113 protein-coding genes and 3 tRNA genes (2 of these 116 only partly in view) are annotated in these 111,245 nt (G+C 60.0%); 24 read left to right on the top strand and 92 right to left on the bottom strand.

Annotated features, from left to right (window positions below; translation table 11 throughout):
- The 15 genes from ACYPYQ_RS05780 to ACYPYQ_RS05710 form a co-directional block, all read right to left on the bottom strand.
- A protein-coding gene (locus ACYPYQ_RS05780; RefSeq protein WP_459721139.1) for an ABC transporter permease crosses the window boundary here: on the bottom strand, positions 1–116 show its 5' end (the start). Its footprint begins 1,093 nt before the window's first position; the window shows 116 of its 1,209 coding nt (coding positions 1–116); it begins with the start codon at positions 114–116; the stop codon falls past the left edge of the window.
- On the bottom strand, positions 113–793 hold the full coding sequence (locus ACYPYQ_RS05775) for an ABC transporter ATP-binding protein (RefSeq protein ID WP_459721136.1): 681 nt from the start codon (positions 791–793) through the stop codon (positions 113–115). Before ACYPYQ_RS05775 ends, ACYPYQ_RS05780 begins: the two co-directional genes overlap by 4 nt.
- On the bottom strand, positions 790–1,968 hold the full coding sequence (locus ACYPYQ_RS05770) for an efflux RND transporter periplasmic adaptor subunit (RefSeq protein ID WP_459721131.1): 1,179 nt from the start codon (positions 1,966–1,968) through the stop codon (positions 790–792). The genes ACYPYQ_RS05775 and ACYPYQ_RS05770 overlap by 4 nt, the downstream gene beginning before the upstream one ends.
- A gap of 39 nt (positions 1,969–2,007) precedes the next feature.
- A tRNA-Thr gene (locus tag ACYPYQ_RS05765) sits at positions 2,008–2,083 on the bottom strand.
- Between the two features lie 45 nt (positions 2,084–2,128).
- Complete coding sequence (locus ACYPYQ_RS05760) at positions 2,129–3,148, bottom strand: NAD(P)/FAD-dependent oxidoreductase (RefSeq protein WP_459721128.1); 1,020 nt, start codon at positions 3,146–3,148, stop codon at positions 2,129–2,131.
- 90 nt (positions 3,149–3,238) lie between these two features.
- Positions 3,239–3,685 carry a type IV pilin protein gene (locus ACYPYQ_RS05755; protein ID WP_459721125.1) on the bottom strand — a complete coding sequence of 149 codons (447 nt, stop codon included), beginning with the start codon at positions 3,683–3,685 and terminating at the stop codon, positions 3,239–3,241.
- A gap of 26 nt (positions 3,686–3,711) precedes the next feature.
- Positions 3,712–8,094, bottom strand: coding sequence for a PilC/PilY family type IV pilus protein (locus ACYPYQ_RS05750; RefSeq protein ID WP_459721122.1), 4,383 nt, complete (start codon positions 8,092–8,094; stop codon positions 3,712–3,714).
- Between the two features lie 14 nt (positions 8,095–8,108).
- Positions 8,109–8,627 (bottom strand): pilus assembly PilX family protein, encoded by a 519-nt coding sequence (locus tag ACYPYQ_RS05745; RefSeq protein ID WP_459721118.1) that lies wholly within the window; start codon positions 8,625–8,627, stop codon positions 8,109–8,111.
- Entirely contained in the window at positions 8,624–9,595 is a 972-nt protein-coding gene (locus ACYPYQ_RS05740) for a PilW family protein (RefSeq protein ID WP_459721115.1), read from the bottom strand. Before ACYPYQ_RS05740 ends, ACYPYQ_RS05745 begins: the two co-directional genes overlap by 4 nt.
- A 9-nt stretch (positions 9,596–9,604) precedes the next feature.
- Entirely contained in the window at positions 9,605–10,090 is a 486-nt protein-coding gene (gene pilV / locus ACYPYQ_RS05735) for a type IV pilus modification protein PilV (protein ID WP_459721112.1), read from the bottom strand.
- Between the two features lie 7 nt (positions 10,091–10,097).
- Positions 10,098–10,718: a GspH/FimT family pseudopilin gene (locus ACYPYQ_RS05730; protein ID WP_459721110.1), complete on the bottom strand. Its 621-nt coding sequence runs from the start codon at positions 10,716–10,718 to the stop codon at positions 10,098–10,100.
- A gap of 22 nt (positions 10,719–10,740) precedes the next feature.
- Positions 10,741–11,664, bottom strand: a complete 924-nt coding sequence (gene ispH, locus ACYPYQ_RS05725; RefSeq protein WP_459721107.1) for a 4-hydroxy-3-methylbut-2-enyl diphosphate reductase — start codon at positions 11,662–11,664, stop codon at positions 10,741–10,743.
- Positions 11,645–12,118 carry a signal peptidase II gene (lspA, locus tag ACYPYQ_RS05720; RefSeq protein ID WP_459721104.1) on the bottom strand — a complete coding sequence of 158 codons (474 nt, stop codon included), beginning with the start codon at positions 12,116–12,118 and terminating at the stop codon, positions 11,645–11,647. The genes ispH and lspA overlap by 20 nt, the downstream gene beginning before the upstream one ends.
- Positions 12,119–12,268: 150 nt before the next feature.
- The gene (gene ileS, locus ACYPYQ_RS05715; RefSeq protein WP_459721101.1) at positions 12,269–15,079 is read right to left on the bottom strand and encodes an isoleucine--tRNA ligase; all 2,811 of its coding nucleotides are present in this window, start codon (positions 15,077–15,079) and stop codon (positions 12,269–12,271) included.
- Positions 15,072–15,998 carry a bifunctional riboflavin kinase/FAD synthetase gene (locus ACYPYQ_RS05710; protein WP_459721098.1) on the bottom strand — a complete coding sequence of 309 codons (927 nt, stop codon included), beginning with the start codon at positions 15,996–15,998 and terminating at the stop codon, positions 15,072–15,074. Before ACYPYQ_RS05710 ends, ileS begins: the two co-directional genes overlap by 8 nt.
- A 57-nt stretch (positions 15,999–16,055) precedes the next feature.
- Between ACYPYQ_RS05710 and ACYPYQ_RS05705 the strand changes: the two genes are divergently transcribed.
- Positions 16,056–16,454 (top strand): bacteriohemerythrin, encoded by a 399-nt coding sequence (locus ACYPYQ_RS05705; RefSeq protein ID WP_459721095.1) that lies wholly within the window; start codon positions 16,056–16,058, stop codon positions 16,452–16,454.
- Positions 16,451–16,816 (top strand): hemerythrin family protein, encoded by a 366-nt coding sequence (locus ACYPYQ_RS05700; protein WP_459721093.1) that lies wholly within the window; start codon positions 16,451–16,453, stop codon positions 16,814–16,816. The genes ACYPYQ_RS05705 and ACYPYQ_RS05700 overlap by 4 nt, the downstream gene beginning before the upstream one ends.
- Here the strand turns inward: ACYPYQ_RS05700 and ACYPYQ_RS05695 are convergent.
- Genes ACYPYQ_RS05695 through ACYPYQ_RS05680 form a run of 4 tightly spaced genes read right to left on the bottom strand, consistent with a single transcriptional unit; the run spans position 16,813 to position 20,149 of the window.
- The gene (locus tag ACYPYQ_RS05695) at positions 16,813–17,133 is read right to left on the bottom strand and encodes a YkgJ family cysteine cluster protein (RefSeq protein WP_459721090.1); all 321 of its coding nucleotides are present in this window, start codon (positions 17,131–17,133) and stop codon (positions 16,813–16,815) included. The genes ACYPYQ_RS05700 and ACYPYQ_RS05695 overlap by 4 nt on opposite strands.
- The gene (gene rimO / locus ACYPYQ_RS05690; RefSeq protein WP_459721087.1) at positions 17,130–18,449 is read right to left on the bottom strand and encodes a 30S ribosomal protein S12 methylthiotransferase RimO; all 1,320 of its coding nucleotides are present in this window, start codon (positions 18,447–18,449) and stop codon (positions 17,130–17,132) included. The genes ACYPYQ_RS05695 and rimO overlap by 4 nt, the downstream gene beginning before the upstream one ends.
- The gene (locus tag ACYPYQ_RS05685; protein ID WP_459721084.1) at positions 18,442–19,368 is read right to left on the bottom strand and encodes a cation diffusion facilitator family transporter; all 927 of its coding nucleotides are present in this window, start codon (positions 19,366–19,368) and stop codon (positions 18,442–18,444) included. The genes rimO and ACYPYQ_RS05685 overlap by 8 nt, the downstream gene beginning before the upstream one ends.
- Before the next feature lies 1 nt (position 19,369).
- On the bottom strand, positions 19,370–20,149 hold the full coding sequence (locus ACYPYQ_RS05680; RefSeq protein ID WP_459721083.1) for a ZIP family metal transporter: 780 nt from the start codon (positions 20,147–20,149) through the stop codon (positions 19,370–19,372).
- Between the two features lie 236 nt (positions 20,150–20,385).
- Between ACYPYQ_RS05680 and ACYPYQ_RS05675 the strand changes: the two genes are divergently transcribed.
- Positions 20,386–23,193, top strand: a complete 2,808-nt coding sequence (locus tag ACYPYQ_RS05675; RefSeq protein WP_459721080.1) for a 7TM diverse intracellular signaling domain-containing protein — start codon at positions 20,386–20,388, stop codon at positions 23,191–23,193.
- A 126-nt stretch (positions 23,194–23,319) separates the two neighbouring features.
- Here the strand turns inward: ACYPYQ_RS05675 and ACYPYQ_RS05670 are convergent, their stop codons facing one another.
- Positions 23,320–24,882, bottom strand: a complete 1,563-nt coding sequence (locus ACYPYQ_RS05670; RefSeq protein WP_459721077.1) for an MFS transporter — start codon at positions 24,880–24,882, stop codon at positions 23,320–23,322.
- Between the two features lie 163 nt (positions 24,883–25,045).
- Between ACYPYQ_RS05670 and ACYPYQ_RS05665 the strand changes: the two genes are divergently transcribed.
- The 3 genes from ACYPYQ_RS05665 to ACYPYQ_RS05655 are packed head-to-tail and all read left to right on the top strand — an operon-like array spanning position 25,046 to position 27,531.
- On the top strand, positions 25,046–25,666 hold the full coding sequence (locus tag ACYPYQ_RS05665; RefSeq protein WP_459721074.1) for a hypothetical protein: 621 nt from the start codon (positions 25,046–25,048) through the stop codon (positions 25,664–25,666).
- Entirely contained in the window at positions 25,650–27,131 is a 1,482-nt protein-coding gene (locus tag ACYPYQ_RS05660; RefSeq protein WP_459721071.1) for a hypothetical protein, read from the top strand. Before ACYPYQ_RS05665 ends, ACYPYQ_RS05660 begins: the two co-directional genes overlap by 17 nt.
- 31 nt (positions 27,132–27,162) lie before the next feature.
- Complete coding sequence (locus ACYPYQ_RS05655; RefSeq protein ID WP_459721068.1) at positions 27,163–27,531, top strand: putative periplasmic lipoprotein; 369 nt, start codon at positions 27,163–27,165, stop codon at positions 27,529–27,531.
- Between the two features lie 7 nt (positions 27,532–27,538).
- Here the strand turns inward: ACYPYQ_RS05655 and pgeF are convergent, their stop codons facing one another.
- Positions 27,539–28,276: a peptidoglycan editing factor PgeF gene (pgeF, locus tag ACYPYQ_RS05650; protein WP_459721066.1), complete on the bottom strand. Its 738-nt coding sequence runs from the start codon at positions 28,274–28,276 to the stop codon at positions 27,539–27,541.
- Positions 28,263–29,258 carry a 23S rRNA pseudouridine(1911/1915/1917) synthase RluD gene (gene rluD / locus ACYPYQ_RS05645; protein ID WP_459721063.1) on the bottom strand — a complete coding sequence of 332 codons (996 nt, stop codon included), beginning with the start codon at positions 29,256–29,258 and terminating at the stop codon, positions 28,263–28,265. The genes pgeF and rluD overlap by 14 nt, the downstream gene beginning before the upstream one ends.
- Here rluD and ACYPYQ_RS05640 point away from each other — a divergent pair.
- Entirely contained in the window at positions 29,257–30,060 is an 804-nt protein-coding gene (locus tag ACYPYQ_RS05640) for an outer membrane protein assembly factor BamD (RefSeq protein WP_459721060.1), read from the top strand. The genes rluD and ACYPYQ_RS05640 overlap by 2 nt on opposite strands.
- 243 nt (positions 30,061–30,303) lie before the next feature.
- A complete protein-coding gene (locus tag ACYPYQ_RS05635) occupies positions 30,304–30,852 on the top strand; it encodes an NUDIX hydrolase (protein WP_459721056.1) in 549 nt (182 codons plus the stop codon).
- A 104-nt stretch (positions 30,853–30,956) separates the two neighbouring features.
- Here ACYPYQ_RS05635 and ACYPYQ_RS05630 read toward each other — a convergent pair whose 3' ends face one another.
- From ACYPYQ_RS05630 to ACYPYQ_RS05595, 8 genes are all read right to left on the bottom strand, one after another.
- A complete protein-coding gene (locus tag ACYPYQ_RS05630; RefSeq protein WP_459721053.1) occupies positions 30,957–31,499 on the bottom strand; it encodes a DUF3750 domain-containing protein in 543 nt (180 codons plus the stop codon).
- A gap of 17 nt (positions 31,500–31,516) precedes the next feature.
- Complete coding sequence (locus tag ACYPYQ_RS05625; protein ID WP_459721050.1) at positions 31,517–32,353, bottom strand: M48 family metallopeptidase; 837 nt, start codon at positions 32,351–32,353, stop codon at positions 31,517–31,519.
- On the bottom strand, positions 32,350–32,844 hold the full coding sequence (locus tag ACYPYQ_RS05620; protein ID WP_459721048.1) for an SH3 domain-containing protein: 495 nt from the start codon (positions 32,842–32,844) through the stop codon (positions 32,350–32,352). The genes ACYPYQ_RS05625 and ACYPYQ_RS05620 overlap by 4 nt, the downstream gene beginning before the upstream one ends.
- Positions 32,841–34,691, bottom strand: a complete 1,851-nt coding sequence (locus ACYPYQ_RS05615; RefSeq protein WP_459721044.1) for a CHASE2 domain-containing protein — start codon at positions 34,689–34,691, stop codon at positions 32,841–32,843. Before ACYPYQ_RS05615 ends, ACYPYQ_RS05620 begins: the two co-directional genes overlap by 4 nt.
- 4 nt (positions 34,692–34,695) lie before the next feature.
- Positions 34,696–35,094, bottom strand: a complete 399-nt coding sequence (locus ACYPYQ_RS05610; protein WP_459721041.1) for a group II truncated hemoglobin — start codon at positions 35,092–35,094, stop codon at positions 34,696–34,698.
- A gap of 2 nt (positions 35,095–35,096) precedes the next feature.
- Positions 35,097–35,939, bottom strand: coding sequence for a class I SAM-dependent methyltransferase (locus ACYPYQ_RS05605; protein WP_459721038.1), 843 nt, complete (start codon positions 35,937–35,939; stop codon positions 35,097–35,099).
- Positions 35,940–35,946: 7 nt separating this feature from the next.
- Positions 35,947–37,764, bottom strand: a complete 1,818-nt coding sequence (mnmC, locus tag ACYPYQ_RS05600; protein WP_459721035.1) for a bifunctional tRNA (5-methylaminomethyl-2-thiouridine)(34)-methyltransferase MnmD/FAD-dependent 5-carboxymethylaminomethyl-2-thiouridine(34) oxidoreductase MnmC — start codon at positions 37,762–37,764, stop codon at positions 35,947–35,949.
- An 81-nt stretch (positions 37,765–37,845) separates the two neighbouring features.
- Positions 37,846–38,235: a hypothetical protein gene (locus tag ACYPYQ_RS05595; protein WP_459721032.1), complete on the bottom strand. Its 390-nt coding sequence runs from the start codon at positions 38,233–38,235 to the stop codon at positions 37,846–37,848.
- Positions 38,236–38,479: 244 nt separating this feature from the next.
- Here ACYPYQ_RS05595 and ACYPYQ_RS05590 point away from each other — a divergent pair, with 244 nt between their 5' ends.
- Together ACYPYQ_RS05590 and ACYPYQ_RS05585 are read left to right on the top strand one after the other, a co-directional pair.
- Positions 38,480–39,142: a hypothetical protein gene (locus ACYPYQ_RS05590; RefSeq protein ID WP_459721029.1), complete on the top strand. Its 663-nt coding sequence runs from the start codon at positions 38,480–38,482 to the stop codon at positions 39,140–39,142.
- A gap of 36 nt (positions 39,143–39,178) precedes the next feature.
- Positions 39,179–39,898: a pseudouridine synthase gene (locus ACYPYQ_RS05585; protein ID WP_459721024.1), complete on the top strand. Its 720-nt coding sequence runs from the start codon at positions 39,179–39,181 to the stop codon at positions 39,896–39,898.
- Positions 39,899–39,901: 3 nt separating this feature from the next.
- Here ACYPYQ_RS05585 and ACYPYQ_RS05580 read toward each other — a convergent pair whose 3' ends face one another.
- Entirely contained in the window at positions 39,902–41,191 is a 1,290-nt protein-coding gene (locus ACYPYQ_RS05580; RefSeq protein WP_459721019.1) for an MFS transporter, read from the bottom strand.
- Positions 41,192–41,305: 114 nt separating this feature from the next.
- Here ACYPYQ_RS05580 and ACYPYQ_RS05575 point away from each other — a divergent pair, with 114 nt between their 5' ends.
- Positions 41,306–41,842 (top strand): YaeQ family protein, encoded by a 537-nt coding sequence (locus tag ACYPYQ_RS05575; protein WP_459721016.1) that lies wholly within the window; start codon positions 41,306–41,308, stop codon positions 41,840–41,842.
- A 12-nt stretch (positions 41,843–41,854) separates the two neighbouring features.
- Here the strand turns inward: ACYPYQ_RS05575 and grxD are convergent, their stop codons facing one another.
- The 4 genes from grxD to ACYPYQ_RS05555 all read right to left on the bottom strand — a co-directional run bounded on the left by grxD (position 41,855) and on the right by ACYPYQ_RS05555 (position 44,381).
- Complete coding sequence (gene grxD / locus ACYPYQ_RS05570) at positions 41,855–42,190, bottom strand: Grx4 family monothiol glutaredoxin (RefSeq protein ID WP_459721013.1); 336 nt, start codon at positions 42,188–42,190, stop codon at positions 41,855–41,857.
- A gap of 10 nt (positions 42,191–42,200) precedes the next feature.
- Positions 42,201–42,440: a BolA family protein gene (locus tag ACYPYQ_RS05565; protein ID WP_459721010.1), complete on the bottom strand. Its 240-nt coding sequence runs from the start codon at positions 42,438–42,440 to the stop codon at positions 42,201–42,203.
- 9 nt (positions 42,441–42,449) lie between these two features.
- On the bottom strand, positions 42,450–42,743 hold the full coding sequence (locus ACYPYQ_RS05560) for a TusE/DsrC/DsvC family sulfur relay protein (protein WP_459721007.1): 294 nt from the start codon (positions 42,741–42,743) through the stop codon (positions 42,450–42,452).
- An 81-nt stretch (positions 42,744–42,824) separates the two neighbouring features.
- Positions 42,825–44,381: a bacteriohemerythrin gene (locus tag ACYPYQ_RS05555; protein ID WP_459721004.1), complete on the bottom strand. Its 1,557-nt coding sequence runs from the start codon at positions 44,379–44,381 to the stop codon at positions 42,825–42,827.
- Between the two features lie 230 nt (positions 44,382–44,611).
- On the opposite strand from ACYPYQ_RS05555, the gene ACYPYQ_RS05550 reads away from it, so the two are divergent.
- Positions 44,612–45,208 (top strand): malonic semialdehyde reductase, encoded by a 597-nt coding sequence (locus ACYPYQ_RS05550; RefSeq protein WP_459721001.1) that lies wholly within the window; start codon positions 44,612–44,614, stop codon positions 45,206–45,208.
- Positions 45,209–45,274: 66 nt separating this feature from the next.
- Here the strand turns inward: ACYPYQ_RS05550 and ACYPYQ_RS05545 are convergent, their stop codons facing one another.
- The 3 genes from ACYPYQ_RS05545 to ACYPYQ_RS05535 form a co-directional block, all read right to left on the bottom strand.
- Positions 45,275–46,591: an enoyl ACP reductase FabMG family protein gene (locus ACYPYQ_RS05545; RefSeq protein ID WP_459720998.1), complete on the bottom strand. Its 1,317-nt coding sequence runs from the start codon at positions 46,589–46,591 to the stop codon at positions 45,275–45,277.
- 111 nt (positions 46,592–46,702) lie between these two features.
- On the bottom strand, positions 46,703–47,062 hold the full coding sequence (locus ACYPYQ_RS05540) for a hypothetical protein (protein ID WP_459720995.1): 360 nt from the start codon (positions 47,060–47,062) through the stop codon (positions 46,703–46,705).
- Positions 47,046–48,224, bottom strand: coding sequence for a GGDEF domain-containing protein (locus ACYPYQ_RS05535; RefSeq protein ID WP_459720992.1), 1,179 nt, complete (start codon positions 48,222–48,224; stop codon positions 47,046–47,048). Before ACYPYQ_RS05535 ends, ACYPYQ_RS05540 begins: the two co-directional genes overlap by 17 nt.
- 126 nt (positions 48,225–48,350) lie before the next feature.
- Here ACYPYQ_RS05535 and ACYPYQ_RS05530 point away from each other — a divergent pair, with 126 nt between their 5' ends.
- On the top strand, positions 48,351–49,154 hold the full coding sequence (locus tag ACYPYQ_RS05530; RefSeq protein ID WP_459720989.1) for a hypothetical protein: 804 nt from the start codon (positions 48,351–48,353) through the stop codon (positions 49,152–49,154).
- Positions 49,155–49,158: 4 nt separating this feature from the next.
- Here the strand turns inward: ACYPYQ_RS05530 and pepD are convergent, their stop codons facing one another.
- The 3 genes from pepD to ACYPYQ_RS05515 form a co-directional block, all read right to left on the bottom strand.
- Positions 49,159–50,637: a beta-Ala-His dipeptidase gene (gene pepD, locus ACYPYQ_RS05525; protein WP_459720986.1), complete on the bottom strand. Its 1,479-nt coding sequence runs from the start codon at positions 50,635–50,637 to the stop codon at positions 49,159–49,161.
- A gap of 72 nt (positions 50,638–50,709) precedes the next feature.
- On the bottom strand, positions 50,710–52,971 hold the full coding sequence (locus ACYPYQ_RS05520) for a sensor domain-containing protein (RefSeq protein ID WP_459720982.1): 2,262 nt from the start codon (positions 52,969–52,971) through the stop codon (positions 50,710–50,712).
- A gap of 80 nt (positions 52,972–53,051) precedes the next feature.
- Entirely contained in the window at positions 53,052–53,447 is a 396-nt protein-coding gene (locus ACYPYQ_RS05515; protein ID WP_459720978.1) for a hypothetical protein, read from the bottom strand.
- A gap of 355 nt (positions 53,448–53,802) precedes the next feature.
- On the opposite strand from ACYPYQ_RS05515, the gene ACYPYQ_RS05510 reads away from it, so the two are divergent.
- Complete coding sequence (locus tag ACYPYQ_RS05510) at positions 53,803–54,036, top strand: hypothetical protein (RefSeq protein ID WP_459720976.1); 234 nt, start codon at positions 53,803–53,805, stop codon at positions 54,034–54,036.
- On the opposite strand, the gene ACYPYQ_RS05505 is transcribed toward ACYPYQ_RS05510, so the two are convergent.
- Genes ACYPYQ_RS05505 through ACYPYQ_RS05490 form a run of 4 tightly spaced genes read right to left on the bottom strand, consistent with a single transcriptional unit; the run spans position 54,033 to position 57,629 of the window.
- Positions 54,033–54,779 (bottom strand): fused MFS/spermidine synthase, encoded by a 747-nt coding sequence (locus ACYPYQ_RS05505; protein ID WP_459720974.1) that lies wholly within the window; start codon positions 54,777–54,779, stop codon positions 54,033–54,035. The two genes, ACYPYQ_RS05510 and ACYPYQ_RS05505, sit on opposite strands and share 4 nt — an antisense overlap.
- 15 nt (positions 54,780–54,794) lie before the next feature.
- Positions 54,795–55,607: a ferritin-like domain-containing protein gene (locus ACYPYQ_RS05500; protein ID WP_459720972.1), complete on the bottom strand. Its 813-nt coding sequence runs from the start codon at positions 55,605–55,607 to the stop codon at positions 54,795–54,797.
- A 16-nt stretch (positions 55,608–55,623) separates the two neighbouring features.
- Positions 55,624–55,902, bottom strand: coding sequence for a DUF4389 domain-containing protein (locus tag ACYPYQ_RS05495; RefSeq protein ID WP_459720968.1), 279 nt, complete (start codon positions 55,900–55,902; stop codon positions 55,624–55,626).
- Positions 55,899–57,629, bottom strand: coding sequence for an SEL1-like repeat protein (locus tag ACYPYQ_RS05490; protein ID WP_459720965.1), 1,731 nt, complete (start codon positions 57,627–57,629; stop codon positions 55,899–55,901). Before ACYPYQ_RS05490 ends, ACYPYQ_RS05495 begins: the two co-directional genes overlap by 4 nt.
- A gap of 116 nt (positions 57,630–57,745) precedes the next feature.
- Here ACYPYQ_RS05490 and ACYPYQ_RS05485 point away from each other — a divergent pair, with 116 nt between their 5' ends.
- The gene (locus ACYPYQ_RS05485) at positions 57,746–57,898 is read left to right on the top strand and encodes a hypothetical protein (protein ID WP_459720962.1); all 153 of its coding nucleotides are present in this window, start codon (positions 57,746–57,748) and stop codon (positions 57,896–57,898) included.
- Positions 57,899–57,939: 41 nt separating this feature from the next.
- Here the strand turns inward: ACYPYQ_RS05485 and ACYPYQ_RS05480 are convergent, their stop codons facing one another.
- The 22 genes from ACYPYQ_RS05480 to ettA all read right to left on the bottom strand — a co-directional run bounded on the left by ACYPYQ_RS05480 (position 57,940) and on the right by ettA (position 79,377).
- A complete protein-coding gene (locus ACYPYQ_RS05480; RefSeq protein WP_459720959.1) occupies positions 57,940–58,668 on the bottom strand; it encodes an EI24 domain-containing protein in 729 nt (242 codons plus the stop codon).
- Positions 58,669–58,724: 56 nt separating this feature from the next.
- On the bottom strand, positions 58,725–60,629 hold the full coding sequence (locus tag ACYPYQ_RS05475) for a TIGR03545 family protein (protein WP_459720956.1): 1,905 nt from the start codon (positions 60,627–60,629) through the stop codon (positions 58,725–58,727).
- A complete protein-coding gene (locus ACYPYQ_RS05470; protein WP_459720952.1) occupies positions 60,622–61,146 on the bottom strand; it encodes a TIGR03546 family protein in 525 nt (174 codons plus the stop codon). The genes ACYPYQ_RS05475 and ACYPYQ_RS05470 overlap by 8 nt, the downstream gene beginning before the upstream one ends.
- 90 nt (positions 61,147–61,236) lie before the next feature.
- On the bottom strand, positions 61,237–62,082 hold the full coding sequence (locus ACYPYQ_RS05465) for a hypothetical protein (RefSeq protein ID WP_459720948.1): 846 nt from the start codon (positions 62,080–62,082) through the stop codon (positions 61,237–61,239).
- Between the two features lie 46 nt (positions 62,083–62,128).
- A complete protein-coding gene (gene msrB, locus ACYPYQ_RS05460; RefSeq protein WP_459720944.1) occupies positions 62,129–62,866 on the bottom strand; it encodes a peptide-methionine (R)-S-oxide reductase MsrB in 738 nt (245 codons plus the stop codon).
- A gap of 89 nt (positions 62,867–62,955) precedes the next feature.
- Positions 62,956–63,441 (bottom strand): Crp/Fnr family transcriptional regulator, encoded by a 486-nt coding sequence (locus ACYPYQ_RS05455; protein WP_459720941.1) that lies wholly within the window; start codon positions 63,439–63,441, stop codon positions 62,956–62,958.
- A 48-nt stretch (positions 63,442–63,489) separates the two neighbouring features.
- Positions 63,490–64,854 (bottom strand): EAL and HDOD domain-containing protein, encoded by a 1,365-nt coding sequence (locus tag ACYPYQ_RS05450; RefSeq protein ID WP_459720938.1) that lies wholly within the window; start codon positions 64,852–64,854, stop codon positions 63,490–63,492.
- Positions 64,855–64,910: 56 nt separating this feature from the next.
- Complete coding sequence (locus tag ACYPYQ_RS05445) at positions 64,911–65,897, bottom strand: DUF6340 family protein (RefSeq protein WP_459720935.1); 987 nt, start codon at positions 65,895–65,897, stop codon at positions 64,911–64,913.
- Between the two features lie 43 nt (positions 65,898–65,940).
- Entirely contained in the window at positions 65,941–66,408 is a 468-nt protein-coding gene (locus ACYPYQ_RS05440) for a rhodanese-like domain-containing protein (protein ID WP_459720933.1), read from the bottom strand.
- Positions 66,409–66,469: 61 nt separating this feature from the next.
- A complete protein-coding gene (rsgA, locus tag ACYPYQ_RS05435; RefSeq protein ID WP_459720930.1) occupies positions 66,470–67,528 on the bottom strand; it encodes a ribosome small subunit-dependent GTPase A in 1,059 nt (352 codons plus the stop codon).
- A 214-nt stretch (positions 67,529–67,742) separates the two neighbouring features.
- Positions 67,743–68,189 (bottom strand): SRPBCC family protein, encoded by a 447-nt coding sequence (locus tag ACYPYQ_RS05430; RefSeq protein WP_459720926.1) that lies wholly within the window; start codon positions 68,187–68,189, stop codon positions 67,743–67,745.
- Positions 68,190–68,282: 93 nt separating this feature from the next.
- Complete coding sequence (locus ACYPYQ_RS05425) at positions 68,283–68,669, bottom strand: hypothetical protein (RefSeq protein ID WP_459720918.1); 387 nt, start codon at positions 68,667–68,669, stop codon at positions 68,283–68,285.
- Between the two features lie 172 nt (positions 68,670–68,841).
- On the bottom strand, positions 68,842–69,795 hold the full coding sequence (locus ACYPYQ_RS05420) for a PDC sensor domain-containing protein (protein WP_459720914.1): 954 nt from the start codon (positions 69,793–69,795) through the stop codon (positions 68,842–68,844).
- A 95-nt stretch (positions 69,796–69,890) separates the two neighbouring features.
- Positions 69,891–70,049, bottom strand: coding sequence for a hypothetical protein (locus ACYPYQ_RS05415; RefSeq protein WP_459720908.1), 159 nt, complete (start codon positions 70,047–70,049; stop codon positions 69,891–69,893).
- Positions 70,046–70,576 (bottom strand): zeta toxin family protein, encoded by a 531-nt coding sequence (locus ACYPYQ_RS05410; protein ID WP_459720905.1) that lies wholly within the window; start codon positions 70,574–70,576, stop codon positions 70,046–70,048. The genes ACYPYQ_RS05415 and ACYPYQ_RS05410 overlap by 4 nt, the downstream gene beginning before the upstream one ends.
- A gap of 212 nt (positions 70,577–70,788) precedes the next feature.
- Complete coding sequence (locus ACYPYQ_RS05405) at positions 70,789–71,109, bottom strand: DUF2442 domain-containing protein (protein ID WP_459720899.1); 321 nt, start codon at positions 71,107–71,109, stop codon at positions 70,789–70,791.
- Complete coding sequence (locus ACYPYQ_RS05400; RefSeq protein ID WP_459720895.1) at positions 71,064–71,324, bottom strand: DUF4160 domain-containing protein; 261 nt, start codon at positions 71,322–71,324, stop codon at positions 71,064–71,066. The genes ACYPYQ_RS05405 and ACYPYQ_RS05400 overlap by 46 nt, the downstream gene beginning before the upstream one ends.
- A gap of 74 nt (positions 71,325–71,398) precedes the next feature.
- The gene (locus ACYPYQ_RS05395; RefSeq protein ID WP_459720892.1) at positions 71,399–71,830 is read right to left on the bottom strand and encodes a very short patch repair endonuclease; all 432 of its coding nucleotides are present in this window, start codon (positions 71,828–71,830) and stop codon (positions 71,399–71,401) included.
- A gap of 7 nt (positions 71,831–71,837) precedes the next feature.
- On the bottom strand, positions 71,838–73,607 hold the full coding sequence (locus ACYPYQ_RS05390; RefSeq protein WP_459720889.1) for a response regulator receiver domain: 1,770 nt from the start codon (positions 73,605–73,607) through the stop codon (positions 71,838–71,840).
- A complete protein-coding gene (locus ACYPYQ_RS05385; RefSeq protein ID WP_459720885.1) occupies positions 73,600–76,572 on the bottom strand; it encodes an ATP-binding protein in 2,973 nt (990 codons plus the stop codon). The genes ACYPYQ_RS05390 and ACYPYQ_RS05385 overlap by 8 nt, the downstream gene beginning before the upstream one ends.
- Positions 76,565–77,680, bottom strand: coding sequence for a DNA cytosine methyltransferase (locus ACYPYQ_RS05380; RefSeq protein ID WP_459720882.1), 1,116 nt, complete (start codon positions 77,678–77,680; stop codon positions 76,565–76,567). The genes ACYPYQ_RS05385 and ACYPYQ_RS05380 overlap by 8 nt, the downstream gene beginning before the upstream one ends.
- 26 nt (positions 77,681–77,706) lie before the next feature.
- A complete protein-coding gene (gene ettA, locus ACYPYQ_RS05375) occupies positions 77,707–79,377 on the bottom strand; it encodes an energy-dependent translational throttle protein EttA (protein WP_459720878.1) in 1,671 nt (556 codons plus the stop codon).
- A gap of 178 nt (positions 79,378–79,555) precedes the next feature.
- On the opposite strand from ettA, the gene ACYPYQ_RS05370 reads away from it, so the two are divergent.
- Positions 79,556–81,241, top strand: coding sequence for a response regulator (locus ACYPYQ_RS05370; protein ID WP_459720874.1), 1,686 nt, complete (start codon positions 79,556–79,558; stop codon positions 81,239–81,241).
- On the top strand, positions 81,241–81,882 hold the full coding sequence (locus tag ACYPYQ_RS05365) for a sensor histidine kinase (RefSeq protein ID WP_459720871.1): 642 nt from the start codon (positions 81,241–81,243) through the stop codon (positions 81,880–81,882). The genes ACYPYQ_RS05370 and ACYPYQ_RS05365 overlap by 1 nt, the downstream gene beginning before the upstream one ends.
- 22 nt (positions 81,883–81,904) lie before the next feature.
- Here ACYPYQ_RS05365 and ACYPYQ_RS05360 read toward each other — a convergent pair whose 3' ends face one another.
- Positions 81,905–83,002 carry a glutaredoxin family protein gene (locus ACYPYQ_RS05360; protein ID WP_459720867.1) on the bottom strand — a complete coding sequence of 366 codons (1,098 nt, stop codon included), beginning with the start codon at positions 83,000–83,002 and terminating at the stop codon, positions 81,905–81,907.
- A gap of 203 nt (positions 83,003–83,205) precedes the next feature.
- Between ACYPYQ_RS05360 and ACYPYQ_RS05355 the strand changes: the two genes are divergently transcribed.
- From ACYPYQ_RS05355 to ACYPYQ_RS05345, 3 genes are read left to right on the top strand one after another with little or no spacing between them, the layout of a single operon-like run.
- Positions 83,206–83,403 carry an SAP domain-containing protein gene (locus tag ACYPYQ_RS05355; RefSeq protein ID WP_459720865.1) on the top strand — a complete coding sequence of 66 codons (198 nt, stop codon included), beginning with the start codon at positions 83,206–83,208 and terminating at the stop codon, positions 83,401–83,403.
- Positions 83,404–83,418: 15 nt separating this feature from the next.
- Positions 83,419–83,868, top strand: a complete 450-nt coding sequence (locus tag ACYPYQ_RS05350; protein WP_459720861.1) for an Hsp20/alpha crystallin family protein — start codon at positions 83,419–83,421, stop codon at positions 83,866–83,868.
- Positions 83,869–83,926: 58 nt separating this feature from the next.
- The gene (locus ACYPYQ_RS05345) at positions 83,927–84,421 is read left to right on the top strand and encodes a BCAM0308 family protein (protein WP_459720858.1); all 495 of its coding nucleotides are present in this window, start codon (positions 83,927–83,929) and stop codon (positions 84,419–84,421) included.
- Positions 84,422–84,567: 146 nt separating this feature from the next.
- On the opposite strand, the gene ACYPYQ_RS05340 is transcribed toward ACYPYQ_RS05345, so the two are convergent.
- From ACYPYQ_RS05340 to ACYPYQ_RS05315, 6 genes are all read right to left on the bottom strand, one after another.
- Positions 84,568–86,976 (bottom strand): Lon protease family protein, encoded by a 2,409-nt coding sequence (locus ACYPYQ_RS05340; protein ID WP_459720856.1) that lies wholly within the window; start codon positions 86,974–86,976, stop codon positions 84,568–84,570.
- Between the two features lie 10 nt (positions 86,977–86,986).
- Positions 86,987–88,102: an alanine dehydrogenase gene (ald, locus tag ACYPYQ_RS05335; RefSeq protein ID WP_459720853.1), complete on the bottom strand. Its 1,116-nt coding sequence runs from the start codon at positions 88,100–88,102 to the stop codon at positions 86,987–86,989.
- 114 nt (positions 88,103–88,216) lie between these two features.
- Positions 88,217–88,909, bottom strand: coding sequence for a protein-L-isoaspartate(D-aspartate) O-methyltransferase (locus tag ACYPYQ_RS05330; protein ID WP_459720850.1), 693 nt, complete (start codon positions 88,907–88,909; stop codon positions 88,217–88,219).
- Between the two features lie 30 nt (positions 88,910–88,939).
- Entirely contained in the window at positions 88,940–89,101 is a 162-nt protein-coding gene (locus ACYPYQ_RS05325) for a hypothetical protein (protein WP_459720844.1), read from the bottom strand.
- 108 nt (positions 89,102–89,209) lie between these two features.
- Positions 89,210–90,046, bottom strand: a complete 837-nt coding sequence (locus ACYPYQ_RS05320; RefSeq protein ID WP_459720841.1) for an alpha/beta hydrolase — start codon at positions 90,044–90,046, stop codon at positions 89,210–89,212.
- 21 nt (positions 90,047–90,067) lie between these two features.
- Positions 90,068–90,529: a WbuC family cupin fold metalloprotein gene (locus ACYPYQ_RS05315; RefSeq protein WP_459720837.1), complete on the bottom strand. Its 462-nt coding sequence runs from the start codon at positions 90,527–90,529 to the stop codon at positions 90,068–90,070.
- A gap of 97 nt (positions 90,530–90,626) precedes the next feature.
- Here ACYPYQ_RS05315 and ACYPYQ_RS05310 point away from each other — a divergent pair, with 97 nt between their 5' ends.
- The 4 genes from ACYPYQ_RS05310 to ACYPYQ_RS05295 all read left to right on the top strand — a co-directional run bounded on the left by ACYPYQ_RS05310 (position 90,627) and on the right by ACYPYQ_RS05295 (position 94,354).
- Positions 90,627–91,544, top strand: coding sequence for a hypothetical protein (locus ACYPYQ_RS05310; RefSeq protein ID WP_459720834.1), 918 nt, complete (start codon positions 90,627–90,629; stop codon positions 91,542–91,544).
- A 12-nt stretch (positions 91,545–91,556) separates the two neighbouring features.
- Entirely contained in the window at positions 91,557–93,338 is a 1,782-nt protein-coding gene (locus ACYPYQ_RS05305) for an N-acetylglutaminylglutamine amidotransferase (RefSeq protein WP_459720831.1), read from the top strand.
- Between the two features lie 227 nt (positions 93,339–93,565).
- Positions 93,566–93,961 carry a DUF4357 domain-containing protein gene (locus ACYPYQ_RS05300; protein ID WP_459720828.1) on the top strand — a complete coding sequence of 132 codons (396 nt, stop codon included), beginning with the start codon at positions 93,566–93,568 and terminating at the stop codon, positions 93,959–93,961.
- 69 nt (positions 93,962–94,030) lie between these two features.
- The gene (locus tag ACYPYQ_RS05295) at positions 94,031–94,354 is read left to right on the top strand and encodes a hypothetical protein (protein WP_459720825.1); all 324 of its coding nucleotides are present in this window, start codon (positions 94,031–94,033) and stop codon (positions 94,352–94,354) included.
- Between the two features lie 113 nt (positions 94,355–94,467).
- Here ACYPYQ_RS05295 and ACYPYQ_RS05290 read toward each other — a convergent pair whose 3' ends face one another.
- From ACYPYQ_RS05290 to ACYPYQ_RS05205, 18 genes are all read right to left on the bottom strand, one after another.
- On the bottom strand, positions 94,468–95,061 hold the full coding sequence (locus ACYPYQ_RS05290; protein WP_459720821.1) for a lipocalin family protein: 594 nt from the start codon (positions 95,059–95,061) through the stop codon (positions 94,468–94,470).
- Positions 95,062–95,142: 81 nt separating this feature from the next.
- Positions 95,143–96,399: a c-type cytochrome biogenesis protein CcmI gene (gene ccmI / locus ACYPYQ_RS05285; RefSeq protein ID WP_459720818.1), complete on the bottom strand. Its 1,257-nt coding sequence runs from the start codon at positions 96,397–96,399 to the stop codon at positions 95,143–95,145.
- On the bottom strand, positions 96,396–96,857 hold the full coding sequence (locus tag ACYPYQ_RS05280) for a cytochrome c-type biogenesis protein (RefSeq protein ID WP_459720816.1): 462 nt from the start codon (positions 96,855–96,857) through the stop codon (positions 96,396–96,398). Before ACYPYQ_RS05280 ends, ccmI begins: the two co-directional genes overlap by 4 nt.
- Entirely contained in the window at positions 96,854–97,381 is a 528-nt protein-coding gene (locus tag ACYPYQ_RS05275) for a DsbE family thiol:disulfide interchange protein (RefSeq protein WP_459720813.1), read from the bottom strand. Before ACYPYQ_RS05275 ends, ACYPYQ_RS05280 begins: the two co-directional genes overlap by 4 nt.
- Positions 97,378–99,354 carry a heme lyase CcmF/NrfE family subunit gene (locus ACYPYQ_RS05270; RefSeq protein ID WP_459720810.1) on the bottom strand — a complete coding sequence of 659 codons (1,977 nt, stop codon included), beginning with the start codon at positions 99,352–99,354 and terminating at the stop codon, positions 97,378–97,380. Before ACYPYQ_RS05270 ends, ACYPYQ_RS05275 begins: the two co-directional genes overlap by 4 nt.
- 15 nt (positions 99,355–99,369) lie before the next feature.
- Positions 99,370–99,837, bottom strand: a complete 468-nt coding sequence (gene ccmE / locus ACYPYQ_RS05265) for a cytochrome c maturation protein CcmE (RefSeq protein ID WP_459720807.1) — start codon at positions 99,835–99,837, stop codon at positions 99,370–99,372.
- Complete coding sequence (ccmD, locus tag ACYPYQ_RS05260; protein WP_459720804.1) at positions 99,837–100,001, bottom strand: heme exporter protein CcmD; 165 nt, start codon at positions 99,999–100,001, stop codon at positions 99,837–99,839. The genes ccmE and ccmD overlap by 1 nt, the downstream gene beginning before the upstream one ends.
- Positions 99,998–100,735, bottom strand: a complete 738-nt coding sequence (gene ccmC, locus ACYPYQ_RS05255) for a heme ABC transporter permease CcmC (RefSeq protein ID WP_459720802.1) — start codon at positions 100,733–100,735, stop codon at positions 99,998–100,000. The genes ccmD and ccmC overlap by 4 nt, the downstream gene beginning before the upstream one ends.
- Positions 100,736–100,741: 6 nt before the next feature.
- A complete protein-coding gene (gene ccmB, locus ACYPYQ_RS05250) occupies positions 100,742–101,425 on the bottom strand; it encodes a heme exporter protein CcmB (protein ID WP_459720799.1) in 684 nt (227 codons plus the stop codon).
- Positions 101,425–102,054 carry a cytochrome c biogenesis heme-transporting ATPase CcmA gene (gene ccmA / locus ACYPYQ_RS05245; protein WP_459720796.1) on the bottom strand — a complete coding sequence of 210 codons (630 nt, stop codon included), beginning with the start codon at positions 102,052–102,054 and terminating at the stop codon, positions 101,425–101,427. Before ccmA ends, ccmB begins: the two co-directional genes overlap by 1 nt.
- A gap of 154 nt (positions 102,055–102,208) precedes the next feature.
- On the bottom strand, positions 102,209–104,098 hold the full coding sequence (locus ACYPYQ_RS05240) for a SurA N-terminal domain-containing protein (RefSeq protein ID WP_459720793.1): 1,890 nt from the start codon (positions 104,096–104,098) through the stop codon (positions 102,209–102,211).
- Positions 104,099–104,186: 88 nt separating this feature from the next.
- Positions 104,187–104,263 (bottom strand) — tRNA-Asp (locus ACYPYQ_RS05235).
- Positions 104,264–104,290: 27 nt separating this feature from the next.
- Positions 104,291–104,366, bottom strand: a tRNA-Val gene (locus ACYPYQ_RS05230).
- Between the two features lie 127 nt (positions 104,367–104,493).
- Positions 104,494–106,902: an endopeptidase La gene (gene lon, locus ACYPYQ_RS05225; RefSeq protein ID WP_459720791.1), complete on the bottom strand. Its 2,409-nt coding sequence runs from the start codon at positions 106,900–106,902 to the stop codon at positions 104,494–104,496.
- A gap of 79 nt (positions 106,903–106,981) precedes the next feature.
- Positions 106,982–108,238, bottom strand: a complete 1,257-nt coding sequence (gene clpX / locus ACYPYQ_RS05220) for an ATP-dependent Clp protease ATP-binding subunit ClpX (RefSeq protein WP_459720788.1) — start codon at positions 108,236–108,238, stop codon at positions 106,982–106,984.
- Positions 108,239–108,277: 39 nt separating this feature from the next.
- Positions 108,278–108,904 (bottom strand): ATP-dependent Clp endopeptidase proteolytic subunit ClpP, encoded by a 627-nt coding sequence (gene clpP / locus ACYPYQ_RS05215; RefSeq protein WP_459720785.1) that lies wholly within the window; start codon positions 108,902–108,904, stop codon positions 108,278–108,280.
- A 1-nt stretch (position 108,905) separates the two neighbouring features.
- Complete coding sequence (gene tig, locus ACYPYQ_RS05210) at positions 108,906–110,207, bottom strand: trigger factor (RefSeq protein WP_459720782.1); 1,302 nt, start codon at positions 110,205–110,207, stop codon at positions 108,906–108,908.
- 86 nt (positions 110,208–110,293) lie between these two features.
- Positions 110,294–111,245: the end of a glycogen/starch/alpha-glucan phosphorylase gene (locus tag ACYPYQ_RS05205; protein ID WP_459720779.1), read on the bottom strand. Its footprint extends 1,553 nt past the window's final position; 952 of the gene's 2,505 nt are visible here — the last part of the coding sequence; the start codon falls outside the window, past its right edge — the gene reads right to left on this strand; it ends in the stop codon at positions 110,294–110,296.

Below are 111,245 nucleotides of genomic sequence, written 5' to 3'. Positions count from 1 at the left end.
GTGAGCACCACCACCGCCGCCACGCCGATGGACATCGCCAGCATCATCAGCAGCGTGCGCGTGGGGCTGCCGCGCAGGCTGCCCGAGGCGAACCGGATAGTGTCAGCGAGCTTCATCCTGCCTGGCGTTCATCCGAGCGGATGCGCCCGTCCAGCATGTGGATGCAGCGTTGCGCGCGCGCGCCGATCTCGGCATCGTGCGTCACCAGCACGAGCGTGATGCCCCGCTCCAGCAGGCCTTCCAGCAGTTTCAGCACTTCCCAGCCGGTGTTGCGGTCGAGGTTGCCGGTGGGTTCGTCGGCCAGCAACACGGTGGGGTTCATTACCGTGGCGCGGGCGATGGCGACGCGCTGGCGCTGGCCGCCGGAAAGCTGGTCGGGTTTGTGGTCGGCGCGGTCCGCCAGACCGTAGTTCTGCATCAGCTCCTGCACGCGCGCCCTTCGCTCTTCCGCAGGGATGCCCGCAAGGATCATCGGCAGCTCGACGTTCTGCGCTGCGGTGAGGCGCGGCACCAGGTGGAAGGACTGGAACACGAAGCCGATCTTCTCGCGGCGCACGCGCGCCTGTTGCTCGTCGTTGAGGTCGCTGACGTTGCCACCATCGAGCAGGTAGGTGCCGGATGTCGGCCGGTCGAGCAGGCCGAGCATGTTGAGCATGGTGGACTTGCCGGAGCCGGACGGCCCCATGATGGAGATGTATTCGCCCGCATCGAGCCTGAGGTTGATATCGCGCAGCGCGGCGACTTGCTGGTCGCCGACAGTGAAGGTGCGGCAGACGTTCTGCAGTTCGATCATTGGGCGGCGGGTTCTTCCGGCACGACCTTGGCCCCCGCCTTCACCCCGGCGCGGTCGAGCGACAGAACCACGCGGTCGCCCTCGACCAGTCCCGAGGTCACTTCAGCGTGTTCCCAGTTGGACAAGCCGGTAGTGACCTTGCGTTCCTCCAGCACGCCCTTGTTGCCGTACAGCAGCACGCGATTGCCTTCGAGCAGGGTCTGGGTGGGGATGCGCAGCACGTTCTGGCGCGTGTCGTGGATGATCTCGACATCGGCGCTGTAACCGACCAGCAGGCTGTCCTTCTCGTCGACCTGGTCGAACTCCACCTCTACTTCCACCGTACGCGCCTGCTTCTCCAGATCGAGCACATAGGGCGCGATGCGCCGCACCTTGCCCGGGAAGCTGCGCCCCTTGATGGCATCCAGCGTGATGCGGCTGACCTGTCCCACCTTCAGTTTGGCCGCATCCACCTCGTCTATGGGCGCGCTGACATACATACAGCTGTCGTCGATCAGGTCGATAGCGGGTATCGTCAAGATACCGGGAGGTGAGGGTGTCGCATATTCGCCCAGTTCGCCGCTGATATCGGCGACGATGCCGTCGAACGGCGCGCGTAGCACCATGCGCTCCAGCGCTGCACGCGCCAGCTTGATACGGGAACGTGCCTGTTCCACATCCCCGTTGGCGGAGGCACAGGCAGCCGCCTTCGCCTGTGCCTCGGTGACCGCGCGATCGAGCTGCTGCGCGGAGATGAACCCTTTGTCACGCAACTCCTGTGTACGTGTGGCATCGCGCTGCGCCGCATCGGCCAGCGTGCACACCTCCTGCGTGCGCGTCAGCGCGACCTTGAGTTGCTCCTGTGCCAGATTCTCCTGGGCGTGCAGGTCGTTGTCCCACAGCTCGAGCAACACTTGGCCCTCTCTCACGCGCTGCCCCTTCTTCACTGCCAGCCTGGCGATCTGCCCGCCAGCGGAAGGCGACATCTTGGCGCGGCGGCAGGCGTTCACCGTGCCCGCGCGCGTGTTGCTGACCGAGGCTTCCACGATGCCGCGTTCCACCGGCTGCAACACCACGGGTATCGGCTCGGCATGCGGGAACAGCAACGCTGCGGCGGCGATGCCAGCCACTGCGATGACGGCAATGATGATTTTCCTGCGGCGGGATGATTGCGAACCGGAAGACGGCAAGGTCATTGATGCTCCTGACTGTTCGCTGCGGAATAGCGAGAGAAATGGTGCCGATGACCGGGATCGAACTGGTGACCTACGCGTTACGAGTGCGTTGCTCTACCAACTGAGCTACATCGGCATTCCGGCGCGGATTATATGCGGATAGCGCGCAGTCGGGCAACGCCTAACGCCAGCGATACGGCGAGACATCGAGTACCTGCGGCCTGTCGAGCACCTTGTTGAGCAGCACTTCCGCACTGGCGGGTGCCATGGTGACGCCGTAGCGGAAATGGCCGCCGTTGATATAGAGATTCTCCAGTGCCGGATGCCGGTCTATGGTCGGGACATTGCCCGGCGAACCGGGCCGCAGGCCCGCCCAATGCCGCACGACAGGCATGCCCTGCAAGGCAGGCAGCAACTCGATTGCGCGCTGCAGCATGGATTCGCGCGCTGCCTCCGTCGTGGACTTATCGAAGCCGACATCTTCCAGCGTGCTGCCGATCAGCAGATGACCATCCTTGCGGGGAATGAAGTACAGATCGCGCTGCAACAGGATATGCGGCAACGGCGGCGTATCGAACTTGAACAACAGCATCTGCCCGCGGATCGGTTTGATGTCCAAGTGCTGCGCATACTCGCCCAGCAAAGCCTTGCTCCAGGCACCCGCCGTCAGCACATAATCATCCGCTTCGAAGTCGCCCTGACTGGTGCGCACATGCCGCACCCTGCCCGTCAGCGACTCGACAGCCAGCACCTCGCACTGCTCCACGATGCGCCCGCCAAGCTGCATCACCCGCTCCCGCATGGCACGCAACAAACGCGGATTGCGCACCTGGGCGACCTCCGGCAAAAAGATCGAATCGTCGGCCAGCTCGTAACGCATACCGTGCGCCTCGCACCAGTCGACCGCCACTTGCGGCTCGAACGGCGGCAACACGCGCATCCCGCAACGCTGGTATTCGGTATCCACCCCGGTATTGGCCGTCAGTTCGGCAGTGAAACGCTCGAAACGCGCCATGCCCAGCAATGCCAAACGCGTGACCTCCTCGGGATAATCCCACGGACACAACGGCGACATGATGCCGCCGCCCGCCCAAGACGCTTCCTGCCCCAACTCGCCGCGCTCCAGCACGGTCACCTGGCCGCCCGCCTGCAACAAAGCCTGCGCTGTCGCCAAACCGACCGCCCCTGCGCCTATAATCATCACTGACTGATTTTCATGCAATTGATGTGGCCCACCTATAAACCAAAACAGCGGGCAAGCCCGCTGTGAATTACGCGTTAGTTATAATCACTACCAGGAAACTGGCGAGGCGGATGCGCAAGTATCATCACCTTGATGCCATTGTCGGACGCCGTTTTCCCTGATCAAAAAACACCCGTCTCCTGCTTGAGCGCTCCCTGCAACTGGGATAGCACGCAATTCGAAAGACTGTGCCGTACAGCTTTCGCAAGATAGCGCATAACGTCCATCTGTCGTTTGACCGGTCGTGCGATTCAATCCACCACTGGACTGACCGTTATATGCCGTCGAAACACTGGTCGTGTAGGCGCTCGAGTTCAAATAAATCCTTTCCTGCAAGGACGCCATCTCAAGCAATTGAGCTTGTGCATCCGCACGTGCACTGCGTACCAAATAATTGCTGTAACTGGGTATCGCAATAGACGCCAAAATGCCAACAATTACTAGCGTGACCATCAATTCGATCAAACTGAAACCAGATGCTTTGATTTTATTCATGCCAGCCCACTCCTGTTAATGTTCGCTTAATCACGTATCAACTCATGCCAAGAAACTCGTCCTGTCCTGACCTGATTGCCGCGCTCGTCACCACCCGTCAACACGGTTCCTTCAGTGTTGTAGATCGTTTCCGATATCCCGGTACATCCTGCACCACTGGCAACGCAATCCGCATCGCGTGTCAGGATAGTCACTGAGCCGTCCGTATTAGTCGTGCGCGTAATAATCGCCTGACCACCCGTGCTATAAGTGATGGTTGTTGTCATGACATTACCCGTCACAGTGACCGTTACACTGGTCACCGTACCGCCGCTTGTTCCAGATAAGTCGCCCAACTTGGGATCGGTAGACCCAGCAGCGGGTGTAGTCGGCGTGCTGCTACCGTTGTCTTCTGCAGGTGTCTTCGTCCAGCCCGCGTCTCCATAGCAGCCATTGTCCGGATGGTGCCAGTAAACCGTGTATTCGACCAAAACATAGGCCGCATAATCGCCACTCTTGACGCGCCATCCGTATTCTGGTCGCCCGTTGGGATCATTCATCTCGATGGCGGTGTTGGGCGTACTGGCTTTGATGATTTGCACTGTCAACGAACCGTTATGCCTGACACCCACCGAGTTCAATGACACTGAAGAAGCTGACCAGCCATTGATACCGGGCCCATCCACGCCATTGGCGGGAGGTATAACGGGTTGGTACATATTGCCATCCGTGGTATCGCCGTCTCGCCCTCCGCATCCAGGATTGATTGGCTGCAGGCCGACACGAACATCGCCATTACCCCACCAATCTTTTGCAGACAAAGCATCGGTAGGCATATTCACAACCAAGCTGCCGATCATCGATCCCGACACCCCTGTCGTCTTGCTTGTTCCTGTATAGGTAGGCAATGTTGCAAGATCCAGCGTGGGCGTAGTCAAATAATCCTTGACGGATATGTAGCCAACATCAAGGCTGGGTTCATACGCCGGATCGCCAATATGAATCTTGACGGCCGGATTGAGATACTGGTTCATCACCAAAACTTTATATTGCGTCGTGTTCGATGTGACCGCATTTGCTAACTTGAAGACAGTATTGCTGGGATTGAGGAAATCAACGCCGGTACGGTCATACTTGTCATCGTATTGGTGTACATGAGCCCCCGAACTTCCATTCTTTGAGCTGCAACTCTTGGTGATCGTCACCCCGGTCAAGGCATCCGAGCCACCAATGAACGGCGACCCCGTAATGGCAGGCTTAAAATTGCTCCATCCGGTTGCAGGTGTTGATGGCACAGCAGGTGTACCAAATTGCCCGCCCGTAGTGTCAGTGATCGTCCAAGCCATGGTGCCGGGCAAAGTCATGTTTCCAATTGCCACAGTCTGCCCGTTATTATCGTAAGTGCCGGAAGTATCAACCAAGCACAAGGTATCAGTACCTTGCGCTGCACAGGTTGGCGTCACCGAATCCCCGCCCACATAAGCCTTAATCACGCCCCCCGTGCCAATGGCACTGACAATTGTACTCACTACACTTGTGGCTGACTTCTTCTTGCCTATCGTAATATCGGTCGATTTGGCGATCTGGCTTCCAACTTTCACGCTGGCTGGTCCTGACAAGGTATTTTCCAGAACTGCTCCCGGATTTGAATCCTTGGTCTTGCCACTGAACTTCACCAAACCCGTCGGCCAAGTATCAGGAACGGCAGCTACGCCAGGTGTACCTGGCAAGCCCGGACTGGAGGAACCATCGAGAACAGTGAAGGTTTTGCCGTTATAAAAAGTACCGGCAGTCGGTGCGTAAATAGTGATGATGTTCCCGGAACGCGTAGCAGTGAAACCGCCTGTCAGCTTACTTACCATGGTCGCGGCATTGGTATCAGTCGCCGTACCGTCGGGAATGTCGGAAACGGTAAGCGCGGGCACAATCGTAACGCCGTCCACCTGTATCCCCCCCAGTGTCGCGGGCAAATAAGCAGTCTGTCCGCCCGTCCCCACGGTGATGGTGGCATACGCTTTTGATGCAGGCACATTGACGCCTGTCTGCGTCGTGCAAAGGTTTCCTGTTCCGTTATAGAAGATATCGACGTCAAAGTGCCCGCCTGTCACGCCATAGGTGATTTCATTGATTGGAAACACAGCATTGGGATTTTGGTTGAACAGGGTGGTATTCAAAGTAGCCAGTTGCACCAACAAGGGCTGAGATTGAACCCCATTGGACAACCACTTCCCGACTGGAATGCCATCAGTACCCGGTATGGCACAGACAGAGCTTTCAGCTATGGCTGGATCCAGCAGATTGCAGGTCACCGGAATGCCAGTATCCCCGCTGACATATTTGATTCGATCACCCTCGTTGAGCAGGATGTTTTCATCCAGATCGAGGAATGGCTGGTTCTTGCTGCCTCCAGACAGATAGTCCAGTTCCATCAGCCAGTTCTCGCCCTCGATGATATTGCCGGCGCTCAGATTCGCCGTCGCCGTGGCACCGGTACCGTTGCCGTTGATGGTCACAGTCGGCGCAGAGGTATAGCCCGTGCCGGAGGAAGTGACTTTGATGCCGGTAATGACATTAGAAGCGCTGATTACTGGTGTTGCTGTCGCACCGCTACCGCCCCCGCCGCTGAAGCTAACGGTTGCCGAGGTATAGCCGGAACCGCCATTGGTTACGGTCACCGAAGTCACCGTAGAATCTCCAACCGTATTCGACACGGTCGGATTATGGCTGGTGAAATAGAAGCGACCGCTTTCGATGAAGGAACCGTCGCCAACGATGCGCTCGCCTGCAGGCAAGGCCACTTGCCATCCTTTATGTCCGCCGCTCGAATAATCCATGGCATTGGCAGTGCTGCGTCGCACGCGTGTCGTCACACCATCGTGCGTGTAGTTGCGCTCTGCAAGCGTTTGGGTCTGCAGGGTCGTGTTGGAAACAGGCGCGCCATCCCATATACCATAAACATAATAGATGCCCGTGCTGCCCTCATCAGCCGTATCCAGCATGGTTCCGGTACCAAATGCAACCATGTATCCCCCGTCCGGATGAGCGGCTACGCCCGGTGTCACAACAATCGGTTGCGCCGGAGAGGTGGTATGCAAAATACTGGATGACCACGAGCCTGCAGATCCAGCTGAAAGATCGAACTTCCAAAGATTCCCCTTTAGATCACCACCATACACGCGATCAAGTTTTCCATCGTTGTTGGTGTCGATGGCCGAAACGTTCAGAATGCCATTCGGGCTGGCCGAACTACCCAGCGCAGAACCCGCTTGTAACTGCGCGATCAGCTGACCCGTCCCTGCCTCGATGATGTACAGATATGCTTGATAATCGCCCAAGGCATTGTTGTTGTAACCATTACCAATCACCACCGCATCCTGACCGGTATTGGTTTTCACAATCAGCGGCTCACCATAGGTATAGCCCAAGTTGTCATAGGCGTTGCTAACTGTGGGGACTTGATTGTTCACTTCTGCCGTATTGCCGCTGATTTCCCACAAGGCTTTGGCCGAAACCTCAGCCTCACTGGAAGCTGACAAGCCGGCGCTGCCATCAATGTTCAATGCATACAATCCACTACCACCTGCCGCCAGACTACCGACCAAAATCCGCTTGGTTACACCACCTACCGAAGCATTGCCAATGTTGATGCGGCCATCCACAAAATAATCGTGGGGATTGCTTGGCCCGCCATAAGGCTTGGCCAGTTTCGACATCTTGCTCAGTAGCATAGAAGGCACATAGGCCCATCGCTCCGCCCCTGTCGTGGCATTAAAGGCGTGCAACATGCCATCGTTGGCACCAACGAAAACAGTTGGGTTGGTACTGTCGCTGACATAGTGCGGGCGCGAATGCACGATGTCACCCAGCACCGGCCCGCCAGTGCCGGGAGATTCGGCTGATCGCATACGCATGCCGGCCGGGCCCTCATTGCTGCGGTCGCCACGCAGGAAGTCAACGATCTGTTGACCGGTAAAACTGGTGGTATTGATTGTGGTAGCAGGAAACATCGTTTGCTGGCTTGCCGACATGCTGGCATAGCGGAAAGGTATCCCAACCGATGGGCTGGCATCATTGCGAGTTGCGATATATCGGCCCGTATCCCAGCTCTGCAATTTCAACTGACCGGCCGCCCCACCTATCCAAGGCTCCGCCGATATGTTCACACTTCCCGTAGCGCTCACAGGATAGACATAAAGATTCCCGCTCCAAAACTCCCTTTCATAACTGGATCTGAACACATATTCGTTACCGCTAGAAAGGTTGAAGTTTGTCACCTCATCCTGCCCCACATAACCAACAGGTTGATCCTGTGGCGTGAACGCACTGAGCGCAGCCGTAATGGCCCAAGCTACGCTTATGCCGACTGCCGCCATAACAACAAAGGCCGACCATTGAATGATCGCTTGCTTGTTTTTAAAGATGGGTTTCATTATTAACTCTCCCGTCAACAGGGCAATACGTATGCAAAATAAGATTGAACAATGCGCATGGCTCCGCGCACGCTATTTCCGCGAGCTGTGATGCGATATGTATTGGCCTTGCTACAAACCGAACTAGATTGACCACCTAAGGACAAATTGGAACCAATGAGCGTGCTGTTTTGTGACATCAGTTCGATGATGTAATTTCCACTGGCATTCGAAGCGGCGTAGTTCTGCCATGTGGCGTCAGTCAACAAGTCAGGCACTGCCCCGTACGGAAACTTCCCCTGATTCGAAGGGGTAACCGGCATAGTTGCAGTAAAGTCTGCATGCGCAGGGTCAATCGTTCCCGCTTCAAGCGCTTTCTCGACATCGACTAGGGCTGCTTCCGCATTATTCATCGCAATATCCTGAAACTGCAGGTTCCCGGCAAGGCGATAGGCGGTATCAGAAGTCACCATCGCCGTTACGCCTAGCAACATCAGCATTGCCAAGACGATGAGCGTAACGACTAATGTAGAACCCTGGCTATAAGATCTCATGGCGCAACATCCGGATGGAAATTACGAATCTGAATGACAGAAGTAAATATTTGACGCCTGAAACTATCATCAGGAGGATCGAAGGTAATATCACTCAAAGAATAAGTGGAGGTATTCTGATAGCCGTTCTCTGACTGCGATGCCCGTGCAAGCAACCAGACCCTTACCGAATTGACATCTTGCCAGTCACGATCTGGATCTGTCCCAGCCTGTATCTCTGTCGCTGTGTAGTATGCCGTATTCAAATCGGTCGTAGCACGACCATATTCGATTTGCATTTGTTCGATTCCCGAGACAATCTGCTCATCGACCATAGATGCACCACTTAGTGACAAGCGGCGCAATGCCGGAATGGTCGAATCACTGTCATCTGCACCAATGTAATAAACATAAGTCCGGACCAGAAAATCGGCCAAGGGGGTTCCTTGAGTTTCCACCACAGGATCCCCGGTCGCCGCAACACTAGAGGCGGCTGCCTGAAATAGCTTTCCCTGAACGAAAGATGAGCGAAAATATATTTCACCCGGCACCAAGCTTGCAGGACTCACCAAGGTCTGTGGAGCGACTCGCCTGACCACCAGCACATCGCCTCGCAAATACCCAGAACTCAGGCAATTCGCCGCATAGGGATTGCCGTCATTCCCCCATACACCTTCGCTCAGATTTGCCACAAATGAACCTGCCGTTTTTCCAGTAGAAAGACATTCGTTTCCTATGACAACAGTAGCTGCCTGAGGGGCCGGCCATGTATAACCGCGATAATCTGCATGTCTCATTTCCCCACGCAGATGTTCGAGTGCATAACGACCGTTTGAAAAGAACTCTGTTACATTCTCATTGGTTTTTGCATTCCGAGAATTACTTACCAACACCCCAACCAAAGCCGCAACCACAAACAAGCCTACCGTGATGGAAATCATCATCTCCACCAAACTGAAACCCCTCTGCTTATTGATAATGCGATTCATCATTCCACCTCAAGACTCAGGCAACCCGATGACGCGGGTAGACACATAAGAGAATGTCTCGCTACGAGCAGATGCCGTGCTACCACGATCTGTCCAATTAATTGTGATCCGATATGTGGCCGGATTGCCGACCCCAGTTTGCTGAATAAGCCAATTTGCCTGGGGCATTCCACTGCTAGCAATCGCGCTTTCCCACTGAGCAATATCCCAATCCGCCAGTGCGGAAGAACTGCATGCACTACTTCCACAATCAGAACTTGCAGCATGGGGGGCGCTGGACGCAGATACAGAATAGGAACCAGCTACTGCGCCAAGTTTATTGGCTTCCATGCGCTCACCGATATCTGCAGCCAGAAAAACTGCTTGTGTGCGAAATTCCCCACCCTTGGTCATGCGCATGGCATAGACCTGAAGTCCTGCCGTACCAAGCAAAGCCGTTGCAATAATGATCAATGCAATCAACACTTCAATCATTGAGAATCCGTTCTGCCTCATGATTACATTACCTCGATATATTGCCCGTCGCTGAAACAACCAAAGTTCGTGTTACCGCACCATCCCAGCCGCTTCCAGACGGCGCAATCGTCAAAGTTACGCTGCCCGAAGCACCCTGAGTCCCTGTGGGGTTAAATCTGACCGGCGTGATGCTCGAAGACAAGGATAGGATGCTATGAATTGACGGTCGAACAACCATCGGGTTCGGATTGCTGGCACTTGTCGCATCACAGGCGTTATCGGCATTAACGTCATAACAAACAATCCAGCCGCTATTCCAATCAGTAGAAGTTGTACAATCGCTCAATGCCGCATTTGCATTGCATACCAGCACCCTTGAGTTTCGTTTGATAGCCTCACTGCGCGCCCGATTTAAATCGGCGATCAATTGGGATTGAACTGAGCTCTGTCTTGAATTATTCATGAAGGAAGAAAATGAAGGCGCAGCCAAAGTCGCCATAATCAATGCAATCATGACCACGATAAGTATTTCCACCAACGTAACACCGCGTTGAGAAATGACTTTGGCACCAAGATACATTTTCAATCCCTCATATTCGTCTGAGGTACAGTATCTTCTCAGCATCACACTAAAATCAAACCTACTCGGACAAGCGGTTTGTTTCATTGACGAACGGTACTTTAGTTCATCAATAAGTCAATTGCTTAGGGATCGGGAACACCACATTCTCCTCGATCCCGTCCAGCTCCTTCACCTCCCCTGCCCCCAGTTCCTGCAGACGGGCGATCACCTCAGTGACCAGCACTTCAGGCGCAGAGGCACCGGCACTGATGCCGATGGTATTCTTGCCCTGTAGCCATTCGGCCTGCACTTCGCTGGCGTTATCCACCAGATAGGCGGTGACGCCGATGTTCCGGGCGACTTCGCGCAGACGGTTGGAATTGGAGCTGTTCGGAGAACCGACCACGATGACCAGGTCGCATTGCTGGGCCAGCAGTTTCACTGCATCCTGACGGTTCTGCGTGGCATAGCAGATGTCGTCTTTCTTGGGCCCGGTGATGGAAGGGAACCTCGCCTTGAGCGCGGCGATGATGGTGCTGGCATCGTCCACCGACAGCGTGGTTTGCGTCACGTAAGCCAGGTTCTGTTCATCCACCACCTGCAACTTCAGTACATCTTCGGGGCATTCGACCAGATACATGCCGCCTTCTGCCTGCCCCATGGTGCCTTCCACCTCGGGGTGGCCTTTGTGACCGATCATCACGATCTCCTTGCCCTGACCGCGCAATCTTGACACCTGCAGGTGAACTTTGGTCACCAACGGACAGGTCGCATCGAACACGGTCAGGTTGCGCGCTTCGGCTTCCTGCCGCACAGACTGCGGCACGCCGTGCGCGCTGAAGATTAGGATGCTGCCTGGCGGCACGTCCTTCAGGTCCTCGATGAAGATCGCGCCCTTGGCTTTCAAGCCCTCGACCACGAACTTGTTGTGTACCACTTCGTGACGCACATAGATGGGTGAGCCGTGCAACGCGATGGCGCGTTCGACGATCTCGATTGCGCGGTCTACGCCTGCACAGAAACCGCGCGGATTAGCCAGCAGTACGTTCATGTCTCTTCCCCCGAATACCGTCCCAGATCAGCAATGCGGCACCGCAGGTGATCGCCGAATCAGCCACGTTGAATGCAGCGAAGTGATAACCCGCCCAGTGAAAATCCAGAAAGTCGACCACGTAGCCATACGCGATGCGGTCGATCAGATTGCCCAGTGCGCCGCCGAGTATCAGCGCCAAAGCCAAAGCAAAGAGTTTCTCAGACTGGTGTTTGCGCAGCAGCCATACGATCCACACCGATGCCACGACGGCGATGAGCGAGAACAGCCAGCGTTGCATACCACCGGCATCGCTCAAAAAGCTGAATGCCGCGCCGGTGTTATGCGCCAGTACCAGATTGAAGAACGAAGTGACGGCCAGCGCTTCGCCGTAGACGAAGTGGCTGGTGATGGCCGCCTTGCTCAGTTGGTCGATGATGATGACAATCAACGAGAGTGCCAGCCAATGTCTCATCGCTCCCTCCACGCAGATAAACACACCGTCATTCCGGCGCAGGCCGGAATCCAGTTTGGAAAATAATCCGCATAGCGGACAAAACCCGTATGCCCTGCTACGCAGGAGTTTTCAATCGAACTGGATTCCGGCCTGCGCCGGAATGACGTGCTAGGCATGGTGACGCGCCTCGCCGTCGCCGAACAGGTTGCTCACACAGCGCCCGCACAGCGTCGGATGCTGTGCATCGCTGCCCACGTCCTCGCGATAATGCCAGCAGCGTTCACATTTTTCGTGTGTGCTCGGGGTGACCTTGATCTCCAGCTCCCCATCGCGTTGATGCACGTTGGCACGCGAGGTGATGAACACGAAGCGCAGGTCATCATCCAGACGGGACAGCAGTTCAAAAGTCTCCTTCGCCGCATACACATCCACCTCGGCCTGCAAGGCGGAGCCGATGGCGCCTGCGGCACGCTGCTCCTCCAGTTTCTTGTTGACCTGCTCGCGCACGGTACGGATATCGCCCCAGGCACTCACCTGCTCGCCGCTCAAACCGGAATCCGGCAACTCATACCAGAGTTGTTCGAACACGCTGACGTCGTCCTTGCCGTTCAATGTGGCCCAAACTTCCTCACCGGTGAAACTGAGTATGGGCGCGATCAGCCGCGCCAGCGACTGGGTGATGTGATACAGCGCATTCTGTGCGGAGCGGCGTGCTTTCGAGGTTTCGCCTGCCGTGTACAGACGGTCTTTCAGGATGTCGAGATAGAAACCGCCCAGCTCTTCCGAACAGAAGCCCTGCAGCTTCTGCACCGCCAGATGGAACTCGTAACGATCGTAATCGGCACGCACATCAACCTGCAGTTTCTGCGTCAGCGCCAGCGCGTAACGGTCGATCTCCAGCCACTCGGCGACCGATATCGCATCGCGCTGCACATCGAAGTCGCTCACGTTGGCCAGCAGGAAGCGCAGCGTGTTACGGATACGGCGATAGGCATCGGTCACGCGCTTGAGGATCTCGTCCGAGATGGTCAGTTCGCCGGAGTAGTCGGTCGATGCCGTCCACAAGCGCAGCATGTCCGCGCCCATGGTGTCGATCACCTTCTGCGGTGCGATGACATTACCCTTGGACTTCGACATCTTGTGTCCCTTGCCGTCCACCACGAAGCCGTGCGTGAGCAAGGCATCGTAGGGCGCGCGGCCGTTGATGGCACAACCGGTCAACAGGGAGGACTGGAACCAGCCGCGATGCTGGTCGGAACCTTCCAGATACAGGTCGGCCGGCGAACGCAGCCCTGCGCGTTTCGCCAGCACAGCGTAGTGCGTGGCACCGGAATCGAACCACACATCCAGCGTGTCAGTCAGCTTGCGGTAGTGCGCGGCATCCTCACCCAGCAGATCAGCGCTGTTCAGAGAGAACCATGCCTCGATACCGACCTGCTCCACGCGCTTCGCCACAGCCTCCAGCAACTCCGGCGTACGCGGATGCAGTTGCAGCGTCTCCTTGTGCACGAAGAACGGCATCGGCACGCCCCAGTTGCGCTGGCGCGATACGCACCAGTCGGGACGGTTCTTGATCATCGCCTCGATGCGGGCGCGGCCCCATGACGGGAAGAATCTGGTATCCGCCACGGCATCGTTCGCCAGATCACGCAGCGTCGCACCGTCCTCGCCCTGCTCCATGCCGATGAACCATTGCGGCGTGGCGCGGAAGATGATCGGCGTCTTGTGACGCCAGCAATGCGGATAGCTGTGCTTCATCTTTTCCTGATGCAGCAGATGGCCGCTGGCCGCCAGCGCTTCCAGCACGATGTCGTTGGCCTTCCACACGAACACGCCGGCCAGCGGCTTGTCGCCCACCGGCGGTGTGGTGGAGATGAAGGTGCCGTTGTCGCCTACCGGATTCTCCACTGGCAAGCTGTACTTCTGGCCGACCACATAGTCGTCCACACCGTGTGCCGGCGCGGTATGCACCAGTCCGGTACCGGCTTCCAGCGTGACGTGTTCGCCGCAGATGATGGGCACGATGCGGTCGTAGAACGGATGTTGCAGCGGCAGGTTCTCCAGCGCAGAACCGAAGCAGGTGGCGGCGAGACCGTCGCCACGGTCGTTGTGACCAGCCAGTTGGTAGCGCTTCAAACAATCAGTCGCCAGATCGAATGCCAGGATCAGATAACCCTTGTCAGTACGGATCAGGTCGTATTCCAGCTTGGGATGCACGGTCACCGCCTGGTTGGCTGGCAGCGTCCACGGCGTGGTGGTCCAGATGACTGCATAGACTTTGGCACTGCCAGGCAACGACACACCAAAAGCCTTGCCCACCGCCTCGATGTCCTTCACCTCGAAACCGACATCGATCGCGGGCGATACCTTGTCCTCGTATTCCACTTCCGCCTCGGCCAGTGCCGATCCGCAATCTAGACACCAGTTCACCGGCTTGCGGCCCTGGTACAGGTAACCGTTCTGCTGGATCTGGCCTAGGGCACGGATGATGTCCGCCTCGGTCTGGAAATCCATGGTCAGGTAAGGATGGTCCCAATCACCCAGCACGCCGAGGCGAATGAAGTCCTTCTTCTGGCGCTCGACCTGCTCCTTGGCGTATTCGCGGCACAGTTCGCGGAACTGCGACGGCGGGATGGATTTGCCATGCTTCTTCTCCACCTGCAACTCGATAGGCAGACCGTGGCAGTCCCAGCCCGGCACATAAGGCGCGTCGAAACCGCTCAGCGTCTTGCTCTTGATGATGATGTCCTTCAACACCTTGTTCACCGCATGGCCGATGTGGATGTCACCGTTCGCATACGGCGGGCCGTCGTGCAGGATGAACTGCGGTCGTCCCTTGGCCGCCGCGCGGATGCGCTGGTAGCGCTGTTGCGCCTGCCATTGCTGCAGCATCAGCGGCTCGCGCTTGGCCAGATCGCCGCGCATGGGGAACGCCGTATCGGGGAGATTCAGGGGGTATTTCTTCTTGTCTTCACTCATGATCGATGAACCATTGCTTTGCATTATTCACATCCGACGCGATCTGCCGCGTCAGCGCTTCCAAACCGTCGAACTTCATCTCATCGCGCAACTTGTGCAGGAATTCCACCCGCAGATGCTTGCCGTATATCTGCTGCGCGAACTCGAACAGATGCACTTCCAGCGCGTACTTCGCATCGTGTTTCAGCGTGGGACGCTGCCCCAGACTGGCCACGCCCTGCAACACGCCGAGACCATCCGAATGCACTTGCACCACATAAACGCCCTTGAGCGGCGGCAGGTTGTGTTTCATCTGGATGTTCGCCGTGGGGTAACCCAGCTTGCGACCCATCGCATCGCCATGCACCACGCGCCCGCTGATGCTGTACGGCCGACCGAGATAGTCGCGGGCGATATCCAGCTTGCCTTCCGCCAGTGCGTTGCGGATCGCCGTGCTGGAAACGCGCACCCCGTCATGCAACACGCTATGCATCGCCTTCACCTCGAAGCCATGCCGCGCACCGGCCTGCTGCATCAAGGCAAAATCACCGCCGCGCCCGCTACCGAAGCGGAAATCGTCACCGATCAGCACATGCTTGGCGCACAAGGCTTGCGCCAGGGTCAGCACGAAATCATCCGCTGTACGCTGTGCGAACACCTTGTCGAAAGGGCACACATACACGCGGTCCATGCCCATCCCGCGGAACAGCTCCAGCTTTTCGCGCAGACTGGTCAGCCGCGCCGGTGCCTGTTGCGGCGTGAAGAATTCGCGCGGATGCGGCTCGAAGGTCACCACAGCCGTCTGCAAGCCACGTTCCTGCGCCGTCTCGCGCAACTCCCTCAGCATCGTCTGATGCCCCAGATGCACCCCGTCGAAATTGCCGATGGTGACCGCCAGAGGTCGAAAATCCGTAGAATGGAGGCCGCGTAGAATCTGCATAGGGCGCAGATTATACAGCCTTACACCCCGTAATCACCCCCGCCAAAAAGGGAAAACATGCTGAATTACCCACGCGTTGCGATCGATTTCATGAACAACGACCACGCCGAGTTCGTCGCCTTGCGCAAACATCTGCTCGACCTGCTGCATACGGGCGCGGATCACGCACAAGTGGATGCCATGCTTGACCACCTGCTGGAACACACCCGCCTGCATTTCGCCGAGGAAGAGCAACTGATGCTATCGGTCAAATTCCCGCCCTATCCCATGCACAAGGGCGAGCACGACAAGGTGCTGGACGACATGGCCGCCCGCGTCGAGGCCTGGAGAACGGCCCGCAATGTCACCGCCCTGAGTGACTGGCTGGAGCACGCGGTACGCGACTGGTTCGTCAATCACGTCAGCAGCATGGACTTCGTCACCGCCGCCTACATCCAGGCGCACAGACCCGCATGAGCGAAGTATTCGACCATGGCAGTTTCGTGCAAGCACACGCTGCCATGCTGGAACTATTGGAGAAGGATGCCGCAGAAGACACGCTCAAGGAAGCGCTGCAATTCATGCAGACCAGCCTGCAGCAACAATTCCATAAAGAGGAACAAGCCATGCAGGCCGCGCAGTTCGGCCCGCTGGATGCGCACAAGAAAGACCACGACCAGGCACTGGAACGCCTGTCTGCCCGCATCGCACAGTGGCACGAGTCGAAAGATAGCAAAGCCTTGCTGGAATATCTGGAAGGCCCGTTCGCGGACTGGTTCGTGCGCCACGTCAACACGCGCGACTTCATCACCGCACAGCGGCTGTCTCTGGGCGTTTAGACTTTCGGAGGGACAAGGCCGCGCAGTTTGAAGCAAGCCGGGTTCGGCGTACCGTCCAACTCGTATTCATTGAACTCGCGACACACCTGCGGACGAACGTCATAGATGCTGCACCGCACCACCTGCCCCAGCTCGCCCTCCAGGGCGATGCAGCGCGGCGGATAGCTATCCGTGCCCTTCATGCAAAAAGCCGTACCAACAGGATCCACCAGCGCACGCGGCACATGACCGACCGGCTCGACCTCGTCACCATGCAACATGATGCGGAAATGCGCGCAGCATGCGCCGCAACTCAGGCAGGGATTTTCTTCGCTCATTCCCTGACGACTTCAGCGTGCAGGTCGTGCTCATCTGAACCGGTGATCTTCACCGTGACGAACTCGCCCACTTCCAGTTGCTCGCCGTCGATGTAGACCAGCCCGTCGATCTCGGGCGCATCGGCGCTGCTGCGTGCTAGGGAACCTTGCTCGTCCACATCATCCACCAGCACAGTCATGGTCTGGCCGACTTTCTTTGCCAGTTTCCCGGCGCTGATCTCTTCCTGTAGGTACATCAAACGTGCCAGGCGCTCTTCCTGTTCTTCGGGATCGATATGGTCGGGCAGTGCATTCGCGGCAGCCCCTTCCACCGGCGAATATTTGAATGCGCCAACGCGGTCGAGCTGTGCTTCTTCGATGAAGTCGAGCAGTTCTTCGAACTCCTCTTCGGTCTCGCCGGGGAAGCCGACGATGAAGGTGCTGCGCAGGGTGATGTCCGGACAGATCTCGCGCCATTTCTTGATGCGAGTCAGCACGTTCTCGCTACTGGCCGGGCGCTTCATCAGTTTGAGGATGCGTTCGTTGGCATGCTGGAACGGGATGTCGAGGTAGGGCAGTATCTTGCCTTCGGCCATCAGGGGAATCACATCATCCACACTGGGATAGGGATAGACGTAATGCAAGCGTGTCCACACGCCGAGGTCACCCAGCGCACCGGCCAGATCGGTCATGCGCGTCTTGAGCGGTTTGCCCTGCCAGAAGCCGGTGCGATATTTCACGTCCACGCCGTAGGCACTGGTGTCCTGCGAGATGACCAGCAGTTCCTTCACGCCGGATTCGACCAGTTTCTCCGCTTCGGCCATCACGTCATGCACGGGACGGCTGACCAGATCGCCGCGCAGACTGGGGATGATGCAGAAGGTGCAACTGTGGTTGCAGCCTTCGGAGATCTTCAGGTAGGCGAAATGCTGCGGCGTGAGGCGCACGCCCTGCGGCGGCACCAGGTCGGTGTAGGGATCGTGCAGGCGCGGCAGATACTGGTGCACCGCACTCATCACTTCTTCGGTGGCATGCGGGCCGGTGACGGCGAGCACCTTGGGATGTGTCTTCTGGACGATGTCGCCCTTGGCACCCAAGCAGCCGGTGACGATCACCTTGCCGTTCTCCTGCAAGGCTTCGCCGATGGCGTCCAGCGATTCGGCCACGGCGCTGTCGATGAAGCCGCAGGTGTTGACCACCACCAGATCGGCTTCCTGATAGCTGGGGGTCAATTCATATCCTTCGGCCTGCATGCGGGTGAGGATGAGTTCGGCGTCGGACGCGGCCTTGGGGCAGCCGAGCGAGACGAATCCGATCTTGGGTGCAGCTTTACTCATGAGTGATCCCTGTAGAGGTTGTCGGCCGTTCCAGCGTCGCATCTATCAGCGAGACCGGGTCTTCGATAGGTTCCAGATGCGTGGTGACATGACAGAACGGCACGGCAGCACGGATCTCGGCCTCGATCACTTCGACCAGATCATGGCCGCGCTGCACCGTCCACTTGCCCGGTACCAGCACGTGCATGGAGATGAAAGCCTGACGCCCGGCTTCGCGCGTGCGCAGCGCATGGAAGTCCAGCCCCTGCTCACGGTATTTCACCAGTACGCTTTCGATGGCGTCGATATGTTCCTGCGGGATGGCGGCATCCATCAGACCGGCAGCAGAACGATGCAGCAACTGCCAGCCTGTCCACACGATGTTGGCCGCCACCAGCAAAGCGATGACCGGGTCCAGCCACAGCCAGCCAGTCACCCACACCAGCGCTACGCCGATGATGACGCCGACCGAGGTCCACACATCGGTCATCAGATGTTTGGCGTCCGCTTCCAGCGTGATGGAATGGTAGGCTCGTCCGGCCTTGAGCAGTTCGCGCGCGGCGAACAGATTGATGAGCGAGGCGACCACCGACACCGCCAGACCGATGCCGACCTCGGCCAGTGCCTGCGGATGCAGCAAGCGGTCGATAGCTGCGTAAGCGATACTGAATGCTGCCAGCAGGATGAGGAAGCCTTCGAACGCGCTGGAAAAATACTCGGCTTTGCCGTGGCCGTAGGCATGCTTGTCGTCGGCGGGGGCGGCGGCCAGCGTCAGCATGAACAAGGCCATCAGCGCACCGGCCAGATTGACGAAGGATTCCAGCGCATCCGACAGCAGACCGACCGAGCCGGTCAGCCACCATGCCCAGCCCTTGAGCAGGATGGTGGCGACGGCGGCCGCGATGGACAGCCAGGCGAAACGGGTCAGATCGGCATGCATCTCAGACCCCGGTCGCCAACCCGACAAGACCCACGGTCGCCACACCCAGCACGATCAGCAGCACCTGCTGCACGGTGTCGCGCATCTGCGTGCGCTTATGCAGGCCGGGGATGAGGTCGGCCACGGCGACATAGATCATGCTGGCCGCCGACAGCGCGAGGATGTAGGGCGTCCACGACTGCAAACCCTGCAGCGCGTAATAGGCCAGCACACCGCCCACCAGCGTGGCGAAGCTGGAGATCAGGTTGAGCTGGAACGCGCGCAACTTGCTGTAGCCGGAATGCAGCAGGATGAGGAAGTCGCCGACCTCCTGCGGAATCTCGTGCGCGATGATGGCCAGCGCGGTGACGATGCCCAGATTGATGTCGACCATGAAAGCGGCGGCGATGATGATGCCGTCCACGAAATTGTGGAAAGTGTCACCGATGATGAGCATGGTGCCGCTGCGGCCGTGGTCGTGATCGTGCGATGAAGGCTCATGCGGCTCGTGCGCCTCACAATGGTCATGGTGGCAATGCCGCCAGATCAGCACCTTCTCCAGCGTAAAGAACAACAGGATGCCGAGTAGCACGGTACCGCTCACGGCGGCAGTGTCACCGGCCAGCTCGATGGCCTCCGGCAGGATGTCGAGGAACACCGCGCCCAGCAGCGCACCGATGGCATAGCTGACCAGCATGCCGATCCAGTGCGTGCGCGCATTCAGCGCGAACAGCGCGGCAGCGGCGACGCTCAGCACGCCGCCGAACAGGCTGGCGACGATGATCCAGGATAGAACAGACATAGCAAACAAGGGGGATACGGGGCGCGCATTGTACCCGACCGGCCTCTATTCCCCCAGCATCACATGCCGGGTCTCGGGCAGGCAAGTTAATGGCAACTTGTTCAGCAATCAAGTGCCCACTTGTCGCAGGCAGTCCAGCCGGGCCGGACTGCACCTCCCCTGCCTGCAACTGCTGATAGAATTCCGGCCCAAAGGGGCTTGCGCCAGAAATCCCTCCCATACTTCACAAACATCACATGCCATTCCGCATACTGTTCGCAGTGCTCTGTTTCTGGCCGATCTGGTCATGTGCGGAGTCATTGCCCGAGGCTAGAGGCGCGCATCTGGATGCCTCCGTCACCGAGCTGCCGCTGACACCGCTGGCCGAAATCATCAAGGATCGCAGGCTATCCATGACGGCTGACCAGGTGCTGTCCACACAAGCTGAGGTAAGCAATGCCGGCAGCAAAGCGTTCGTCAGCTTCGGATTCAGCAAGGCTGCTTACTGGTTCCGCATCCCCCTCCACAACAAGGAAGCGGCAACACTCGACTACCTGCTCGTGTTCAAGCCGACCTGGCTGGACGACATTCAAGTCACCCTGTCACAGGATGGCCGCACGCTGCAGGAATACCACGGCGGTGATACGTTGCCATTCAGCCAGCGCAGCGTGGGTAATCCACAACCCAATTTCGCACTGCACGTTCCGCCCGGGCAAAGTCAACTGCTGGTCCGCGTCCAGTCCAGGGACCCCGTCGACGTGGGCATGACCCTGTTCCAGCATGCGACCTTCTACGCCAGTGAAGCCAGTGAAGCCAGATTCTGGGGCATCACCTACGGTGTGCTGGGCGCGCTGCTGCTCTACAACCTGTTCCTGTTTTTCTCTGTCCGGGAAAAGATTTACGTAGCATATGCCGTCTATCTGCTCAGCTTCCTGGTGATGCATGCGACGCTGAACGGCCACGCCTACCAGGCGCTCTGGCCGGACCTGCCGGCGTTCAACAACTGGATACTCGCCGCACTGGTCTATCTCTACATGTTCGCGGGACTGGCGTTCGCCATCCTGTTCCTTGAGCTGCGCACCAGACTATCCAAGGCTTACCGCTGGACGAGAAATTTTGCGCTACTGCTGCTCTCCACCTATCTGCTCACCGCGCTCTGGGGATACGGCCCCAATATCTTCTCGGCAACTGCCTGGGTCATCTTCTACGGTCCGTTTGTCATGCTGTTAGCGATCTGGTCGCTACGTTCCGGCAACCGTGCGGCGCGTTTCTTCCTGCTCGGCACCATATCCGGACTGATCGGCTCGTGCATCACACCGCTGACCACTTCCGGCATCCTGCCGTTCTCCTTCCTGACCTACCACGCTGTGGATTTCGGCATGGTGGTGGATGCGATTCTGCTCTCGCTCGCCCTCGCCGACCGCATCTCTCTGATGCGCCAAGAGAAGGACAAGGCACGCGCCGAGATCGAACAGCAAGACGAACGCTGGCGTCTGGCCATCGAAAGTGCGGGGGAAGGTGTCTGGGATTGGCGCGTCCCATCGGGTGATGTGCTGTATTCCAGACGCTGGAAAGGGATGCTGGGATATGAAGAGCAAGAGATCGCCAACAATGTCGAGGCATGGCGCAAGCTGGTCCATCCCTTTGACCTTCCCGGCGCATCCGAGGGTATCGCAGCCTGCTTCGCGGGCAAGGCCACCGCCTACCGCAGCGAATTCCGGATGCTATGCAAGGACGGCAGCTGGAAATGGATCCTGGCACAGGGTGCCGTAGTGGAGCGTGATGCCGTCGGCAATCCGGTACGCATGATCGGCACCCACATCGACATCAGCGAGCCCAAGCGGCTCGAAGCCACCATCAAGGAGATGAATGAACATCTGGAAGAGCGCGTAGCGCAAAGGACACGCGAACTGGAAGTAGCGCGGGTCGTCGCGGAACAGGCCAACCAGAGCAAGACCCGTTTCCTGGCGGCTGCCGGTCATGACCTCAGGCAGCCGCTGGCTGCGGCGAATCTGTTCATAGACGCGCTGAGATATACCAAGCCCACAGCCGAACAAGACCATCTTCTGCAGCGCATGGAGCAATCGATGACGATGTTCAACGAGTTGCTCGAATCCTTGCTCAACATCTCCAAGCTGGATGCCGGCGCGATCAAGCCGCAATACACCACCTTCAGCATCGGCGTGCTGTTCCACTGGATCGCAGAGAATTTTGAATCCCTCGCGCATCAGCAACAGATCGGTTTCAAACTCCATTACGCCCGCCAGAAAAATCATCTCGTGTGCAGCGATCTCGGGCTGGTGAAATCGGTTGTGCAGAACCTGGTCACCAATGCGCTCAAATTCACCCCCTCGGGCGCGATCATGGTCAGCGCCAGGCGGCGAGGCGATGCAATACTGATTCAGGTCTGGGATACGGGAGTCGGCATCGCCGAAGAAAACCTGCCGCGAATTTTTGACGAGTTCTATCAGGTCGGCAACTCGCAGCGTGACCGCTCCAATGGTCTTGGCCTCGGGCTTTCCATCGCAAAGCGCTCCATCTCCCTGTTGGGTGGAGAGTTGAATTGTCGCTCGCGTGTCGGACATGGCTCGGTGTTCTGCTTCCGCTTGCCGCTGGATGAACAAGCGAGCAGCACGCAGGCGGTCGCCAATGATGCAAGACATACCCAGGAGATCGCACAGAGTGCCTTCGTCAGAGGGAAGAGGTTTGTCGTCATCGAGAATGAGATGCTGGTAGCTGAAGCACTTTCGCAAGTGATTTCAACCATGGGTGGGAAAACCACTGTCTTCTCCGATGCGGAGTCGGCGCTGAACGCTCCCAGCATGCTGGAGGCTGATTACTACATCGTGGATTATATGCTCGCCGGGGAACTGAATGGCATGCAATTCCTGGAACGTCTCCAGAAACAACGCGCGCTCCCGGTGTGCGGAGTGTTGATCACGGGCGACACTTCACCGGAATTCGTATACAAATCCGGCGATTTTGCCTGGCCCGTACTGCATAAGCCGGTCAATATCTCGATGCTGATAGAAAAACTGCTCGCTCAGCCCAAGCTCGCCTCATGAGCTTCTGACAAAATCACATGCGGCGACCCCAGGGCATGGATGCAATCTGAGCCATCCTGCCATGATCCGTGATGTCATGTCCTTCAATGATAAAAACCCGGCATCCGAAAACAACCTCTGCAAGGGTTATTCCCCCAGCACCACATCCTTGGTCTCGGGCAAGAACAGCAGGCCGATGATGGAAGCCATGATCAGCATCCCGACCGGATACCAAAGTCCCGCCATCACATCGCCTGCCTGCACCGACAACAGGGTCACCATGAACGGCGACAGGCCGCCGATCCAACCTGCGCTCAGGTTATGCGGCAACGCGGCGGCGGTATAGCGATTGCGTGCCTTGAACAGTTCCGGCAGCACGGCCGTCTGCGGCCCGGTGATGAGGCCGACCGCGACCACCGGTATCAGCAGCAGCAGGAACAACATCACCGTGTTGGCCTGTTCGCTGTCGGCTTTTGCAGTCCAGCCTTTGGATCGCAGTGCTGCGCTCAGGGCTTCAGGGTCGAAGCCGCTGACCTCGACATCCGATCCGATACGCACCACTGCGCCCTCGCCCGGCTCGGTGCTGTGCACGATGCCGTTCTTGATGAAGAACTCCTGATTGCGCGCGCATGCACTCTTCGCTTTCTGGAAGGGACTGTAATCGCAGTCGCTGCCGGACAGCGTCACCGACACTTCGCTGTTGAAACGCTCCAGCGCGGGATTGCCGAAATGCTGCAGGCCGTTGAACACCGGGATGATGCTGATCGCCCCCAGCAGCAGACCAGCCAATAATACGGGGCGCCGCCCGATGCGGTCAGACAGCCAGCCGAACCAGATGGTGAGCGGGAACAGCACCAGCGTGGAAAGCATCACCAGCGTGCTGGCGAGTTGCGCATCCAGCCGCACCACGCTCTTGAGGAACACGTTGGCATACACCTGCGAAGTGAAGAACAGCAGCGAACCGCCCGCCGAGATGCAGAAGAACAGCAAGGCCATGCCCTTCAGCGTCTGGCGGTCGCGGAAGCATTCGCGCAACGGCGCCTGCGACACGCGGCCCTGCTCCTGCAATTCCTTGAACACAGGCGATTCTTCCAGACTCATGCGCGTCTTGATCGAGATGTACAACAGCACCACCGAGAACAGGAACGGTATGCGCCAGCCCCAGCTGCTGAACTCCGCATCATCCAGGAACTGGTGCAACAACACGATCTGGAAGGTGGAGACCAGAATACCCAGCGGCCCCATCAGTTGCAGCACGCTGGTGTAGAAACCGCGCCGTCCTTCTGGCGCATGCTCGGTCAGATACACCGCCACCCCGCCGATCTCGCCGCCCACCGCAAAGCCTTGCAGCAAGCGCAGCAACAGCAGCAGCGCGGGGGCCAGCATACCGACCTGCGCATAGGTCGGCAGCAAGCCGACTAGGAAGGTGGAGACGCCCATCAATGAGATGGTCACCAGGAAGATCGGTCTGCGACCATAACGGTCCGCCAAGTTACCGAACAGCGCCGACCCCAAGGGACGCACGATCATGCCCACGCCGAACGCCGCCAGACTCGCCAGCAAGGCGGCGGTGGCATCTTCCGGCGGGAAGAACAGCACACTGAAGTAGGTGGCCAGGGTGGCGAAGGTGAGGAAGTCGTACCACTCGAGGAAGGTACCGAAACAGGCGGCGAACACCACTTTGCGCTGGGTCTTGCTTATCGTTTTCATGGCATGGAGCGTAGATTGTGAACAGCGCAGGGATATAAAGCATATGCTGGCGCTTGTCCACCCGAGCGCTTGATTTACGGGGTGGAGACACACACAATGGCGGCGCAATGAACCATTCGTCGCTACGCACGGTCACATACCCGCCATATTTTCGGAGATCACAATGAACACGAATATCCTGCTGACCCTTTCTGTTTCAGTCCTGTTGCTGTCCGCCTGTTCTACCCCCGATGCCGGCAAACCGGTCACCTATCAGGACGTGCATTCCACCGGTGTGGTGGCCGGCGTGGGCGTGGAGAGCCAGGATGTGACCGCCGTCACCGACGCCATGGTGAAAGATATCCTCGCCACGCCGGAAGTGGTGAAGCGCAGCCAGGCGGCGCGCGTCATCCTCGACGCAGCCTATTTCGAGAACGAGAGCAGTCAGCGCATCAACAAGAACCTGCTGGTGGACAGGCTGCGCATCAATCTCCAGCGCGCCGCCCAGGGCAAATTGCAGTTCGTCTCGCGCGAGTCCGCCGACATGGTGGCGCAGGAACGCGACATGAAGCGTCAGGGCGTGACCGATGCGGGCACACTCAAGCAGGCCCAGGCTACCGCCGGTGCAGACTACCGCCTGATCGGCCGCATCAACTCGCTGGATGCGCGCAGCGCGCAGAGCGGCACGGTGGAGCGCTACACGCAGATCACTTTCGAGCTGATCGATCTGGAGACTTCGCTCAGCGTCTGGTCCAACCTGTATGAGTTCAAGAAGGGCGGCCAGGACGATGCGATCTATCGCTGATCCTTCAGCGACATCCCGTTTCGTTCCACTTGCCCTCACCTGCGCCCTCGGGCTGACACTGTCCGGTTGCGCAACCAGCGGGCCGGATAGAAAACCTGTCGAGCCGGGCCGCATCGAACAACTGCTGGAGCCGGATACGGAAGTGCCGACCGCGTTGCGCCACTATGTGTTGCGCGACCAGGAACAGGGCCGCCGCGACCGCGTGCTGAACGAGGCGATGGCCGGACTGACCGCGCTGGAACTTTCGCAACCTCATACCGCCCAGCGTCTCCTGTCCGATGCGCAGGCGCTGATCGAGACCATCTATGCGCACGACCCGGCCGCCAACCGCGCGCGCAGCAATTTCGTGCCTGAGGCCGACAAGGATTTCAAGGGCGACCCCTACGAGCGCGCCATGGTCGGCTACTACCTCGCCCTCGCCGATTTCTCCGATGCCGATCTGGACAACGCCCGCGCCGACCTGCGCTTCGCCGAGATACAGGACACCATGTCCGCCTCCGAGACCTTCCAGAGCGACATGGTGATGATGCCGTTCATCCGTGGCTGGCTGTACAACTGCTCGGGACGCGCCGCGCAGGCGAAGGACGAATTCGCCGCCGTACTGAAAGCAAAGCCGGGCATCAAGCTCCCCTCCGTGACAGACAACGTGCTACTGATCGCCGAGGTCGGCCGTGCACCGGGCAAGATCGCCAGCGGCCGCCATCAGGAGGAACTGCGCTATGTGCGGCGCGACGACGGCAGGGTACGCGGTGTCACCTTCACGCAGGGCGATCATCTGCTGGTGGGGCAACAGATCGAGGACGTGTACTGGCAAGCCTCGACACGCGGTGGGCGCGCAGTGGACAAGATCCTGGCGGGCAAGGCCTCGTTCCGCGATACCGCCGAGGGCATCGCGACCGGTGCCGCCGTGTTCGCGCACATCTCCTCCGACCTTGCGCGCAACGCGGCCCGGCGCAGAGACGGTGACGATGCCGAGCAATATGCCGGACTGGCGCTGCTCGGCATGCTGGTCAGCATCGGCAGCAACATCGTCGCCGCCTCCACCCATCCCGAAGCCGATACGCGCAGCTGGTCCAGCCTGCCAGACCGCATCTATGTGGCGACCACGCAAATCGACGCAGAGGCCGGGCAGATGCCATGGTCGCTGGGTTTCCATGATGCACAGGGCGCGCTGCAAAGTGCGGTAGAGATGAAGACCTTCCGTTCCGGTGCCTGCATGCTGGTGTGGGGCAGACAATATCCGGGCAGCTATCCTTCCAGCTGGGAGGACAGCTCACTTCGACACGAAGCGGTCACCCGTGAGACATGCAAAGGGGCATGCACCGCCGTTGCCGAACAAGTGGCCCGCGATGCCACGAACTTCAAGACACCGCTGGTGCCGCTTGCAGCCCTGCCCGAACCCTCGAACGAAGTGGCACCGCGCCCGACTTTCAGGCGCAGAATATTCATCACCCAGCCGGACTGAACCCGTAACCCCGCTTACATAGGAGAACATCATGTTGAAAAAGACACTTTCCATCCTGCTGTTGAGCTTCCTGGCCGCCTGCCAGTCTTTGCCCGATGCCACCATCATCATGATCGACGAGGACCATCTGGAGGACGTGGTCGAAGTGAACAATGTGCAATCCGGCCGCACCGCCACCGGCACCCTGCGCGTGTGGGGCGAGCTGAAGAACCTCACCGAGCAGCGCGTGCTGATCGAAGTGCGCGCCGCTTTCCGGGGCGACGGTGGGCGTGTAGTGGAAAAGGCTGGCGGCTGGACGCGCGTGTTCATCGACCGCGAATCCACCCAGGATTTCGAGCTGCTGTCCACGGTGAAGGAATCGGAAGAGTTCCTGCTGGAAGTGCGCGAGGGGAAGCAGTGAATCCGACTCAGGCGAGCCAGATGAAAGTGCCCATGCGACCGGTCGCCCCGTCGCGCCGGTAAGAGAAGAAACAATCGGCCTCGCCGTAGGTGCAACGCCAGCCGCCGTGGATGGCGGTGACGCCGAGTGCGTTCAGCCGCTGGTGTGCCAGCAGGTAGAGATCGGCCAGATACTTGTCCGATCCCTGCTGGGCGACGAAGGCTTCCTTCGCCTGCGCATGCTGCGCGATGAACGCCTCGCGCACTTCCGCGCCGACCTCGAAATGCGTCTGGCTGATGGCCGGCCCCAGCCAGGCCATCAGTTTGTTCGGCGCGACTCCCATCGCCCGCACCGTCGCTTCTATGACCCCGTCACACAGTCCGCGCCAGCCCGCATGCGCGGCAGCGACCACCGTTCCATCCGCGTCGCACAGCAACACCGGCAGACAATCCGCCGTCATCACCACGCACACCGAACCGCGATGACGGGCGATGCTGGCATCGGCCACCACCCGGCACGCGGCCGCATCGGCGTTCGCCACCACAGTGCCGTGTACCTGCTCCAGCCATACCGGTTCGGTGGGAAGCAGTGCCGAGAGCGACTGACGGTTATGGTTCACCCGCAGCGGGTCATCGCCTACATGCAGCCCCAGGTTCATCGAATCGTAGGGTGCCTGACTGACTCCGCCGCTGCGCGTGGTCTGCATCGCCTTGACGTTGGCCGGCGCAGGCCAGTCTGGCGCGATGAAGGGATCACACGACCTCATCGTTCGCCTCTTCGATCGCCTCCAGCAACTCGTCCATGTCGTCCGGCAACGGCGTATCGAACTCCATGCGCTTGCCGGTCGTCGGGTGGTCCAGCGCCAGTTTCCAGGCATGCAGCGCCTGCCGCGGGAAGTGGATCAGGATATCGCGCAATGCGGGCACGCATTTCTGCACACCCTTGATGTAGAGCGTATCGCCCACCAGCGGATGGTCGAGGTAGGACATGTGCACGCGGATCTGGTGGGTGCGCCCGGTCTCCAGCTTGCAACGCACCAGTGTGCAACTGTGGAAGCGCTGCTCGACGTGGACATGGGTGATCGCCTCCTTGCCGCTCTCGGTCACCGCCATCTTGGTGCGCTGCGTGGGGTGGCGACCGATCGGCACGTTCACCGTGTAATCGCGGTCCACCTCGCCCCACACCAGCGCCAGGTATTCGCGCTTCACGCTGCGCGCCTGCATCTGCCGCACCAGCGCGGTCTGCGCCACCAGCGTCTTGGCCACCACCATCAGACCGCTGGTATCCTTGTCCAGCCGGTGCACGATGCCCGCGCGCGGCACCTCGTTCAGCTCCGGCGCATGGAACAGCAAGGCATTCAGCAGCGTGCCCTGCCAGTTGCCACTGCCGGGATGCACCACCAGCCCCACCGGCTTGTTGATGACGATGATCGCATCGTCCTCGTACACGATATCCAGAGGGATGTCTTCCGGCTCGGCTACCATCTCGGAAGGGTGTACCTGGGGCAGGACGCTCAGCTTCTCGTTGCCCCACACTTTCTGTTTGACAGTGGCTGTCTTGCCGTTGATCGACACCAGCCCCTGCCCTATCCAGTCTTGCAGGCGGCTACGCGAGTATTCGGGAAGCAGTTTGACCAGGATCTGGTCCAGACGCAGTCCGCCGAGCTCGGTGGGGACTTTGAACTCAAGCGGGTCGGCGCTATCGTCGTCTTTGCTATAATCGGGCAATTCTTCTTCGGGTTCTATCATGCGTCATAGTTTAGCCGTTTTCCTCCTGCTCACGTTAGCTGCTTGCAGTTCACTCCCCGAAGCCGACAACATCGACCAGAAACTGACTGCGGACGAACTGTACGGGCAAGCCAAGGCCGAGATGCAGGACGAGAGCTACGAGCGTGCCGTCAAACTGCTGGAGCGCCTGCAATCGCGCTACCCCTATGGCCGCTATGCACAACAGGCACAACTGGACATCGCCTATGCCTATTACAAAAAGGGCGAGCCGGCACCGGCACTGTCCACACTGGACCGCTTCATCAAACAGTTCCCCAAGAGCGATGCGCTCGATTACGTGCTCTACCTGAAGGGCCTCATCAACTTCGACGAGAACCTTAACAGCTACTTCAGCACCCTGTTCCAGCAGGACCCGGCCGAACGCGACCCGGCCAGCCTGCGCGCCTCCTTCGACGCTTTCAAGGAACTGGTCACCCGTTATCCGGCCAGCCGTTATGCCGACGACGCCCGCCAGCGCATGCAATACCTGCTGGTCACCCTTGCCAAACACGAGATCGCCATCGCCAGCTACTACCTGCGCCGCGGAGCCTATGTCGCCGCCGTCAACCGCGCCCAGGGCGTGCTGACCGACTACCCCGACACCCCGCAGACACGCGATGCCCTGCAGATCATGGTGCAAGGCTATACCAGCCTCGGCATGGACGACCTCAGCCGCGACACCCAGCGCGTGCTGGCACACAACATCGCCAAGGACGGCATCCGCCCCTCGAAGACCTTCTTCAAGGAGAAGGAGACACCGTGGTGGAAGTTCTGGGAGCTGTAAGTTGAGCCTCGCTAGCCTACTGCGTGGTTCGATTGCGGCGTTGCGCGGCCTTGGCACCAGCATCACGCGCGTTGTGCATGAGCTTCACCGCAACATTCGTTGTCGCTTCCTCGCCTACCAACCCGGTATGTGGCTACGACATAACCTGAAGGTTAGTCTGCACCGAAACTCGTTTTCTCAGTCGCTGCGTTCCGTGCGCCTTGCACTCGAACCGCTCTCGACGGCTAATCAAGGCTCACCTAGATGAGATACTGCGCAGACTGCGGCGCACCCGTCGAACTGCGCACCCCGCCGGACGACCACCGCGAGCGCTACGTTTGCACCGCCTGCGACACCATCCACTACCAGAACCCGAAGATCATCGTCGGCGCGATACCCGAATGGAAAGATGGCAGGATCTTGCTTTGCCTGCGCGCCATCGAACCTCGGCACGGCCTGTGGACGCTCCCTGCCGGATTCATGGAGAACGGCGAGACCACCGAACAAGGTGCCGCCCGCGAGACGCTGGAAGAAGCCAACGCCCGCGTGCAGATCCACGACCTCTATGCCGTCTACAACCTGCCTTACATCAACCAGGTGCAGATGCTGTTCCGCGCCACCCTGCTCGACCTGGATTTCTCACCCGGTGTCGAGAGTCTGGATGTGAGATTGTTCAAGGAAGAGGACATCCCGTGGGAACAACTTGCGTTCCGTCCGGTGAAATATGCGCTGGAACACTACTTCGCGGAACGCAAGACGGGCGACTTCAAACTGCATCGTGGCGATCTGGAACCGCCGGTCAGGAAAGGCTGAGGCTAGACTTCTGCTGTCGGCCGATTCAAGCCAACCACGTCACACCGACCAACCTCTCCCGCTCCGTGAACAGAGCACAGCAATGCCTGGTGCATCCACCATCGTCACTCCACATATCCGCTGCCTATCGCCGAGAGCGGCAGGCTCAGTTCCATTTCCGGCACGCGCTTGGCGATCCAGGCGATGAAGGTGTTGCTGTTTGGGCCGGGGAAGGCGGTGTAGCTGTCTTTCCAGGGATATTCCTGCGCGGCCTTGTCGACTTCGGCGATCAGACGATCGACGCCTGCCCCGCGATACTGTTTGATGATGCGTGGCCGCTCGCCGTACCAGTAGCGGTCGGGGATGTCCTGCGCGGCCTGCATGACGGGTTGCCCGTTGCGGGCGCGCCAGCCGACGACGTCGTAGACCGTGTACGCATGCTCGCCGCTGCGTTTGGCCGCGATCCAGGTGTGGATGGCGAACCAGCCGCGCCAGCCCCAGGTATCCGCGCCGAACACGATGAGCACCGCCTCTTCGGTGGTCGCGGGATCCGGGGCGATGCCGGCGGAGTCGCGGCTGGCGGTACGCCAGTCGTTGTTGGCGCAGCCGCCGAGCACCAGCAGCACCGCGAGCAAGAAGAAGGTGAAGGTCCGGCGCTGCTTCATCATCCTGCGCGTCCGGTACTTTATTGCCCGCCCATCACCGACGCGAACCGCTGGCCAAGATCCGGCTGCCCCTCATAACCATCCAGTGCGGGTGTCATCTCGTTCGCCAGCAGCTCCAGCCGTTTGTCGAACGAAGGATGGGTCTTGAACATGAGAGCGAGGTTGGAATCGCTTGGGTTGATGGATTGCAACGTCTGCAGCACGGCCGGCAGGCCATAGGGATCGTAGCCGGCGCGGGCGGCGAGCACCACGCCCATGCGGTCGGATTCGAATTCGTCCTGCTTGTCCAGACCGCGCGCATAGATCTCGGTGCCGGCGCTGACCAGCTTGCTCAGGCGCGGGTCGCCGCCGTGCGACTTGATCGCGTCATTGGCGAGGTCGCTGAACAGTTCCGAGCGTGCGCCTTTCTTCAATGCCAGCAGATGATGTTTACGCAGCACATGGGATATCTCGTGCGCGAGCACACCGGCCAGTTCCGCCTCGTTGTTCATGCGAGCGAGCAATCCCTTGGTGATGAAGACGTAACCGCCCGGCGCGGCGAAGGCATTGATGTCCGGGTCGTCCAGCACACCGAACTGCCAGGGGATGTCCGGCCGCTCGGTCTGCAGCGCGATCCAGCGGCCGACGCGGTTCACATAGCGCTGAACTTCCGGGTTGTCGAGTAGCGGCGCGGCCCCCAGCAGGTTGCTGGCGATGCCGCTGCCCAGCTCGATCTCCTGCGGTTCGCTCACGTCCTCATTGGCCTTCTTGATCTTCTGCACCGTCTTCACGGCTTTCTCCAGGTCAAGGCTGCCAAAGTCGAACGCCTGCACCGGAACAGCGAGACAGACCGCCAACATCACTATGAGTGTTCTCATCGCTCACCTCCTGGCAGATAGTCGACCTGTTGCGCCTTCAGTTTTCCTTGCATGGCAAAACGTTTCGCATCGGCTTTGGTGGCCACGAACGCCTGCGCATCTTCCAGTGCCTGCGGGTTCGGCTTGGCGTTCTTGAGATCTTCTTCCGACAGTCCGCGCACACCGGTGGTGACGGTGCTGCCGCCGCGACCGGTCTGTGCCACGTTGAACAGGGAGCGCAGCCCGTTGTCGGCACGGCGCTGCGTGGTGCCGCGCACCAGTTGCAGACTGAGCATCTTCACCCAGCCACTGGTCTTGCCGCTCTTCACCTGCGTCCACGAGGCGCGGCGCTGCAGCACTTCCACCTTGCTGCGTTCCGGCAGCGTGAGCAGCGTCTCCGCGTCGCTGTAAGGCTTGGCCTTCAATTCGGTGCTGCGCAAAGTAATGGCCTCCTCCGCTACGGCGCTGGCGATGAAACCGAGTGTCAGCCAGACTGCTATCAATCCCTTCATGCCGATTCTCCTTTTCTGGTCGGGGCGAACAGTTCGACTTCCTGCTCGCGCCCTTTCACCTTGAACGATCCGAACGACTGGAATTCGAAGGCATCGCCGCAGGCCTCCCTGGTCTCGCGAGAGACCAGGATGCGCGACACGCCCTTGGTCAAACCTTCGATGCGGCTGCCGAGATTCACCGTATCGCCGATGGCGGTGTACTCGCGGCGCTGTTCGCTGCCGATCAGACCGACCACAGCGGGGCCGGTGTGGATGCCTATACCCACATCGAAGCTGGCATCTTCCTCGCCCAATTCTTTCTTGAAGCGCTGCAACACCTCGCCCATCTCCAGCGCGGCTTCCACCGCATGTTTGGCATGATCGGGATCGTCCAGCGGCGCGCCCCAGAAAGCCATGATGCAATCGCCGATGAACTTGTCCAGCGAACCGCCGTGGCGGAACACAACCTCCACTTGCAGACTGAAATAACGATTGAGCAGTTCTACTACCTGCTCCGGCGTGCGCTTCTCGGACAGCGTGGTGAAGCCGCGGATGTCGGAGAACAGGATGGTGATCTGGCGGCTCTCGCCGGAACGGCTGAGGCCGCCGTGCGCCACCAGTTCCTGCACCACATGCGGATTGACGAAACGACTGAACAGTTGCACCGCCTGTTCGCGCGACCGGCGCTCGCGCAGGTATTCGCGCAGGGCGAAAGCGACATAGGCCAGCCATGCCAGAAGAACCGGGGTGAGCACCGGCAACAGCATCTCGCTGCCCACGGCCAGCCAGGACGCACCGAACAGCAGCACCGACACGCCGAGCAGGGCCGCGCCGATCTTGAGCGTGTGGAGGCGGCGCATGAAAGCGATGCTCAGCGCGCTGAGCAGCAGGATGGCGATACCGGCCGGGAAGCCCGCATCCGCCTGGCGCATCTGGCGTCCGTTCTTCAGATTGTCGAGGGCAGTGGCCAGCATCTCGACACCGGGATAGAGGCTGGCCATGGGCGTCACGCGCACGTCGTGCATGCCGGTGGCAGCGGTGCCGATGATGACGATCTTGTCTTTCAATTCATCCGCCGGACGCTGGTGCTTCTCGCGGCCGAGGTCGGCATACAGGTCGGCATAGGGAATATGTTTGAACGCGCCCGGATTGCCGCGCCAGGCGAGGATCATGTCGCGCTGCTGTGGCACGGCATAACCGAGGTCCTGCGCGACGCGTGCCGGCAGCGAGGGGATGCGCCAGCCATAGGCATCGGTGTAGAGCTGATAACGGCGACCGACACCGTCACCATCCTCCTCGAAGTTGATGGTGCCGACGCGCCAGTGTGCCGGGTCCAGCACCAGCGGCGGCAGGATGGCGAGTTTCGCCTGGTCGTCCGCCCCCTCCCCGCGCTGCAGACCAAGCAATGGCGCGATATCCGTGACCGGCGCGCCCTGCGCATCCATCGCGGCATCGCGCCGCACCATGGGGAAATAGACATTGTTGAGACCTTGCAGCGCCTGGTTGAAAGCCTCGTCGCTATCGGGACGGAACGCGTCGCGTTCGCTGAACAGGATATCGAACACGATGGCTTTGGGTTGCTGCGCCGCGATGCCCTGCACCAGCTCGCCATGGACGGCACGCGGCCACGGCCAGCGCCCGACATCGTCCTCCATCTGCGCCAGGCTGGCGTCGTCGATGTCGACGATGACGATATCGGGGTCGGGTTGTAGTGACGCAGCCTGCATGCGCACGAAAGCGTCGGACAGGCGATTCTCCAGCGGCGACAGCGCATGCAGGAACAGCAGCTCCAGCAGCGCGAGCAACATGAAGACCAGTCCGATGTGCTGGGCGCTCTGACGGTCTGCGGTGCGGGCTGTGGTCTGCATGGCCTTATTCTGCCTGATTGCGCATGAAATCAGCGACTTTCTGGAATGCCGCCATCAATTCCTTGCGCAGCGCCTCGTCCTCCACCACGTCATCCAGCGCCTGCGACATGCACATCATCCACTGGTCACGCTCCTCGTCTCCGATGGCGAACGGCATGTGTCTTTGACGCAGCCGCGGATGGCCGTGTTTTTCCACATACAGTTGCGGGCCGCCCATCCAGCCGGTGAGGAACATGAACAGCTTGTCCTCCGAGTTCTTCAGGCTGATGTGATGCATCTTGCGGATGCGGTGGGCCTCAGGCAGTTCGTCCATCAATTGATAGAAGCGTTGCACCAGCTCGCGTATCTTGGCTTCGCCGCCGATGCGGCGGTAATGGTCGTTCTGCGGTTCGGTCACTTGCATGTTCACTCCGTAAAGAATCGTGCACTCAGCTCTTGCAGGCCCAGCATCTCCAGCATCTCAGTCAATCTTTGCGCCGCCTTCTGGCGCGGCAGGTCCTTGTAGCTGGCGATGATCAGCTCGTTCTTCATCGAATGCTCCCAGCCCACCAGCTCGGTCACCGTCACCTGATAACCGTGCGCCTCCAGTTGCAGGCAGCGCAATACGTTGGTGGCATGGCTGCCGAACTCGCGCGTATGGATGGGATGCCGCCACAGTTCGGTCAAGGTGTTCTTCAGCGCAGCGCCCTTGCTCTTGCGCAACACCGCCGCCACCTCGGCCTGACAGCAGGGCACCAGCACGATATGTTTCGCGCGCTTGGCCAGCGCGAACTTGATGGCGTCGTCGGTCGCGGTGTTGCAGGCATGCAGCGCGGTCACCACGTCCACCTGCTGCGGCAGCTCGGCGGACACGATGGAATCCGCCACCGACAGGTTGAGGAAGGACATGCCGCCGAAGCCGAGCCGCTGCGCCAGCTCGCGGGAATGGCTGACCAGCTCCTCGCGCGTCTCGATGCCGTAGATATGCGAAGCATCTTCAAGTGTTTTGAAGAACAGGTCGTACAGGATGAACCCCAGATACGACTTGCCCGCACCATGGTCCACCAGCGTCAGCGCGCCCTTCTCATTGCGCACCTCTTCCAGCAGCGGCTCGATGAACTGGTACAGGTGATACACCTGCTTCAGCTTGCGGCGCGAATCCTGGTTCATCTTGCCGTCGCGCGTGAGGATGTGCAGCGCCTTCAGCAGCTCGACGGACTGGCCGGGGCGGATCTCTGGATATTCGGGAGGGGGAGCGATCTTCTTCATGGACGCATTATCCCCGAAGTCCGGGGCGCGAGCTTGGCGCCAGCGCATCCAGCATGTCCTGCGGCAGCGGCGGCAGCTTCCCGCACATCTGCGCGGCAACGACTTCGGCAGCGATGCCCGCCGTGAGCAAGCCGCGTGTGCCGTGCGCCAGGCTGCAATACAAACCCGGCGCGACCTCGCCGACCAGCGGCGTCGCCCCCGGCACCGAGCAGCGTACAGCGGCGCGACCATCCGATGGTTCCACATCGCCCAAGGTCTGATGCAGCGCAGGCATGTGGGCCGCGATCTTCGCCAGATTATCGGCATGATCGGTCGCGCGGATGTCGGTCGCTGCATCATCGAACGATGAGGTGGCACCCGCCACATGGCGGTCCGCAACGGCCGGCGCGCAATAGCCCTCGGCACACAGCACCGCCTTCAATCGTGCACTCTGCGGCGTCGCCGGCAGCACGCTGATCTGCCCGCGCACCGGCTGCAGCGGCCACGCGGCGAACGGCGCCAGCCGCTTCGCCTGATGCGCGCAGCACACCACCACCTTCCCCGCCTCGACGGCAAAACCGGCACCGCTGGCACGCCAGCCGCCGGCCACCGCTTCCAGCGCCGTCACCTCGCTATCGAGACGCACCGTGATATCGGGATGCGCCGCCAGCCGTGCACAGACCTCGGGCGGCACCACCCAGCCGCCCGCCGGGAACCACAAGCCGCCATGCGCCATTGGCAATCCGGCCAGATGGATCGCCTGTTCAGCATCCACCGCCTGCAACAGGTGCGGCGGCCACTCCTGCGCGGACAGTTTCGCGATGCGCTTCGCCTCGGCATCGGTCGCCGCCAGTTGCAGCAAGCCGCACTCGGCACGGTTCACGCCATCGACCGGCAACATCTCGTCCAGCAGCGCCAGCGCATGACCGTAGGCAGCCAGCACGAAACGGTGCAGCGCGTTCATCCCCGCGCCGAAACGCGCATGCAAAATACCGCGCGGATTGCCGGACGCGGCGGCAGCTAGCTGCGGCGCGGCTTCGAGCAGGGTGACCTTGATGCCGCGCTGCGCCAAGGCATGCGCCGCCGCACAACCGGCAAGGCCGCCGCCGATGACGATGGCCGAGGATGGCACCCGCCCGTTCGTCGCCTGCGCCCCGGCACTCTCCAGCCGGCCGCGCACCATCTCGCGCTTGCGTCCGAAGCCAGGCACCCGCTCCACCGCGAACCCCGCCTGCTGCAAGCCGCGCCGCACCCAGCCCGCGCTGGTGTAGGTCGCCAGCGTCGTACCCGCATGCGAGGCACGGGCGATGGCAGACAGCACTTCATCGCTCCACATCTCGGGGTTCTTCGCCGGCGAGAAACCGTCGAGGAACCATGCATCCACACCGCCAGCCGGCAATTGCGGCAAGGCCTGCGCCACATCCTCCAGCGCCAGCGTCAGGCGGATGCGGCCGCCCGCGAAATGCCATCGGTTCCAGCCCGGCACACGGCGCTTCCAGCAGGCGAGCAAAGCCCCTGCCTGCACGGCCAGCTGGGGCCACAAGGCCAGCGCGGCACTCAGTTCGTCATCGTCGATGGGGAAGCGTTCGGTGCTGAAGAAATCCAGCGTGGCAGCGGGCGGCGCGTTCTGCTCGAACAACCGCCAGGCGCAGAGGAAGTTCAACCCGGTACCGAAACCTGTCTCGCCGATGCAGAAACCATCACCGGTGGGCAGGGCCGCGAAGCGAGAGGACAACGCATTGCCCTGCAGGAACACATGGTGCGTCTCTTCCAGTCCGGATCCGGAAGAGAAATACACATCGCCGAAACGGGATGAGAATGGCTGGCCGTCTTTCCAGTCGAGCATGGTGTGATCGGCGGGGGCACCCGCCTGAAAGGATTCCGGTTTTGGACCAGCGGATTATACGCGGCGGGAGCGGGTGCCGGTTCAAGCCATCCTGGGCAGGGTGGCGAAGAAAGGACTGCCGAAACGATTGTTGAGATGGTGCTTCAACCGTTCGTGCCCATCCGCTTCGAATCGCGAGAATTCGATCTCCGTCAGGAAGTCACCCTCATGCACCACCGTCATCAGGCTGCGCCCCACCAGCTTCACCAGCGCATGGTCAGAGCCCTGCTCAAGCGGCGGGATCTTCAGCATGACCGCCACTTCTTTCCCGGTGCAGATGTGGTGATCACTGCGGATACGCATGGTGTTCGCAGATATATCGTGGGCGAATCCTTCGCGTATGGTGATCGGCTTGCCCTGTTTCTTGCAATCGCACAGGAAGCGGACCGGCCAGTTCGCCGGGTAGCGGTGCGCGGATGGATGGTCTTTCATGATCGTTCTCCAAGGTGGACACGCCATAAAATTCTTCAAGCACAAGTATCCGCATGGGTTCCAGCGCGTCAATATGCCGGATGGCCTATGCAGTTTTGTAGGTATATAGGCAAAGGTCTATATATCCACGCTATCGGGCTATGCCTTGCCCTCGTTCCGACAACAGTATGGCCGCGTACGCACGTAGCCGATACAATCCGCGGGCTTCACAATTCCATAACCGCTGCATACTCAGGGAGAGATCGTGATTCGTAACAACAAATTTATCGCCGCTTTGGCATTGGGTGCGGCATGCACCAGCGTTCATGCACTCAATGACCGACCTACTGCCGGACATGCCAGCCCCGCCTCTTTCGTCACAGCACCGGGCGCGCATCTCATCCTCAATGGCGGCCTGACCTATGGCGGCGACACTTTGGTGACAGTGAACTATTCGGATGGCAGTTCCGGAAAAGTGAAGGCGGGCTCGTTCGTACAACTCGGCGCAGGCATGTTTTATCAGATGCAGGACCGGCCGATGGCACTACAAATCACGGCCAACTATCACTACGACCTGGAGCAAGGTTCGAACGGCTCGGTGCTGTTCTACCGTTACCCCATCGAAGCGCTGGCCTACTACACCGGAAACGAACGCTGGCGCTTGGGAGGCGGGGTGCGTTACGTGACCAATCCTATGCGCACCATCACATTGAATGGAAAATATCGCATCTCGTATGACAACGCCTTCGGTCTGGTCGGCGAGGCCGGCTATGCGATGACACCGAACTTCTGGATCAACGTGCGCGCCGTCCTGGAGAAATACCAGCCCAAGGAGTACACCATCAACGGTGTCTTCACGGCCGACATGTCCACCTCCCAGTCCGCGAACGGCAATCATCTTGGCGTGAACTTCACCTATCAATTCTGACATCACGACCGGCAGATGTTTGCCGGTCTTCACCTCATGAGCAAACAATCCCTCGACCGTATCCTGCAATCACAGGGCTTCGGCACCCGCAAATGGTGTGCCGGGCTGGTCGCCGAGGGGAACGTGAGCATCGGCGGCGAGATCGTCACCGATGAGCGCCAGCGCTTCGAGACCGACGGGTTGGAATTCAGCGTTTACGGCGAACCGTGGCTGTTTCGCGAGCATGTCTACCTCGCGCTGCACAAACCTGCCGACTATGAATGCTCGCGCAAACCTTCACACCACCCCGGCGTACTCTCTCTGCTGCCGGAACAATTCTCGAACCGCGATGTGCAACCCGTTGGTCGTCTGGACCACGACACCACCGGCCTGTTGCTGATGTCGGACGATGGCAGCTTCATCCACAAGCAATCCTCGCCCAAACATCACGTACCCAAAGTCTATGTCGCCACCACGCACGACCCGGTCACACCGCAACTGGTGGCACAACTGCTGCAGGGGGTGAAGCTGAATGACGAACCGGCACCGCTTTCCGCCGTGTTGTGCGAAACACTGGACGAGCACCGACTGAAGATCGTGCTGGAGCAGGGCAAATACCATCAGGTGAAACGCATGCTGGCGGCAGCCGGCAACCATTGCAGCGCGCTATGCCGCACACAGATATGCGAGCTGAAGCTGGAATCGCTGGGGCTGGCAGAGGGCGAATGGTGTTATCTGGACGAAGCGATGCTCGCATCGCTCAAGCCCGCAGTCTGACATCTAGACGTCGACATATTTGCAGTAGGTCTCACGCACGAAAGCGATGGCGACCAGCCCCATCAGCGCGAACCCCAGCATGATGCCCATCCCGACCTGATAGTCGGCCAGCCCCAGCGGCGATCCGCTTCCCGCATGCGCACGGTCGATGGCCCAGCCCACCAGCGGTTGCAGGATGGCGGTGCCGAGGAAGGCGCCGACGTTGACCACGCTGGTGGCCATGCCGGACAGTGCGGGCGGATTGACTTCTTTCGCGCAGGCCCAGCTCAGCGTGAAGCTGGGGGCGGCCAGCCCCATCACGAAGAACAGCGTGTGACTCAGCACACTGCTCATCTGCATACCGGCCAACAGCGGTAGCCAGCACAGGCTGTACACCAGCGCGCCGACGAACATCACCGGCTTACGCCTGCCCAAACGATCCGACAAAGTACCGATGAAGAATGCGCCGACGGCAAAACCGGCCAGCAGCAGTGTGGTGTGGTCGGTGGCGACGGCGCGGTCCATGCCGTACACGTCGCGCAGGAAAGGCACGGCCCACAGTCCTCCGAAAGCGAACAGCGTGCCCGCCAATCCCATGTTCACCCACAGTCCCGGCCAGGTGGCACGGTTCTTCATCACCACCAATAGACCGTCGTACCAGTGTCCTTCGTGCTTCGGATGTGAAGCCTTGCCGTCCAGTTCGCGCAGGCTCGGCAACCCTGCTTCGCCGGGATGGTTGCGCACGTACCACCACGATAGTGCGGCCAGAAGGAGTGAGGCGATACCCACCGCGACGAACACCGTGCGCCAGGAGACGAAGCCCAGCGCCCAGGCCAACGGTGCGGCAGCCAATACCGAACCCATATTGCCGAGCAGGATGGTGGCACCGGTCGCTGTGCCAAAGTGCCGGTCATGGAACCACACCGCATTGAGTTTGAGCATGCAGATGAAGGCGACCGATACGCCGAGGCCGACCAGCAGACGGCCGACGGACGCCATCGCCAGCGTATCCGCCATGCCGAACAGGATGGAACCGATGCCGGCGATGACACCGCCGATGGCGACCACGCGGCGCGGGCCCAGTGTGTCGGCGAGGATGCCGGTGGGTATCTGCATCACGGTGTAGACGTAGAAATAGGTCGCCGCCAGGCCGCCCAGTGCCGCGCCGCTGGTATCGAACGCCTGCTGCAAGTCGGACGAGATCGCCGCCGGCGCGAAGCGATGGAAGAAGGACAGCACATAAGCGAGGCCGACGATGGCGAAAGCGGTCCAGCGCAGGCGGACAAGTTGGGCGGATTGATGACTATCTAGCATGTGATGGATCTGTGCGACCTCGTTCAATGTTGACTTGTGTACAGCATCTGCGCGGCGATGCGCTATGCTTGCGCCCCTCTGCCTGAGCAGGCAGGCACCGTATCAGGAAAATTCATGGCAATCAAAGCGACGGTATTCAAAGCCAATCTGCAGATCGCGGATATGGAACGACACTATTATCAGGATCACGCTCTCACCTTGGCTCAGCATCCTTCCGAGACCGACGAACGCATGATGGTACGCCTGCTGGCATTCGCCCTGCATGCGCACGAGTATCTGGAATTCGGACAAGGCATGACCGACGAGGACGCCGCCGATCTGTGGCAGAAGGACCTGACCGGTGCCATCGAACTATGGATAGACGTCGGCATCCCCGACGAGAAGCTGATCCGCAAGGCCTGCGGTCGCGCCAGGCAGGTAGTGGTGTACAGCTACGGCGGCCGCGTGGCCGACATGTGGTACACGCAGAACCGCGCCCAGTTCGAACGCCAGCACAACCTCGCCATCATCAACCTGCCGCCCGAATGCACACACGAACTGCCGAAACTGGTGCGGCGCACCATGGACCTGCAGTGCACCATCCAGGACGGCCAGGTGTGGCTGAGCGACGGCGAACACAGCGTGGAGATCGAGCGCGTCAAACTGCGCTGACCTGCGCGGCGATCAGGCGGTCGCGGTCGCCTTTTCGATCAGCGGCTGCAACTCGCCCTGCTCGTACATCGCCAGCATGATGTCGGAACCGCCGATCAACTCGCCGTTGATATAGAGCTGAGGGAAAGTCGGGAAGTCGGCGTAGAACTTCAGGTAGTTCCAGGACACCGGGTCTTCCAGCACGTTCACTGCGACGTATTTCGATACACCCGCCGCCTTCAGCACCTGCGCGGCGCGACCGGAGAAACCGCATTGCGGGAATTGCGGCGTGCCTTTCATGTACAGCACGATGGGGTTCTCGGTCACCGTCTTGCGGATGATCCCCAGTGCGATCTCTTTTTCGTCCATTGCTATTTCCTTACTGAATGTTGGCCCATTGCGCGGGCGTCATCGTCTTCATCGACAGGGCATGGATCTTCTCCATCTTGTCGCCCAGCACCTGATACACCAGCTTGTGCTGTTGCAGCATGCCCTTGCCCTCGAAATCCTTGCTCACGATCACCGCATCGAAATGGCGACCGTCGCCTTCGACCTGGATGTGTTCGCACGACAGGCCCTGCAGGATGAAGTCCCTGACGTTGTCGGGTGTGACTTTCATCGGTGATACTCAGACGCAGCCGGTCGGCTTGGGCATGCCGCCATATTTGGTGATCGGCTTCATGGGACCGGTCATCCACAGGTCGAACACGTCCTTCTGGTCTTCGTCGATGTATTTGGCGAACTTGCGGATGGGCGGCACCGAGTTGAATTCCTCGTAGTACTCGCGCGCCTTCATGATCTGTTCCCACTTCTTGTCGGTCAGCTCGTAGCCGTCCGCCTCGGCCATGGCACGGCCGATCTCCTCTGTCCAATCGCTCATATCGACGAGATATCCGTCGCCGTCACGTTCCGGTAATTGCATGGTCTACCCCTCTCTGATGAAAAAGTGCATCCATTTAACCTAACCTGAGTAATTTAGTCAATTACTCCTGATGGGGGGGTATCAATGACTGGTCAGCTCGATCAGCTTGGCATCCTCGACACGGATGTGGTGGATCAACCAGTCGCGCAGATAGGTCAGCACGTCGAACTGGGCCACCAGCTGGTTGGCGTGCAGCTCTTCGTAGAACTCGGCGATCTTCTCCTCGAAAGCATGGTGCTGGTGCAACTGGCGGTCGATGCCGGCGAAAGCGTAGTGGTTCATCATCTGTTCTTCCGAGCGGAAATGGATCTTGGCATAGGCATCCAGCGATTTGATCAATCGCGCCACCTCGCGCGCACCGCGCTTCCTGATTACCACCTGGTACAGGTCGTTGATCAGGTCGAACAGATAACGGTGATGCTCGTCGATGACGTCGATGCCGACACTCAGACTGTCATCCCATGGGATCCACTCGTTCTCGCGATGGCGTATCGGCGGCAGGGTCAACACCTGTTTGGGATCGATGATGTCATCGCGGTACAGCTCGCGGATACGCAGGATCTCCGGCATCGAGGCGTCGAAGGCACGCACCACTTCCGGATCGAAATGCTTGCCCGCCTCGCTCACCACCCAGTCATGGGCCTGTTCCACCGTCCAGGGGTCCTTGTAAGGGCGGGTCGAGGTGAGCGCATCGAACACATCGGCGACCGCACAGATACGGGCCAGCAGGGGGATCTCCTCACCCTTCATCCCGTTGGGGTAGCCTTTGCCATCCCAACGCTCGTGGTGGCAACCGGCGATATCGCGTGCCGCCTTGATCAGCTCGTCCTTGCCTTCGAGGATGGTGACGCCGATCTCGGTATGCGTCTTCATCACCTCGAACTCCTCGTCTGTCAGCTTGCCCGGCTTCAGCAACACCGCGTCGGCGATGCCGATCTTGCCGACATCGTGCATGGGGGCGGCGATATACAACAGGTCACGCTGTTCCTCTGGCAGATGCATGGCGCGGGCGATGGATTGCGCATAGTTGGTCATGCGCATGATGTGCCAGCCGGTCTCGTTGTCGCGGTACTCGGAGGCCACGCCCAGGCTGCGGATGGCGTCTGCACGCGCCTCTTCGAGTTCAAGCTCGCGGATGCGCAGCGTCTCCATGGACAAGGTGCGCTGTACCAGACCGGACAAGGCGCGCGACAGGTCGTTGAAGAAATCCGCATAGACCTCGCACAGCTCATAGCCCATCGGGACGAACAGGGCTACATAGCCGATATACCGGCCTTCGACGCGCAAAGGCAGCAGCATGATGCGGGTATGGACAACGGCTCCGACTGTCGGATCCTCGTAGGATACCTGTTTGGTATGACAGCGTTCTATGGATTCCGGATCGGGCAGTTTCAGCGCCTCCCAATCCAGCGTGTTGTCCCATGCGGGCGGCATGCCGAACTGTGCGACCTGAAAATACTTGCCACGGGGGTTGAGCAACAGGACCGCGCCGCGCGACTCGACCGGGATGTCACGCTGCTCTTTCAACAAAAGGAACAGATGCTCCAGCAGAACGTCCAGATCACTCGAATCATTGCCGGACACCGTCAATTCGAAGACCAGCTTGCTTATCGCGAGCTTCTCCTGACCTTTTTCCATCAACCCTCGCCTCCCTTCCCTTTGTCCGATCTATGTATCTACCAGTAGCACCGCGCCGAACTTGTCGCATTAGGACACATTTCATTCTGGGAGACAATTCCAGTCGACACTTTTTTCGGATTCTAACTCCCACAGGGATGCAGATAGAAAACGGCATGGTTAGAAACGGGTTCCGGGTGGATAATCCAGTCACAAGATCACTGAATCAGCACACCAACAAGGAATCCATCATGTCCAACACCGCCCTGAGCCCAGCCGCCCTTGACCAACTCTTCCTCGCGGCACACACCCACAACCTGTGGACCGACCGGCCCGTACCGGACGAACTGTTGCGCCGACTCTATGAGACCTTGCGCATGGGGCCGACCTCGGCCAATTCCTGTCCGGCGCGCATCGTGTTCGTCAAGTCAATGGAAGCAAAGGAGAAGTTGCTGCCCACCTTGATGGAAGGCAACCGCGCCAAGGTCATGGCCGCCCCCGTCACCGCCATCATCGGCTATGACCTGCACTTCTACGACAAACTGGGCAAGCTGTTCCCGCATGCGCCGGACGCACCGAGCTGGTTCAACGGGAATGAACAGACCGCTTTCACCAACGCTTTCCGCAACGGCACGCTGCAGGGCGCGTATCTGATCATCGCGGCGCGCGCGCTCGGCCTGGATTGCGGGCCGATGTCCGGCTTCGACAATAGCAGGGTGGACGAGTTGTTCTTTGCGGGGACGAATGTGAAGTCGAACTTCATCTGCAGCCTCGGCTACGGCGACCCCAAGGGCGTGTATCCGCGCAATCCGCGTCTGGATTTCGAGGAGGCCTGCCGCATCGACTGACGCACCGCCGGATGCGGGCGCAAAAAAAGCCGCGAACATCTCGCGGCTTTTTTGTGCACCCGTCGATCAGGCGTGCATCTGGTTCAACTGCTTGGCTATCACGTCGTGGCTCAGCCACAGCACGGGACCGGCCGGTTTCGATGTCTCGTGGAACATCAGCGGTCCAGTACCTTCCAGTACCAGCGCACTCAGCACATCGGTCACCAGCGCATCGCGTGACTTGTGCATCTTCGTGATCGCTTCCGAGGTACCGATCATCACTTCCGCCAGGTCGGCGGTATTGTCCATCGGCCAGGCCTCGAAATTGCGGAAGCCCTTCATCACTTCGCTGTCGTTGTAGTCGTCGATCTTCTGCAACAGATTCTCCAGTGACTCGCCTTCAAGCAGCACCTCACGGCATGCCTGCCACTGCGCTTCCGCCCACGCGCCGCCGCCTTCCTGCTTCAATGCCTTCAGCAGGGGGAACAACGACAGTTCCACGCCGACGAAGATGTCAGACGAATTGGTACGGATCTCAGGACAGTTGTAAACCGTGGCCTTGATGCCCTGCGCCCAGGCCGCTTCCGCATGCCGTTCCAGACGCATCTTGGCATAGCCCTGCGTGTAGTTGGTGTAGGTCTGCCATTCGTACTTGCCGCCGATCAGGATCTCGGTGCCGTGGTAGCCGTAGGCGGTGTAGCGCGTCTGCCCACCCGTCTTCTCCAGGCGCGCGCGGATGGCGCTGCTACCCTCGATCAGGTACTGGAAGGTATTGGCGGTGACCTCGTCGAAGTTCATCAGTATCAGCTTGCCCAGGTCGCTGTCCAGCAACGAACGCGAAGACTGGAAGCGCTCGCCGCGCCCCTTGTAGATGCGGTTGGCGATAGCCAGGAACACCTTGGTCTTGGGGATGCCGCCGGCCATGGTGTGCGCGAAGAAGGCGTTGGCACCGTCCGGGATCATGCCGTCCAGCTCGGCCATCACTTTCGCCACGGAATCCTTGAAACGCTTGACGCCGATCTCGCGGCACTTCTCGATATGCGCCCAGTCCAGCTTGTCGTCCTGCCAGGTCTTGAGCGTCATCTCGGCCACCATGTCGGTCGGTGTCGGCGTGCCGGCCGGGGCATCCAGATCGAAACCGGCCATCAGCGGCACGTTGATGATGCGACCGCCCAGATTGGCCTCGGCGGTCGCCAGTTCTTCGGCGGTCAGCGCACGCAGGGTGTTGTCTTCGTTGCGGCGTCCCACCGTGACGCCCACGATGGTCATGCCGGCCTTGCGAGCCTCGTTGATCAGACCGTTGGCATATCCCCGCCCGAACAGTTCGCCGAACAACACAAAGACATCTCCTTTGCGGAATATGTTGGACTGGGGAACGTTGCGTAATGGGATCGGTGCTTTCATACGATGGACTCCGGTTAATGTTTGTCGCCAGCCGACGCGGCCTGACCGCTTGCGAGGGCGCAATTGTACAGAAGATGGGCGGGAACCGGCTCGACTTCGATATGCGCCACTTCAATCCAGAAGCCGGATGTCGGCCAGCGCCGACGCCCTGTCGATATCGACCTGCACAGTGCAGCATTCGTTCAGTTCGGACAACGGCGTGGGGTCATCGGCGCACGAACAACCGGCGACCACGCTCTGGAACAGGATATCCAGCCGTACCCGTATCCGTGCCTCATCGGCAGCGACACTGCGCAGCAACAGGTTGACCGGGGTCGCGGCGACATGGTTGCCATGCGCCAAGCAGCGCTGCAACGGCAGGGCGTGCTCGCCTGCCGCAATCAGCTCGCGGCGCAGGACCTCGCTGAACGCATCGCTGCCCCAGGCCGCCAGCGCCTGCGGCAAGCACAGGACATCAGGCGACGACGACACGGTTGCGTCCCTGTGACTTGGCGCGATACAGCGCCTGGTCGGCACGTTCCAGCCAGCCGTCCACCTCCTCACCCACCGCCAATTGCGCCACCCCGAACGAAGCCGTGCCGTAGATGGTCTGTGCCCCCTCGACCAGCGGCTTCTCCTCCACACGCTGGCGCACGCGCTCGGCCAGTTTAGCGGCAGCCGCGCTATCGGCCATCGGCAGCACCAGCAGGAACTCCTCGCCGCCATAGCGTCCGGGCATATCTCCCTGCCGCAACAGACCCTCGATGCGGCGGCTGAACTCGCGCAGCACCTCGTCGCCCACCGCATGGCCGAAGCGGTCGTTGACCTGTTTGAAGTGGTCGATGTCGAGCAGCACGATGCTGCACACGTTGCCGTGGCGCTGTGACAGCTCGCGCAGCCGCTCCAGCTGCTCGACGATGAAATGGCGGTTGTACAGGCCGGTGAGCTGGTCGTGGATGGCCATCACCTGCAGGTCGCGGTTGAGCGCATCGAGCTGGGCGTTGCGCAGCTCCAGTTCGCGGCGGATGCGCCGGTTCAGCACCAGCTGGCGCACGCCCTCGCGGAACTGCCGCCAGGCATCCCAGCCGATCTGCATCTCGACCAGGAACAGGATGGCGAGACCGACCGCGAGGTTGAGATAGAACGCCTCGCCCTGTATCAGGAAATGTAAGAACGGCACGAACAGGATGGCGGCGCAGAAGGCCAGCATGGTGACGAAGGACGGTGCCATGTTGGTCACGCTGACGGCGGAGATGGAGACCAGCACCAGCAGGATGACCAGCTCGTGGATCAGCTCGACATGGCCGCCGGTATGGAACAGCACCAGCGCCATGCCCCAGCTCAGGCCCTGCAGCACGCGCAGGACGATCTGCCAGTTGAGCACATGGGGGAGACGTTCTGGCGGCGGGGGATGGCGCAGCCAGCGCGAGGACAGCACGAAGGTGACCGCATCCGGCACGCAGTTGAGCAACACCCAGGTGAGCACCAGCGAGAACGGCGCGATATCCAGCACCAGCCAGGCGATGAACAGCGTCCCGAACGGTGCCAGCATGGCCGCCAGTCGCGCCCGCTCGAACAGGGTGCGCATGCACAGCTTATCGACCTCGGCCTCATCCTCCGGTCCGAGCCGGTCCAACCATTTTTGTTCTTTCATACTTCCTCCGGTTGCCGAGTCTAATGCCCGAGGTCCGGATTTGCCAGCGCGGAGGGTTCAAACGTGCGCGGTTCAGGAGTAGCATGGGGCTGTGATCCCATGCACGCAACCGTTCGGGAGATGGTCATGGACCCCTTGCTCAACGTCTATCCCAACGCATCGGTGGCCGGCATCCTCGCCAGCCCGTCGGTGACGCCATCGTATGCGCTGCTCTCAGCCGAGCTCAGCTTGTCCGCGCCCGCACTGTTCGGCTACTCCTCGACCGTGGTCGGCATCTCTGCACGAGGTCAGTTGCTGTCCGCCAGCGTCACCTTCCAGAACACCTTGCGTCCGCTGCGAACCACCACGGACGGTGAGACCATCGACCTCTCCGGGCTCACCACCCGGGCGCAGGGGCTGGTCGATGCGTTCAACACTTTGCAGGGCAGCATCGCCGCCATCGGCAGCCAGAACAACCTGCCTGCCGGCGGCGTCTCCGGCGCGGCCGATCTGGCACTTTCGCTCGATGCGCAGGTATTGGCACGCTATGCGAACGGCGATTCGCCGTTGACCCGCTTATCGCAGCTCGGTATCGACTTGCAACCTGAGCTGCTGCCCGGCAACGGTAGTCGCCTGAGTCTGGACACGGAGCGACTTGAGGCAGCGTTCACCGAGGATGCGCAAGGCACGGCCGCCCTCCTCGCCGGCACGGCCGACGCGCTGAGTGAAGTCGCCGGCAGTTTCATCAGCCGTTCCGGCAGCCAGTTCCCTTCGCTCGATGCCCTGATGCAGAACTCTTTCGGCAACGACCTGCTCAGCGGCCTGCCGCAGGTTCAGACCGCGAACCTGCAGCAATTGCTGGCCAACCAGCCGCAGGACGGCAGCATCAACTGGCGGCAGGTGTATGCTGCCCTCACCGAATATTCGCTGGTATCGCAGTTGTTAGGATAAGCGGTCAGGCGCGAGCCAGCGCCTGCAACACCGCCTGCAGCAGTTCCCAGCAGCGGGCGACCGACGCCACCTCTACCCGCTCGCCGGGCGCATGCGCCCCGCGTATGTCGGGCCCGAACGAGATCATGTCCAGCTGTGGATGGCTGGCCGCCAGCAGGCCGCATTCCAGTCCGGCATGGATCACCTGCAGCGAAGCCGGTGTGCCGAACTGCGCTTCATACACCTGCTGACACAACGCCAGCAGTGGCGAAGCCGGATCCGGTGTCCAGCCCGGATAGGCACCATCCTTGTATGCTCGCAAACCGTAACCGGCGGCGAACGAGACCAGTTTGTCGGCCAAGACATCCGCACGTGCATCCAGCAGGGAGCGCACTTTGAACGTCACCTTGCTTTCGCCCTGCGCCAGTTTGAAGACACCCAGATTGCTCGACGTATCGGTCACATCCGGGAAATCGCTGCTGATCCGTGACACGCCGTTGACCGCGTTATCGAGAAAGCCCAGCAGCCTGTCCCGCTCAGACTCGCTCACCGCCTGCCCCACCGGCATCTCGTCCAGCTCGTAGCGCAACGCGATACCGGCATCCACCTCTGCGAAGCGATGCTGCCATGATGCCAAGCGATGCTCCACCCATTCGTCTATGCCTGAGACTGCTGCCAGCGGCACGGCACAGATGGCGAAGGCCTCGCGCGGGATGGCGTTGCGCGCACTGCCGCCCTGCATCTCGATCAGGCGCACATCGGTATGCGCCGCCAGATCGCGCAGGGCTTCGGCCAGCAGCTTGATGGCGTTGCCGCGCCCCAGATGTATGTCGATCCCGGAATGGCCGCCGCGCAGGCCGGAGACATCGAAACGCAACACCGCATAGTCCGGCGGCAACGCTTCCATCGCACTGATGTGGCGCACCTCCACGTCCACCCCGCCCGCGCAACCCAGATAGAAATGCCCCCATTCCTCGGTATCCAGATTGATGAGTCGCTGGCCCTGCAAAGTGCCGGGGAGCAGACCGCGCGCACCGTCCATACCCGACTCCTCGTTGACAGTCAGCAACACCTCCATTGCCGGATGCTCGATCCCTTCAGCTTCCAGTGCAGCCAAGGCCAGCGCCACCCCGATGCCGTTGTCCGCGCCCAGCGTGGTGTCCTCCGCCACCACCCAGCCGTCACGCAGCACGGCCCGGATGGCATCGCGTTCGAAGTCGTGCACCGTACCCGCGTTGGCCTGGCACACCATGTCCAGATGGCCTTGCAGTATCACACCCGGCGCGGACTCGCAGCCGGGACTGGCCGGCTTGTGCAGGATGAGATTGCCGACCGCATCCTCGAAATGCGCGATGCCACGTGCATCAGCCCAGGCAGCGAGGTGCCGCTTCAGCGCTTCTTCACGATAGGAGGGACGCGGGATCGAGCACAAGGTCGCAAAGTGCGACCAAACTACGGAGGGGTGCAGGCCGCTCAGGGCCGGTTCGTTCGTTGTTGCTGTCATATCCTCTAGACGGTGCCGCGCACCGCCTTCCATCTAAAATCCATCACTCACCCGGCAACGGCCCGCGCCAGACTACACGGTCGACCAGTTGCTGCCCTCGAGATCCCACAACGTCAAAGGCCGGGAAAACAGATAGCCCTGGAACGTGCGACAGCCGAAGGATACCAGCAGGTCGAGCTGCGCCTGCGTCTCCACGCCTTCAGCCACCACTTCCAGCCCGAGGTTCTGCGCCATGCCGATGATGGTCTTGGCGATCATCGCGTCGCCCGCTTCGGTGACCACGTTGCGCACGAAGGCGCGATCGATCTTCAGCTGGCTGATCGGCAACTGGCGCAGATAGGAGAGCGAGGAATAGCCGGTACCGAAGTCATCCAGCGAGAAACGGATACCGGCCGACTTGAGACGGCTGATCTTGCCGATCGCCTCATCCACGCCGTCGACAAGTGAGGTCTCGGTCAGCTCCAGCTTGAGCAACCCCGGCTCGACCCCGCAGCTATTGACGATGGCCAGCACATCCTCGACGAAATCCGCCCGCATGAAAGCCGCCGCCGAAACATTGACCGCCAGCGGGATGCGCGCGAAGTCAGGCTTCGCCTGCCAGCGCTGCAGCCGCTGGCAGGCCTCGCGCAGCACCCAGAAATCGATATCGGCGATCATCCCGGATTCTTCCGCATGCGCGATGAACGCATTCGGGAACAGCAGGCCGCGGTCGGGATGTTCCCATCGGAGCAGCACCTCGGCACCGATGCAGCGCCCGTCCGCATCGACCTGCGGCTGGAAATACAACTGGAACTGCTGTTCACGCAGAGCCCGATGCATGTCCTTGTTCAGCCGCGCGCGCGATTCCAGCGCCTGCTGCATGGAGGGATCGAAGAAGCGCAGGGTCGCACGCCCGCTGTTCTTGGCCTGATACAGCGCCACATCGGAATGCTTGAGCAGTTCGTCCACGCTTTTCTCGCTGCCGTGGAACAGGGTCACGCCGATACTGGCCGTGCCGTGGTATTGCTGGCCGTTGAGCAGATAAGGCAGATTGAGCGAGGCCAGCACCTTGGTCGCCACCGACTCCGCGCGCGGCACCACGTCCAGCTCGGTGTCGAACAGGTTGGCCAGCATCACCACGAACTCGTCCCCGCCCAGCCTGGCCACCGTATCTCCCGTGCGCACGCAGGCGAGCAGCCGGTGCGCCACCTCGACCAGCAACTTGTCGCCGACATCGTGGCCCTGCGTGTCGTTCAGTTCCTTGAAGTTGTCCAGGTCGATGAACAGCACCGCGCCGTAACTCTTGTTGCGGTCGCACGTCGCCATCGCCAGCTGCAGGCGGTCTATCAGCAGACGCCGGTTGGGCAAGGAGGTGAGCGTATCGTAGTAGGCGAGGCGGTTGATCTCCTCCTCGGCGGCCTTGCGGGAGGTGATGTCGCTGAATATCCCGACGTAGTTCGTCACCTGCCCCTGCTCGTTCCTGACCGCTGTGATGGTCAGTTGCTTGGGATAGATATCACCGCTCTTGCGGCGGTCCAGCAGCTCGCCTTCCCAGCGCCCCTCGCGCGCCAGGGTCGCCCACATCTCCTCGTAGAACGCCTTGTCATGCTTGCCCGATTTCAGGATGGCCGGTGTCTTGCCGATCACCTCGTCCGACTCGTAGCCGGTGATCTCTGTGAACGCCCGGTTGGCGCGGACGATCCGTGCTTCCGCATCGGTGATCAGGATGGCATCGTGCGTCTCGAAGGCGGTTGCGGCGATGGCCAGCTGCTGCTCCTTCACCATGCGCTCGGTGACATCCAGATTGGTCGAACGCACCCCGAGCAACTTGCCCTGCTCGTCGCGCAGGTCGCTGCACAGATGCTCCAGCCAGCGGATCTGCCCGTCACGGGCCCGGATGCGGATCAGCAGTCTCTCCGGCTTTCCCTGCTCGTGCATCTGGTACACATGCTGGTCCCAGACCCCGCGATCCTCCACCAGCACCAGCCGCGACATCAGATGTGGCTCGGCATAGAAATCCTCCACGCTGTATCCGGTGATCGCAAGACAGGACGGCGACACGTATTCATACACGCCATCGATGTTGCGCACATAGATGAATTCCTGAGCCAGATCGGCCACGGCACGGAATATCTTCTGCCCATTGGCGAGCTCGCTACGCAATGCGACCAGAGTGGACAACAGGAATCCGATGAATGAGCCGAGCAAGACCGGCACGATGAAATGCCGGGGCTGATGCTCGGGCAGGATGAAGAAAATCTGGATCGAGGCGAAAGAAAGAACGATGACCAGACCCAGCAGGGTGTATCGCAGGTAGATGCGTCTATTTCTATGCAGGAACGGAAGCATTTCCATTTAAATACACCCTTATGGCAGGCCCGTCCCCGAGACAGGCCGTACTCTGTGCACCATGCCCGTACTGCGACACGACAGACTCACCCGAACAGCTTCTGCCACCAGCGCCGGCGATTGCCCGGCAAGGGCGCCTCGTCCTTGATCAATGACGGCGGCATACGGCTCAGCATCCAGCGCGGCGGCACCGGGGTACTGCTGCACGAGCTGCCGACAGTGGCCGGATCGTGGATCTTGATGAACGAAGGCTGGGCCATGTCATCGGCATAGACGATGCCGCAGTGCGTACAGTCATGTTCGCGACGCAGCAGCCCATCCACTTCGGTGATGAAATCGTTCAATGCCTCGACCGTCATCGTCTGCGGCAGCGGCTCCTCGCCGACCATGCTGATGTACCACCCCTCAGGCTTCGCCCGCACCGCCGCCCACAATGCATCCAGGTCGCTCCAGTGCAACATGCCGCGGAACGGCCCTTTCATTCGATCCAGGAACTCCTGACTCATCCCCACCCCGCCCTTATACGGTCTATGTGCAAAATCGCAAGCGCCCATCCAGTGCCCTGCCGCCTACCGGCAAGTCGGGATGTCCAAACGGTCCCGAGGCTGCAGCCAGCGGTTCCGGAAGCATGGGCCAGTTGAGCTTTCTCCGCAATACCCTCGCGCCGTCACGCCCCCGCATACCGGCGGATCATCCCCGGACCGGATGATTCTCGTTTACAAAAGTCCAATGTAGCGGTAGCGTTACGCCTGCTTCGCAGAACGCCCGAACACTGAGCTGCGACCTCAGGGCGATTCCCGCGATCGGACAACGGCAAGTCAGCCATCGAGGAACATCATGCACCGCACATACATACGCATCCCCGCCCACTTCTATCGCGTCTCGCTGCACAACGCGACAGACACCGTGACCATGGCCCTGGTGCCCGACGAGAACAATGCCAATCTGATCGCGCATTTGCTCACCGAGCATTACGGCCTGCGCAAGGACGAGCACATCACGGTCTCGACCACCGTGATCCGGCACGAGGACGAACGCTCGACCGGCCACGTCGTCTACTCCGACAACTAGATCCTCAAACGGCCGCCCTCGCTGCCCGGCAAGGTCGCCAACCTGTCCAGCATCAGCGAGAGCGCCAGTCCCGCATCTTCTTTGGCCGCTCTCTCCTGCAACTCTTCGAGCGTAATATCAATCGGTGCACCCGCCGCCGCGAAGGCGATAGTGTTGCCGCTGGCGCAGCGCGGGAATCTCACCGCACGCTGCGCGAATGCAGTCTCGATGAAGGCGAAGCCGCCTTTCACACAGTCGCTCAAACCGATGAGGTTGACCGCCAGGATGCCCTGATCGGTCAGGCGCTCACGACACGTCCGGTAGAACGGCAGCGTGTTCAGATCACCGGGATGGGAGTGGTCGTTGAATCCGTCCACCATGATCAAGTCATAGCGCTGGTCGGTGCGGCGCACGAATTCCGCCCCGTCGCCCACCACCACTTTCAGCCGCGCCGGATCGTCCGGCAGACAGAACGAATCTCTCGCCGCCGTCACCACCTTGGGCTCGATCTCCACCACGGTCAGGTGCGCCGCCGGTCTGTGCCTGTACAGGAATTTGGTCTGCGAACCCGCACCCAGACCGATCTGCAAGACCTTTTCCGGAAAGTCGCCTTCGCGCAGCAACAATGCCGCCATCATCACCCGCGTGTATTCGAATGCCAGGTCGAAGGGATGGTCGATGCGCATCGCGCCCTGCATCCACGCCGAACCGAAATGCAGCGAACGCAGCCCGTCGCTCTCCCTGACCTCTACCGTGAAGCCCATGCCGATGCCTCTCCCTTATGCATCCTGTGCCTGCAGCGCAACCAGCTCCGCCTCGCTGAATCCCGCCTCACGCCGCGCCGCAAGATTGAACGGTCCGCGCAAAGGCGCGGGATGATGTTGCGCGACCAATGCGGCATAGGTCGCGAGCGGCGCCAGCCCGCGTTGCACGCACAACCAGTCGAACCAGCGGTTACCGATCGCGACATGCCCCACCTCGTCACGCAGGATGATATCCATGATGGGTGCGATCGCCTGATCGCCCGCCTGCACCAGTCTGGTCTTCATGCCCGGCGTCACATCCAGCCCGCGCGCCTCCAGCGTGCGCGGCAACAGGGCCATGCGTGCCAACACATCATGCTGCGTCTTCAGCGCCATATCCCACAAACCGTTGTGCGCGGGAAAGTCACCGTAGGCGAAGCCCAGCGTCTGCAGATGATCGGACAACAAGGTGAAATGCAGCGCCTCCTCGTCCGCCACGCGCAGCCAGTCCGCGTAATAGTCGCGCGGCATATCGGCAAAACGCCACAGCGCGTCCAGCGCCAGATTGATCGCGTTGAATTCGATATGCGCCATCGCGTGCACCATCGCCGCGCGTCCCTCGGGGGTGTGCATGGCACGGCGCGGCACATCGCGCGGAGCGACCAGTTCAGGCCTGGCTGGATGCACCGGGACAGGCAGTGCGCAAGCCAGGCGCGCATCGGCAGCCAGTGCCAGCCGTCCGTCCGACCAGCAGCGGGCCAGCTCGCGCACCCCCGCGCACTTTGCGGCCACATCGCCTTCAGCCAGCCAATGCAGTGCCGCCAGTCTCAATTCGGTCGGAGTGGACAACGGATATTCCCCGTGATCATTCGTCAGTCGGCCATTCGCCGAACGGAAAAGGGATGGTCTCCGTCACAAAAGTCAGATAGTTCACGATCTGCCGCAAGTAGTTGGCCAGACTGCGGCCGAATACCAGCAAACGTGCATTGGGCGAGCCGTTCGCCAGCACGATCACGAACTGGACCACTGCCACGACAGCCAGCACCGTCCCGCTCACATGCAAGGCGAACCCCATCAACAACATGAACAAACCGCGCATCCAGATGTTGCGGGTATTCCCGGTATTTTCTGGATCGCTTCTCATTCTCGACCTCGTCTCATCCGCGAACTGATCTCTGCGGCACGTTCTTCGCCCTTGCCGGCTGCGCGATCCAGCCAATAAAGGGCCTTGTCACGGCTGCGCGCCACACCGCGTCCTTCCTTGTACAGGAGCCCCAACCGCAACTCCGCGAAAGGCGCATCCAATGCTGCCGCCTTCTCATACAGCATGCGCGCCTGCGCATAATCCTGTTCTACCGCCCATCCGTTCTCGTACATGAACCCCATGAATGCGAAAGCCGCCGGCAGCTTGTAGCGCATCGATTCGCGTATCAAACCCATCGCGCGCTGGTGGTCGCGCGTCAGCCCGCCCCGCCCGAGGTTATACATCTGCCCGAGCCGCGTCATCGCCAGCGGCTGGCCATGATCGACCGCCTGCTGATACAGCTGGACCGCCTTGTATTCATCGCGCTCGACACCGCGCCCTTGCTGATACAGGAAGCCGAGCCGGGTCATCGCCAGATAGTTCCCTTTTTCCATTGCGGTGCGATACAGCTCGGCCGCCTTCAGCCGATCCATCTCGACACCTTTCCCGGTCTCGTACAGATAACCCATCTGGGCATAACCCAACGCATTCTCCGCGCGCAGCGCACGCGAATAATATTCGCGCGCCGTTGCATAGTCCTTCTCAACGCCCAGGCCCAGCTCATAGAGCAATCCCATTCTTGCCAATGCAAAATCATCGCCATTCTGCATCGCACGTTCATACCACTCGCGCGCTTTGGCGTAGTCCTGCCGGACGCCGACGCCGCGCTCATACAGCCAGCCAAGTCTGAACTGCGCCTTGGCATAGCCCTGCTCCGCCAGCTTGTTCATCTCGCTGAACAAGCTGTCAAAGTCGCCATTCAACCGCGCCGCCAAAGCACGCTGGAACGCCTCCCCCACCACCACATCCTTGATCGCATCCTGATACTGCACCACCAATTCCTGCGCTGTCGGTGCATCTGGAACCTCAGCCACCACCGCTGGTGACGGCACTTCAGGCAAGGCAAGCGCTGCGGCCGGCAAGTTCGAGGATGGTTCTGCCAAAGCGACAGACGGCGGTTCCGAGGCCGATGCGGGAGGGGGCGTCTCGGCAGCAGGTGGCGGTTCCGTGACCGCTACGGGAGCGCTCGTCGTGGCAACAGGTGTCGAGTCGGAGACTGCTGCGGGGAGACTTTCGGGCAAAGTTAGAGGCACTTCGGATATAGCGGGAACCTCGCTTGCCGCAGGAGAGGCTGGCATGGCTTCCGCCTGCAATCTCTGGAGTTGCGCCTTCAGCGAAGCAAGTTCTCTGCGCGCCTGCTCAAGCGCCTCGTTCGAATCCCGAAGTGCATTCTCCAGCTCAAGGTCGGCTCGCAGCGCTTTCAACTTGACCAGCACATCATCCGGATCGGCCTTCATCCCGGCACGCACGAAGAACGCCGGTCGCCGCCAGCGTTCTTCCAGAACTTTCATCGCCACGATACCGGCCGTGATATTGATCACATCCTGACTCATGTGCGAATTCCCCAACGAATCCTGATGTATCTCCACGACCGAACTGACATAGGTACCGAGTTCGTCCAGCAGCTCGCGCTTCACCCCCTCGATCGCATTCGTGCGGCAAGTCGATTCTGTGTCGAATGTAGCGCCATGGTAGGTATATTCCCGGACATACTCCGTCACTGCCGCCCGGGCCGACGATGCGCCAAGCAGAATTAACAATATGGAAACATGGGCAATCGATCTCATCGGCATGATCCGGCAAACTGAAACGGCAAAACACGCATCCTGATCATAGCCTCCGGCCCGTCCGCGATTAAAGTCCTGACCACTCCGGTCGATAACCTGCTTAAACGGAGGACATCATGGTCAAGATATTTCTCACCACCGACCCGCAGACACACCGCGCGCTCTATGACAGTGAATCCCGGTTCCTGGGGCTGTTCCAGTCGATGCGCGAAGCCTACGAGACACTGGGCGATCTGCTGAACTACTGCAGCATCCGCTCCGCCGGCTAGAGGCTGCATCCCCCGTCGCGCCATGCCCCCCATGGCGCTCTTCAACTGCCCGCAGCCTGCGCACGCAGTTGCTTCAACTCCTCAAGACACAGGTGTATGAACGCCAGCGCGACATAGACCGGTGCGATGAAGTTCAGCAGCGGCACGAACTGCAACAGTCCGGCCAGCGCCCCCAGCAGATAGAGTTTCCCCGAAGCACGCTCCACGACCAGACCGATCTCTTCGCGACTGGCGTGTTCGGCCAGCGCGTCATAGCGGAACAGGCGCTGGTTCAGATAAGCCATGAGCAGGATGGGCAAGACCAGCGCAAAGGGCGAGAACAACCACAACGGCAGGGTGACGATCCAGCCGAGGCAATACACCGCCACGGCCACCAGCGCATTCGACACGTTCCCCGCCACCGTGCCACCCTGCTTGCGCACCAACTGCGGATAGTCCTTCTCCGCGACATGCCCGACCATCACCGGCATCGCGAAGATCGCCGTGATCAGCAACGCAGTCACGAAGATCGCCGGCAACAACAGCAACACCAGCACCGTCGCCACCAGATAATGCGCCACAACAGCCAGCACCCCCTGGGCGATCCATTGTTCCAGCGAGGTCTGTTCCAACAGCCCGGTCAGGCCCGCCATCCAGCTGCCCCAGAAGATGAATGCCGCCCCCAGCCACAACGCGTTCGCCAGCAACATCGGCCACAGGACCAAAGCCAGCATCCGGGGATGGAAGAACGACCTGAAAGCGGCCCGCAGCGCCACGATGACACTCTGCAATGTTCACTCCCTTATGCGCGTCCAGCACAGCCGCCCCAGCGGCGTGCGGGCACAGACTAGCGTCGCCACTTGTCCAGCAACTGGTTCGCATCCTGTTTCAGTTTCTGCTTCTGCGCGTCCGTCGCGGCATTCTTGCGCTGCTCCAGATCACGCCGTGCCGCATCCAGGTCGGCACGCAGCTTGTCCACCTGCGCCTGCTTGTCTGCCAGCACGGACTTCAGCCGCGACTCGAGTTCCGCCCGGCGCGCCATCAGCTTCTGGCGTTGCGCGGCGATACGACTATCCACCTGCGCCTGGATGCGCTTGCGTGCCTCGTCCATCTTCTCTTGCAGGTAGCGCTTCATGCCGCGCGCCAGCGCATCCCCGAGGTTGGTGGACAGGCTCATGTCCAGATCACCCCAGGTCCCGCGCACACGGGCATCCATGCTCACCGTCCGCAATCCGGCCAGCGAGGCATCCATCATCCCGCGCACGACCGGCGATTGCGCAGTCGTCTCGAATGCCACGTCGTGGAAACGGTTGCCGGCCTGGATATCCACCCGCTCACCGCGCAGCTCGGCAGTGAAGGCCGCAGATGCCGCCGCCTTGGCAAAACCCAGCTTCACACTCGGGCTGTCCACCAGTGAACGCCCCGCCACTCCATAACGCGCCACCGACAGTTGTACGCGTTCCACCGGCTCACTCTGCGTATGGTCGATCACCAGTTCGGCTTTGACCCCGGCCACCTCCTGCTGCGGGAAATCGCCCTTCAGCGTCGCGATCATGGGGCGTCCGACCAGCGCCTGATCGGTCGCCACATCGCGAATCTCACCCGACAGCCCCTTCTCGCCGGGCAGCCGCGATGTCACCAGCGCACGGCGCAACCAGAAGGCCGGATAGCCCCTGGGATGGCCGAAGGCGTAGTCGCGCCCCTTGTGGATATTGCGCGGCGCGGGCTTGGCCTGCTCTGCAGACTTGGCGGGCAGGTACTCGCGTGCCTGTTCCATATATCCACGCGCCTGCTGAAGCTTGCCCAGCACATCCATGCCGAACAGCGCACGCGACAGGTTGCTGGCATCCAGCGCCGGCAGTTTCATGCGCGCCTGAAGACCGCGCACATCCTCGCGCACCACATCGTCGATACCTGCAAAGGATGACTGCAAGCCCTTCAGGTCGCCCGCCAGGACCGTTCCCGCTTCGCCTATGGTTTTGCCCTTCGCCTCGAACTCGTCGCGGATGGCCTGCAACTCCTTCACCGCAGCCTGCAGCTGTGCGACATCCTTGACGTCGTTCACCTTCACATCGCCCAGCCGGGTACGCAAGGCACCGAAATCCTCGCCGCGCGGCAAAGCCGCCATGCGCGTCTTCCACTGCTGCTCGGTCTCATCCATCGAACGTTGCAGCGCATCCATGTAGGCATCGCTCTTCAGCTCGCCGGTGATCTGCTGCAATTGTTCGGACGGGTTCGCACCCGCCGCGATGGCGGCCAGATCACCGACCACATTGCCGGAAAACTCCTCCTTCAACGTCGCCAGCATCTTGTCCGAAGCGCTCGGCCCCGACTGCGGCGGTGGCGGCGGCAACACCCTGCCGGCCCGCTTGCGCGGCGTATCGATCTGCACATCCTCGATGACCGCCTCTTCAATCACCACTTTGCCGCGCAGCAAGGCATCCCACAGCATGCCGAAGCGCATCTCGCCGATCTGCACCCGGTTACGCTGCGGTTGCAGCGGATCGGTCATCTGCACATCGCCGATCAGCATGCTCGCCTTGAACACGCTGGTCTGCAGCCGCCCGATGTTCACTTCCGCGCCGTTCGCCTGCGTCGCGCCATACTCCAGTCCGCGCCGCAGATGGCTATCGAAGAACAGCGAGAAATACAGCACGGTCGCGCCGACCACGATCAGCAAAGGCACCACGGCCTCGACGCGGATCGGCCCCTGTCTTTTCACGGGCTTCTTGCCCTCTGCCGGCTTATCCATGGAACTTCTCATAGGTCGAATACCACTTGAAGAAAGTCGTCCCGCTCCACAGCTTCCAGAACGGACTGGTCTTGAATCGTGCCACCACCTTCTCGCGGTAGGCGACGATCAGACGCTTGCTGCCAAAGAACACCAGCGGTGCGAGCAACAAGCTCAGCACCCCGGCTCCCATCACCACGCTGTTATAGAACTGCGTGAGCGGCACCAGCGGCAAGTTGTACAAGGTAGTGAACAAGGGGCGCAGCGATTCCGTTTCCAGAATGGCAGTACCGAGCGCATGCGACACCGGATCGACCAACCAAGCCAGCAGCGCAAAGAACACCGCCGAGGTCAGCGCCGCCCCGATCTGGATGCGGAACAGGAACATGCACACGAACACCAGCAAGCCCTGCAGTGAAAGCATGGGTGCGAACCCGAGGATCAGCCCGCAAGCAACACCGGCCGCGATCTGGTTGGTGCCCGTATCGGAATTGAGCAGGCGGAACAGCGCGAACAACTGTTTCAGTAACAAGGTCATCGTGTGGGACTCAAAGGAAGTGACGGCGCGATTCTAATCCGGGAAACGGGCGGCGTCTGCCACCAATATGCATAGAACCGCCTACACGCATCACTGGTCCAGGATGCGCATCTCGCGCACCCCCTTGTGGCCGATCTCATATTCGAAATCGGTACGGCCGGGCTGGCCACCGGTCGCATCGCGTATCACGAAATGGCGTATCTCGACCCGCTTGCCGTAAGTCTTGAACGCTTCCTGGTAATCGAGCGGCCTGCCGCTCGCATCATAGACCTTCGAATCGGAACGAACGAAGAAGGTCTCCGGCTCACCGCCTTCCGGAGTGACGAGCAACTTGATATTGATGTTCGAATAGCCGACGCCCTTCGCGAGGTTGCCGCCCGTGACCTTGCCCGTGAATACTTCACCCGCAGAAAGGGAACGTTCCGTCCCCTGCGGTAACGGCGCGCCAGCCTCCAGCGCGGCGAAAGCCTGCCCCGGCTTCAGCTTGCTCACGTAATACTTCCCTTCCAGTTCGTCCAGCGGCACCAGTACCACCCGTGCTTCCATCGTCCCCATCTGCAGTTCCTGCCGGATGAACACGACATCACCCGCCTTCACCGTGATCGGCAACTCCGCCCATTTCTCGCCCTTGGAGAATATCCTGTGTTCGCCGGGCTCCAGCTCGAAGTGGAAATATTGCCCGCCGCTGTTGCGCCCCACCGCATACGCCGGTGTCTGTCCGTCGAGGAACACATCGAACCCGACACTCCCGTACCAGGCTTCCACGAACACCACATAGACGAGCGCCTTGCCCGCCGCGGGCAGCCTGGGCAACTGATAACCGGCGATATCCGCACGCATGGCATCGGCCGGCGGCGGCGCACTGGACATGGCACAACCGGCCAGCAGCAACGAGATCGATAAAGTTATAGACGCGCCCCACAAGCCGATCTTCATATCCGTCCCCTTTCCAGTCGTTGATGCCGCGCCACCGAATATACGCTCACTTCGCCCCGGCATCCGGCACGAACTTCAGCACATTGCCGTTGATGCAATAGCGTTTGCCGGTCGGCGGCGGACCGTCGTCGAACACGTGGCCGAGGTGGATGCCGGAACTCGCGCTGCGCACCTCGATGCGCTTCATGCCGAGGCTATCGTCCGGGTGCAGTGTCACCGACCCCGGCAGCGGCTCGAAGAAACTCGGCCAGCCGGTGCCGCTCTCGAACTTGGTACCGCTGCGGAACAGCGGAGTGCCCGTTATCGGGTCGACGAACATGCCGGGGCGCTTCTCGTCCAGATTGGAACCGGTGAAAGCGCGCTCCGTCCCCTGCTCGAAAGCGATGCGCCGCTGATCCGGCGTCAGCAGCCGGTAGCCCAGCCACTGCCAGAAGCGTTGCTGCTCGTGGTTGTAGCCGGTATAGCGCGACACCTCGCGCCCGTTCTCGAACAGCACGATGGTCGGCGTGGCGAACAGCGGCTGCTCCAGCGTCCAGCCTTTGGGCGGCACGGTGGAAAGCGTACGCACCACCGGCACCGGCGACCGCCAGTGCGCCAGCACCTCTGCCTCGAATTGGCGGCAATAGGCGCAATGCTCTCCCTCGAACACGATGAGCTGGCGAGCCAGTTCCAATCGCTGCGGATCGAGTGTCTTCGTCATCGGGACAGGCTGAGCAGCCGCTATGACAGGCGGAGAACCTGCCAATGCGCCAGCCAGCAGCAGGAAAGGGATGGAGCGTCTCATGATCACCTCCTGTTGGAAGCGGGGCAACGTCCGGCACGGGCCGTACGTGCCCCATGCGGCATTAACGCAAGGGAGGCGCTATCCGCTGACTAATATCGCCCCTGGGTCTTGGTGATGTAGTTCGCCAGTTCCTGCGTCTCGCGATTCATGCGCGACAGGTTGGCATGCGTGACGCGGAACAGGGCGCGCATCACCTTGAACGCCAGCCGCGGATGCGCATCGAGCAGTGTTTCGAAATCCGCCGGTTTCAAGGTGTAGACAGTAGAGGGGCCGACCGAACGCAAGGTCGCCTTGCGCGGGGACTGCTCAACGAAGGCGCGCGTCCCGGCGCACTCGCCCTCTTTCATGGTGTACACAGACTGCTCCACGCCCTCGGCATCCTTGCTGGTCACCGCCAGTTGCCCGGCAGCCAGGATGAACAGCGTCTGGTCGGCCTCGCCCTCCTTCACCAGCAGCTCGCCATCCTTCAACTGGCGCACACCCAGCTTGGCCGCCAGCAGCTTGGCCTTCTCCTCGGTCAACTCGCTACCCACTGTGGAATTACGAACGATCTTGTAGTCTGCGACTGCACTCATGACCCTGCACCTCCCTCTCTGTTTATGAAATCCCCGCTACCCGACACCTCAATTGACGGCCACGATCTCCTGCGCCCAGGCCAGCGCATCGATCATCAGCGCCGCCACTTCAGCGGCTTCCAGTCCGCATTGTGCAGCGGCCGCTTCCATCTCGCCAGCGTCCGATTCCAGCGCGATGGCCAGTTGCAGCGCATCATACATCGGCCCCGCAGCGCCCCTGAGCGCCGCTGCAGCCGCGTCCGGCAAGGCCACCTGTTTCAGCACCTCCTCCAGCGGCAAGGCCAGCATCACATTCATCAGCGAGAACAGCCCGACCAGGAACAAAGGATCGGCACTGGCGGGCACCCGCCCTTTGCCTGCCAGCATCTCCATCAGTCGACCGCGTGTCAGCGCCTGTTCGCGGATCACGTTCTCGCGGAATCCGGGCTTCTTGCTGTCGAACAGCAGCAGCGACAGCCAGCGGTAGAAACGTTCCCGGCCCAGCAGCATCAGCGCCTGCTGGATATCGTCGATCTTCTGTTGCAGGCCGATGCCGGGCGAGTTGATGTAACGCAACAGCTTGAAGGTCAGCACCGGATCGGTACGCAAACAATCGGCGATGACATCGAACTCGGCCCCCGCCCGGATCATCTCCAGCGCCTGGAACACGGGCAGGTGATTCACGTCGCTCCTGGCCGGATGCCAGTCTTCGCGGCTGGAGACGAACGGCCCCATGAAATGATCGAAGCGGCGCTCGAAACAATATTTGAAATCGTCCACCGTCTGCAGATGGCTGGCGATCAACTTCTGTGCGGGGTTGGCGGCGCGCAGCTCGGCCAGCAGGGCCTTCAACTGGATGCCATCCATCGCAGTGGTATCGACTTCTATATAGGCGGCCTGCTGCAGGAATTCGGCATATTCAGGACAAGGCCGGCAGATCGACCAGCCCAGCTTGAACCCCATCCCCGCCACATGCGCCAGACTATCGCGCAACGCGGCCAGATCGACCTCGTCCAGCGGACGCGGGGAGACCATGATCACCATATTGGGATGGGCGATGGAGGACAGCAGCGGACTGCGCAACGAATCCAGCGACAGACGGATGAACGCGCTTCGCCCGCCCAGCAAGGACGACACGCCCAGCGGTGCAAGGTTGCTCAGCATCGCCTCGTCGTACACGCGCCGGATCAGCGCACTCTTGTCGAGCAGGCGGTTCTGCACTTTCTGTCCCAAGGCGAACTCATAGCCAGCGATCCGCTCGTTCCGGTCCAGGATCGCCTCACGGCGGATGAAGGAAGACCCCTTCTGCACATTCTTGCCCGGCACCGCAGCTTGCTCTGGCTTCAGCGGTGCCACTTCATTCAATTGCCGGAATGAATCCTGATCTGAGAATCTGGGGGCGACACCCAGCAAGCGGAGTATCGAATCGAACATCTAATTTCCCTGAATGACTTCGGAGATCATTACGTGTCGACCCGGTCAGCGCAGAGTCAGAGCGGTGCCGTCTGCTGCCGTTTCGACTCGTTCAGCCGCATCCGCTCTTCATCGCGCATGCGCTGGCGGACACGTTCGGCATCGGCGGCGAACCTCGCATCGCGCGTGAAGGCATAGACGTTCTCATAGCGCATCAGCGCCTCGCCCAGACGGCCCTGACTCTCGTCGAACACGCCAAGATTGTATTCCGCCGCATGACGACACTTCGCGTCACCGCTAGCGCTCATCGCCTGCCAATGGCTTGCCGCCGCCAGCCAGTCTCCGTCCTCGGCCGCCTTGTTCCCCTGTTCGCTCTGCGCGCTGTCGCATTCTTCCAGCACGCGACTCTCCAGCACATAGTGCGGCGCGATCTTCTGCACCAGCAAGGCGTTCGCAGCGGCGATCTCATCCATCACATAAGACGACACGCTCAACTGTTGCGCGCGCTCGCGCACCTTCTGCTCGCTGTCGTCAGTCCACTTCTTCTCGGAGGAATGCTGCACCTTGGAATTCCCCAGCAACATGCCGTTCTTGTCCGTCACCATGAAGCGCAGCGTCGCTTCCACTTTCCTGGTCAAGGTGTAACTCATGCGCTTGCCCTCTTGGGCCTTCTTGTCCTCCAGAGAAGACAGCCTGTCATCCACCCGGTAGTCCACATGCCCGCTCACATTCGCATCAGCCGTCCCGGTTCCGATCTGGTAATAGCCGTTGCGCACCAGCGCATCCACCAGACTCGAATAGTGGTTCTCCTGCACGCTCACTGCAGACGGTGCAGAGAAGCTGCCCACCACGGCGTTCTTCAGCAGGTTGCTCCAGATATCATTGCCGTTGGCCACGTCCAGATTCACCTGGCCGGACACCGTGAAGCGCGCCACGCTCAAGGTCCTTGCCGCCCCCAGATCCATCTCCGGCGCATGCTTAACGTTCAACTTCACCACGGAGGTGCAGCCGCCCAGCACCAGCAAGGATGCGGCCAGCAACCCAGCTTTCAATGATCCGCTCATCGTATTCTTCATATCCACCTCGATCGCCCCCCATCAGGACGCATCACCCGTTCCGTAATGCTTCCAGCTCCCTCTCCAGCATCTCGGCCTCCTGCTGCAACCGTTCCTCCACCGCCCGCTCTTTTTCCAACTGCTGCTGGAGCGTCGCGACCGGCAGCCCGGCTGCTCTCCACGCGGCCATGCCGCCCTGCACCACGGAGACTTGCGTGAAGCCGGCCTTTTGCAGAATCTCCCATGCCCGGGACGCACGCAGCCCGGAATGGTCGATGACCATGATGGGCTTGCCCTTATGGGATTCCAGTTCGGCCAGACGATATTCCAGGCGTCCGAACGGGATGTTCATGCTGTTCGGGGCATGGAATTCCTTGTAATCGTCAGCCTCGCGCACATCCAGCAACAACTCACCGCGCGCCTGCCGCTCGGCCGCCGCCTTGACGTCGATGAACTGGTCCTCTTTGGGGCCGCAGCCTATCAATGCCAATGCGGCCAATACGACGATGTACCTGCTCAATCCTGTCATCCCGTTCACTCCCTGATGGAATCCTTATCCAGCGACATGGCAGCGGATTATCTCACTTCCGCTTCTCTTTCAGCACCGTGCGCACCATCTTGCCGAACGCCCTGTCCTTGTTGCGCTTGTCCACATACGACATCTCGTTGAAATCGGACTCTGCCTTGAGCTTCAGATAGCTCTGGTAATGCGCCGCGTTCAGCGCACCGCTTTCGATCGCCTTGCGGATCGCGCAGCCCGGTTCCTTTCCGTGGCTGCAATCGGAGAAGCGACATTGTCCGGCGAGTGCCTTGATGTCGGCGAAGCTGTCGTCCAGCCCTTCCCCCGCGCTCAGGATGCCCAGCTCGCGCATGCCCGGCATATCGATCAGCAATGCACCGTTGTCGAGTGGGATCAGATGGCGGCGCGTGGTGGTGTGCCTGCCCTCTCCCGTGCCGCTCACCGCGCCCGTCTGCAGCGCATCCTGTCCGAGCAACTGGTTGATGAGCGTCGTCTTGCCCACGCCGGAAGAACCGAGCAGGCAATAGGTCTTGCCCGCCTCCATCACATCCCGCACCTGCCCGACGCCCTCGCCGGTCAGATTGCTGAGCGTGATGATGCGCACCGTGATGCCAGCCGCGCGGATGTCACCGATCATACGATCCAGTCCCGTCTCGCTCACCAGATCGGTCTTGGTCAGCAGCAGCACAGGCTCGATATGCCCCTCGTTCACCATCACCAGATAACGTTCCAGCCTGCGCACATTGAAATCGAAATGACAGGACTGCACGATGAACGCCACATCGATGTTCGCCGCGATCATCTGGAAATCGATGTTCTTGCCGGGCGACTTGCGCCGCAGGAAAGAACGCCGAGGCATCAGGTCATGGAGGGTCGCATGCGACGCCGCGTCGTGATATTCCGCGCACACCCAATCACCCACGCAGGGCAGGTCCACGGAGGATGCGGCATGGTGCAGGAACCTGCCGCTCAGCTCGGCCGGCAACTCCCCCTGCGCATCGCGGATGACATAGCGCCCGCGATCGACCGCGGCCACACGCGCCAGATGCAGCCCGGTTCCGCACGGCATATCCGCCTGTACTTGAAGATCGGGACCCAGTCCCGGAGCGTTCGATCCCATGACGTATCTCTACAAAAGCACATCGCCCTTGCGGGCGATGTGAATAAGGCATTGCATGCCCGGCGGACCTGCTTACTTCGCCCCCGGCACCGGCTTGGGTTGCGGTTTCTTGCCCTTTGATTCCTTCTTCTTGTCCTTGCTGCCCATGACGATCTCCTCTGGTTAATGATCCACAACGATGCACTGCACGATACACGACTACGACGATCCAACTTCAACCCGGTATCTCAGGCTCCACCAGATTCGCCAATTGTGCGAGCGATTCCTGCCAGCCGAGATAGCACATCTCCAGCGGAATCATATCCGGTATCCCCTCCTGCACGATAGCGATCTCGGTACCGCACGATACCGGCGTCAGCGTCACCGTCGTCGTCATCGCACCGGGCAGGTTCGGATCGTCGAACTTGTCCGAATATCGGATCCGTTGCGCGGGGACGAGCTCCAGATACTCCCCGCCGAACGATTCTCCCTTGCCGGTCGAGAAATTACTGAACGACATCCTGAACGTGCCCCCTACCCTGACATCCATATGTTCCACTTTGCAGGTGAAACCATAGGGCGGCAACCACTTCGGGATCGCGTCCGCATCGAGGAATGCCCTGTAGAGTCGTTCCGGCTTGGTGCGCAACACGCGATGCAGACGAACAGTGCCTGTAGTCATGGACAACCTCCCTTCGGTTCAACGATCGATGATGCAGGAACAACTGATTTGGACGACTCGCCACCGCTATTCAAGCATGACACGTCTGGACAGCTATTCCGGCACCCCCTGCCACAGCATGTCGTAACCCAGCTCCCTGGTCTCGCTGCACAGCTTGGCCAGCGCCGCGAATTTTTCCTTGAACACCTTGTCCGCGTGCGAGCGCTCGTGCTGCTCGAAAGACTTCCAGTAGGTCACGATCGCGATATGTTTCTCCGCCGAGCCCGGATCGCCCAGCGTGCCTTCTGCCGAAAGGAAACCCGAGAACGCATAGACCTGCCCGGCGATGAAACCGCCCTTGTCGCCGCCGTAAGTGTCTTTCACCACATTGCACATCTCGGCCAGCGCCAGCTCGACATCCTCGAACGCCACGCCGGGTTTGATCGTGGCCGTATTGAAAAGCATCTTCGCCCCGAAGGGGATAGTGACAGGAGAGAACATGATGCACCTCCAGTTGAAGTGAAGCAGGCCAGAACCAACTGACCACGGGCTTCATACTCTCCGCCTTTGCCGACGCGACTTCAACCCTTTTGCGATCAGTATTACTTCAACCGCGCGCATCAGGTGCAAATGAATCTGAAACGGACAGCCCCCACCCGGCCATCACTGTCTGCTACATCGCCGCCCCGGTCAGAAAGTCGTCCTTCCGCTTCAGGAACTCCTCCCATGGCAGGTAGTGTGAGCCATCGCACGAGAAGGTCAGGCCGACCATGCCGTTGAAGATGTTGAGCATCCCCGAACGCAGATAGATCGTCTCATCCATGAAGCGCAGCGCGCGGAACCCCTCCAGTATGCGGTGCACCGCATCCGCGGGTATCAGCGCATCAGCGGGATAATCCACGCGCGGATACGCCAGACAGAGATCGGGCTTGCCGAGCTCGTCGATGCCGTGCAGACGGAAACGGTAGGGATCGTTCATCGCGATGATGGTGGCGCGCGAGCTGGAGAAATGCAGCTTGATGTGGAACACGCCATGCATGGTGACCAGCTCGTTGACGATATGCAGCACGGTGTCGATCTGCTGGTCCATCGGACTGTCGAAGCGCTGCTGCCGGAACAGCCCGCCCCGTATCGCCGGGTCGCCCTTGAGCTGCATCCACTGCCCCGGCTGCGCATACATGGCTTGCGTGGCGGGCAGTTCGCGCAGGTCGAAGTCCGCCCCCAGAAAACCCAGCACCTCCCCCTGCGCCCCGTGCACCGCCTGCACCGCAGTGAGCGAAGGCCGCTTCGCGTTCTGGCTGATATACGCATCCGAGAGAGAGAAATCGCTGCCCGCAAGCGCCGCCGCGACATAGGGACGATGGCTGCGGTCGCGGCCGAATTGCTTCTCCATCAGGCCGACGCGCGATGCGTTGGAAGTGATCTGGTGCGCCTTGGCATCCATCAGGTAGAGATACTTGCAGTAGGGCAGCTCGGCGATGCCCTCCATCAAGCGGGCTTCCAGCGCCGCCCGCTGCGGCCACACCTGCGCGCAATCCTCCGCCAGTATCGAAAGCGAAGAAGCGAGCCAGCCCTTGAGTATCTTGCGCTGGCGTTCTATGGATTCCTGCAGGTTGGTAATCGCCATGATCGTTTCCCCCGACAACTCGCTAAATCGACTCAAGGATCAATGCGGGATAATGCGAACATCCCCTTTATCGCCTGAGGGGGGACTCTTACGACTTACTTGCTCTTTTTATCGACCGTTGCAGCTTTGCGCGAAATGAATGGCGTGCCGGTTTGCTCGGCCAGTTGACGCGCTTTCTCGGAAGCGCGCATCAATGCCTGCGGGGCTTTTTGCAGGTCGGGGTCTTTCAGTTTTGAAACGGCTACCGATTTCATTTTTTCTGTCCCTCATCTATCAAAACAGCGGGCGTGTCGGAATTATCGTATAGCTGCCAGCTATCCACCAGCACCTTGTAACGCTCGAAATTCTGGAGGCCATGCACAAAGCGGCGGCGAATGACATCCACCGGAATATTGTGTCCGCCCTGCCTCACGCGGATCGCCACACGCTCGATAGCCATCTCGGCATCCGGTAAAGAAAGGAAGATCAGTTTCACCGCATAACCCGATGCGCGCCATGCGGGGATCATCTGCGCATAAGTCAAACCGGAAAGCGTCGTCTCGAAAGAAAAACTCTCTCCGCGCTTCGCATAATCCTCGATTGTCTCCAGCATGATCCGCCCCGCCTTGAAAGCCGCAAGCTCTGGAGCAAATGGGGAAAGGCCAGCGGCAATCAGATCGGCATTCACAAAGTTGGGCAACTCCGCATCAGTCGGCAAAAACTCCCGCGCGAATGTCGTCTTGCCTGCACCGTTCGGCCCGGCGATGATGACGATGCGTTTATTGCTTGAGGTGAATGTCATGTGATGTGCCGATGAAATTCGAGCCTGACCCCTTTAGCTAAGCGAATCTCCTGCTCGATATTCTTGCGAACCTCTGCAGAAACGTCCGGACGCGCGGCAAGCTCTCTCAGACATTCAATATCTTTGGTCTTGTCGTCTGGCTGTTTTATGAGCATGGTGAATGAAGGTTCTCTATATGGTTAAGCAACTGAAAGGGGGCGCATCACATTTGATTAATCGGGGACAGACCACGATTTATTCTTCTCGATCTCTTCATGCACCCACTCCGGATCAAGATCGGCACCATTCGGCCAAGTAAGCGCTCCGAGTTCAACATTCACTTGATTGAATAGTTTCTCGTCCTTGAGGGCTGCGTAGATGCCTGCCTTTTCGCTTGCAACCAGATGTGACATATCGACGACACCACTTGTGCCGTCGTTACAGGTCACGCTGAGGCGATATCCCGGCAGCACGTTGACCGCTCGCACTCGCCAAGGTGCGGCGGGCGTCACTCCAGCGGCGCTATGTTCTTGGGTAACTGTTTCGATTGGCATAGATTCCAGTCCTCCATCAATTCGGTTCGATGTTGTGCTGCCCATTCGAGTACGAGTGCCTGCGCACGCCTGGGCAGACTGCCCTTGATGACTTCAAGTGTACGGATGTCTATCAAGGCTTCGTATTCGCCATACATGGCGTGAAAGTGAGGTGGCGCATGCTCGCGCCAGAACATCTGGATGACGATCCCGAAGAACTGACTGATGGTTGGCATGCATCAACTCCTCATGTTCAAGTTTCCCCTTCGATACGGCGCAATGCCCGTTGGTTATTGCGCCCTACGCGGGCTCAGAAAACGTGGCCTGTCCCCGATTGTTCTTCCAAAAAATGAAAAATCTTGTCTTGTAGCGTTCTGGGATTTTTTGTTTGGCACTCCCAAATCACCATGACTCGCCACCCTAAGCGTTTTAACGCTCGGTAATTTTTCTTGTCTCTATCAGCATTTCCTTGAAGCTTCGCATTCCAAAAAACTGTATGGCTGGTTGGTCGAGAAGCTCTTTTGCATCTTGGATGTTGATGCCAGAAACAGCCATGCACAAAAATGCATGCATGGTATTTCGGCAACACAATATCCGGCTTACCCGGCAAATCTTTCCGATGAAGCCGGAATCGAAAGCCCATCGAATGAAGCAGCCGCCTTACAATTAATTCCGGCGTCGTATCCTTACCTCGAACCGCCGACATTACGCGGGAGCGCTCTGTCGGAGAGAGTTTATCCATAAGCAGATTAAGAGCGCTGCTTGAAGTTCATGCCAAGGCCTGGGCGAGAAAGAACTGTGCCAATACGCTGAAGTAAATTTAACGCGTATTCCGACCTTAGCTGCGCAACAACATTTCCCTCAAACAGCTCCAGCTTTAACTCCTCGCCAGTGTCAATAACCGAGCATAGCTTCAGACAATTACCCTCAGAAAATCTCCCCCCACTGCGAACAAGCATCTGCTGCCAGTCCGGGTTTTCTCCAACGCCATCTTTATGAATTGAGAATGTTTGGATTTCGCCTTCAATGTCTATAAAAAGGAAAACATTCTTTGCCGCATTTTTGATTGGACGTTCATCCGTGAATCGGTGAAGGCGTACAGCTATAAATGGCAAATTCCCATCAATTTTTTCTTGCCGTGGAACCATATCACACGCAGGAGACAGACATATCCAGTATTGCGCATCCTCTTCCGGAGGCTGAAATTTGAACACATGACCTGTCGTCAAGTGCCCCCTATCAAATGGTTTTGTACTGGCATAGCAATTAAAACGCCTTAGGGCCTCAGGGCTTCCAATGTCATTCTTGTTAAGCCCACAACGCGCCATCACTTCACCAACCTCAAGAGTAGAGAAGTGATCATGCAACTGCTTGGTAAAATCACCTACTGATTGATGAAGCTGGTCTCCAAGCGCTTCCCAGTGCCGGCTTACGGTACTGTAAACAACCGCTGTTGCATCAGTCGGATTGGGGTTTAAAAAATCCCCCAACCATTCCGCCTGCAGATAACGATTCCCCAAGATTGCAGCCTCGGCAGACAACCCCTGCTTATCAATTTCCGCCCTCATCTTGGCAAGTAATAGTCTATGAGGAGAAGGAAAAGAGGCTCGAATAGCATCCAATAATTTGGCCTCAAATTCGTCAGGCTCGCACGTCTTAGGCAAGACGGTAACAAACAGCTTATCGGCCAATATCCAATTGATACCTTCTTTTCTTCCAACTTGAACATTACCCAAATCAATGCTCGAAAGTTGCTTTTGTATCTGTTCCTGTTTCATATGTAACAGCCAATTTGCCAACAATTTGGAATCGATTTTTATTCCCACTGGCCTCTTTTTCCATATTTCAAGAACGCGCTGCCCTTCCGGGCGTTGAAGGAAGGCTGAGATGTTAAAAGCCTTGTGCCCCCTTAGCTCCAAATAGCAATCTGTAGACACTTCTTCCCGCAGTCGAGAGACGACGCCATCATCTAACTCCTCCCACTCGTCCAGCATGGAATTTGCGCTGCCCATTTCCACTGCAGAAAGCAGCTGGATTGGCGAGGTAAGAGCTAAGGCAATTTCTCGGAGAACGCTGAGATGATCTCCGGAATTCCCCTTGGTATGCACGATTACCAAATTGAAATAGCCTCCTAACGCCAAATCTCTAAGAATGCTAATGGCGGCATCTCCCCCGCCGCTATCCCCCTGTAAGTGATAGTCCAAGATCAAGAGATCTGACTCATGGAGATGGGATGCCGCCTGACGTCCAGATTGCAGACTCCCTGCTCCGTTAGCATCATGAATATCAATAATCCACGGACGCTCCCTGTTTCTTGCAAACGAAAAAAGATTACGGACCCTAGGAATATTTTCGCTTTTCTTGTCACTCCAGCCGTGCGTATTGCCGAGTTCCTTCGCAGACAAAGTATCAAGAGTGGGATAATCATCATCCACCACAACGACCGTCCGAATAGGCTCGATGAAAGCTTCCCGGATCAGGCGATCATGGACATCAATCTCCGCTGCCGCGCTATTCATACTTCGCTCCCTTGAAATCGATAATGAAATTTGCACCGGATAGTTTTTGCATATTTCTGTCCGTCGCATAACTAATCGTGTGTCCACCTGCGGCGAGATTTGCCCGACAGAGATATAGGCCGACACCCCGACCGCCGCGTATCTTCCGGGTGAAGAACAGGCTAAAGAGATTCTTCAAGTCATCCTTTTCCACGCCGGGGCCGTCGTCGGAGACGACGATCTTGCCGTCGACAACATCCAACGAAATCGATTTCGAGTTACCCGGCGTCTGACTTACCCAATAGGCGGCGTTGTTGATCAGGTTAATGAATACGGGATAGATTCTGGGCGGCTGTTCATACACGCTAAAATGCCTAAAGGCTGGGCTGATATTCAAGGTAATCCCACGCCGTTCGAGGCTATCCCCCAAGAACCCATTAACGTACTCGACGATTTTGTCGCCGGTAATCCAGGTTCTGATTTTTTCGCCGGAAAGTTTTAATAGGGAGAGGAAGCGCAACCTATCCACAAGCGCATGGTGTGCATTCCTGATTGAATCGAAGCTCGGCGAGCTCTTTGCCGCATCCGGCAATTTCTCCAGCCCTCTGGAGATGGTCATTTCCAGCCCCTCGATTTCATGTCCGATGATTTCCACCGTAATCCCAAGCTGGGCCAGTGCATTAAGGCGATCCAACTCCTGACGTAACTCCGTGGATTCATCCAGAGTGAAGCTGACGAGGGTTTCGATATCCACGCTTTCCTGCAAGCTCTTCAGGGTCGATATATACGGCTCGAAAAGCTCCGAGTTTTCACGATCCTGTTTGTCGCGCTCAAGCTCAAGCTGATCGAGAACTTTCGTCAATGTTGTGCGCCCATGCTCCAGGTCATCCAATAACGGCAGGGTTTCTGTGTGATAGCGCTTGTTCCGGTCATCAACCAGTTCCGAAACACGCTTGATTTCGGCACTGAGAATATCCTTGGCCTCACCAGACCACTTGCGCAACCGATGTTGCAGATATGCGGCATTGCGACTGATTTCGGCGTAAGCCGCATCTCGGCTGGATTGGGGTTTGATTTTCTCCAGAGCATGAGAAACCGAATCGCTTAAGCGAACGACGAGCTCGCTGGCGCGAACGTCGCAGTTTCTGAATTCCCGGTAATCGGATTCCAATGTACCCAAGTTGCTCGGCGCCGGCCCAAGCGAGAGTTCTGAGCGACGAGCTTTTAGCTCGGATATGCGCTCACGCATTGCCAACAGTTCCGTTTCTGTTGTCGGCAGCGCTCCCTCGGATGCGGTTTCGGCTAACACCCCCAACTCTTGCTGAAGCTCTCGAATTACCGGCAGGTTGTTTGCCAGTCTACTGCGGAATTCTCGTCTTTTTCTTGCCTTAACTTTTTTCTGTGCTTCGTCTGCCTTTTGCTTGGCGTGGTTCGCCTGAATTTCGGGAAGTACTTGCTGGCGCACATCGGAGTCGGTACCGTAAAAACGCTTTGCACTTTCTTTGAGAATATTTATGACGACATCGCGGAATACTTTTGCAGCCTTATTGTCGATAATCCCTTCGCGCCCGGCCTTATCGCGCAAATTGGGATTGTCGTGGCGCGTCAATGCCACTCGACCAAATAACCGACGGTTGGACCAAAACCATCGCCCTGCATGAATGGTTCGGCGCTTTTCGATTTCAAAATAGTCGTTATCCTCTCGGCCATACGGCATCACGCGCAGACCATTTCTATAAACTCTAAAACCGCCGTACTTTTTTGCCTGATCGAAAAGTTGTGAGTACAGCTCATTATGAAGAGATGTCGCAAACTGCATTTGTTCAAACGTCCCAACTCTTAAATGAAAGGCGCCAACGCGAGTATCTGAACGAGTTGGAACAGCATAAGCCGGGTTGATTGTTACTTCGCCATCAAGCCATTTTCCGAAAGCTTTTACCTTACCCTTAAAGATTCCGTTTGCATCTACTTTCCCATCGAGTACATGTTCCAATCCTTCAAGATTTTTAAGGTCAAACTCCCGCTCATCCGAAATAATAGGACGACTCAATGAGCCCTCCCAAGCGGTTACCGAATAATGAAAGTTATCTGCGCCAAATTCGCTTTTAGCTTCGGCGGGGTCAACAAATGGGTCGGTAAAGTTCGATAACGTCTGGAATAATTTTTCTTGTGCACTCTTTGCCGTCTCACTATCACTTGAGGTCGCCGCATTGTGAAGCTGCGCTTCCAAGTCGTATACGACATTCGCCATCAGCATGGCTGTGCCATGTGGATATTGATTGCTCCAAACAGGCCAGTTCTCGATATGACGTTCGGTAAAGGTTGTATCGATCAGGGTTTTCTCGATGGCCTCCTTGATCGAAGAGCGACCTTCTGACTTTTCGAGTTCATCGCTCGCCGCCCATGCCATGGCAATGCGTTCGTCGCGAGCCTTATCCTTTCCGTCTCCCCAAACGTTGCCCATCATCTTGTCGAACAGTGTAGGGATGTGTGTCCAGAGCTCTTCTTTATTCTCGAATTCCACAACGGGAATTTCGATGTCCTGCAAATACAGGAAAGGATTTTCAAACATCCGCCAATCGATCAGCGTGGCAACAAATGGGGTAGTTTTTCGTTTGGAGATGAGAAGAAGCAACGACCCCAAGTATCCGGAAGATAAGCGGCCAATTCCCTTTTGGCCTTGTCGCTCGCGATGGGGGAGTCCGTTTCGATCCTCTTCAGACACTTCCGTAGCTGATGCTTTTGACTCAGTACCGATAACAAGCCATTTTTCGACGAATTCCTGTCGGCTCATGCCGTGGCCGTTATCCATAATGGCTGCAATCGGTACTTCGCCGTCAAAAATGTGCAGGGCCACTTCCCGCGCATAGGCGTCGTAAGCGTTTTTCCACAACTCGGAAATGGCTGTCGGGCAGTCCGCAATCTGTTCCCGACCTAGATGATCTATCGTTCTGGCTCTGGTCTTAAAAGCAATGGCATCAACCACGATTCCTCCTTTTGTATTTCTGGAGTTCCTTTTGCTTCAAGCCGCTTCTAATACCTTTCGCAAGTGACCGCAAAAGCACTTCCCCGAGTTTAACCGGTACCGCATTCCCGATTTGCTCTCCGGAAGAAGTCAAACCGCCTTGAAATTCAAACCAATCCGGAAAGGTTTGGAAACGAGCTGCATGACGTACTGTAATACCGTGATGCTCAGTTGGATGAACGAATCGCCCTTTTGATGGATTGATGCAGGCAGTTGTCATCGTCGGACCAGGCTGCGAGGGATCGATTCTGCCATATACATCTTTGTGACCGTTATGTTCTGCATGACACGGCAATACTCGGTTTGACTCACGTCGACTCCCTCCATTACAGGGAGTGGACTTAAATACCTCAATCAAATCTGCTGTATGGTTCATGTGAATATTGTTCGGATCGTTTTCCGGCAATATCTGATCAAAAACGGATGCGGCAGAAACCCAAGGTTCCAATTCTGGATTTTCTTCTCTCGCTATCGGACTTCCATGTGTAGGAATCGGTGGCCAAGGTTCAGTAAAAGAAAAATTCTTTTGAACACCCAGAATAAATACACGCTTTCTTCTTTGTGGCACACCATAGTCTCTGGCATCCAGCACAACCGGCTTCCTGATTACATATCCCGCTTTCTCCCCCTCTTCATAGAAAGCATCAATAAACTCCTTGTGGCGCTTCCAAAGTATTCCGGGCACATTTTCCATAAGAAATACTTTCGGTCGTAGAGTTGCGACATATTCAAAATACCGCAAAACCAGTTTATTCCTGGGATCGCCGACACCAGCATCATTTATCCGATGAACTGAAAAACCTTGGCATGGCGGTCCACCAAGCACGATGTCGCAGCAACTTCCTTCAGCGAAATGTTTTTGAATCAACTCCTGAGGAGACAATTCAAGAATGTCCTTTTCGTAAAGTTCAGTATTGCTTGTTTTTATGATGTTGTATCGATATGAAGAGCAGGCATGCCCATTCTTCTCAACGGCTGCAACAACTGACAATCCTGCATTTTTAGCAGCCAAAGAAAAACCGCCCGCACCAGCAAACAAGTCGACGCACGTAAACTTCTTATTACTCATTTCGCAACACTATTGAAATTCATCGACTATCGACTAATCGGCTTATACCGAATCCGCTTAGGCTTAGCCCCCTCCTCACCCAGCCGCTTCTTCTTGTCCGCCTCATACTCCTGATAGTTGCCGTCAAAGAACACCCACTTCGAATCGCCTTCGCAGGCGAGGATGTGAGTGGCGATGCGGTCGAGGAACCAGCGGTCGTGGGAGATCACGGCGACGCAGCCGGCGAATTCGAGCAGCGCGTCTTCGAGCGCGCGCAGGGTTTCCACGTCGAGGTCGTTGGAAGGCTCGTCGAGCAGCAGCACGTTGCCGCCGGAGATGAGGGTCTGCGCCAGATGCAGACGGCCGCGTTCACCGCCGGAGAGTTGGCCGACGATCTTGCCCTGGTCTGCACCCTTGAAGTTGAAGCGGCCGATGTAGGCGCGCGCCGGGGTTTCGTATTTGCCCACGGTGAGGATGTCGTTACCGCCGGAGATGGCGTCGAACACGGTCTTGTCGTTGTCGAGCCCTTCGCGCGACTGGTCGACGAAGGCGATCTTGACGGTGGAGCCGATCTTCACTGTGCCGCTGTCGGGCTGTTCCTTGCCGGTGATCATGCGGAACAGGGTGGATTTACCCGCGCCGTTGGGGCCGATGATGCCGACGATGGCGCCGGGCGGGATCTTGAAGCTGAGGTTGTCGATCAGCAGGCGGTCGCCATAGGCTTTGCTCACGCCGTCGAATTCGATGACTTCGTTGCCGAGGCGCTCACCGGCCGGGATGAAGATCTCCTGCGTTTCGTTGCGCTTCTGGTATTCGGTGTTGGAGAGTTCTTCGAAGCGTTGCAGACGCGCCTTGGACTTGGCCTGGCGCGCCTTGGGATTCTGGCGCACCCATTCCAGCTCCTGCTTCATCGCCTTCATGTGCGCGTCGATCTGCTTGTTCTCCTGCTCCAGCCGCGCTTCCTTCTGCTCCAGCCAGCTTGAGTAGTTGCCCTTCCAGGGGATGCCGTGGCCGCGGTCCAGTTCGAGGATCCATTCGGCGGCGTTGTCGAGGAAGTAGCGGTCGTGGGTGACGGCGACCACGGTGCCGGGGAAGCGCACGAGGAATTGTTCCAGCCATTCCACCGATTCGGCATCAAGATGGTTGGTGGGTTCGTCCAGCAGCAGCATGTCGGGCTTTTCCAGCAGCAGCTTGCACAGCGCCACGCGGCGCTTCTCACCGCCGGAAAGGTTCTTGATCACGGCGTCCCACTCGGGCAGGCGCAGCGCATCGGCGGCGATCTCCATCTGGTGCGAGGCGTCCGCGCCGCCGGCGGCGATGATGTTCTCCAGTCGCGCCTGCTCGGCGGCGAGCGCGTCGAAATCGGCATCCGGCTCTGCATAGGCGGCATACACGGCATCCAGCTTGGCTTGCGCCTCCATCACCTCGCCCAGCGCAGACTCCACTTCCTGGCGCACGGTCTTGGTCGGGTCGAGCTGCGGTTCCTGCGGCAGGTAGCCGATCTTGATGCCGGGCAGGTGCTGCACCTCGCCGTCGTATTCCTTGTCCTGCTTGGCCATGATGCGCAGCACGGTGGATTTACCCGAGCCGTTCAGGCCCAGCAGGCCGATCTTGGCGCCGGGGAAGAAGCTGAGGGAGATGTCCTTGATGATCTGACGCTTGGGGGGGACTGTCTTGCTCACGCGGAGCATGGACATTACATATTGACCTTGTGCCATTTGCTTGTGCTTTCCTTGCTGGAGGTTGATTCAAAAGGGTGGCGTAGCTTACCGCAAAGCTCCGCCATGTTCACCGAGAAAAACCCTGACGCGCATGCGTTTTTGGATATGATTCCGGTCATTACCGTAACGCAACGTACGTTACGCCATTTCGCAACATCGATCAGGGAGTGTATCGATGCAGGAAAAGTCCGGCGCAAACACGATGGCCGACATCATCGGCGGCACCAAGCCGACCGTCATATCGAGCGAATTCATCCAGTTCGACAAGTTCACCGCTCTGGTGATCGACGACATGGGCGCGATGCGCCATGCGTTGCGTTCGCAACTGGAATGGATGGGCATCAATTCGGTGAAGGGCGTGTCGAACGCTGAAGAGGCGCTGCGCCAGCTTGAGATCTACCAGTTCGACCTGATCCTGTGCGACTACAACCTGAACAAGGCCAGCTCAGGCCAGCACTTCCTCGAATACCTGCGCAACGAACACCTTTTGAGCGCGAAGACCATCTTCGTGATGGTGACCGCCGAGGCGGAATACGCCTATGTGGCGAACGCGGCCGAGTTCGCACCGGACGATTACATCCTCAAGCCCTGCCCCGAGAAAAAACTGCGCGCGCGGCTGGAGCGCCTGTTCGACCGGCGTCACTTCCTGATGCCGGCGCTGACGGCGATGGACGCGAAGGATTACGCGCGGGTGGTGAGCGAGTGCGACAGGCTGCTGGCGCTGGAAAGCAACGAGCGCTGGCAGATGGCGGCCCTGCGCCTCAAGGCCGAAGCGCAGCATGCATTGCACGATGTGACGAACATGCTGGCCACCTACCGGCAGGCACTGGCGCTGCACGACAACGTGCCCTGGGTGAAGATCGGTTTCGCACGGGCACAGCGCATGTCCGGCGATCTGGAAGGGGCGGCCAAGTCGGCACAGGAGATCATCGAGAGCCACCCGAGCTATGTGGCGGCCTACGAGTTGCTGGCCGACATCCGTCTTGAGTTGCACGACGAGGAAGGCGCTTACGAGATGGCGACGCGCGCCGCCGAGATATTGCCCACCGCCCGGCGCTTCCGCACCACCTCGGAATCGGCCTTCCTGCTGGGCAAGCTGGACGACGCGAAGAAGAACTCGGAAGCGGCGATCAAGCTCTCCACCGGCTCCATCACGGAAAGGCCGGACGACTTCCTGGCGCTGGCGCAGATCCAGACCGACCTGGGCGAACCGCAGGCCGCCATCCACACGCTGGAGAAACTGGCGCGCAAATATGCGGAGAAGGACGAGTTCGGTATCTCGAAGAACGCCATCCTGGCGCAGGCGTATTTCGACAGCGGCGACGAAGACAAGGCGAAGAAATATCTGGAGCGTTCGCAACGCCTCATCACGCCCGACAACAACACCAGCGCGGCGATGAACCGGCTGGGCAAGGCCGCGCTGAAACTGGGAGACGAGATACTCGGCCTGAAGCTGATGACGCAGGCGGTGCAGGCCAGCGGCAAGGAGCGCCACCGCATCGCGCGCCATGTCACCAAGTCGATGCGCGACACCGGACGTCACGACCAGGTGGAGGATGTCATCGATGCAGGACAGCGGCGCATCCTGGTGCTGGTGGACGAGGCGCACAAGCTGATGCGCAGCGCGCATTTCGAAGAAGCGTTCGGCAAGGTGAATGAAGCGCTGGCCATCCACGACGAGAACATCGAAGCCCTGCTCGCCGCCGCGCAGTTGCATCTGCTGTGGCTGAAGCAGGACGGCATGGATGAAGAGATCGATGAACGCGCCAAGCACTATCTGGCAACACTGGACAAACTGGTGCCGCAGAACGAGAAGGTGATGGCGTTCTACCGTTTTTATGATCAGATATCGGGGGCATGATGAAAGAAGCGCTTTCTACACTGGTCATCCATGACATCAAGAACTCGCTGGCGCTGCTGGAAGCCGATCTTGAGCAGCTCAACCATCATCCGGACATGCCGGAAGAAGCGCGCAAGGCTTACCAGCGTTGCAGCGAACTCAAGGGACGGCTGGTCTCTTTCCTCACGCTCTACAAACACGAGCAGTTCGGACTGAGGCCGAACCTGGCCGAGGTCGACCTGCGCGAGTTCCTGCAAGACACGCTGGATGTCAGCCCTTCCGCCAGCGGCAAACACGGTCACGCGTTCGAGATGGAAGTGGACGAAGCGCGCATCCGCATCGCGCCCGGAATGAAGCGCGGCGGCACGGCACTGCTCGATGAATACCTGACCGGCGTGGCGATCGAGTCGGCACTGAACAACGCCGTGCGCTATGCCGCCGGGAATGTGCGGGTGTGGTTCGAACAGGATGCGGACAAGGTGACGTTCTTCGTGCAGGACGACGGCCCCGGACTGCACCACCCGTCAGGCAATGCACCATCGACCGGCGTGGGGCTGGCGCTGTGCAAAGCGGTAGTGGAGGCACACGGCGGCGGCGATGTCTCCCTCACGGATGCGCCGGGTGGCGGGGCCTTGTTCAGGTTGGCGTTGCATACGGCCTAGGGAAACGCCGATGCATCCGGCTTCAAGGCAGCAACAAATATACCCCCAACCCCACCATCACCAACCCGCTCAACAGTTTGAGCATGCGCCCTTCCCTCTCCTGCAGCCGCCGCTGGCTCAGCGTGACCACGCCGACGGCGAGGATGAGCAGGTCGTCCAGCATGTAGGCCAGGTCGTACAACAGCAGGTAGCCGTAGTAGCTCGCGCCGTCCAGTTCGTGCTGGGTGAGGATGCGTGTGAACAACGCGGGGAAGCCGGAGGTGCACATCAGCTCGACGAGTTGCACCAGCACGCCGAGCACGACAGTGGCAACGATGGCGGCGGTTAGATCCTTTGCTTGCAGGATGTTGCGCATGCGCTGGTAGATACCGGGCTTGGCTGCTTGCGGGATGGACAGCGACAGCCCGCGCCCGAAGGCGAAGTAGTCCTTGAGGTTGACCGCCCCGGCGAACAGCGCGAGCGCCGCGATGACGATCTCGGAGATGCGCGACAGGCCGACCAGCAGGAACAGATTGAGCCAGGCGGCGAGGAACAGGAAGTAGGCGATGCCCTGCACCGCGATGAAGGTGCCCGCCACGGCGAACATGCGCTTGCGGTCGTTGAGCGGCGCGAGCAGCGAGAGCATCAGCAACAGCACCCACATCGAGCAGGGATTGAACCCGTCCAGCAGGCCCAGCGTGAGCGTGAACAGCGGCAGGCCGATCTGTGCCAGCGTCAGTTCATGGCCGAACAGGGAAACGCTGAACTCGCTGCTGTGGCGCTTTGCCAGTGTGTCCCGGATGAGGCGGTCGGTGCCGCTCTCTTCGGAATAGCCGACGATGAGTTGTTCGCCGATCGAAATGGTCGGCACGCGCACCGGGCCGTGGCTGGCTGCGATCTGCTGCAGGCGCTGCATGGCGGCCGCTTCCTTGCCCACATCGCGAATGACGATGCGCAAGCCCGGCTGCTCCTGCTGCAACTGTGCAAGGAACTCTTGCGCCCTGGCACAGTGCGGACAGCCCTCGTGCACGAAGGCTTCGATGTCCGCCGTCGGCGGTGCCTCTGTCGCCTCGCCCGCCACGGGTATCAGCAAGGCCAGCATCCCCAGCACCTGCCAACCTCTGCTCCATCGCACTGCCATGTTCATTTTCCCCGTTGAGTGTCTACGTTCCTTGCGTCGCCGGACTGCTTCGCGGCTACCGTCCATGTACCTATATAGACCTGTATATAGGCACAATTATGTCTTGCAATCATGCTGTTATAGGATAAGAATGATCTTTCCTGCGCGCCGTTCAGCGCGTGCAAGCTTAGTGTGACCCGTACCTTGCAGCAAGGAGAACTGTCATGAACATGCAAGAGTTGCACGTCATCGCCAAGTCTCGCGGCATCCGCCCCGAGTACATGTACAAGATCGAATTGATTCGCAGCATCCAGCTCGCCGAGGGCAATTTCGACTGTTTCGCCACTGCGAAGGAAGGCAGGTGCGACCAGCTGGATTGCCGCTGGCGGGAGGATTGCTTCGAGTCCGCTGCCCGCAACTAACCCAAGGAGAACATCATGAACCTGATCAAATGGGATCCATTCAAGGAACTGGAAGAAGTGTCCAACCGACTGAACCGTCTCTTCGGTCGTAGCGGCAATACCGAGGAATCCGGCCAGAACATGCTGGCCGTCGCCGACTGGTCACCTTCGGTCGACATCAGCGAAACCGACGATGCCTATCTGATCCGGGGCGAGATCCCCGGCGTGAAGAAGGAGGATGTCCGGCTCACGGTGCAGGACGGCATGCTCACCATCCAGGGCGAGCGCAAGATGGAGAAGGAAGAGAAGAACAAGAAGTACCACCGGGTGGAATGTTCGTACGGCAATTTCGTGCGCAGCTTCCGCATGCCGGATGACGCCGACGAGGACAAGGTGAAAGCCGAGTTCAAGGACGGCATGCTGAATGTCACCCTGCCCAAGTCCGCGAAAGCGAAGCGCAAGTCGATCAACATCGCGGTGTCATGAAACTTTGGACAGTCTCCGCCCCTGCGGGCAGAGGCTGTCCCCTCGAAAGGAGAACGCCATGTCCAAACATCCCCCCGGTTTCATACTCGTCCGTCGCGACCAGCTCATGCAGGAAGCGGTGCACGACACCTACCAGAGCAAAGGCAAACCCGCCGAACCGGCCCGCTGCCCGGATTGCGGTGCCGTGTTCCATGATGGCCGCTGGCAGTGGATGGAAGCGCCTGCCGGCGCGCACGAGACACTGTGCCCGGCCTGCCACCGCATACGCGACAGCTTTCCGGCCGGCTTCCTTGCATTGAGCGGGGATTTCCTGGCCGTACACGAGGCGGAGATCCGCCAACTGATCAGCCACCACGAGGATCGCGAAAAAGCCGAGCACCCCTTGCAGCGCGTGATGGACATCGAGGAGACGCCGGACGGTCTGATGGTGACCACCACCGACATGCATCTGGCACGCGGCATCGGCGAGGCGCTGCATCATGCCTATCAGGGCGAGCTGGAGTTCCACTACAACCCGGACCAGAACCTGTTGCGGGTGCACTGGTCGCGCTGAACGGACGGGGAAGGCAGATCGACTCGTCACACCGGCGAAGGCCAGTGTCCAGTCAATTGAACAAACAGTGCAACGCACTGCCATAACAGCATATCAATGAAACCACTGGATTCCGGCCTGCGCCGGAATGACAGTCAAATCCGCCCCTAGTCCTCTTTCTTGTGGTGCCCCGATTCCTGGCAGGCGTGATGGAAAGCCAGCAAGGTCTGCTGCGCGTGTCCCAGCACACTGCCCTGCGGATAGTCCCCGTGCTCGTCCGCCACGCCAGCGGGCAGACCGGTGAGCAATTCGATCCCCTCGCTCACATGTTCCGCCGTGTAGATATGGAACAAGCCCTGGTCGACCGCTTCGAGCACTTTGCGTGACAACATCAGGTGGCGGCGGTTGCGGTGCGGGATCAGCACGCCCTGGCTGCCGTCCAGCCCGGCCGACACGCAGACACGGAAGTAGCCCTCGATCTTTTCATTGAGCCCGCCCACCGGCAGCACTTCGCCGTGCTGGTTCACCGCGCCGGTGACGGCGATGCCCTGCTTGATCGGCAGACCGGATAGCGACGACAGCAGGGTGTACAGCTCGGCGCAGGAGGCGGAGTCGCCCTCCACGCCGTTGTATTCCTGCTCGAACACGATGGAGGCGTTGAAGTTGAGCGGCGCGTTGTGCGCGAACAGGGCGGACAGGTAGTTCTGCAGGATGAACACGCCCTTGTCGTGGATGGGACCGGACAGTTCCACCTCGCGCTCGATGTTGAGCAGGCCGTCTTCGCCGGCATAGGTGCGCGCGGTGAGCCGCACCGGGAAGCCGAAGCGGTATTCGCCCAGATCGATCTGGGTCAGCGCGTTCATCTGCCCGACCTTGGCACCGTGCACATCGACCAGCAGATCGCCCTCGGCAAAGGCTTCGTGCATGCGCTGCTCGGGATAGTCGTGACGCCTGATGCGCGCGGCCAGCGCGGCATCGACATCGGCGGCCTCGACCAGTCTCGCGTTGCGCGCGGTACACAGCGCGGCACTCTCCATCACCAGCGATTCGATACGCGCGAAGTTCGCGCTCTGGCGCGACTGGTCGTCCACGGCGCGGTGCGCGTCCTCCAGCAAGCGCGCCACGGCGGCGGACGTGAAATGCGGCAGGCCGCGCTGCTTGCAGGCGTTGGCGACGAAGATCGCCGTGGCATGGCGCGTCTCGGCGTTGGCGTAGAAGCTCCCGGCGAAATCCACCTTGACCCGGAAGTGGCGGGCGAACTCGGGATCGTTCTCCTGCAGTTCGTAATACTGTTCGCGCGAGCCGATGAGCACGATCTTGATGTCCACATCCACCGCTTCCGGTTCCAGCGACACGGTGGCGATGGGCGTGAAGGCCGTGCCCGGTTCCTCGATCTGCAAACGGCCGCTGCGCAACAGGCGGCGCAGCTTATCCCACACCAGACCGTCCACCAGCAGGTCGCGCAGATGCAGCATGAGGAAACCGCCGTGCGCCTTGTGCAGGCTGCCCGCGCGGATGCGCGAGAAATCGGTCATCAGCACGTCGTTCTCGGACTGGTATTCGATGCTGCCCAGCAGCGCGCGATGCATGGGATTGTCTTCGATGATCACCGGCGCGCCGGACAGCCCGTCGTTGTCCACCACCAGATTGACGCGGTAACGAGACAGCGTCTTGTTCAGCGCCTCCAGCCGGATGTCGTCGTCGCTGGGCAGCGGTTCGAACAGCTCCACCTTGTCCAGCACGTCGCGTGATACCTGGTCCAGATAGTTGCCCAGCTTGACCGAGTCCTTGATCTGTTTCTTCAGGGCGGCGCGTATCTCCTGCAAGGCGTGATCGAGCAGCGGCTTCACCACCTGCCGCCGCAGCGCGGCCTGCGCCTCGTCTTTGGTACGCCCCATGGCGAGCGTCCGGTCGAAATACTGGCTGATCTCGGCGCGCAACTCCAGTTCCGCCTGGTCGATCTGCGCCCGCTTCTCTTTGGGCAGTGCCAGCATATCTTCTTCGGTCAGCGTCTTCCCCTTGGCATCGCGATAGGTGAACACCATGTGTCCGTTCTCGCGGTGCAGGGTGAAACTGCGCTGTTCGGCCGAGGCATCGAGTGCGGCGTATTCCTTCGCCTCTGCAGTCTTGTATTCGCTCTCGATGCGCTCGTTCTCGCTCTTGAAGTCCTGCCCGTTCAGCCGCAGCGGGATCTCCTTGATCAGCGTCTTCACCAGTTGCGCCATCATCTGCCGCAGTTGCCGCCCCTGCCCGGCCGGCAGGCGCAGGGCCAGCGGCCGCTCAGGCACATCGAAGTTGTGCAGATAGCACAGGTCGGGCGGCACCGGACGGGTGGCGGCGACCTTTTCCATCGCGTGTTTGAGCAGCGAAGCGCGGCCGCTGCCCACCTCGCCCAGCACGAACAGGTTGTAGTCCGGCTGTTCCATCTGCAGACCGAACTGCGCGGCCGACTCGGCACGCTCCTGACCGATCCAGGGCAAGGGGTAGTCGAGCAACTCCGAGGTGTCGGTGAAACCGAGCGAGTCTGGCTGGATGGCAAGGCGGAGTTCGGCGGGTGTCAGGCGGAGTGTCGGCATAGGGTCCTATTCAGTCGAGCAGGGATTCGGCCGGATGATATTGCATGCCGAAGGCTTCGGCGACTTTGCGGTGGGTGACCTTGCCCGCGATGATGTTCAGACCGTTGAGCAGCGCAGGCGATTGTTTGAGCGCTTCGCGGTAACCCTTGTCCGCCAGTTGCAGCACATACGGCAGGGTGGCGTTTGTCAGCGCCAGCGTGGCGGTCACCGGAACGCCGCCGGGCATGTTGGCCACGGCGTAGTGCACCACGCCGTTCACCACATAGGTGGGATGCTCGTGCGTGGTCGGGCGCGTGGTCTCGACGCAGCCGCCCTGGTCGACCGCGACATCGACGATGACCGCGCCCTTTCGCATCAGCTTGAGGTCTTCGCTGCGCACCAGTTTCGGTGCCACCGCGCCGGGGATGAGCACGGCACCGATCACCAGATCGGCATCGGCGATCTGCGCCAGCAACTGGTGGCGGTCGGAGAACAGCAACCGCACATTGGCCGGCATGACTTCACTCAGGTAGCGCAGCCGTGCCAGATCGATATCGAGCATGACCACGCTGGCCCCCATGCCCGCCGCGATGCGGGCGGCGTTGACGCCGACCGCACCGGCACCGAGCACCACCACTTTGGCGGGGGCCACGCCGGGCACGCCGCCCAGCAGGATGCCGCGGCCGTCGTTCAGCTTCTCCAGATATTTCGCGCCTTCCTGCACCGCCATGCGCCCCGCAACTTCCGACATCGGTGTGAGCAGGGGCAGTTCGCGCGAGGGCAGTTCCACGGTCTCGTAGGCGATGCACACCGCGCCGGAATCGAGATGTGCCTGCGTCAGGCGCTCGCTGGCCGCGAAGTGGAAATAGGTGAAGAGGATCTGGCCGCGGCGGATGAGTCTCCATTCCGCCTCGATCGGCTCTTTCACCTTGACGATCAGATCGGCCGTCGCCCACACCGTAGCGGCATCGGGCGCAATCTGCGCACCCGCCGCGCGATAGTCGTCGTCGCTGAAGCCGCTACCTGCGCCCGCGCCGCTCTCCACCATCACGCTGTGCCCGGCGCTGACCAGCGCCTCGACACCGGCCGGCACCATCGCCACGCGGTTCTCGTTGGTCTTGATCTCTTTGGGTATGCCTACTTTCATCGGTCGACTCCTGCGAAGTTCCACATGCTATTCCGCCGCTGCGGGGCCGGGACGAGTGTAGCAAATCGTCCGCGTCGCAAGGCTAATGCTTGCCGCCTTCTTGGCAGTGACAGACTAACCTGCCCCGGTGAGCGGCACGAAGCGCACCGGCTCGATGCGTTTATGCTGCAGTGTGCCGTCGTACGCCTTGGTGATCAGCATCAGTTGCTGTACATCCAGCCAGCCGCCGACGGGGATCACCATGCGACCGCCCGGTTTGAGCTGTTGCAGCAACGCGGGCGGCACCTGCTCGGCCGCTGCGGTGACGATGATGGCGTCGTAGGGTGCGTGTTCCGGCCAGCCGAGCGAGCCGTCGCCCGCCTTCACTTCGACTTTGTCATAACCCTGCTCGTGCAGGCGTTGCGCGGCTGCCTCGGCCAGCGGTACCACGATCTCCACGCTGTACACCTGCCCGGCCAGCCGCGACAGGATGGCCGCCTGATAACCGGAGCCGGTGCCGACCTCAAGTACCTTATGCCGGGCTTCGAGCGCCAGCAGCTCGGTCATCAGCGCGACGATGTAGGGTTGCGAGATGGTCTGGCCGTGGCCGATGGGCAGTGGCTGGTTCTGGTAGGCGGCGTATTCCTCGGCGTCCGGCACGAAGCGGTGGCGCGGCACCGCCGCCATGACATCGAGCACGCGCTCCGAGATCGGCACGCCGCCGTAAGCGGCAGCCTCATCCGCCATGAGACGGATGGATGCCAGCATGCGCTCGCGCGCCGGTGCATGGCGATCCGCGCCTGCGTGTGCGTTTGCTGTATCGGTCATCGTCCCTCCCGCATCACGGTTCTCAGCGCCTCATTCTTTGCGCTTGATGGCGATGCCGACCAGTTCGATGGCCACCCCCAGCACAAGAATCCATGCACCCCCGCGGCTTTCCGGGGCCGAATACATCATCACGGCGCCCAGCAGCATCAGTGCGATCGCCAGCGGACGACGGATACGGGTCTTGCCCAGCATGATCGTTCCTCCTCTCAGGCCTTATGCCGACAATGGCTGACTGCCTGTGCCGACGTTTCCAGCATGGCGCCCGGCAGGGCATCCGTCAACGCCAGGTCATCGCGCCCCTCAGCGTTCGCAAGCGACGCCCACGTGGCGCGCCAGGAAATCGCGCAACGCGCCGACCCAATCCTCACGCATGAAGATGAATCCGTCATTGTGTCCACCGGCCAGTTCGAGGAAGGTCTTGGGCGCGCGCGCTGCGGCGTACAGCGCCCGCCCATGCGCATAGGGGATGATCTCGTCCTGCGGACTGTGGGCGACCAGCAGCGGAACCTGCGCCTGCTGCAGATAGGCGCGCGTGTCGTAGCGGATGCGCGCCAGCCAGCACACCGGCAGCCAGGGATAGAGCTGTTGTCCGAGATCGGGAACGGAGGTGAAGCTGGAGGCGAGCACCAGCGCGGCCGGTCGATGCCGGGTGGCTAATTGCGCGGCGACAGCACCGCCCAGCGATTCGCCGAGCAATGCGATGCGGCAAGCCGGTTCATGTTTAATCTGCGTGACGTATGCCCAGGCCGCTTCGGCATCGAGATAAGTGCCCTGTTCGGAAGGCGAGCCGCTGCTGTTGCCGTAGCCGCGGTAGTCGAAGATGAGGGTGTTGTAGCCGAGACGGTGGAACATCGCCACGTAGTCGAGACGATGCGAGATGTTGCCCGCGTTGCCATGCGTTAACAGTATCGTGCCGCGCGGTTCTGCGACCGGCACATACCAGCCGTGCAGTTCGACGCCGTCGGCGGTTTTTAGCCGCAACTCATCGAAAGGCAGGCCGATCTGCGCGGGCGTGGCGGAAAGCGCCCTGTCCATCTGCGGATAGAACACCAGTCGCGACTGGAAAAGGAACAGCAGCAGCGCAAGGCCGACATAGACTGCGAGCAACATACCCAGCACATGCCACATCAGTCGCATCGCTCCTCCATGGACACTGCCTCAGGCGATACGCTCGCCCACCTGTGCCACCGCATACCATGCGTTCAATTCCGTGGCCGTGCGGCCCTTGCCCCACGCCGCCACGTCCGCCTCCGCGATGGGCGCATAGGGGCCGTGTTTCACTTCGAAGATGACCGCGCCGACATCGCGCGACAGCACGGCATGCCAGCCGCCGGCCGGGATCTCGACCACGCTGCAGTCCCCGCCCAGCTCGGCGCGCTCGGTGACGCGGCCCGTCTCGTCGAACACCAGCACGGTGAAACGGCCCTTCAAGGCGATCAGCACTTCCCAGGTATGCGGGTGGCGGTGCGGCAGGATCAGGGTGTCCGGCTCCATGGCGATGGCCAGGCGCTGGATGGGATCGGCGAGGTCGGTGTGCAGGTTGCTGTTCATGCGCAGGCGCGGCGCGCCCTGTGCCTGTCGGCCGAGAGCGGCCAGATCGCTGGTAGTGAGTCTTTTCAAGGTTCGCTCCTGTTCGGGATGGCACATTCTACCGAAACCCCCTGTTGCAGTCGGCTTTGCTTTGAGGCTGGCGCAACTGCCTATAGAATCCTGCGCCATGTCCATCCGCCCTCACCCATTCCTGCTGTTCGCCCTCGCCACTCTGGTATTCGGGTCGGCCGGTGCACAGGAAGAGGCGGCGCAGGCCGAGTTCGTCTACGAGATCGATCCCTATTACACCAACGCGGGCTACAACATCCCGCTCACGGACAAACCCATACCCGTCATCAAGTCCGGCAGCGAAGCGGTGATCTATCGCGAACTGATCAAGGACTCCGTGGTGCCGCGCTACATGACGGTGGAAGCCAGCCTGTATCCGATGCCTATCCTGGGTACCTGGCTAAAGACCCATCATCGCGGCTTCTACGACAGCGGGGCGATCGGCGACAACTTCAACATCATCGAATCGCTCACCGCCGGTTTCCAGGAGCCGTGGGCGGTGTCGCTGTTCTTCGGCAACGTGGCCAAGTTGCAGCGCCCGGGCGACACGCGCGTAGGCAACAACTACGGCTACACCGGTTATCTGTTCAGCATGGGCGAGAAACACATCAAGAACAACGTCATGGTGGGGGACCACTGGTTCGAACTGGAATGGAAGATCAAGGGCCAGCTCGATTACACCGACAAGAAACTGTCCTGGAGCTTCCGTGGCGGGGCCAAGTTCCACAACAACATCGAAATCAACGATGTGTATTACGTCGCGCTGTCGCGCAGCAACACCGAACTGCATTCGCCCGGCCTCGACTGGCTGGACAACACCACCGGCGACTTCCGCATGCATTTCCTGCAGCAGTCGGGCAAGCTGGTACGCATGGAATTCATCGCCGGCAAGAAACTGCCGCTGCCCGACAAAGGCTACACCCCCACGCTCAGCGCCGGTTTTATCTGGACCAGTCCGCAAGAGTATGCCGGCAGCCTGCGCAGCATCGAGAACAACACGCTGACCTTCGTGATCCGCCCCTCCATCGAATTCTGAAAGCAACCACCCATGTGCGGCCTCTGCGGCGAACTACGCTTCGATAGACAAACACCCGACCACGCGCGACTGATGCGCATGACCGACGCGCTGACACGGCGCGGGCCGGACGCCTCCGGCATGTATGCCGACGGCCCGCTCGCCTTCGGCCATAGACGCCTGTCCATCATCGACCTGTCCGACCGTTCGCGCCAGCCGATGGTGGACGAGACGCTGCACCTGACGCTGGTGTTCAACGGCACCATCTACAACTACCGCGAACTGCGCGCCGAGTTGCTGGAGATGGGTTATGAGTTCTTTTCCGACGGTGACAGCGAAGTCATCCTCAAGGCGTATCACGCATGGGGCGAGCATTGCGTGGCGCACTTCTACGGCATGTTCGCCTTCGCCATCTGGGACCAGCGCGAGCACACGCTGTTCATGGCGCGCGACCGCTTCGGCATCAAGCCTTTGTATTACGCACTTGACGGCGCCTCACTGCGCTTCGCCTCCAGCACGCAAGCGCTGCTGGCGGGCGGCGGCATCGACACCAGTATCGACCCCATCGCACTGCACCACCACCTCACGCTGCACTCCTCCGTCCCCGCCCCGCGCACCCTGCTGAACGGCATCCGCAAACTGCCGCAGGCGCACTGGATGCGCATCACGGCGAAAGGCGACGTCGAGCTCAAGCATTACTGGGAACTGGATGCGACACGCCCCGATGTGGGACTGAGCGAACAGGACTGGATACAGGCCACGCGCCATGTGTTGAAGAAGGTGGTGGAGCGCCACCGCCTCGCGGCCGACGTGCCGGTGGGCGTGCTGCTCTCTGGCGGTCTGGATTCCAGCCTGATCGTGGCGCTGCTGGCCGACCATGTGCCCGATCTGCGCACCTTCTCCATCGGCTTCGAAGACATCGGCGGCGATGCGGAGAAAGGCGACGAGTTCGAATATTCCGACCAGGTGGTGGCGCGTTATAAAACGCAACATCACAAGATGCTCATCCCCAACAGCGAAGTGCTGAAGCGCCTGCCGGAAGCGGTGCGCAGCATGTCCGAGCCGATGGTGAGCCAGGACAACATCGCCTTCTATCTTCTGGCGGAACAAGTATCCAAAGATGTGAAAGTGGTGCTCGCCGGACAAGGTGCGGACGAAGTGTTCGGCGGCTATTTCTGGTACCCGAAGATGGATGCCACCGCAGGCAGCGCGCCGGACAAGTTCCGCAACCACTACTTCGACCGCGACCACGCCGAATATCTGGAAACGGTGAGCGAGGCTTACCGCACGGAAGATGTCACCAGCGAACTGGTCGCCAGGGAACTGGCAAAACCGCATGCCGACGAATTCCTCGATCAGGTGTTGCGTTTCGACGTGAGTACGCTGGTGGTGGACGATCCTGTTAAGCGCATGGACAACATGAGCATGGCTTGGGGACTGGAAGCCAGAGTACCTTTCCTCGACCATGAACTGGTGGAGCTGGCCGCCAAGATGCCGCCCTCACTGCGCCTGAAAGAAGGCGGCAAATTCCCGCTCAAAGCCATCGCCCGCGGCCTCATCCCCGACAGCGTCATCGACCGCCCCAAAGGCTACTTCCCCGTCCCCGCACTCAAATACGTGCGCGGTGAGTTCCTGCAATTCATGCGCGACATCCTGCTCTCGGATGCTTGCCAGAAGCGCGGCTTGTTCAATCAGGAATACGTGGAAAAGTTACTCGCTGATCCGGAGTCGCACTTCACGCGACTGAACGGCAGCAAGCTATGGCATTTGGCATTGCTGGAATACTGGCTGCAGTTGAACGTGGACAGCATCTAACGGTAACGCTCATCTCTTGGCCTATATATTTTCGAAAATATATAGGCCAGATTTCCAATAGACAAAAACTAGAGGGATGGCTATGGTTCTGGCTTATAAGCTAACCCTCGAGAAAAATTATCAATCGACAAATTTAGCGCGGGCAATGCTTGGCAAGAAGTTATTTTAGCACTATAGTTCTCCTAGCATCCGACGATTGGGTTGGGCAATTTTTTTAGGAGCAAACCATGCACACCATTGAAGTCGATTTTGATGTTTTCAAGCAGCTTACAGTTCGTAGGGCAACTGAAGAGGTTAGCTACAACGACGTAATTCGTGAACTGCTTGGTTTAGAGCCAAGCAACACAAACTCTGCAAAGAAGTCGTCCGACCCATCTCCAGACGATTGGACTGCTAAAGGAGTGCACTTCCCCGCCGGCACTGAATTTCGAGCCACCTACAAAGGAAAAATTCGTACTGGCTACATTGACAAGGGAGCCCTTGTCGTAAATGGGAAACGCTATGACTCTCCGTCTGCTGCTGCAGTCGCTATTACTGGAAACCCAGTTAATGGTTGGCGTTTTTGGGAATGTCGTCTTCCCGGAAAGTCATCATGGCATCTCATCGAAAGCCTTCGCCGGTAGCTTTTATTGAACAAATTCTTAGATGGCTATGCTGCTTTGCAAATTCCAAACTTAATAGGAGACAATCAAATGCGTATCAAAATACTGTTGATCATGTTAGTTCTTGGCCTTGGTGGCTGCGCCACTTCCAAGGACATGTACCTACCAGACGGTTCAATAGGCCACAATATCAGTTGCGACGGTAGTGCCAACAGCATTTCAAAATGCTTTCAAAAAGCGGGGGAGGTTTGTGGCTCAAAAGGTTACGTTTTACTGAACCGCGAAGGGGAGGCAATTCCGTTTGCATACAGTTCGGGTAGCGCAAGCGCCACTACTACCAGTGCTAATGGTACATATGTCAGTCAAGTTGGCATGTTCGTAAGTCGCAGCATCTTCGTTAAGTGCAAAGATTAAGCCACCCGATTTAGCCCGCGCAGGGTGCAATAAGCGCAGCGCATTGCACCGGATGTTTTGATCTCTCCCATACGGTGCAATGCCCTGCGCCCTTCGGCAAGCTCAGGAGAGCGTTATTGCGCCCTACCACTTCCAGCAACCTTGCACAGCGGCATCTTCTCCGAGATGCCGCCGGTCTGGACGGAGGTGAGCAACGCGCAACTGTCGTAACCGTTCTCGCGCAGACGCTGTTCGATGGCGATCAGGTCCGGCATCGCTAGCGCGGGCTGCCGGGACAGTATCCAGGCGTAGTCGCGGTCGGGATGGCCGACCACGGCGTAGCGATAGTCGGATGCAAGGTCGATCACCCAGTAGTCGCCGCCCAGCAGGTAGAGCCAGCCGAACAGTTTGACGAAGGTCACTTCGAGTTTGGCGCGGCTGGCCGCATCGACCACCCTCGCCCGCCCCTGCGCCACCGAGCGTTCACCGTTCTCTGTGCGGCAACTGTTGGTGACGGCGATGTCTGCGCCGGCTTGCGCATATTCGGCCATGGCATCACCCACGCATTGCCGCTGGAAAAATTGCGGGATGCTGGCGATCTCGTACCACCGACCGAGGTAGCGTTGCAGGTCGACTTCGGGGACGGTCTGCAAGGGTTGTGCGGCGGCGGTCGATTGCCACAGCAACATGGCAGCGGTCAGGCAAGTTGCAAGCAGTTTCGATCTCATATCACGCTCCTTATATGGTTACCGCCAACAAAAAAGCCGCACCGGAAGATCGGGGCGGCTTCTTCGCGGCGCATTCACAACCTATTGCACGACGCGGTCGATCTTCAGCTTCACGTTCTTCGTGCCCGGCTTGACCGTGACGCTGAAACCTTCCGCGTCGCCCGCCTGCGGCATGGCGGTGCCGGACTTGGAGATCCGGCCCACGATCACGACCTGGTCGAAGGCGGACAGTGTCATCTGCGGGGCCATCGCCATGCTGTCGTCCAGCTCGAAGTCCAGCGGCAGGTCGGCCACACGCATGCGCAGGATGGCGAGCGGCATCTTGGGGCCTTCGGCGGCGCGTGCCAGTACGAACAGGGTGTCGTCCGGGCTGTACTTGCCTTGCAGTGCGGCATCCAGCGTGACGCGGCCGGTGATGCGTTCCTTGCCGGCTGCGGGTGCCATCTGCTCGGGCGGCGCGATCTGTTCCAGCGTCGGCGCGGTCTTGCCGCCGCTCTTCATGTGCGACAACAATTGGCGTGCCTCGTTGATACCGCCCTGGATGGCCATGGCGTCCTCGCTTCCCGGCGGCAACTGCTTGAGCAGTTTGTCCCAGTGCTTGATGGCGTCGGCGAAGTCGCCGCGTTCCATGGCGGCGGAACCGGCCAGCGCCAGACCCTTCATGTGGTTGGGGTCGAGCTGAAGTGCCTTGTTGATGAACTCGGTAGGCTTGCCACGCAGGGTCTGACCAAAGGCCATCGCCTGTGCATCGGCGTAGTCGGCCCATACCCAGGCTTCGTCCGGGATCAGTTTGACCAGCTTGGCGTAGACCTTGGCGGAGTCGGCGAAACGGTCGACTTCCATGTAGCTGCGCGCCAGCATCACCAGCGCTTCGCCGTCCTGGTCGTTCTCTTCGACGCGTTTCTCCAGCGCGCTGATGCCGGTGTCGGTACGCACTTCGCCGCCCGCGCTCATGCCGGCATGCGGGTTGGCGGGCGACAGTGCACCGACGTCCCCCACCACCAGATAGATGCCGACCGACATGATCGGCAGCAGCACGGCCAGCACGATGGCCAGCGTCTTGTTCGGGCTGCCCGCAGGAGCCTGCTCTCCGGCTGGCACAACCTCTTCCAGCACACGCGTTTCCAGTTCGCGCTTGCCCTGCTCGTACAGCTCGGGCGTGAGCAGACCGTTCTTCAGGTCGGCATCCATCTCGGCGATCTGGTCGCGCAGGATCTCGAGGTTGGCGGCATCGCGCGCGACGTCGTTGCGCTTGGGGGCGCCGCGCCAGAGCGGATAGACGATGAAGGCGATGCCGAGGGCGACCAGCGCCGTGCAGAGTATCCAGAACAGGGTCATGATTTTTCTTCTTCGTTAAGGAGGGCGGCGGCGCGTTGGTGCGCCTCGGGAGTGAGGGTCGCTTCGGGCACGGTCTCGCGGCGCTTGCGCAGCTGGAACAGCAGGCCGAGGCCGGCGACCAGCAACAGGGCGAACGGGCCGAACCAGAGCAGCATGGTGTAGCTCTTCACCGGCGGCTGGTACAGCACGAAGTCGCCGTAGCGGGCGACCAGGTAGTCCATGATCTCCTGGTCGCTCATGCCCTTCTGCATCAGCTCGCGCACTTCGCGGCGCAGGTCTTCAGCCAGATCGGCATGCGAGCTGGCCAGCGATTCGTTCTGGCATACCAGACAGCGCAGTTTTTCGGCCAGGCCGATCATGCGTTTTTCCAGCACGGGGTCTTTGGCCATGTCTTGTGCCTCACCGGCATGGGCGAACACGGGCAACAGGCAGAACATCAGGATCAAGAGTTTTTTCATTTCTTTTGCAGCTCCGCGACGAGTGGCAGGATCTTTTCGATCAGGCTCAGCTGGGTGACCGGACCGATGTGCTTGTAGCGGATGATCCCTTGCTTGTCGATGACGTAGGTCTCGGGCACGCCGTACACGCCGTAGTCGATGCCGATGCGGCCTTCGCGGTCCATCACGCTCAGCACGTAGGGATCGCCGCCACGCGCCAGCCACAGCTTGCCATCTTCCGGCTTGTCCTTGTAGTCGAGGCCGTAGATGGGGACGATGTTCCGTTGCGCCAGTTCCATCAGCACCGGATGTTCTTCGCGGCAGGACACACACCAGGAGGCCCACACGTTGAGCAGCCACACCTGGCCCTTCATGTCGGCCGGCGAGAAGGTCTTCTGCTCATCGTGCAATTGCGGCAGGGTGAATGCCGGCGCGGGTTTGCCGACCAGCGGAGACGGGACTTCGCGCGGGTTGAGGCCGAGGCCGACGTAGAGGAAGCCGGCCAGAACGACGAAGATGACCAGCGGCCAGATGAAACGGTTCATGCTGTCTGCTCCTTGTTTTCAGTGGCGACAGTCTGTGCCTTGCGCCCTTTGATGCGGTAGCGGCGGTCGGTCACGGCGAGCAGGCCGCCCAGCGCCATCAGCAGGCAACCAGCCCAGATCCAGTCGACGAATGGCTTGAGATAGATACGCACCGCCCACGCTTCGCTGTCGGGGATGGGCTCGCCCAGTGACACGTACAGGTCGCGCAGGAAGCCGGTGTCGATTGCCGCTTCGGTCATCGGCATGCCTGATGCGTTGTACTGGCGTTTCTCGGGGTGCAGCACGGTCACCGGCTTGCCGTCTTTGCTGACGCTGACGATGCCACGTGCGGCGACGTAGTTGGGGCCTTCTTCTTCGGTCACGCCGTCGAAGCGGAACACGTAGCCGCCGGTAGTCAGCGTGTCGCCCACGTCCATGCGCACGTCGCGCTCGCTCTCGTAGCCTTTCACCAGCGTGACGCCGATGATGAACACGGCGATACCGATATGCGCCAGTTGCATGCCGTAATAGCTGCGCGTGGGTGTCTTCAGGCGCTGCAGGAAGCTGCCTTCACTCCCCATGCGACGCTTGAGGTCGGCCAGCGCGGTGGTGATGACCCAGGCCGCCAGCAGGATGCCCAGACCGATCAGCGGTGTCCACTCGCCCATCACCAACGGCAAGACGATAGCGATCACCATGCTGGCAGCCAGTGCCCAGCGTACGCGCTGCCAGATGTCGGGCAGGCTGGCTTTCTTCCAGCGGGCCACAGGACCCAGACCCATCATCATCACCAGCGGCACCATCAGCGGCACGAACACGGTATTGAAGTACGGCGGACCGACCGACAGCTTGCCGAAACCGAGCGCATCCATGAACAGCGGATACAGCGTGCCGAGGAACACCGAGGCGGAAGCCACGGACAGCAGCACGTTATTGGAGAGCAGCATGGATTCACGCGAGACGATGTCGAACTTGCCACCCAGTCCGACCTTGGGCGCACGCCAGGCGAACAGGAGCAGCGAGGCACCGATCACCACGACCAGGAAGGTCAGGATGAACACACCGCGCTCGGGATCGGTGGCGAAGGCATGCACCGAGGTGAGAACGCCGGAACGCACGAGGAAGGTGCCCAGCAGCGACAGCGAGAACGCGGCGATGGCGAGCAGCACGGTCCAGCTCTTGAACGCGCCACGTTTCTCGGTGACCGCCAGCGAGTGGATCAGCGCGGTGCCGACCAGCCAGGGCATGAAGGAGGCGTTCTCGACCGGGTCCCAGAACCACCAGCCACCCCAGCCCAGTTCGTAATACGCCCACCAGCTGCCGAGTGCGATACCGATGGTCATGAACACCCAAGCCACGGTGGTCCACGGTCGCGACCAGCGCGCCCAGGTGGAATCGAGCTTGCCGCCCAGCAATGCGGACAGCGCGAAGGCGAACGCCACGGAGAAGCCGACGTAGCCCATGTACAACATGGGCGGATGGATCACCAGACCGGGGTCCTGTAGCAGCGGGTTCAGGTCGCGACCGTCCAGTGCGGCCGGCAACAGGCGGTCGAACGGATCGGAGGTGAACAGCATGAACAGCAGGAAGCCGACCGAGACCAGTCCCATCACGCCGAGCACGCGCGCCACCATCTCCAGCGGCAGGTGCTTGCTGAAGGCCGCGACGGCGACCGTCCACAGCGTGAGGATGAAGGCCCACAGCAGCAGCGAACCTTCGTGGCCGCCCCACACTGCCGCCACGCGATAGGCGACCGGCAGTTGCGAGTTGGAATGCTGCGCGACATACAGCACAGAGAAGTCGTTGGCGATGAAGGCGTAGGTGAGGCAGGCGAAGGCGATGCCGACGAACACGAACTGCCCGGTCGCCAACGTGCGCGCCGTACCCATCAACACTTCGTTGCCGCGCGCGGCACCGAGGATGGGCAATATGCCCTGCACGATGGCGATGAACAGTGCGACGACGAGGGCGAAACTACCGATCTCTGGAATCATGCTGGGCTTTCCGGGTTATTTGGCTTGCGAGGGGGTTGCGGCCGTCTCGGCGGCTTTGGCTTTCTGCGCTTCTTCGATGGCGTGCATCGCTTCGGGCGGCATGTAGTTCTCATCGTGCTTGGCCAGCACTTCCTCGGCCACGAACACGTTGTCGGCATTCAGCTTGCCCTGTGCGACCACGCCTTTACCTTCCTTGAACAGATCTGGCAGGATGCCCTTGTATTCGACTTCCATGGCATTGGCCGTGTCAGTGATCTTGAAGTGCACGGTCAGCCCGTCTTTCTGACGCTGTACGCTGCCCTCCTCCACCATGCCGCCGATACGGAAGTTGCGTTCCTGCGGCGCTTCCTTGTTGTAGACCTGGGTCGGCGTGAAATACAGGCTGACGTTGTTCTTCAGCGCGAACAGCACCAGCCCCACCGCTGCAGCCACGAGGGCGACGCCCACCAGTATCCAGGCCAGTCGTTTTTGTCTCGGTGTCATCACTCGTCCCCGCTTTCGTTCATCAAACGCAACTGGCGCAGTGCCAGTTTCCTTCTGTGCCTTACCATGGCGATCTCGATCAGCAGCACCAGCAGCGTCACGCCATAGGAGCCCCAGACGTAGAACGCGTAACCGTTCATGTAGAAGAATTCGCTCATGCTCATTGCTTAACCTCCGGCAATTCCTTGACCCACTGCGTGTTCGCTTCACGCTCCAGGATGATGCTGCGCACGCGCGTCAACGCCACGGCGATGGCATACAGCCAGCAGGCGGCCAGCACCAGGAACATGCCCTGCTGCATGGCGACATGCATGCTGGTGCCGGTCATCTTGATGGTCGCACCCTGATGCAGGGTGTTCCACCATTGCACCGAGTAATAGATGATGGGCACGTTCACCGAGCCGACGATGGCGAGCAAGGCGCTTGCCTTGTCCGCGCGGCGCGGGTCTTCGATGGAGGCCTGCAGGGCGATGAAGCCGAGATAGAGGAACAGCAGGATCAGTTCGGAAGTCAGGCGAGCATCCCACACCCACCACGCGCCCCACATCGGCTTGCCCCACAGTGCGCCGGTCCACAACGAGATGAAGGCGAACAGCGCGCCGGTCGGCGCCAGCGCGGAGGCCATCATGGCGGAGAGCCGGGTCTTGAAGATCAGACCGAGCGCAGCATAGCCGGCCATGATGAGGTAGATGAACATGGACAGGATGGAGGCCGGCACATGGATGAAGATGATGCGGTAGGCCTCGCTCTGTATCGCGTCGGTCGGCGCGACGAAGAAGCCGATGTATAGTCCGACGGCGAACAACAATGCTGCGGGCCACGCGAACCAGGGAGTCAGTTTTCCCGCCAGACCATAGAAGGTGGAGGGGGCAGAATATTTAAACCAGTTGATCGCCAATCTTCATCACTCCATCGAAATCCGCAGCGCCTGGGCCGCCACAAAGGGCGAGAACACCAGCGCAAACAACAAGAACGCACCCAGCAACGACAGGTTGGATGCAGCGTCCATACCACCACTCACTGCTTCGACCGCGCCCGCGCCGAAGATCAGCACAGGGATGGTCAACGGCAACACCAGCAACGACACCAGTACACCGCCGCCGCGCAAGCCCAGCGTCAGCGCCGCGCCGACCGCGCCTATCATGCTCAGCACCGGCGTACCCAGCAACAAAGCCAGCATCAATACACCGATCGCATCGGCCGGCATGTCGAACTGCAGACCCAGCACCGGTGCGATCAGCACCAGCGGCAGACCGGACAGCATCCAGTGCGCGACGATCTTGCCCAGCACCATCACGGTCAGCGATTGCGGTACCAGCATCATCTGCTCCAGCGTGCCGTCGATATGGTCCGCAGAGAACATGCGCGGTAGCGACAGCATCGAGGCCAGCAGCGCGGCGACCCACAACACACCGCCCGCCATCTTGCGCAACATGTCCGGCTCCGGCCCCACACCCAGCGGGAACAGACTGACCACCATCACGAAGAAGATCAGCGTGGTCAACACGTCCGCACGGCGACGCATCGCCAGCAACAGATCGCGCTTGATCACCAGCCCCAACAGACCGAACACGGTGAGACGGCTCATCATGACAGCAACAACTCCCGCGTCTCGATACCCGCCACATGCAAAGGTTGATGCGTGGTGAATATCGTCATGCCGCCGTTCGACAGATGTTCTCCGATAAGTTCCTGCATCAGGTCGACTGCCCCCACATCGAGTGCGGTCAAGGGCTCGTCCAGTATCCACAATGCGGCATCGACCACCAGCAAACGGCTCAGCGCGACACGGCGGCGCTGGCCCTGCGACAGCACGCGCACCGGCAGATATTCCCTGCGGCGCAGGCCCATACGGCGCAACGCATCCAGTGCCGTTTTCTCGGTGAGTTTCACACCAGCCAGCCCTGCCGTCAGCAGCAGGTTCTCCAGCGCGCTCAACTCATCCTTGATCGCATTCAGGTGCCCGAGGTAACACGTCTGCGCATGGAAATCCTCATCACATTCCTCGACGTTGCGCCCGCACCAATGTACCGCACCGGCCACCGGTTGCACGAAGCCGCACAGCGCGCGCAGCAAAGTTGTCTTGCCCTTGCCGTTCTCTCCTTGCACCTGCATCAGCTCACCGCCGGAGAGCGTGAAGCTGAGGCCACTGAACAGGCGATGGTCGCCGCGTTCACAGGCCAGATCAATCACTTCCAGTTTCGGGGACGCTTGCATGGTTGCAGCAGGCCAGGCTCAGTAAAAAAGAACGCGGGATTATATACGATAGCGTCCGCCCGATGCGGAGCCCCTTGACCCCCATCGCAAAAGGCTTTGTACAATGAAAAACGCCGCTCGTTGAGCGGCGTTTCGCTTGAGTCTCCAGAAACGACTATTTCTCGCCCTCGTCGGCAAAAGCCTTCAGCGTGATATCCGCGCCAGCCTTGGCCTCGGCCAGAAAGGCGGACAGCAGCGCTTCACCGGTGACCTGACGCATCTGCTGCGTGTAGCGTTCCCGCTTGGCCGGGTCGATACTCTCGACATCCTTGACCGAGTCGATGCGCGCGATGACATAGCCGCTCTTCACATCGACCACACCCACATAGGCCGGGAGCTTGCCGGTATCGGCCAGGAATATCTGTTGCTGCAGGGCCGGATCGAGATCGGAACGCTGCGCGCGCGACAGCTTCAGACCGGTCTTCCAGACCAGCTTCTTGTTCTCGCCAGCCTGCAAGCCAGCCAATGTCAGTTTGCCCTGCTCTTCTGCTGCCTTCAGTGCGGCCCGGTGTTGCAGCAGTTTGCGGATGCCGCCAGCGACTTCCTCGTACGGACGCACCGAAGCGGGCTGATGATCCGTGACGTGCGCGGCCAGCAGGGTGTTCGGCTTCACTTCGACCGCTGCCGTGTTGCGCTTGTTCTTCACCGCATCCTCTGAGAACACCGCCTCCAGCACCTTGGCCGTCCACAGCTCGCCCGGTTGCTGGTCACGGCTCAGCCATTGACCCGACACCACTTTGGCACCGACCAGTTCTGCCGCCGGTTTCAGGCTGTCGCTCTGCTCATACACGGTATCGTTGAAACGTTCCGCGAGTTCGGCGAAACGGTCTGCCGCATGTTGCGCGCGCAGACGCTGCTCGATCAGCGCGCTCACTTCCTGCAGAGGCTGTGCCCTGGACGGCTTGATCGCTGTCACCTTGATGATGTGATAACCGAAATCGGTCTGCACCAGGTCGCTGATCTGGCCGACCTGCATGGAGAACACGGCATCGTCGAACGGCTTGACCATCATGCCGCGCGCGAACATGCCCAGATCACCGCCGTTCGCTGCCGAACCAGGATCTTGCGAATGTTCCTTTGCCAATGCCGCGAACTTCGCGGGGGCAGACTTCACATCGGCCAGCAATTGTTCAGCCTGCTGTCTGGCTGCCTGTTTTTCCGCGTCGCCAGCCTGTGTGGGGACCGCGATCAGGATGTGGGCAGCCTGACGTTGCTCCTGCGTGCTGAACTCCGCCAGATGCTCCTCATAGTAGGACTTCACCTCGGCAGCCGCTGGATCGATCTTGTCCGCCAATGCATCGGCCGAGAACACCACGTAGTCGACCTGCGCGCGCTCCGGCAACTCGAACTGCTGCGGATTCTGCTCGTAATACTTCCGCACCTCGGCATCGGCCACGGAAACGCCCTTCAGGAAGGCGTCCATCGCGAGCGTGGCAACCGAAACCACACGCTGCTGCTCATTGAGGCGGATCAGCGTGTCCGCCGTCGTATCGGCGGCGAAACCATTCTGGGCATAGACATCGGTCAGCTGGCGATTAAGGATGTCCTGACGCACACGATATTCGAACAGCTGCGGTGTCATGCCTTGTGCACGCAGGGCGGCTTCGTACATCTGCTTGTCGAAACGACCGTCTTTCTGGAATGCGCCGACACCGGCGATGATCTGGGCGATCTGCTCGTCACTCACCGTCAGCCCGGCTTCCTTCGCGTTCGCCAGCAACAGATGCTGGGTGGCCAGCCCCTCCAGCACGGAGCGCTTGATCTCGGGGCGGTCGAACAAGGCGGGATCGAAATTCTCGCCGGCCAGTTCCTGCATGCGACGACGCTGCTGCATCAGCGCATCCTCGAATTCTGCCTGACCGATCTTGGTGTCGTTCACCGTCGCAACCACGCCGACATCGCCGGAGTTCTGGTATGAATCCAGCCCCCACAAGGCGAAAGGCAAAATAATCAGCGCCAGCACGACCTGAACCACGCGCTTTCTTTCATGCACAAAATCGAACATAACTGTACCTGTATACCTGTTTCAAAAGTCGGATGCGGATTTTGCACCAGAAATGAAAAAAGGCGAACTTTCGTTCGCCTTTTTTTGTTGGCGGAGTGGACGGGACTCGAACCCGCGACCCCCGGCGTGACAGGCCGGTATTCTAACCAACTGAACTACCACTCCAAAAACCTTTGCTGCGATTTCCATTACTGGTGGGTGCTGACGGGATCGAACCGCCGACCATCGCCTTGTAAGGGCGGTGCTCTACCAGCTGAGCTAAGCACCCTTGGAAAGCGGCGCATTATACAGAAACTTTGCTTTTTGCCAACGGCCCCGGACAAAAAAACTTCCATTCGTTCGTGCTGACAAAAAAAACGCGGCGGCGATCGACTCGCCGCCGCGTTTTCGATACATCAATGCTTGACTGCGACCGGTGCTGCGGCGTCGACGATGGCCGGTGCCGCGCTGTCCACAGCAGTCTCCGGCAACGGCTCTGGCTTGCGTTCCAGCGCGATCTCCAGCACCTGCTCGATCCACTTCACCGGATGGATATCGAGCTTGTTCTTCACATTGTCCGGTATCTCCACCAGGTCCTTCACGTTCTCTTCGGGAATCAGCACCACCTTGATGCCGCCGCGCTGTGCCGCCAGCAACTTCTCTTTCAAGCCACCGATCGGCAACACCTCACCGCGCAAAGTGATCTCGCCTGTCATCGCCACATCGGCACGCACCGGGATGTCGGTCAGCGCGGACACCATGGCGGTGCAGATGCCGATGCCGGCACTGGGGCCGTCCTTGGGTGTCGCGCCTTCCGGCAGGTGGATGTGCAGGTCCTTCTTCTCGTAGAAGTTGTCCGCGATGCCCAGCGTGCGCGCACGGCGACGCACCACGCTCAATGCCGCCTGGATGGACTCCTGCATCACCTCGCCCAGCTTGCCGGTGGTAGTGGTCTTGCCCTTGCCCGGCAGCACGGCGGTCTCGATGGTCAGCAGCTCGCCGCCGACCTCGGTCCAGGCCAGACCGGTTACCTGGCCGACCTGGTTGTTCTTCTCGGCGATGCCGTAGCTGTAGCGGCGCACACCCAGATACTTGTCCAGATTGCGCGCGGTGACCGTGACCTTCTTCGCCTCGCCCTTGATCAGCAGCGCCTTGACGATCTTGCGGCAGATCTTGGACAGCTCGCGTTCCAGTCCGCGCACACCTGCCTCGCGCGTGTAGTAACGCAGGATGTCGCGGATCGCGCTTTCGGAGACGCTGGCCTCCTCCGGTTTCAGGCCGCTGTTCTTGATCGCCTTGGGCAGCAGATAGCGTGTGGCGATGTTGACCTTCTCGTCCTCGGTGTAGCTCGACACATGGATCACCTCCATGCGGTCCAGCAGCGGGCCGGGGATGTTCATGCTGTTCGAGGTAGCGACGAACATCACATCGGACAGGTCGTACTCGACCTCGACATAGTGATCGACGAAGGTATGGTTCTGCTCGGGATCGAGCACTTCCAGCAGCGCCGACGACGGGTCGCCACGGAAGTCCATGCCCATCTTGTCCACTTCATCCAGCAGGAACAGCGGGTTCTTCACCGCGACCTTGCTCATGTTCTGCAGGATCTTGCCCGGCATGGAACCGATGTAAGTACGGCGGTGACCGCGGATCTCGGATTCGTCGCGCACGCCGCCCAGCGACATGCGCACGAACTTGCGGTTGGTGGCACGCGCGATGGATTGCCCCAGCGAGGTCTTGCCCACGCCGGGCGGGCCCACCAGGCACAGGATGGGTGCCTTCATCTTGTCCACGCGCTGCTGCACGGCCAGATATTCGACGATGCGTTCCTTCACCTTTTCCAGACCGTAGTGGTCCGCTTCCAGGATGTCCTCCGCATGCTTGAGATCGGTGTCGATCTTGGTCTTCTTCTTCCACGGCAGACCGATCAGCACGTCGATGTAGTTGCGCACCACGGTCGCCTCGGCGGACATGGGCGACATCAGCTTGAGCTTCTTGAGCTCGGCTTCGGCCTTGGCGCGCGCGTCTTTCGGCATATGCGCCGCCTTGATCTTGCGCTCCACTTCCTCGATATCGGCACCGTCTTCGCCCTCGCCCAGTTCCTTCTGGATGGCTTTGACCTGCTCGTTCAGGTAGTACTCGCGCTGGCTCTTCTCCATCTGGCGCTTCACGCGGCCGCGGATACGTTTCTCCACCTGCATGATGTCCAGCTCGGCTTCCAGCAGGCCCAGCAGATGCTCCAGGCGCTTGCGCACGTCGAAGATCTCCAGCACTTCCTGCTTCTGTTCCAGCTTGAGCGGCAGATGGGCGGCGATGGTGTCGGCCAGGCGGCCGGCATCGTCGATACCCGCCAGCGAGGTCAGGATCTCGGGCGGTATCTTCTTGTTCAGCTTCACGTACTGGTCGAACTGGCTGATCAGCGCGCGGCGCATCGCTTCGGCTTCGCTATCTGGATGTTCGTCCACGGGGATCGCCTCGATGGTGGCGTCCAGATGCGACTTGTCATCGAACACGTCGATCACGCGCGCTCGCTGGGTGCCTTCCACCAGCACCTTGACCGTGCCGTCGGGCAGTTTGAGCATCTGCAGGATGTTGGCGATGCTGCCGATGCGGTAGATGTCCTCGGTGGCCGGCTCGTCCTTGGCAGCGGATTTCTGCGCCACCAGCACGATGCTCTTGCCCGCTTCCATCGCCGCTTCCAGCGCCTTGATGGACTTGGCACGACCGACGAACAGGGGGATGACCATGTGCGGGAACACCACCACATCGCGCAAAGGCAGCAGCGGGTACTGGTCTGAAGGAGGTTTGTTTTCGAGTTCGGTCATGGCATCACTTCGCTATAAAGGTTGTGTCCGCCACATTGGGCCGGGGCCTGATAAATCAACCCCGCCCATCACATGGGATTCATGCAGCTTTCGGGGTGTCCGCGTACATCACGATAGGCTGGATCTCGCCGGCAGCGTTCTCGTCCAGCACGACTTTATCCACGTTCTCCGCGGTCGGCAGATCGAACATGGTGTCCAGCAATGCCAGCTCCAGGATGGAGCGCAGACCGCGTGCGCCGGTCTTGCGCGCCAATGCCTTCTTCGCGATGGCGTTCAGCACGCCTTCGCGGAACTCGAGGTCGACGCCTTCCATCGCGAACAACTTCTGGTACTGCTTGGTCAGCGCGTTCTTGGGTTCGGACAGGATCTGGACCAGTGCCGCTTCATCCAGCCCTTCCAGGGTCGCGACCACCGGAAGACGACCCACGAATTCGGGGATCAGACCGAACTTGATCAGGTCTTCCGGCTCGACCAGACTGAACGTCTTGCCCACATCCTTGTTGTCGTCGCGCTTGGTCACGTTGGCGGAGAAGCCGATACCAGCCTTCTCGGAACGGTTGCGGATCACCTTCTCCAGACCGTCGAACGCGCCGCCGCAGATGAACAGGATGTTGGAAGTGTCGACCTGCAGGAACTCGGTGTTCGGGTGCTTGCGCCCGCCCTGCGGGGGGATGGAGGCCTTGGTGCCCTCGATCAGTTTGAGCAACGCCTGCTGCACGCCCTCGCCCGACACGTCGCGGGTGATGGACGGGTTGTCCGACTTGCGCGAGATCTTGTCGATCTCGTCGATGTAGACGATGCCGCGCTGCGCCTTCTCCACGTCGTAATCGCAGGCCTGCAACAGCTTCTGGATGATGTTCTCGACGTCCTCGCCGACGTAGCCTGCCTCGGTCAGCGTGGTGGCATCGGCCATCACGAACGGCACGTTCAACAACCGCGCCAGCGTCTGCGCCAGCAACGTCTTGCCGGAACCGGTCGGTCCGATCAGCAGGATGTTGCTCTTGGACAATTCGACACCGTCGTCATTCTTGTGATTCAGGCGCTTGTAGTGGTTGTAGACCGCCACGGAAAGGATCTTCTTGGCCATGGGCTGGCCGATCACATATTCGTCCAGGCGCGCGCAGATCTCGTGCGGGGTCGGGAGATCCTTCTTCTCGGCGCTCTCGCTGCCGATGGCGTTCTGCGTCTCCTCGCGGATGATGTCGTTGCACAGCGCGATGCATTCGTCGCAGACGAACACCGACGGTCCGGCGATGAGTTTCTTCACCTCGTGCTGGCTCTTGCCGCAGAAGGAGCAATACAGCAGCTTCTCGCCCTTGTTCTTTTCAGATGTCATCTCTTCACCTCCATACCTGACATGCGGCAGCGTGCCCTATCAAGCCCGTTTATCCAGCACCTTGTCGATCAAACCATACTCCATCGCCTGTTGCGCCGGCAGGAAGTTGTCGCGCTCGCTGTCGCGGGCGATCTCCTCCACGCTGCGACCGGTGTGCTCTGCCATCAACTTGTACAGTTGTTCGCGCAGGCTGAGGATGTACTTGGCATGGATCTCGATATCGCTCGCCTGCCCCTGGAATCCGCCCAGCGGCTGGTGGATCATCACGGTCGAGTTGGGCAGCGCGTAACGCTTCCCCTTTTCGCCCGCCTGCAACAGGAAAGCCCCCATCGAGGCGGCCATGCCTATGCACATGGTGGAGACCTGCGGCTTGATGAACTGCATGGTATCGTAGATCGCCATCCCGGCAGAGATCGAGCCGCCGGGAGAATTGATGTACAGATGGATGTCCTTTTCCGGATTCTCCGATTCCAGGAACAGCAGCTGCGCCACCACCAGATTGGCCACATGATCGTTGATCGGACCGACCAGGAAGATGATGCGCTCCTTGAGCAGGCGCGAATAGATGTCGTAGGCGCGCTCGCCACGACCACTGGTCTCTACCACCATCGGGACCAGGCCCGAATCCTGCGGTTCCATCATGCCGCCGAGTGCGCCGTACGTCATATCAATTCCCCATCAGTTCGTTCAGTTTCACCTGCTGCTCGGTCACCTTGGCACCCGCCATCACCCAGGCGACCACGTTGTCTTCCAGCGCCAGGTTCTCGATCTCCTGCATGCGCGCAGGTTCGGCGCGGTACCAGCGACGCACCTCGTCCGGACGCTCGAAGCTCTGCGCATATTCCTCGATCAAAGCCTCGACCTGCTCCGGCTTGGCTTTCAGGTCCTGTTGCTTGACGAGTTCAGCAAGAATCAGGCCAAGCTTCACACGGGACTCGGCACGCTCCAGGAACATCTCCGCCGGCAGCTTCATGCCCTTGGGGATCTTCATGCCGCGCGCTTCCATATCGCGCATGGATTGCTCCATCAGGCGCTGTGCTTCGCCCTGCAGCAGTGAGGTCGGCACTTCCAGTTTGGCCACCTTGAGCAGCACCGCCATCACGCTTTCCTTGTTGCGCACTTTGACGCGGCGCTGTGCTTCACGACCGACATTGTCGCGAATCTCCTGTTTGAACTTCTCCACATCCCCGTCCGCCACGCCGACCGACTTGACGAATGCTGCATCGACTTCAGGCAGTTGCGGCTCTTCGACTTTATGCACCGTGACGGTAAAGGTGACTTTTTTTCCTGCCACATCCTTGCCGTGGTAATCGGCCGGAAAGGTCATGTCGAAGGACTTGGTCTCGCCCGCCTTGCACCCGATGAGGGCGTTCTCGAAGTCGGCCAGCATACGGCCGGAGCCGAGCAGCACCTTGAAGTCCTTGGCGGAACCGCCCTCGAACGGTTCTCCGTTCAGCGTACCGGTGAAATCGATGAGCATCTGGTCGTCCTTCTGCGCGGCACGATCCACGGCTTTGTAAACCGCACGCTGCTTGCGCAGGGTGGCGATGGTGTCAGCCACATCATCCTCGCTGAGGGTGAACGAGACGCGGGTCAGGCTTTCGCCGGAGATGTCGCCGATGATGACTTGCGGATAGACCTCGAATGTCGCGCTGAACTCGATCTCCGGCGCTTTCAAGTCGGTGGTCTTGATCTCGAACTCGGGATAACCGGCCACATCCAGCTTGTTGGCGATGGCAGCCTCGGCGAACGAACGCTGCAGGGATTCTCCCAGCACTTCCTGCTGCACCGAATCGCCATATTGCTGCTCCAGCACCTTGATCGGTGCCTTTCCGGGACGGAAGCCGGCGACCTTGGCGGTGCGCCCCAGGCGTTTCAGGCGGCTCTCGACCTCGCTACGGATCTGCTGCTGGGGAATGGTTGCGGTCAGACGGCGCTGCAGGCCGGTCAGGGTTTCTACGTTAGACATACTGATTCCTTCGAATATAGGGAGACATGCGACGATAGAGTCGCCGCGAATGATACATCAAAGCGGATGAAACGACCTTCCCGGCATCACCCCTCGTGCGGCGGGATGTGCGACAAGCCCCACACATCGCGGTTGTACTCCATGATGGTGCGGTCGCTGGAGAACTTGCCGCTGGCCGCGGTGTTGATGATGCTCATGCGGGTCCATTCATCCTGGTCGCGGTAGACATCGGCCACACGCTGCTGGGCATCCACATAGCTGCGGAAATCGGCCACGGTCAGCCAGGGATCGTGCGGATTGAGGATGGCATCCACGATGGGCTGGAACAGGCCGGGCGCGAACAGGTTGAAATGGTTGCAGCACAGCAGGTCGACCACGCGCTTCAGGTCCGCGTCTGCCGCCACGATGGCCGCCGGATCGTAATGTCCGCGGGTCGCCTCGACCTCCTCGGCGGTCAGGCCGAACAGGAAGAAGTTGTCGTCGCCCGCCTCTTCGCGGATCTCGATGTTCGCGCCGTCCAGCGTGCCGATGGTCAGGGCACCGTTCATCATGAACTTCATGTTGCCGGTACCCGAAGCCTCTTTGCCCGCAGTCGATATCTGCTCCGATAGCTCCGCTGCCGGGCAGATCACCTCCATAGCGGATACGCGATAGTCGGGCAGGAATGCCAGTTGCAGCAGCCCCTTGGTATCGGGATCCTGGTTGACCACCTCGGCCACCGCGCCGATCAGGTGGATGATCTGCTTGGCCATGGCGTAGCCCGGTGCAGCCTTGCCGCCGATCAGCACGCAACGCGGTGTCCAGTCGCCGGTATCACCGCGCTTGATGCGGTTATACAGATGGATCACATGCAGCACGTTGAGCAGTTGGCGTTTGTATTCATGGATGCGCTTGACCTGCACATCGAACAGCGCCGAGGTGTCGAACTCGACCCCGCAGTCGCGCAACACCATCTCGGCCAGACGCTGCTTGTTATTGTGCTTGATGCTGCGCCATTTGCCGCGGAACGTCTTGTCGTCGGCGAATTCGCGCAGCCCC

The sequence above is a fragment of the Sideroxyarcus sp. TK5 genome, assembly GCF_054601595.1.
This window is presented reverse-complemented; position numbering and strand designations above follow the sequence as displayed.

What these genes read in the sequence shown, in the direction of transcription:
- ACYPYQ_RS05585 (WP_459721024.1), top strand. Translation starts at nt 39,179, where the DNA reads ATGAGCAAACAATCCCTCGACCGTATCCTGCAATCACAGGGCTTCGGC.
- ACYPYQ_RS05400 (WP_459720895.1), bottom strand. Translation starts at nt 71,324, where the DNA reads ATGCCAACCATCAGTCAGTTCTTCGGGATCGTCATCCAGATGTTCTGG.
- ACYPYQ_RS05575 (WP_459721016.1), top strand. Translation starts at nt 41,306, where the DNA reads ATGGCAATCAAAGCGACGGTATTCAAAGCCAATCTGCAGATCGCGGAT.
- ccmA (WP_459720796.1), bottom strand. Translation starts at nt 102,054, where the DNA reads ATGCAAGCGTCCCCGAAACTGGAAGTGATTGATCTGGCCTGTGAACGC.
- clpP (WP_459720785.1), bottom strand. Translation starts at nt 108,904, where the DNA reads ATGACGTACGGCGCACTCGGCGGCATGATGGAACCGCAGGATTCGGGC.
- grxD (WP_459721013.1), bottom strand. Translation starts at nt 42,190, where the DNA reads ATGGACGAAAAAGAGATCGCACTGGGGATCATCCGCAAGACGGTGACC.
- ACYPYQ_RS05350 (WP_459720861.1), top strand. Translation starts at nt 83,419, where the DNA reads ATGAACCTGATCAAATGGGATCCATTCAAGGAACTGGAAGAAGTGTCC.
- ACYPYQ_RS05770 (WP_459721131.1), bottom strand. Translation starts at nt 1,968, where the DNA reads ATGACCTTGCCGTCTTCCGGTTCGCAATCATCCCGCCGCAGGAAAATC.
- ACYPYQ_RS05560 (WP_459721007.1), bottom strand. Translation starts at nt 42,743, where the DNA reads ATGCAATTACCGGAACGTGACGGCGACGGATATCTCGTCGATATGAGC.
- ACYPYQ_RS05465 (WP_459720948.1), bottom strand. Translation starts at nt 62,082, where the DNA reads ATGAAGATCGGCTTGTGGGGCGCGTCTATAACTTTATCGATCTCGTTG.
- ACYPYQ_RS05595 (WP_459721032.1), bottom strand. Translation starts at nt 38,235, where the DNA reads ATGAAAGACCATCCATCCGCGCACCGCTACCCGGCGAACTGGCCGGTC.
- ACYPYQ_RS05530 (WP_459720989.1), top strand. Translation starts at nt 48,351, where the DNA reads ATGGACCCCTTGCTCAACGTCTATCCCAACGCATCGGTGGCCGGCATC.
- ACYPYQ_RS05520 (WP_459720982.1), bottom strand. Translation starts at nt 52,971, where the DNA reads ATGGAAATGCTTCCGTTCCTGCATAGAAATAGACGCATCTACCTGCGA.
- ACYPYQ_RS05615 (WP_459721044.1), bottom strand. Translation starts at nt 34,691, where the DNA reads ATGCAGACCACAGCCCGCACCGCAGACCGTCAGAGCGCCCAGCACATC.
- pepD (WP_459720986.1), bottom strand. Translation starts at nt 50,637, where the DNA reads ATGACAGCAACAACGAACGAACCGGCCCTGAGCGGCCTGCACCCCTCC.
- ACYPYQ_RS05495 (WP_459720968.1), bottom strand. Translation starts at nt 55,902, where the DNA reads ATGAGAAGCGATCCAGAAAATACCGGGAATACCCGCAACATCTGGATG.
- ACYPYQ_RS05635 (WP_459721056.1), top strand. Translation starts at nt 30,304, where the DNA reads ATGAGATACTGCGCAGACTGCGGCGCACCCGTCGAACTGCGCACCCCG.
- ACYPYQ_RS05730 (WP_459721110.1), bottom strand. Translation starts at nt 10,718, where the DNA reads ATGAAACAAACCGCTTGTCCGAGTAGGTTTGATTTTAGTGTGATGCTG.
- ACYPYQ_RS05450 (WP_459720938.1), bottom strand. Translation starts at nt 64,854, where the DNA reads ATGTTCGATTCGATACTCCGCTTGCTGGGTGTCGCCCCCAGATTCTCA.
- ccmE (WP_459720807.1), bottom strand. Translation starts at nt 99,837, where the DNA reads ATGACACCGAGACAAAAACGACTGGCCTGGATACTGGTGGGCGTCGCC.
- ACYPYQ_RS05340 (WP_459720856.1), bottom strand. Translation starts at nt 86,976, where the DNA reads ATGCCGACACTCCGCCTGACACCCGCCGAACTCCGCCTTGCCATCCAG.
- ACYPYQ_RS05360 (WP_459720867.1), bottom strand. Translation starts at nt 83,002, where the DNA reads ATGGCAGTGCGATGGAGCAGAGGTTGGCAGGTGCTGGGGATGCTGGCC.
- rsgA (WP_459720930.1), bottom strand. Translation starts at nt 67,528, where the DNA reads ATGGGATCGAACGCTCCGGGACTGGGTCCCGATCTTCAAGTACAGGCG.
- ACYPYQ_RS05430 (WP_459720926.1), bottom strand. Translation starts at nt 68,189, where the DNA reads ATGACTACAGGCACTGTTCGTCTGCATCGCGTGTTGCGCACCAAGCCG.
- ACYPYQ_RS05535 (WP_459720992.1), bottom strand. Translation starts at nt 48,224, where the DNA reads ATGAAAGAACAAAAATGGTTGGACCGGCTCGGACCGGAGGATGAGGCC.
- ACYPYQ_RS05740 (WP_459721115.1), bottom strand. Translation starts at nt 9,595, where the DNA reads ATGAATCGCATTATCAATAAGCAGAGGGGTTTCAGTTTGGTGGAGATG.
- ACYPYQ_RS05505 (WP_459720974.1), bottom strand. Translation starts at nt 54,779, where the DNA reads ATGGGCTTCACGGTAGAGGTCAGGGAGAGCGACGGGCTGCGTTCGCTG.
- ettA (WP_459720878.1), bottom strand. Translation starts at nt 79,377, where the DNA reads ATGGCACAAGGTCAATATGTAATGTCCATGCTCCGCGTGAGCAAGACA.
- ACYPYQ_RS05620 (WP_459721048.1), bottom strand. Translation starts at nt 32,844, where the DNA reads ATGAAGGGATTGATAGCAGTCTGGCTGACACTCGGTTTCATCGCCAGC.
- ACYPYQ_RS05700 (WP_459721093.1), top strand. Translation starts at nt 16,451, where the DNA reads ATGAGCGAAGTATTCGACCATGGCAGTTTCGTGCAAGCACACGCTGCC.
- rluD (WP_459721063.1), bottom strand. Translation starts at nt 29,258, where the DNA reads ATGATAGAACCCGAAGAAGAATTGCCCGATTATAGCAAAGACGACGAT.
- ACYPYQ_RS05685 (WP_459721084.1), bottom strand. Translation starts at nt 19,368, where the DNA reads ATGCATGCCGATCTGACCCGTTTCGCCTGGCTGTCCATCGCGGCCGCC.
- ileS (WP_459721101.1), bottom strand. Translation starts at nt 15,079, where the DNA reads ATGAGTGAAGACAAGAAGAAATACCCCCTGAATCTCCCCGATACGGCG.
- ACYPYQ_RS05680 (WP_459721083.1), bottom strand. Translation starts at nt 20,149, where the DNA reads ATGTCTGTTCTATCCTGGATCATCGTCGCCAGCCTGTTCGGCGGCGTG.
- ACYPYQ_RS05370 (WP_459720874.1), top strand. Translation starts at nt 79,556, where the DNA reads ATGCAGGAAAAGTCCGGCGCAAACACGATGGCCGACATCATCGGCGGC.
- ACYPYQ_RS05270 (WP_459720810.1), bottom strand. Translation starts at nt 99,354, where the DNA reads ATGATTCCAGAGATCGGTAGTTTCGCCCTCGTCGTCGCACTGTTCATC.
- ACYPYQ_RS05455 (WP_459720941.1), bottom strand. Translation starts at nt 63,441, where the DNA reads ATGAGTGCAGTCGCAGACTACAAGATCGTTCGTAATTCCACAGTGGGT.
- ACYPYQ_RS05655 (WP_459721068.1), top strand. Translation starts at nt 27,163, where the DNA reads ATGTTGAAAAAGACACTTTCCATCCTGCTGTTGAGCTTCCTGGCCGCC.
- ACYPYQ_RS05580 (WP_459721019.1), bottom strand. Translation starts at nt 41,191, where the DNA reads ATGCTAGATAGTCATCAATCCGCCCAACTTGTCCGCCTGCGCTGGACC.
- ACYPYQ_RS05640 (WP_459721060.1), top strand. Translation starts at nt 29,257, where the DNA reads ATGCGTCATAGTTTAGCCGTTTTCCTCCTGCTCACGTTAGCTGCTTGC.
- ACYPYQ_RS05610 (WP_459721041.1), bottom strand. Translation starts at nt 35,094, where the DNA reads ATGCAAGTGACCGAACCGCAGAACGACCATTACCGCCGCATCGGCGGC.
- ACYPYQ_RS05290 (WP_459720821.1), bottom strand. Translation starts at nt 95,061, where the DNA reads ATGAGATCGAAACTGCTTGCAACTTGCCTGACCGCTGCCATGTTGCTG.
- ACYPYQ_RS05410 (WP_459720905.1), bottom strand. Translation starts at nt 70,576, where the DNA reads ATGACATTCACCTCAAGCAATAAACGCATCGTCATCATCGCCGGGCCG.
- pgeF (WP_459721066.1), bottom strand. Translation starts at nt 28,276, where the DNA reads ATGAGGTCGTGTGATCCCTTCATCGCGCCAGACTGGCCTGCGCCGGCC.
- ACYPYQ_RS05490 (WP_459720965.1), bottom strand. Translation starts at nt 57,629, where the DNA reads ATGAGATCGATTGCCCATGTTTCCATATTGTTAATTCTGCTTGGCGCA.
- ACYPYQ_RS05365 (WP_459720871.1), top strand. Translation starts at nt 81,241, where the DNA reads ATGAAAGAAGCGCTTTCTACACTGGTCATCCATGACATCAAGAACTCG.
- ACYPYQ_RS05320 (WP_459720841.1), bottom strand. Translation starts at nt 90,046, where the DNA reads ATGCGACTGATGTGGCATGTGCTGGGTATGTTGCTCGCAGTCTATGTC.
- ACYPYQ_RS05300 (WP_459720828.1), top strand. Translation starts at nt 93,566, where the DNA reads ATGCACACCATTGAAGTCGATTTTGATGTTTTCAAGCAGCTTACAGTT.
- tig (WP_459720782.1), bottom strand. Translation starts at nt 110,207, where the DNA reads ATGTCTAACGTAGAAACCCTGACCGGCCTGCAGCGCCGTCTGACCGCA.
- ACYPYQ_RS05775 (WP_459721136.1), bottom strand. Translation starts at nt 793, where the DNA reads ATGATCGAACTGCAGAACGTCTGCCGCACCTTCACTGTCGGCGACCAG.
- lspA (WP_459721104.1), bottom strand. Translation starts at nt 12,118, where the DNA reads ATGAGACATTGGCTGGCACTCTCGTTGATTGTCATCATCATCGACCAA.
- ACYPYQ_RS05625 (WP_459721050.1), bottom strand. Translation starts at nt 32,353, where the DNA reads ATGAGAACACTCATAGTGATGTTGGCGGTCTGTCTCGCTGTTCCGGTG.
- ACYPYQ_RS05710 (WP_459721098.1), bottom strand. Translation starts at nt 15,998, where the DNA reads ATGCAGATTCTACGCGGCCTCCATTCTACGGATTTTCGACCTCTGGCG.
- pilV (WP_459721112.1), bottom strand. Translation starts at nt 10,090, where the DNA reads ATGAGGCAGAACGGATTCTCAATGATTGAAGTGTTGATTGCATTGATC.
- ACYPYQ_RS05705 (WP_459721095.1), top strand. Translation starts at nt 16,056, where the DNA reads ATGCTGAATTACCCACGCGTTGCGATCGATTTCATGAACAACGACCAC.
- msrB (WP_459720944.1), bottom strand. Translation starts at nt 62,866, where the DNA reads ATGAGACGCTCCATCCCTTTCCTGCTGCTGGCTGGCGCATTGGCAGGT.
- ACYPYQ_RS05750 (WP_459721122.1), bottom strand. Translation starts at nt 8,094, where the DNA reads ATGAAACCCATCTTTAAAAACAAGCAAGCGATCATTCAATGGTCGGCC.
- ACYPYQ_RS05515 (WP_459720978.1), bottom strand. Translation starts at nt 53,447, where the DNA reads ATGAAAGGGCCGTTCCGCGGCATGTTGCACTGGAGCGACCTGGATGCA.
- ACYPYQ_RS05415 (WP_459720908.1), bottom strand. Translation starts at nt 70,049, where the DNA reads ATGAAATCGGTAGCCGTTTCAAAACTGAAAGACCCCGACCTGCAAAAA.
- clpX (WP_459720788.1), bottom strand. Translation starts at nt 108,238, where the DNA reads ATGACATCTGAAAAGAACAAGGGCGAGAAGCTGCTGTATTGCTCCTTC.
- ACYPYQ_RS05445 (WP_459720935.1), bottom strand. Translation starts at nt 65,897, where the DNA reads ATGAGCGGATCATTGAAAGCTGGGTTGCTGGCCGCATCCTTGCTGGTG.
- ACYPYQ_RS05275 (WP_459720813.1), bottom strand. Translation starts at nt 97,381, where the DNA reads ATGAACCGTTTCATCTGGCCGCTGGTCATCTTCGTCGTTCTGGCCGGC.
- ACYPYQ_RS05755 (WP_459721125.1), bottom strand. Translation starts at nt 3,685, where the DNA reads ATGAATAAAATCAAAGCATCTGGTTTCAGTTTGATCGAATTGATGGTC.
- ACYPYQ_RS05420 (WP_459720914.1), bottom strand. Translation starts at nt 69,795, where the DNA reads ATGGCGATTACCAACCTGCAGGAATCCATAGAACGCCAGCGCAAGATA.
- ACYPYQ_RS05760 (WP_459721128.1), bottom strand. Translation starts at nt 3,148, where the DNA reads ATGATTATAGGCGCAGGGGCGGTCGGTTTGGCGACAGCGCAGGCTTTG.
- ACYPYQ_RS05670 (WP_459721077.1), bottom strand. Translation starts at nt 24,882, where the DNA reads ATGAAAACGATAAGCAAGACCCAGCGCAAAGTGGTGTTCGCCGCCTGT.
- ACYPYQ_RS05405 (WP_459720899.1), bottom strand. Translation starts at nt 71,109, where the DNA reads ATGCCAATCGAAACAGTTACCCAAGAACATAGCGCCGCTGGAGTGACG.
- ACYPYQ_RS05310 (WP_459720834.1), top strand. Translation starts at nt 90,627, where the DNA reads ATGTCCATCCGCCCTCACCCATTCCTGCTGTTCGCCCTCGCCACTCTG.
- ACYPYQ_RS05675 (WP_459721080.1), top strand. Translation starts at nt 20,386, where the DNA reads ATGCCATTCCGCATACTGTTCGCAGTGCTCTGTTTCTGGCCGATCTGG.
- ACYPYQ_RS05665 (WP_459721074.1), top strand. Translation starts at nt 25,046, where the DNA reads ATGAACACGAATATCCTGCTGACCCTTTCTGTTTCAGTCCTGTTGCTG.
- ACYPYQ_RS05325 (WP_459720844.1), bottom strand. Translation starts at nt 89,101, where the DNA reads ATGCTGGGCAAGACCCGTATCCGTCGTCCGCTGGCGATCGCACTGATG.
- ACYPYQ_RS05280 (WP_459720816.1), bottom strand. Translation starts at nt 96,857, where the DNA reads ATGAAAAAACTCTTGATCCTGATGTTCTGCCTGTTGCCCGTGTTCGCC.
- ccmI (WP_459720818.1), bottom strand. Translation starts at nt 96,399, where the DNA reads ATGACCCTGTTCTGGATACTCTGCACGGCGCTGGTCGCCCTCGGCATC.
- ACYPYQ_RS05240 (WP_459720793.1), bottom strand. Translation starts at nt 104,098, where the DNA reads ATGTTCGATTTTGTGCATGAAAGAAAGCGCGTGGTTCAGGTCGTGCTG.
- ACYPYQ_RS05475 (WP_459720956.1), bottom strand. Translation starts at nt 60,629, where the DNA reads ATGGATAAGCCGGCAGAGGGCAAGAAGCCCGTGAAAAGACAGGGGCCG.
- ACYPYQ_RS05485 (WP_459720962.1), top strand. Translation starts at nt 57,746, where the DNA reads ATGGTCAAGATATTTCTCACCACCGACCCGCAGACACACCGCGCGCTC.
- ACYPYQ_RS05470 (WP_459720952.1), bottom strand. Translation starts at nt 61,146, where the DNA reads ATGACCTTGTTACTGAAACAGTTGTTCGCGCTGTTCCGCCTGCTCAAT.
- ACYPYQ_RS05425 (WP_459720918.1), bottom strand. Translation starts at nt 68,669, where the DNA reads ATGTTCTCTCCTGTCACTATCCCCTTCGGGGCGAAGATGCTTTTCAAT.
- ispH (WP_459721107.1), bottom strand. Translation starts at nt 11,664, where the DNA reads ATGAACGTACTGCTGGCTAATCCGCGCGGTTTCTGTGCAGGCGTAGAC.
- lon (WP_459720791.1), bottom strand. Translation starts at nt 106,902, where the DNA reads ATGACCGAACTCGAAAACAAACCTCCTTCAGACCAGTACCCGCTGCTG.
- ACYPYQ_RS05555 (WP_459721004.1), bottom strand. Translation starts at nt 44,381, where the DNA reads ATGGAAAAAGGTCAGGAGAAGCTCGCGATAAGCAAGCTGGTCTTCGAA.
- rimO (WP_459721087.1), bottom strand. Translation starts at nt 18,449, where the DNA reads ATGAGTAAAGCTGCACCCAAGATCGGATTCGTCTCGCTCGGCTGCCCC.
- ACYPYQ_RS05745 (WP_459721118.1), bottom strand. Translation starts at nt 8,627, where the DNA reads ATGAGATCTTATAGCCAGGGTTCTACATTAGTCGTTACGCTCATCGTC.
- ACYPYQ_RS05295 (WP_459720825.1), top strand. Translation starts at nt 94,031, where the DNA reads ATGCGTATCAAAATACTGTTGATCATGTTAGTTCTTGGCCTTGGTGGC.
- ACYPYQ_RS05630 (WP_459721053.1), bottom strand. Translation starts at nt 31,499, where the DNA reads ATGATGAAGCAGCGCCGGACCTTCACCTTCTTCTTGCTCGCGGTGCTG.
- ccmD (WP_459720804.1), bottom strand. Translation starts at nt 100,001, where the DNA reads ATGAGCATGAGCGAATTCTTCTACATGAACGGTTACGCGTTCTACGTC.
- ACYPYQ_RS05550 (WP_459721001.1), top strand. Translation starts at nt 44,612, where the DNA reads ATGTCCAACACCGCCCTGAGCCCAGCCGCCCTTGACCAACTCTTCCTC.
- ACYPYQ_RS05390 (WP_459720889.1), bottom strand. Translation starts at nt 73,607, where the DNA reads ATGAATAGCGCGGCAGCGGAGATTGATGTCCATGATCGCCTGATCCGG.
- ald (WP_459720853.1), bottom strand. Translation starts at nt 88,102, where the DNA reads ATGAAAGTAGGCATACCCAAAGAGATCAAGACCAACGAGAACCGCGTG.
- mnmC (WP_459721035.1), bottom strand. Translation starts at nt 37,764, where the DNA reads ATGCTCGACTGGAAAGACGGCCAGCCATTCTCATCCCGTTTCGGCGAT.
- ACYPYQ_RS05355 (WP_459720865.1), top strand. Translation starts at nt 83,206, where the DNA reads ATGAACATGCAAGAGTTGCACGTCATCGCCAAGTCTCGCGGCATCCGC.
- ACYPYQ_RS05695 (WP_459721090.1), bottom strand. Translation starts at nt 17,133, where the DNA reads ATGAGCGAAGAAAATCCCTGCCTGAGTTGCGGCGCATGCTGCGCGCAT.
- ACYPYQ_RS05345 (WP_459720858.1), top strand. Translation starts at nt 83,927, where the DNA reads ATGTCCAAACATCCCCCCGGTTTCATACTCGTCCGTCGCGACCAGCTC.
- ACYPYQ_RS05605 (WP_459721038.1), bottom strand. Translation starts at nt 35,939, where the DNA reads ATGAAGAAGATCGCTCCCCCTCCCGAATATCCAGAGATCCGCCCCGGC.
- ACYPYQ_RS05565 (WP_459721010.1), bottom strand. Translation starts at nt 42,440, where the DNA reads ATGAAAGTCACACCCGACAACGTCAGGGACTTCATCCTGCAGGGCCTG.
- ACYPYQ_RS05545 (WP_459720998.1), bottom strand. Translation starts at nt 46,591, where the DNA reads ATGAAAGCACCGATCCCATTACGCAACGTTCCCCAGTCCAACATATTC.
- ACYPYQ_RS05330 (WP_459720850.1), bottom strand. Translation starts at nt 88,909, where the DNA reads ATGACCGATACAGCAAACGCACACGCAGGCGCGGATCGCCATGCACCG.
- ACYPYQ_RS05380 (WP_459720882.1), bottom strand. Translation starts at nt 77,680, where the DNA reads ATGAGTAATAAGAAGTTTACGTGCGTCGACTTGTTTGCTGGTGCGGGC.
- ACYPYQ_RS05660 (WP_459721071.1), top strand. Translation starts at nt 25,650, where the DNA reads ATGCGATCTATCGCTGATCCTTCAGCGACATCCCGTTTCGTTCCACTT.
- ccmB (WP_459720799.1), bottom strand. Translation starts at nt 101,425, where the DNA reads ATGAGCCGTCTCACCGTGTTCGGTCTGTTGGGGCTGGTGATCAAGCGC.
- ACYPYQ_RS05395 (WP_459720892.1), bottom strand. Translation starts at nt 71,830, where the DNA reads ATGGATAAACTCTCTCCGACAGAGCGCTCCCGCGTAATGTCGGCGGTT.
- ACYPYQ_RS05305 (WP_459720831.1), top strand. Translation starts at nt 91,557, where the DNA reads ATGTGCGGCCTCTGCGGCGAACTACGCTTCGATAGACAAACACCCGAC.
- ACYPYQ_RS05510 (WP_459720976.1), top strand. Translation starts at nt 53,803, where the DNA reads ATGCACCGCACATACATACGCATCCCCGCCCACTTCTATCGCGTCTCG.